92 protein-coding genes, 1 pseudogene and 2 CRISPR repeat arrays are annotated in these 94575 nt (G+C 33.5%); of the genes and pseudogenes, 52 read left to right on the forward strand and 41 right to left on the reverse strand.

Features of this window, described 5'->3' with window-relative positions:
* The 7 genes from CBR30_05880 to CBR30_05910 all read left to right on the forward strand — a co-directional run.
* A partial coding sequence (locus CBR30_05880) for a hypothetical protein (GenBank protein PMQ01355.1) occupies window positions 1-200 on the forward strand: 200 nt, incomplete at its 5' end.
* Between the two features lie 78 nt (window positions 201-278).
* Window positions 279-1016: a phosphonate metabolism transcriptional regulator PhnF gene (locus CBR30_05885; GenBank protein ID PMQ01356.1), complete on the forward strand. Its 738-nt coding sequence runs from the start codon at window positions 279-281 to the stop codon at window positions 1014-1016.
* A gap of 12 nt (window positions 1017-1028) precedes the next feature.
* Window positions 1029-2225: an anhydro-N-acetylmuramic acid kinase gene (locus CBR30_05890; protein ID PMQ01357.1), complete on the forward strand. Its 1197-nt coding sequence runs from the start codon at window positions 1029-1031 to the stop codon at window positions 2223-2225.
* The gene (locus tag CBR30_05895) at window positions 2222-2872 is read left to right on the forward strand and encodes a hypothetical protein (protein PMQ01358.1); all 651 of its coding nucleotides are present in this window, start codon (window positions 2222-2224) and stop codon (window positions 2870-2872) included. The genes CBR30_05890 and CBR30_05895 overlap by 4 nt, the downstream gene beginning before the upstream one ends.
* 60 nt (window positions 2873-2932) lie before the next feature.
* Window positions 2933-4444: an ABC transporter substrate-binding protein gene (locus CBR30_05900; GenBank protein ID PMQ01359.1), complete on the forward strand. Its 1512-nt coding sequence runs from the start codon at window positions 2933-2935 to the stop codon at window positions 4442-4444.
* A 50-nt stretch (window positions 4445-4494) separates the two neighbouring features.
* On the forward strand, window positions 4495-5445 hold the full coding sequence (locus CBR30_05905) for a glutathione ABC transporter permease GsiC (GenBank protein PMQ01360.1): 951 nt from the start codon (window positions 4495-4497) through the stop codon (window positions 5443-5445).
* 3 nt (window positions 5446-5448) lie between these two features.
* Complete coding sequence (locus CBR30_05910) at window positions 5449-6282, forward strand: glutathione ABC transporter permease GsiD (protein ID PMQ01361.1); 834 nt, start codon at window positions 5449-5451, stop codon at window positions 6280-6282.
* A 290-nt stretch (window positions 6283-6572) separates the two neighbouring features.
* Here CBR30_05910 and CBR30_05915 read toward each other — a convergent pair whose 3' ends face one another.
* On the reverse strand, window positions 6573-6890 hold the full coding sequence (locus CBR30_05915) for a hypothetical protein (protein ID PMQ01362.1): 318 nt from the start codon (window positions 6888-6890) through the stop codon (window positions 6573-6575).
* 593 nt (window positions 6891-7483) lie between these two features.
* Here CBR30_05915 and CBR30_05920 point away from each other — a divergent pair.
* From CBR30_05920 to cas2, 17 genes are all read left to right on the forward strand, one after another.
* The gene (locus CBR30_05920) at window positions 7484-8245 is read left to right on the forward strand and encodes an SIS domain-containing protein (GenBank protein PMQ01363.1); all 762 of its coding nucleotides are present in this window, start codon (window positions 7484-7486) and stop codon (window positions 8243-8245) included.
* Entirely contained in the window at window positions 8232-8669 is a 438-nt protein-coding gene (locus CBR30_05925; protein PMQ01364.1) for a hypothetical protein, read from the forward strand. Before CBR30_05920 ends, CBR30_05925 begins: the two co-directional genes overlap by 14 nt.
* Before the next feature lie 36 nt (window positions 8670-8705).
* Window positions 8706-10433, forward strand: coding sequence for a hypothetical protein (locus CBR30_05930; GenBank protein PMQ01365.1), 1728 nt, complete (start codon window positions 8706-8708; stop codon window positions 10431-10433).
* 22 nt (window positions 10434-10455) lie between these two features.
* A complete protein-coding gene (locus CBR30_05935) occupies window positions 10456-11745 on the forward strand; it encodes a hypothetical protein (GenBank protein PMQ01366.1) in 1290 nt (429 codons plus the stop codon).
* Between the two features lie 11 nt (window positions 11746-11756).
* Entirely contained in the window at window positions 11757-12410 is a 654-nt protein-coding gene (locus CBR30_05940; GenBank protein PMQ01367.1) for a sugar ABC transporter permease, read from the forward strand.
* Between the two features lie 29 nt (window positions 12411-12439).
* A complete protein-coding gene (locus tag CBR30_05945; GenBank protein PMQ01368.1) occupies window positions 12440-12646 on the forward strand; it encodes a hypothetical protein in 207 nt (68 codons plus the stop codon).
* Window positions 12639-13484 (forward strand): sugar ABC transporter permease, encoded by an 846-nt coding sequence (locus CBR30_05950; protein PMQ01369.1) that lies wholly within the window; start codon window positions 12639-12641, stop codon window positions 13482-13484. The genes CBR30_05945 and CBR30_05950 overlap by 8 nt, the downstream gene beginning before the upstream one ends.
* 1 nt (window position 13485) lies before the next feature.
* On the forward strand, window positions 13486-14361 hold the full coding sequence (locus tag CBR30_05955) for a hypothetical protein (protein PMQ01370.1): 876 nt from the start codon (window positions 13486-13488) through the stop codon (window positions 14359-14361).
* An 80-nt stretch (window positions 14362-14441) separates the two neighbouring features.
* Window positions 14442-15401, forward strand: a complete 960-nt coding sequence (locus CBR30_05960) for a hypothetical protein (GenBank protein ID PMQ01371.1) — start codon at window positions 14442-14444, stop codon at window positions 15399-15401.
* Between the two features lie 50 nt (window positions 15402-15451).
* A complete protein-coding gene (cas6, locus tag CBR30_05965; protein PMQ01372.1) occupies window positions 15452-16180 on the forward strand; it encodes a CRISPR-associated endoribonuclease Cas6 in 729 nt (242 codons plus the stop codon).
* A gap of 2 nt (window positions 16181-16182) precedes the next feature.
* Entirely contained in the window at window positions 16183-17826 is a 1644-nt protein-coding gene (gene cas8a1, locus CBR30_05970) for a type I-B CRISPR-associated protein Cas8b1/Cst1 (protein PMQ01373.1), read from the forward strand.
* 20 nt (window positions 17827-17846) lie between these two features.
* Window positions 17847-18740 carry a type I-B CRISPR-associated protein Cas7/Cst2/DevR gene (gene cas7i / locus CBR30_05975; protein PMQ01374.1) on the forward strand — a complete coding sequence of 298 codons (894 nt, stop codon included), beginning with the start codon at window positions 17847-17849 and terminating at the stop codon, window positions 18738-18740.
* On the forward strand, window positions 18727-19419 hold the full coding sequence (cas5b, locus tag CBR30_05980) for a type I-B CRISPR-associated protein Cas5 (GenBank protein PMQ01375.1): 693 nt from the start codon (window positions 18727-18729) through the stop codon (window positions 19417-19419). The genes cas7i and cas5b overlap by 14 nt, the downstream gene beginning before the upstream one ends.
* Window positions 19412-21679, forward strand: a complete 2268-nt coding sequence (locus CBR30_05985; protein ID PMQ01376.1) for a CRISPR-associated helicase/endonuclease Cas3 — start codon at window positions 19412-19414, stop codon at window positions 21677-21679. Before cas5b ends, CBR30_05985 begins: the two co-directional genes overlap by 8 nt.
* A 24-nt stretch (window positions 21680-21703) precedes the next feature.
* Window positions 21704-22213 carry a CRISPR-associated protein Cas4 gene (gene cas4 / locus CBR30_05990; protein ID PMQ01377.1) on the forward strand — a complete coding sequence of 170 codons (510 nt, stop codon included), beginning with the start codon at window positions 21704-21706 and terminating at the stop codon, window positions 22211-22213.
* 6 nt (window positions 22214-22219) lie between these two features.
* On the forward strand, window positions 22220-23200 hold the full coding sequence (locus CBR30_05995; protein PMQ01378.1) for a subtype I-B CRISPR-associated endonuclease Cas1: 981 nt from the start codon (window positions 22220-22222) through the stop codon (window positions 23198-23200).
* A gap of 2 nt (window positions 23201-23202) precedes the next feature.
* Window positions 23203-23466, forward strand: a complete 264-nt coding sequence (gene cas2, locus CBR30_06000) for a CRISPR-associated endonuclease Cas2 (GenBank protein ID PMQ01379.1) — start codon at window positions 23203-23205, stop codon at window positions 23464-23466.
* Between the two features lie 213 nt (window positions 23467-23679).
* Window positions 23680-26928: a CRISPR direct-repeat array (repeat unit 29 nt; unit sequence GTTTGATCTGAACAATGTGGGATTTAAAC).
* A gap of 155 nt (window positions 26929-27083) precedes the next feature.
* Window positions 27084-28432: a CRISPR direct-repeat array (repeat unit 29 nt; unit sequence GTTTGATCTGAACAATGTGGGATTTAAAC).
* Window positions 28433-28602: 170 nt separating this feature from the next.
* Here cas2 and CBR30_06005 read toward each other — a convergent pair.
* Genes CBR30_06005 through CBR30_06015 form a run of 3 tightly spaced genes read right to left on the reverse strand, consistent with a single transcriptional unit; the run spans window position 28603 to window position 30465 of the window.
* Window positions 28603-29391, reverse strand: a complete 789-nt coding sequence (locus tag CBR30_06005; protein ID PMQ01380.1) for a hypothetical protein — start codon at window positions 29389-29391, stop codon at window positions 28603-28605.
* A 23-nt stretch (window positions 29392-29414) separates the two neighbouring features.
* Window positions 29415-30104, reverse strand: coding sequence for a multidrug ABC transporter ATP-binding protein (locus CBR30_06010; protein ID PMQ01381.1), 690 nt, complete (start codon window positions 30102-30104; stop codon window positions 29415-29417).
* Entirely contained in the window at window positions 30091-30465 is a 375-nt protein-coding gene (locus CBR30_06015; protein PMQ01382.1) for a GntR family transcriptional regulator, read from the reverse strand. The genes CBR30_06010 and CBR30_06015 overlap by 14 nt, the downstream gene beginning before the upstream one ends.
* 177 nt (window positions 30466-30642) lie before the next feature.
* Between CBR30_06015 and CBR30_06020 the strand changes: the two genes are divergently transcribed.
* From CBR30_06020 to CBR30_06030, 3 genes are read left to right on the forward strand one after another with little or no spacing between them, the layout of a single operon-like run.
* Entirely contained in the window at window positions 30643-31320 is a 678-nt protein-coding gene (locus CBR30_06020) for an ABC transporter ATP-binding protein (protein ID PMQ01442.1), read from the forward strand.
* Entirely contained in the window at window positions 31307-31726 is a 420-nt protein-coding gene (locus tag CBR30_06025) for a hypothetical protein (protein PMQ01383.1), read from the forward strand. Before CBR30_06020 ends, CBR30_06025 begins: the two co-directional genes overlap by 14 nt.
* Window positions 31659-32582, forward strand: coding sequence for a hypothetical protein (locus CBR30_06030; protein PMQ01384.1), 924 nt, complete (start codon window positions 31659-31661; stop codon window positions 32580-32582). Before CBR30_06025 ends, CBR30_06030 begins: the two co-directional genes overlap by 68 nt.
* Window positions 32583-32607: 25 nt before the next feature.
* Here CBR30_06030 and CBR30_06035 read toward each other — a convergent pair whose 3' ends face one another.
* The 4 genes from CBR30_06035 to CBR30_06050 all read right to left on the reverse strand — a co-directional run bounded on the left by CBR30_06035 (window position 32608) and on the right by CBR30_06050 (window position 37374).
* Entirely contained in the window at window positions 32608-34011 is a 1404-nt protein-coding gene (locus CBR30_06035; GenBank protein PMQ01385.1) for an FAD-binding oxidoreductase, read from the reverse strand.
* On the reverse strand, window positions 34004-34993 hold the full coding sequence (locus CBR30_06040) for an electron transfer flavoprotein subunit alpha (GenBank protein PMQ01386.1): 990 nt from the start codon (window positions 34991-34993) through the stop codon (window positions 34004-34006). Before CBR30_06040 ends, CBR30_06035 begins: the two co-directional genes overlap by 8 nt.
* Window positions 34990-35784, reverse strand: a complete 795-nt coding sequence (locus tag CBR30_06045; protein ID PMQ01387.1) for an electron transfer flavoprotein subunit beta — start codon at window positions 35782-35784, stop codon at window positions 34990-34992. Before CBR30_06045 ends, CBR30_06040 begins: the two co-directional genes overlap by 4 nt.
* A gap of 222 nt (window positions 35785-36006) precedes the next feature.
* Complete coding sequence (locus CBR30_06050) at window positions 36007-37374, reverse strand: hypothetical protein (protein PMQ01388.1); 1368 nt, start codon at window positions 37372-37374, stop codon at window positions 36007-36009.
* A gap of 76 nt (window positions 37375-37450) precedes the next feature.
* Between CBR30_06050 and CBR30_06055 the strand changes: the two genes are divergently transcribed.
* The 4 genes and pseudogenes from CBR30_06055 to CBR30_06070 all read left to right on the forward strand — a co-directional run bounded on the left by CBR30_06055 (window position 37451) and on the right by CBR30_06070 (window position 41013).
* Window positions 37451-38209 carry a hypothetical protein gene (locus CBR30_06055; GenBank protein ID PMQ01389.1) on the forward strand — a complete coding sequence of 253 codons (759 nt, stop codon included), beginning with the start codon at window positions 37451-37453 and terminating at the stop codon, window positions 38207-38209.
* Window positions 38146-38792, forward strand: a pseudogene (locus CBR30_06060) (hypothetical protein). Before CBR30_06055 ends, CBR30_06060 begins: the two are co-directional and overlap by 64 nt.
* Window positions 38770-39912 carry a hypothetical protein gene (locus tag CBR30_06065; protein PMQ01390.1) on the forward strand — a complete coding sequence of 381 codons (1143 nt, stop codon included), beginning with the start codon at window positions 38770-38772 and terminating at the stop codon, window positions 39910-39912. The pseudogene CBR30_06060 and the gene CBR30_06065 overlap by 23 nt, the downstream one beginning before the upstream one ends.
* 9 nt (window positions 39913-39921) lie before the next feature.
* Entirely contained in the window at window positions 39922-41013 is a 1092-nt protein-coding gene (locus CBR30_06070) for a serine hydrolase (protein ID PMQ01391.1), read from the forward strand.
* Window positions 41014-41031: 18 nt separating this feature from the next.
* Here CBR30_06070 and CBR30_06075 read toward each other — a convergent pair whose 3' ends face one another.
* The 4 genes from CBR30_06075 to glpK form a co-directional block, all read right to left on the reverse strand.
* Window positions 41032-41394, reverse strand: coding sequence for a molybdopterin oxidoreductase (locus CBR30_06075; GenBank protein PMQ01392.1), 363 nt, complete (start codon window positions 41392-41394; stop codon window positions 41032-41034).
* Between the two features lie 5 nt (window positions 41395-41399).
* Window positions 41400-42614: a pyridine nucleotide-disulfide oxidoreductase gene (locus tag CBR30_06080; GenBank protein ID PMQ01393.1), complete on the reverse strand. Its 1215-nt coding sequence runs from the start codon at window positions 42612-42614 to the stop codon at window positions 41400-41402.
* Entirely contained in the window at window positions 42611-44047 is a 1437-nt protein-coding gene (locus CBR30_06085) for an FAD/NAD(P)-binding oxidoreductase (protein PMQ01394.1), read from the reverse strand. The genes CBR30_06080 and CBR30_06085 overlap by 4 nt, the downstream gene beginning before the upstream one ends.
* 92 nt (window positions 44048-44139) lie before the next feature.
* Entirely contained in the window at window positions 44140-45627 is a 1488-nt protein-coding gene (gene glpK / locus CBR30_06090; GenBank protein ID PMQ01395.1) for a glycerol kinase, read from the reverse strand.
* A gap of 517 nt (window positions 45628-46144) precedes the next feature.
* Between glpK and CBR30_06095 the strand changes: the two genes are divergently transcribed.
* Genes CBR30_06095 through CBR30_06105 form a run of 3 tightly spaced genes read left to right on the forward strand, consistent with a single transcriptional unit; the run spans window position 46145 to window position 50913 of the window.
* Complete coding sequence (locus CBR30_06095) at window positions 46145-47377, forward strand: MFS transporter (protein ID PMQ01396.1); 1233 nt, start codon at window positions 46145-46147, stop codon at window positions 47375-47377.
* Between the two features lie 6 nt (window positions 47378-47383).
* Window positions 47384-49117 (forward strand): ABC transporter, encoded by a 1734-nt coding sequence (locus tag CBR30_06100; protein PMQ01397.1) that lies wholly within the window; start codon window positions 47384-47386, stop codon window positions 49115-49117.
* Window positions 49117-50913 (forward strand): multidrug ABC transporter ATP-binding protein, encoded by a 1797-nt coding sequence (locus CBR30_06105; protein PMQ01398.1) that lies wholly within the window; start codon window positions 49117-49119, stop codon window positions 50911-50913. The genes CBR30_06100 and CBR30_06105 overlap by 1 nt, the downstream gene beginning before the upstream one ends.
* Here the strand turns inward: CBR30_06105 and CBR30_06110 are convergent.
* The 5 genes from CBR30_06110 to CBR30_06130 are packed head-to-tail and all read right to left on the reverse strand — an operon-like array spanning window position 50910 to window position 53893.
* Window positions 50910-51641, reverse strand: coding sequence for an ABC transporter ATP-binding protein (locus tag CBR30_06110; GenBank protein ID PMQ01399.1), 732 nt, complete (start codon window positions 51639-51641; stop codon window positions 50910-50912). The two genes, CBR30_06105 and CBR30_06110, sit on opposite strands and share 4 nt — an antisense overlap.
* A complete protein-coding gene (gene cbiQ / locus CBR30_06115) occupies window positions 51642-52439 on the reverse strand; it encodes a cobalt ECF transporter T component CbiQ (protein PMQ01400.1) in 798 nt (265 codons plus the stop codon).
* The gene (locus CBR30_06120) at window positions 52436-52756 is read right to left on the reverse strand and encodes a cobalamin biosynthesis protein (protein ID PMQ01401.1); all 321 of its coding nucleotides are present in this window, start codon (window positions 52754-52756) and stop codon (window positions 52436-52438) included. The genes cbiQ and CBR30_06120 overlap by 4 nt, the downstream gene beginning before the upstream one ends.
* A complete protein-coding gene (locus CBR30_06125) occupies window positions 52749-53426 on the reverse strand; it encodes a cobalamin biosynthesis protein CbiM (GenBank protein ID PMQ01402.1) in 678 nt (225 codons plus the stop codon). The genes CBR30_06120 and CBR30_06125 overlap by 8 nt, the downstream gene beginning before the upstream one ends.
* Before the next feature lie 59 nt (window positions 53427-53485).
* Window positions 53486-53893 carry a nickel-responsive transcriptional regulator NikR gene (locus tag CBR30_06130; GenBank protein PMQ01403.1) on the reverse strand — a complete coding sequence of 136 codons (408 nt, stop codon included), beginning with the start codon at window positions 53891-53893 and terminating at the stop codon, window positions 53486-53488.
* A gap of 131 nt (window positions 53894-54024) precedes the next feature.
* On the opposite strand from CBR30_06130, the gene CBR30_06135 reads away from it, so the two are divergent.
* Both CBR30_06135 and CBR30_06140 read left to right on the forward strand, forming a co-directional pair.
* Window positions 54025-55218, forward strand: a complete 1194-nt coding sequence (locus tag CBR30_06135) for a transcriptional regulator (GenBank protein ID PMQ01404.1) — start codon at window positions 54025-54027, stop codon at window positions 55216-55218.
* Between the two features lie 31 nt (window positions 55219-55249).
* Window positions 55250-56752 carry an alpha-amylase gene (locus tag CBR30_06140; GenBank protein ID PMQ01405.1) on the forward strand — a complete coding sequence of 501 codons (1503 nt, stop codon included), beginning with the start codon at window positions 55250-55252 and terminating at the stop codon, window positions 56750-56752.
* A gap of 1 nt (window position 56753) precedes the next feature.
* Here the strand turns inward: CBR30_06140 and CBR30_06145 are convergent, their stop codons facing one another.
* On the reverse strand, window positions 56754-57851 hold the full coding sequence (locus CBR30_06145; protein ID PMQ01406.1) for a sugar kinase: 1098 nt from the start codon (window positions 57849-57851) through the stop codon (window positions 56754-56756).
* A gap of 220 nt (window positions 57852-58071) precedes the next feature.
* Between CBR30_06145 and CBR30_06150 the strand changes: the two genes are divergently transcribed.
* From CBR30_06150 to CBR30_06175, 6 genes are all read left to right on the forward strand, one after another.
* Complete coding sequence (locus CBR30_06150) at window positions 58072-58995, forward strand: peptide ABC transporter permease (GenBank protein PMQ01443.1); 924 nt, start codon at window positions 58072-58074, stop codon at window positions 58993-58995.
* On the forward strand, window positions 58995-59882 hold the full coding sequence (locus CBR30_06155; protein PMQ01407.1) for a peptide ABC transporter permease: 888 nt from the start codon (window positions 58995-58997) through the stop codon (window positions 59880-59882). Before CBR30_06150 ends, CBR30_06155 begins: the two co-directional genes overlap by 1 nt.
* Before the next feature lie 2 nt (window positions 59883-59884).
* On the forward strand, window positions 59885-60880 hold the full coding sequence (locus tag CBR30_06160) for a peptide ABC transporter ATP-binding protein (protein ID PMQ01408.1): 996 nt from the start codon (window positions 59885-59887) through the stop codon (window positions 60878-60880).
* Entirely contained in the window at window positions 60864-61862 is a 999-nt protein-coding gene (locus tag CBR30_06165; protein PMQ01409.1) for a peptide ABC transporter ATP-binding protein, read from the forward strand. The genes CBR30_06160 and CBR30_06165 overlap by 17 nt, the downstream gene beginning before the upstream one ends.
* Window positions 61859-62038: a hypothetical protein gene (locus tag CBR30_06170; protein ID PMQ01410.1), complete on the forward strand. Its 180-nt coding sequence runs from the start codon at window positions 61859-61861 to the stop codon at window positions 62036-62038. Before CBR30_06165 ends, CBR30_06170 begins: the two co-directional genes overlap by 4 nt.
* 246 nt (window positions 62039-62284) lie before the next feature.
* A complete protein-coding gene (locus CBR30_06175) occupies window positions 62285-63847 on the forward strand; it encodes a peptide ABC transporter substrate-binding protein (protein PMQ01444.1) in 1563 nt (520 codons plus the stop codon).
* A 5-nt stretch (window positions 63848-63852) separates the two neighbouring features.
* On the opposite strand, the gene CBR30_06180 is transcribed toward CBR30_06175, so the two are convergent.
* The 3 genes from CBR30_06180 to CBR30_06190 form a co-directional block, all read right to left on the reverse strand.
* On the reverse strand, window positions 63853-64884 hold the full coding sequence (locus CBR30_06180; GenBank protein ID PMQ01411.1) for a hypothetical protein: 1032 nt from the start codon (window positions 64882-64884) through the stop codon (window positions 63853-63855).
* Window positions 64862-65398, reverse strand: coding sequence for a hypothetical protein (locus CBR30_06185; protein ID PMQ01412.1), 537 nt, complete (start codon window positions 65396-65398; stop codon window positions 64862-64864). The genes CBR30_06180 and CBR30_06185 overlap by 23 nt, the downstream gene beginning before the upstream one ends.
* A gap of 93 nt (window positions 65399-65491) precedes the next feature.
* Complete coding sequence (locus tag CBR30_06190; protein PMQ01413.1) at window positions 65492-66463, reverse strand: oxidase; 972 nt, start codon at window positions 66461-66463, stop codon at window positions 65492-65494.
* Window positions 66464-66845: 382 nt separating this feature from the next.
* Between CBR30_06190 and CBR30_06195 the strand changes: the two genes are divergently transcribed.
* The 3 genes from CBR30_06195 to phoU are packed head-to-tail and all read left to right on the forward strand — an operon-like array spanning window position 66846 to window position 70537.
* Complete coding sequence (locus CBR30_06195; GenBank protein PMQ01445.1) at window positions 66846-69452, forward strand: alanine--tRNA ligase; 2607 nt, start codon at window positions 66846-66848, stop codon at window positions 69450-69452.
* A complete protein-coding gene (locus tag CBR30_06200; protein ID PMQ01414.1) occupies window positions 69445-69882 on the forward strand; it encodes a Holliday junction resolvase RuvX in 438 nt (145 codons plus the stop codon). The genes CBR30_06195 and CBR30_06200 overlap by 8 nt, the downstream gene beginning before the upstream one ends.
* 55 nt (window positions 69883-69937) lie before the next feature.
* On the forward strand, window positions 69938-70537 hold the full coding sequence (gene phoU / locus CBR30_06205; protein PMQ01446.1) for a phosphate transport system regulatory protein PhoU: 600 nt from the start codon (window positions 69938-69940) through the stop codon (window positions 70535-70537).
* A 1-nt stretch (window position 70538) separates the two neighbouring features.
* Here phoU and pstB read toward each other — a convergent pair whose 3' ends face one another.
* The 4 genes from pstB to pstS are packed head-to-tail and all read right to left on the reverse strand — an operon-like array spanning window position 70539 to window position 74086.
* On the reverse strand, window positions 70539-71297 hold the full coding sequence (gene pstB / locus CBR30_06210) for a phosphate ABC transporter ATP-binding protein (GenBank protein ID PMQ01415.1): 759 nt from the start codon (window positions 71295-71297) through the stop codon (window positions 70539-70541).
* A gap of 13 nt (window positions 71298-71310) precedes the next feature.
* Window positions 71311-72147: a phosphate ABC transporter, permease protein PstA gene (gene pstA, locus CBR30_06215; GenBank protein ID PMQ01416.1), complete on the reverse strand. Its 837-nt coding sequence runs from the start codon at window positions 72145-72147 to the stop codon at window positions 71311-71313.
* On the reverse strand, window positions 72144-73049 hold the full coding sequence (pstC, locus tag CBR30_06220; protein ID PMQ01417.1) for a phosphate ABC transporter permease subunit PstC: 906 nt from the start codon (window positions 73047-73049) through the stop codon (window positions 72144-72146). Before pstC ends, pstA begins: the two co-directional genes overlap by 4 nt.
* Before the next feature lie 5 nt (window positions 73050-73054).
* Entirely contained in the window at window positions 73055-74086 is a 1032-nt protein-coding gene (gene pstS / locus CBR30_06225) for a phosphate ABC transporter substrate-binding protein PstS (protein PMQ01418.1), read from the reverse strand.
* Window positions 74087-74227: 141 nt separating this feature from the next.
* On the opposite strand from pstS, the gene CBR30_06230 reads away from it, so the two are divergent.
* Genes CBR30_06230 through rfaE2 form a run of 3 tightly spaced genes read left to right on the forward strand, consistent with a single transcriptional unit; the run spans window position 74228 to window position 76776 of the window.
* A complete protein-coding gene (locus CBR30_06230) occupies window positions 74228-75310 on the forward strand; it encodes a phosphoheptose isomerase (protein PMQ01419.1) in 1083 nt (360 codons plus the stop codon).
* Window positions 75303-76304: a D-glycero-beta-D-manno-heptose-7-phosphate kinase gene (rfaE1, locus tag CBR30_06235; GenBank protein PMQ01420.1), complete on the forward strand. Its 1002-nt coding sequence runs from the start codon at window positions 75303-75305 to the stop codon at window positions 76302-76304. Before CBR30_06230 ends, rfaE1 begins: the two co-directional genes overlap by 8 nt.
* Window positions 76282-76776 (forward strand): D-glycero-beta-D-manno-heptose 1-phosphate adenylyltransferase, encoded by a 495-nt coding sequence (gene rfaE2, locus CBR30_06240; protein PMQ01421.1) that lies wholly within the window; start codon window positions 76282-76284, stop codon window positions 76774-76776. Before rfaE1 ends, rfaE2 begins: the two co-directional genes overlap by 23 nt.
* Here the strand turns inward: rfaE2 and CBR30_06245 are convergent.
* Genes CBR30_06245 through CBR30_06260 form a run of 4 tightly spaced genes read right to left on the reverse strand, consistent with a single transcriptional unit; the run spans window position 76756 to window position 82446 of the window.
* Window positions 76756-79104: a heptosyltransferase gene (locus CBR30_06245; GenBank protein ID PMQ01422.1), complete on the reverse strand. Its 2349-nt coding sequence runs from the start codon at window positions 79102-79104 to the stop codon at window positions 76756-76758. The two genes, rfaE2 and CBR30_06245, sit on opposite strands and share 21 nt — an antisense overlap.
* Before the next feature lie 2 nt (window positions 79105-79106).
* Window positions 79107-79586, reverse strand: coding sequence for a hypothetical protein (locus CBR30_06250; GenBank protein ID PMQ01423.1), 480 nt, complete (start codon window positions 79584-79586; stop codon window positions 79107-79109).
* 15 nt (window positions 79587-79601) lie between these two features.
* Window positions 79602-80909 carry a hypothetical protein gene (locus tag CBR30_06255; GenBank protein ID PMQ01424.1) on the reverse strand — a complete coding sequence of 436 codons (1308 nt, stop codon included), beginning with the start codon at window positions 80907-80909 and terminating at the stop codon, window positions 79602-79604.
* The gene (locus CBR30_06260) at window positions 80902-82446 is read right to left on the reverse strand and encodes an MBL fold hydrolase (protein PMQ01425.1); all 1545 of its coding nucleotides are present in this window, start codon (window positions 82444-82446) and stop codon (window positions 80902-80904) included. Before CBR30_06260 ends, CBR30_06255 begins: the two co-directional genes overlap by 8 nt.
* A gap of 111 nt (window positions 82447-82557) precedes the next feature.
* Between CBR30_06260 and CBR30_06265 the strand changes: the two genes are divergently transcribed.
* Window positions 82558-83040, forward strand: a complete 483-nt coding sequence (locus CBR30_06265) for a hypothetical protein (protein PMQ01426.1) — start codon at window positions 82558-82560, stop codon at window positions 83038-83040.
* A gap of 18 nt (window positions 83041-83058) precedes the next feature.
* Here CBR30_06265 and CBR30_06270 read toward each other — a convergent pair whose 3' ends face one another.
* From CBR30_06270 to CBR30_06280, 3 genes are read right to left on the reverse strand one after another with little or no spacing between them, the layout of a single operon-like run.
* Window positions 83059-83853: a manganese ABC transporter permease gene (locus CBR30_06270; GenBank protein PMQ01427.1), complete on the reverse strand. Its 795-nt coding sequence runs from the start codon at window positions 83851-83853 to the stop codon at window positions 83059-83061.
* A gap of 3 nt (window positions 83854-83856) precedes the next feature.
* Complete coding sequence (locus CBR30_06275; GenBank protein ID PMQ01428.1) at window positions 83857-84603, reverse strand: zinc ABC transporter ATP-binding protein; 747 nt, start codon at window positions 84601-84603, stop codon at window positions 83857-83859.
* Window positions 84587-85414, reverse strand: coding sequence for an ABC transporter substrate-binding protein (locus CBR30_06280; GenBank protein PMQ01429.1), 828 nt, complete (start codon window positions 85412-85414; stop codon window positions 84587-84589). Before CBR30_06280 ends, CBR30_06275 begins: the two co-directional genes overlap by 17 nt.
* A gap of 275 nt (window positions 85415-85689) precedes the next feature.
* Here CBR30_06280 and CBR30_06285 point away from each other — a divergent pair, with 275 nt between their 5' ends.
* Window positions 85690-87951, forward strand: coding sequence for a diguanylate cyclase (locus CBR30_06285; protein ID PMQ01430.1), 2262 nt, complete (start codon window positions 85690-85692; stop codon window positions 87949-87951).
* A 32-nt stretch (window positions 87952-87983) separates the two neighbouring features.
* Here the strand turns inward: CBR30_06285 and CBR30_06290 are convergent, their stop codons facing one another.
* The 5 genes from CBR30_06290 to CBR30_06310 are packed head-to-tail and all read right to left on the reverse strand — an operon-like array spanning window position 87984 to window position 89218.
* The gene (locus tag CBR30_06290) at window positions 87984-88133 is read right to left on the reverse strand and encodes a YvrJ family protein (GenBank protein ID PMQ01431.1); all 150 of its coding nucleotides are present in this window, start codon (window positions 88131-88133) and stop codon (window positions 87984-87986) included.
* A gap of 4 nt (window positions 88134-88137) precedes the next feature.
* Window positions 88138-88473 carry a hypothetical protein gene (locus tag CBR30_06295; protein ID PMQ01432.1) on the reverse strand — a complete coding sequence of 112 codons (336 nt, stop codon included), beginning with the start codon at window positions 88471-88473 and terminating at the stop codon, window positions 88138-88140.
* Window positions 88466-88696, reverse strand: coding sequence for a hypothetical protein (locus CBR30_06300; GenBank protein ID PMQ01433.1), 231 nt, complete (start codon window positions 88694-88696; stop codon window positions 88466-88468). The genes CBR30_06295 and CBR30_06300 overlap by 8 nt, the downstream gene beginning before the upstream one ends.
* A gap of 47 nt (window positions 88697-88743) precedes the next feature.
* Window positions 88744-88974 carry a hypothetical protein gene (locus CBR30_06305; GenBank protein ID PMQ01434.1) on the reverse strand — a complete coding sequence of 77 codons (231 nt, stop codon included), beginning with the start codon at window positions 88972-88974 and terminating at the stop codon, window positions 88744-88746.
* Between the two features lie 22 nt (window positions 88975-88996).
* Window positions 88997-89218 (reverse strand): hypothetical protein, encoded by a 222-nt coding sequence (locus tag CBR30_06310; GenBank protein ID PMQ01435.1) that lies wholly within the window; start codon window positions 89216-89218, stop codon window positions 88997-88999.
* 127 nt (window positions 89219-89345) lie between these two features.
* On the opposite strand from CBR30_06310, the gene CBR30_06315 reads away from it, so the two are divergent.
* Together CBR30_06315 and CBR30_06320 are read left to right on the forward strand one after the other, a co-directional pair.
* Window positions 89346-89555, forward strand: coding sequence for a thiamine biosynthesis protein ThiS (locus CBR30_06315; protein PMQ01436.1), 210 nt, complete (start codon window positions 89346-89348; stop codon window positions 89553-89555).
* 3 nt (window positions 89556-89558) lie between these two features.
* Window positions 89559-90542, forward strand: a complete 984-nt coding sequence (locus CBR30_06320; GenBank protein ID PMQ01437.1) for a TIGR00269 family protein — start codon at window positions 89559-89561, stop codon at window positions 90540-90542.
* On the opposite strand, the gene CBR30_06325 is transcribed toward CBR30_06320, so the two are convergent.
* The 4 genes from CBR30_06325 to CBR30_06340 all read right to left on the reverse strand — a co-directional run bounded on the left by CBR30_06325 (window position 90508) and on the right by CBR30_06340 (window position 94282).
* The gene (locus tag CBR30_06325; GenBank protein ID PMQ01438.1) at window positions 90508-91389 is read right to left on the reverse strand and encodes a hypothetical protein; all 882 of its coding nucleotides are present in this window, start codon (window positions 91387-91389) and stop codon (window positions 90508-90510) included. The two genes, CBR30_06320 and CBR30_06325, sit on opposite strands and share 35 nt — an antisense overlap.
* Window positions 91352-91546 carry a hypothetical protein gene (locus CBR30_06330; protein PMQ01439.1) on the reverse strand — a complete coding sequence of 65 codons (195 nt, stop codon included), beginning with the start codon at window positions 91544-91546 and terminating at the stop codon, window positions 91352-91354. Before CBR30_06330 ends, CBR30_06325 begins: the two co-directional genes overlap by 38 nt.
* Window positions 91547-91670: 124 nt before the next feature.
* Entirely contained in the window at window positions 91671-93527 is a 1857-nt protein-coding gene (locus CBR30_06335; protein ID PMQ01440.1) for an arabinosidase, read from the reverse strand.
* A gap of 68 nt (window positions 93528-93595) precedes the next feature.
* Window positions 93596-94282 (reverse strand): hypothetical protein, encoded by a 687-nt coding sequence (locus CBR30_06340; GenBank protein PMQ01441.1) that lies wholly within the window; start codon window positions 94280-94282, stop codon window positions 93596-93598.
* Between the last annotated feature and the right edge of the window lie 293 nt (window positions 94283-94575).

Genomic DNA, 94575 nt, shown 5'->3' on the forward strand with positions numbered 1-94575 from the left:
TATTTATGGGAGCATTGTTAGTTATTTACTTAACATCAAAAATAGAGAAGGGAGAGCATAGAATAAAGTTATTAAAAGAGGAATTAAAGAGAGGAATAATAAGCTTCATAAATTTTGCCTTAAGAATAATTGAGATATTAAGATTGAGGTTAAAGATAAGCAAGAAAGGAAGAATTGTGCTTATGATTGGGGGTGATTAAAAATGATTACAGATCAGTTTTTATCACCATTGACTTATTTTTATTTTTCCCATATAATTGTTATATCAATATGATAATATGAAGAGGAGAGAGATGGAGAAGGATTTACCTCTTCCTTTGTACTATAAACTTAGAGAAAGTATAAGAGAAAAAATATTAAAGGGAGAGTATCCCCCTGGAAGTAAAATTCCATCAGAACAAGAATTGGCACAAAAATACAAAGTTTCAAGAATGACTGTTATTAGAGCTATTAATGATTTAGTTCAAGAAGGATTACTTTATAGAAAACAAGGTAAGGGAACTTTTGTAAGTATCCCACAAGTTCAGCAGAGATTAGGAAAACTTACCAATTTCACCCAAGACATGCTATCAAGGAATCTAAAGCCTGATAGTATTATTTTAAATTTGGAATTAATTTCTCCATCCTTTTTAATTCAAGAGAAACTAAAGATAAATGAAGGTACAAAGGTTTGGAAACTTGAAAGATTAAGATTAGCTGATGAAAGCCCTATGGGTCTCCAAACAGCATATCTTCCATCAGATATTTTCCTTTATATTGATAAAGAAGAATTAGGAAATGGCTCCCTTTATGAATACTTAAAGAAAAAATATGGAATAGTATTTAAAAGGGCAGAAGAAACTTACTGGGTAAGAATGCCAAATAGTTATGAGGCAGAGAAGTTAAAAATAGGAAAAAATAATCCCATTTTTTATGTACAGAGAATAACTTTTTTGACAGATGAAAAACCCGGAGAATTTGTAGAATCAATCCTAAGAGGAGATAGATATCAATTATATGTGGAATTAACTACTTAGGGGTGTAATTTTATGTTTATAAAAAATATCTCTCCAAATGAGAAAAGATTAGTTTTGGGAATGATGTCAGGAACATCTTGTGATGGAATTTCTTGTGCATTAATAGAGGTTCAGGGATTAAGAGAAGAGAAAAAAATCAAATTTATAGGTTATCTTCAATATCCCTATCCTAAGGAGATTAAAGAGAAGATTTTCAAAGTTTACCCTCCTAATTTCTTTCAGGCAAAGGATTTGGTAAGACTCCATCATACTATTGGAGAAATTTTCTCTGAAGCTGCATTGGAACTACTGAATAAACTAAATATTAAAAAAGAACAACTTTTTGCTATTTCAGCCCAGGGACCAATTCTGTATCATGATCCTCCCTCTGAAGAAAATAACTATAAAGGAGCTCATATGGAGATAGGAGAATCTGCAGTGATTGCAGATAGGCTTGAAACTATTACTGTTATGGATTTAAGGGCAGCGGATATTGCAGGAGGAGGACATGGAGCTCCCTTGAGTGTATATGTGGACTATCTTCTTTTTAAGGATGAGAATATAAATAGAGCAGTACAAAATATCGGTGGAATCGCCAATGTTACCTTTCTCCCTAAGGACATTTCCTGGGACTCTCTAAAGTCCTTCGATTGTGGACCTGGAAATATGCTAATCGATTATGCGGTAAGATATTTTACCAATGGAGAACTTGAATATGATCCCGATGGAAGTATAGCTAAAAAAGGGAAGATCAATGAAGAAATTCTTTCCATTCTCATGGACCATCCATATATAAAAAAGGAGCCACCAAAAACTACAGGAAGAGAGCTTTTTGGAGAAAATTTCTTCAAGGAAGTATTAAAAATGGCAGAAGAAAAAAATCTCTCCTTTGAAGATATTGTTGCTACCCTTACAGCTTTTACTGTGGAAGCCATCGCATATAGTTATGAAAAATTTTATCCAAAGGGATACGAGCTCCAAGAAGTAATATTAGGTGGTGGAGGGACCCATAATAAAACCTTAGTAGAGTGGCTAAAGAAAAGGCTCCATCCCATAAAAGTGAAGACCCATGAGGATTTTGGGATTCCAAATGATGCAAGAGAGGCAGTAACCTGGGGAGTATTAGCGGATGAAATGCTCTTTGGAGTACCAAATAACGTTCCTTCCGCATCGGGGGCAAAATACCCAGTATTTGGAGGGAAAATTTCTCTTCCCCCAAAAAAGAGATGAAAATTATAGTTTTTGGTGCTCATATTATGGATGCTGAACTTATGGCAGGAGGGCTTGCTGTCAAGTACTCTCCTTTTGGGCATGATATAAGGTTTATTGCCCTTACAGGAACCAAAGAGGACCCTCTTTATGAAGATATGAAAAGGGCGGAGAAAATCCTGGGGGTGACTTCAGATTGCTTAGGAATTAGAAAGGATGAACTTCTAAAAGATTCCGTTATAAATGAGATTACCATCATGTTACTTAAAGAAAAACCAGATTTTTTGGTTACACACTGGAGTGGAAGCTGGCACCCAACCCATAGAAAAACTCACTTTTTAATTTTAGAGTCTATCCAAAGAATATTAAAAATTTCAAGCTTTTCTTTATCCTTAGAAAATGTACTCTTTGGTGAAAACTTTGAAGACCTAAAAGATTTCTCTCCAGACATATACATTCCTTTGGAGGAGGAAGAAGTTAATAAATGGTTCTTGGCATTGGAGGAGTTTAGAATATTTAGAGAAGAAAAGAGTTTAGACTTTAAAGGTAATCTTTCCTATTTCCCTTATAAAGGATTTTATAGATCTATGGTAAGAGTGCATGGTCTTGAGATAGATTTAGAATATGCTACAGTCTTTAAAAAACTGCACTCTTTAAAATTAATGTAACAAGGGGGTGAGAAAATTAGTGTGTTTATTAAAAAAAATAATTAAAAGGGGGTTATCTAAATGAGAAAATTACTTGTTTTTTCCATTATGATTCTGTTTGTTATCTTTTCTTTCTCCTCTGGAAAGGTAAAAGGCGGAACTCTAACCATTGGAGTGGATCAGGAGGTTGTAGGCTTAGACCCCAACATAGTAACTGCATTTTCTTCTTTTAGAAGAATAGATCTTCTTTATAATAGGCTTGTTAAATATGATCATAACTTAAATATTGTACCAGATCTTGCATCATCATGGGAGATTCCTGATAATTTAACATACATTTTCCATCTTAGAAAGGGTGTAAAATTCCATAACGGAAGAGAACTTACTGCAGAAGATGTAAAATACACGTTAGAAAGAATTCTTGATCCTAAGACAGGTTCACCAGGTCGTTCCTACATTGAACCTATTACAAGTATTGAAATAATTGATAAATATACTATTAAGATCAAACTATCCACACCTTTAGCCTCTCTACTAAGTGGACTTGCTTCTAATAATTGTGCCATCGTTCCTAAGGAAGAAGTTGAAAAATATGGGAATCTACAAAGAAATGTTGTAGGAACAGGACCTTTTAAATTGGCAGAATGGGTCCCTGATAACTATATGAGATTAGTAAGAAATCCTGATTATTTTGAGAAAGGACTTCCCTATCTTGATGAAGTAATCTTTAGAGTAATCCCAGAACAAACTTCTCTTCTTGCAGGTTTAAAAGCAGGCGCTCTTGACATGGCTACAATTAATGATGGTAGTGTTATTTTACAGGCAAAAAAAGATCCAAATTTAGTAGTAATGCAAAAGCCGGGTATAAATGTAAGGACGTTTGGATTTAATACAACAAGGAAGCCTTTTGATGATATAAGAGTAAGACAAGCAATTGCCCTTGCCATAGATAGAGATGAAATAGTTGCTACTGCTGAATTTGGTATGGCAATGCCATCAGGTCCTATTCCAGCTTCTGTAAAAAGATGGGCAAAATCTGTCAAGTTCTTACCATTCTCAAGACCAAATATTAAAAAGGCAAAAGAATTATTGACTCAAGCAGGTTATCCTAATGGCTTCTCCTTTAAAATAGTGTGTTCCCCAACATATGAGGGAGGAATAGCAGTAGCACAAGTAATACAGAATCAGCTAAAAAAAATAGGACTTAAGCCAGAGTTAGAAGTTCTTGAGTGGGGAATGTACATTGATAGATGGAGAAAGAGAGACTTTGATTCAATGGTAGAACTAAGAGGTGGAGACCCTGACCCTGATAGATTTTTATATCGCATATTACATAGCAAAGGAGCAGTTAACAATTTCTTATTTAAAGACGAAGAAATAGATAGGCTATTAGAAGAGGGAAGAAGGCTAACAAAATATGAAGAAAGAAAACCTATATATGATAAATTACAAGCTCTTATATCAGAAAAGGCTCCCGTAATATTTCTCTATGTTCCTTATGAAACTCAAGTACTAAAATCTTACGTAAAAGACTTCAAACAAGTTGGGAATGGAGCTCTATATTATCTTGCAAATACATGGATAGAAAAGTAGTATAAATTTTAGGGGGGAATTGTTCCATAATTCCCCCCTAAGGAGGATAAATGGGAAAATATATAATAAAAAGATTATTATCAATCATTCCTGTTTTATTTGGAGTATCTATCTTAGTTTTTTTCTTAGTAAGATTAATTCCAGGAAGCGCTTTAGAGCTATTTTTAGGGACACAAGTAGAAGCAACTCCTGAGCAAATGGAAGAACTTAAAAGAATTTTTGGAGAAGACAAACCTATTCCTATTCTTTACTTTGAGTGGTTAGCAAGAATCCTAAGAGGAGATTTTGGTTACTCTTTAAGAACAAGTAGACCAGTTTTGCCTGATATTTTAAGTAGACTTCCTCTTAGTTTAGAATTAACAATATTTTCTCTGTTAATTTCTATAATTATTGGAATTCCCTTAGGAATATTATCTTCTTTAAAACAAAATCCTGTTATTGATATTTTAATTAGAATTACTGGACTTTTAGGACTTTCTTTGCCTCAATTTTGGCTTGCAACCCTCTTTGTTATCTTATTTTCTTCTCTTGAAGGTTGGATTCCTATGGGAAATTTCATACCATTTTCCCAAAATCCATTTCTTAATATAAAAATGCTATTTTTCCCATCCTTGGCTATTGGACTTGGTTTAGGAGCGGTAGTAATGCGATTTACTCGAAATAGCATTTTAGAAGTTCTTCAAATGGACTATATTAAGACAGCTAAAGCAAAAGGACTTCCCCAAAAAGTTGTATTATTTAAACATGCTTTAAGAAATGCATTACTTCCAATAGTCACAATTTTAGGTTTTAATGCAGGATATCTATTAGGGGGAGCGATTGTTATAGAAGAAGTATTTGCTCTTCCCGGAATGGGAAGATTAGCTTTGTATGCTATTTTTCAAAGGGATTATCCTCTTCTACAAGGTATAGTTCTAATTATTTCTTTACTATTTGTCATTATAAATTTATTCACTGATATTATTTATGCTCTTATAGATCCAAGAATTAGATATGATTAAAAAATGAAAACATTAATAAGATTTAGAAAAAATTATATAGCTCTTACGGGATTGTCAATCATTATTTTTTATTTACTTATAGCAATAGTAGGAATTTTTTGGACTCCATATGATCCCATTGAAATGAATTATGATGAAATTTTACAGCCTCCATCTCTTAAACATCCTTTAGGGACCGATGAGTTTGGAAGAGACATACTTTCCAGGATTATATGGGGTAGTAGAATTTCTATTTTAATAAGTTTTTCCGCAACTCTCATAGCTTCACTTCTTGGAATATCTATAGGAGTAATCTCTGGTTTTTGGGGCGGGAAATTAGATAATTTTTTAATGAGAGTAGTTGATGTACTTTTTTCTTTTCCCCCCTTGCTTCTTGCCATCTTTATCATGGGAATATTAGGAGAAAAAACTTATAATGTAATAATTGCCATCGGAATAGTCTACACCCCACAATTTGCGAGATTAGTTCGTGCCTCAATTTTAAGTATTAAAAATTTAGATTTTGTTCAATCCGCTTTTGCTATAGGGGGAGGAAAATTTCATATCTTATTTAAACATATTTTCCCTAATATTATTGTTCCTATAATTGTTCAAATGTCTTTGTGTTTATCCTTAGGCATTTTATTAGAATCTGCTTTAAGTTTTTTAGGGTTAGGAGTCCAACCCCCTTATCCCTCTTGGGGCAATATGTTAAGTAGTGCAAGAAGATTTATGATTATTGCTCCTTGGACTGCAATATTTCCTGGCTTAGCTATAGTCCTATTAGTCTTGGGCTTTAATCTTTTAGGAGATGGTTTAAGAGATCTTCTTGATCCAAGATTAAGAAATATTAAATAAAGATAAGATAAAATCAAAGAGAACCTTAATTCTTTCTATCATTTTATCTTTTTCTATTTCTTTCCTTTCTAACTCATTACTACTATTATTACTATGCTGGTACCTATGTCCATACCTATTTGCCAATTTCATTTTGATACTGATCTGTAATCATTTTTAATCACCCCCAATCATAAGCACAATTCTTCCTTTCTTGCTTATCTTTAACCTCAATCTTAATATCTCAATTATTATTAAGGCAAAATTTATGAAGCTTATTATTCCTCTCTTTAATTCCTCCTTTAATAACTTTATTCTATGCTCTCCTTTGGCAAACTTGTTACATATGCGTAAAAATCTTCTTTCCCATTTATCACTTCATATCCTCTTATGTATACATTTGCTACTATCCCATGAATTAGAACTCCTTCATAAATCCCTTTTGGCAACATGGTTATTAGCTTCTCGTTTACATAAACATTCTTCTTTAACCTGATAACAAAATTCATCCCTTTATCTTTTAGAAATTCCATCAGTCTTCTATATGTAAATTCTCTATCAAAGATAAAAACTGTGCCTTTTGGAATTAAGGGAAGAAGTAAAGAGATACTTTCAATCAATAAAATCAACCTCGCTCTTCCATTTTAACTTAGAAAAATCATCTTTCCTTACTGGAATAACTAAAAGTGGAATAGCTCTCCCTCCAATAGGAACAGCAAAAGCTAAAAGTCTCCATTTATCCTTTAGATATGTAAAATCGGTAAGCACATACAATGAAAGATATGGTCTTTTAAGTCTTCTTAATATGAATTTAGCAATTTCTAACTGAATTTCTATAAAGTTCCATTTGTGAGATGTGAAAAATCTCCTAAATCTATTTACCAAAGCTTGAGTAGAGGAGTAGTTAATGGGATTAACAAGGTTTAAAGATAAAGCTTTTTTAGAAAGAGCTCTAATTGCTGTTTTTTCTCTTTTATTAAACTTATTATTAACACAATTAAAATTTCTTTTATCTTTTTTCTTAAAGGAAAATCTGGTAAAATATTAATGACCATAGTTTTCACCTCCCGGGGTTGAAATGTTATCTCTTTCTAATCTAATTCTAACCCTGGGAGGTTTTTCTTTTCAAAAAATGATTACAGGACAGCATTTTGATATTATTGACTTTTTAATTTTAATATCATATAATCATCATATCAACATATCAATTGGGAGGTAATATATGAGTGCAGATCTTTATTTAGAAAGAATCATACAGATATTAATAAAGGTAAAGGAAACCCAAAAGAATAATATTAGAAAAGCAAGCGAACTTATGGCAGATGCTATTTCTCAGGGAAGAGCAGTATATACTTTTGGTTCAGGACATTCTGTTCTTCCAGCCCAAGATGTATTCCCAAGATATGGTACATTTGTGGGAATTCAACCGATCCTTGATTCAAGACTCATGTGGTTTAATATTTTAGGTCCTGGTGGAGTAAAAGAGCTTTTATGGCTTGAGAGGACAGAGGGTTATATAAAAAATGTTTTAGATCAGTATCCCATAACTGAAAAAGATGTAGTAATTGTATATTCTCATGGAGGATTAAACGCAGCCCCTGTTGAAGTAGCTTTAGAGTTTAAGAAGAAAGATGCAAAAGTTATCGCTATCACTTCTATGGAAAATCAAAAGAAGGCAAAAGCGATTCATTCTTCAGGAAAGAAACTTTCAGATATTGCAGATATTACAATAGATAATGGAGTTCCCCCAGAAGATGCATTGATAGAAATTGAGGGGAGAAAAGAGAAAATATCTGCAGGATCAACAGTATCAGCAGTAGCAATAACCATGGCTCTTGTCGCTGAAACTGGGAAAATTTTAAGTGAAATGGGAAAACTTCCTCCCGTATTTATGTCTCCTAATATCTGTAATGATCCAGAACATAATAACAATGTCTTTAAAGCCTACAGAGAATTTTATTTAAAGCTTTTTGATAAAATTTAATATTTTTTATTTTATGTCTAATAAAGGAGGGATTATTTTGAATAAATTTTTCCCAGTATCAGTATGGTATGGAGCAAAAAGAGCAAGAGCGCCAATGATTCTTCCAATTGAAGATAAAGATATACCTCAAATAAGAAAAGATTTAGAAAATATTAAGTCCTTAGGATTCAACGCTGTAAGATTCTGGTATGATTGTGCATCTGCAGAACCTGAACCCAATAAATGGAATTTTAGAGAGATAGATATTCTTTTATCTATTGCAGATGAACTAAATATAAAGGCATTAGTTCAAGTATATACTGATTCTGCTCCAAATTGGGTAGAGATAGAATATCCTGATTCTCTTTTTGAAGATAGGGCAGGATTGAAGATTCATTCTCAAGCATCTCCGGGATATTGTTCAGATCATCCAAAAGTTAGGTAACATATTTCTGAATATTTAAGAAGACTTTCTCAAGTTGTGTCCTCCCACTCCTCTTTTTTAGCCTGGGATATATGGTCAGAACCACATATTGTTCAATGGTCTTGGATAGATTTCATGTATAATCCATGGTTTTGTTATTGTGAAAATTCAAAGAGGAGATTTATTGAATGGCTCAAAAGAAAGTATAAAGATATAGAAGAGTTAAATAGAGCATGGTATAGAAAGCACAGAAGTTGGGAAGAAATAGTAATCCCAAGATATACTTCTTTATCAAGCTTCTCTGATCTTTTGGATTGGATCCAGTTTAATATAGAAAAGATTGCAGAAGATTTAGAATGGAAAGTAAACTTAATAAAACTTTCAGACAAAGTTCATCCAGTATCAAGCCATTGTGCTATTTCCTCAATTTATAGTATTCCTGGTATCTCCTATGGTTCTTCTGATGACTGGATATTGGCAGAAAAAGTGGATATTTGGGGAACATCTTTTTATCCTAAACATACAGGTCCTTGGATGCCTCTAAAACCTCATCAGATGGGGGTTGCCTTAGATGCGACAAGAAGTTCTTGTGAGAGTAGAGGAAAACCTTTTTGGATAGGAGAGCTTCAGACAGGTACTGGAGTTACTGGGATGTTGTTTAGTGTTCCTGTAAAGGAAAAAGATGTGGATCGATGGGCATGGCTTGCTGTTTCCAGAGGAGCAAAAGGAATTAATTATTATGCATGGTTTCCTATGAACTGTGGTTATGAGGTATCAGAATTTGGATTAACAAATCCGGATGGGGGCTTTAATGAAAGAACTTATTCAGCAGGAAGAGTATCAAAAATCATAACAGAGAATATGGATATGTTTTTGAATATAAAGCCATTGGAAGCTCAGGTTGCTATTCTTTACGATATAGAAGCATATAAACTTCTTGCCTGTTTAAGATCACAAGGAGCAGAGATAATAAGAAAGGATATTTTTGGAATATACAAAGCTATAATGAGAGAAAATGTAGAAGTAGATTTTATACATATTTCTGATCTTAACAAGGAAAAGTTGAACAATTACAAGATAATTTTTGCTCCCTTTCCTATAAGTCTTACAGAATCATGCGCTAACTCTCTAAAAGAATATGTAAAATCTGGTGGAGTTTTGATAGCAGATGGAAGGATTGCCTGGACCAATGAAAAAGGGTGGCTTACAGGTAAGATTCCAGGATTTTGTTTAGATGAAGTCTTTGGATGTGTCGAAAATTATATGACAGAGTTAAGGGAGCCCGTAGATATTGAAATAAAAGATTTTGGAAAGATTAAAGGAGTGAATTATATATCTTCCTATACACCAACCTCTGGAAAAGTGATAGGAAGCTATAAAGATGAGAAAGTAATAATTGAAAATGAATACTTTAAGGGTAAAGCTATAATGGTAGGGACACTAATTGGACTTTCTATTGAATTAGGATTTAATGAGAATATAGATTTTATTCTCAAATTGTTAAAAGATTCTGGAGTTTATCCTTATTTTGAAGTAAAAAGTGATTCTTTAGTAGAAGTAAGATGTAGCAAAAGTGAAAAGGAAGGAGTATTTTTTGTATTTAATCATTCTAATGATGAACAGAAAATTGAGATAAATTTTAAGAAAGAGTTATTTTCTTTTATTCCTAAAAAGTTAGTAGATTTAAAAACTAACGAAGAATTTATTCTAAATATTTCAGAAGATAAATTTAGTTTTTCCCTTAAGATTCCTCCAGAAGATACAAGAGTGTTAAAAATAGAATAAAAATTAAAAGGAGGGATATCTCATGAAAAAGCTTCTTGTTCCCATTTTAATTCTTCTCTTAATTTTCACATCTTTAAGTTTTGGGAAAACAAAGCTTATATTTACTGTTCACTGGTCTGATTATCAATTAGAAGGAGTGAAAGATGAAAAAGGAAATTTAGTAACTAAAGGATTAAAACAATATGTGGAAGAATATATGAAAACCCATCCTGATGTAGAAATTGAAATTAGATCTGTAGCCTTTGATGAACTACTTAAGAAAATAATTGTGGACCATACTGCAGGTCTTCCTAGTGATATTTATGTTCTTTACTCTCTCTGGGGAGTTGAATTAGTAAATTCTGGAATTTTAGATCAGCCCCCAATAGATGTCCAAAATGCAGTTCGCCTTCTTTTTGTAAAGCCTGCAGTAGATGGAGCAACTATAAATGGAAAGATCTGGGGAGTACCCATAGAGGTGGATAATTATGCATTAGTTTACAATAAAAAACTCCTTTCAGCAGCTGGATTTAAGAAACCGCCAAAGACTTGGTCTGAATTAGTAAGTATGGCAGCAAAACTTACAAAGAAAAATCCCGATGGATCTATTGCCCAATATGGATTTGCCTTCTTAGCTGGATGGGATTCCGCAGTAGTTCATCCCTATCTTTCTTTACTTTATAGCAATGGTGGAGAATTCTTATCCAAGGATTTCAAAGAATGTCTGTTAGATAGAAAAGAAGCTGTAGAAGCATTAGAGGCAGAATTAGAATTGTTTAAAACAGGAGGAACAGATACTGCAGCAAGTGTTTGGAATTTTCCTGCCGGAAAGGTAGCAATGATGATCATGGCTCCTTGGTATGAAACAAGTTTAAAGATTGCATTTAAAGATAAATATCTAGAGACAGTAGGAGTAGCCCCTATTCCTTATCTTAAGAAACCTGCAACCTGTGGATATACTTGGTTTATTGGTGTAGATAGCGCCTCAAAAAATAAAAAACAAGCATGGGATTTTATTAAATGGATGACCATACAAACCATGTCAAATGGTGCTACAAGAATGGGAGAACTTATGGCTAAAAATATCGGAGCTATTCCTCCAAGAAGAACTGATCTTGATAAATTTCCGGATGAATTAAATGATTTGTACACTGGAGTTTTTGTAAAAGAGTTAATACATACAATTCAAGAACCCAATGTAGCTCAAGGACAGGAGATAAAGACAATCCTTATGAGAGAGATTGTGGAAGCATGGAATAGAAGAAAAACTGCAGAACAAGCTTTAAAGGATGCAAAGAAAAAGATAGATGAAATTCTGAAGGAGAACTATTGAGGTGGTAAATTATGAAGAAAAGCCTTGAAAATAGAATTGGGGCGGGGTATGCGTTCCTCGCCCCCGCCATAATATTTTATATTATCTTTTTCCTATTTCCAGTAATCTTTTCCCTATTAGTCTCATTTAAAAAATGGAATATGCTAACTCCTTTTACAAGAGCACCTTTTATTGGTTGGAAAAACTTCATAGATCTTTTAAAAGATGATCTATTTCTTATGTCCTTACGAAATACCCTTATCTATGCACTCTTAACAGTAAGTATTACTCTAACTATTTCTCTTTTCTATGCTGTTATGATAAATAAGGCAAAATTTTCTGTTCTTTGGAGATTTATATATTTCGCTCCTGTAGTAACTCCTCAAGTAGCGATAGCAACAATTTGGGGATATTTGTATAATCCCAATACTGGTTTGCTAAATGCTATTTTAAGATTTTTCGGTCTTAAGGGGTTAAATTGGCTAACAGATCCTAACATTGCTTTGTTTTCTATTATTCTCACGGCTATATGGGCAGGAATAGGTGGTTCTATGTTAATCTTCACAGCAAGCTTAAAAAATATTCCTCAGGAGTATTATGATGCAGCAAAGATTGATGGAGCAACTGGATTTAAAGAATTTTGGTATATCACTTTACCCCTATTAAGACCTACGCTTCTTTTTTAAGTGCCACTGGATTAATAGGCGCTTGGCAAGTGCTTGATCTTCCTTATATGCTTGGGAGAAATGCTCCTGCAAAAAGCGTAATGACTGTATCCTGGTATACTTATGAGACTGCTTTTCAATATCTGAAAATGGGCAAAGCATCTGCAGGTGCTTTCTTGTTATTTATCGTTATTTTTATAATAACCCTTATTGTCCTTTGGATATTCCGAAGGGGAGGAATTAAAGGTTATGAGTAAAAACACAAAAAACTTACTTTGGGAAGCCTTTAGGTATTCTGTAATAATATTTGGTGCCTTTTGGATGATTTTGCCATTTTTCTGGCTTTTCTCTGCCTCTTTAATGACCCCTCAAGAACTTTTAGCCTTTCCTCCTAAATTTCTTCCCTCTGAACCACAGTGGAAAAATTACGTAGAAGTAATAAAGAAAATACCAATATTATTTTATTATAAAAATAGTCTTATTGTTGCTCTATCAGTAACTATAAGTGTTCTTTTGACAAGCTCTCTTTCCGGGTATGCCTTTGCTAAATTGAAATTTACAGGAAGGGAAGCTCTTTTTAGGTTTGTTCTTTCCACAATGATGTTTCCTGTATTCATTTTTATCATCCCTGTCTACTATCTTATGAAAATATTTGGGTGGTTGAATAATCATCTCTCGTTGATTACCCCATTTATAGTAAGTGGCTATGGTATTTTCCTTATGAGGCAATTCATTTTAACAATTCCCAATGAATTATTAGATTCTGCAAGAATTGATGGGGCAAATGAGCTTAAAATATATTTAAAAATCGTTCTTCCATTATTAAAACCTGCTTTGGCAACTTTGGCAATTTTAACTTTTATAGGACAATGGAATTCCTTTATGTGGCCCCTTATTGTAACATCCTCTTCCCAGCATTTAATGACTCTTCCTGTAGGAATATCAAGACTTTCCTTAGCCTTCTCAACAACAGAAACTCAACATTTAATATTAACAGCTTTAGTTCTACAAATTATTCCAACCGTAGCTCTTTTCCTCTTCTTGCAAAGATACTATATTAAAGGTTTTGTTCTTTCGGGATTTGGAGAAGTCTAAAATGAGCTTCTTTGTAGTAGATATTGGGGGAACAAATTTAAGAATTGCTGTTGTAGACTCTTCTGGGAATATTCTCAAAAAAGAAAGATTTAATACTCCCAAAGATTTTATTGAGATAGGAAAAATCATTGAAGAAAGTTATAAAAATTTGAGTAAAGATTATTCTTTAAATGAAGTTATTGGGATTTCAGTAGCAGGAGCAGTATTTAAAGATGAGATCTGGCTTCCCAATATTTCAGAAGAAAAATTTCCTTTGATGTCTTTTCTTTATGAAAAATTAAGAATTCCTGTAAAAATATTAGACGATAGAGTATCAGGAGCTCTTGGAGAATTTTGGAGAGGAAAGGGGAGAAATAAAGATATACTTTTATATTTTATTATCGGAAAAGGAGTAGGATTAGGAATTATTATTAATGGAAAAACTTTACATGGGAAAAATGGAGTTCCAGGTTCTCTTGGGTGGATCCCAATTGGAAGAAGAAATTATTTTTCCTCAAAGGTTGGAACATTGGAATCTCAAATTTCAGGTCCTTCTATATTGAGGGAATATAACAGAATCTCAGGGAGAAATTTAGAAAAAACTGAGAAAGTATTTGAATTATTCGCAAGAGAAGATAAATATGCAATAGAGGTTATCTCTAAAGTAGGGAAAATATTGGGGAAAACCCTTTCCTCTCTTTTAAATATTTTTGACCCTGATATTATTATTTTATCAGGAAGTATTGGATTAAAATGGGAAACTTTTAAACCTTTTGCTTCCCCTTTCCTAAATCTTTATCTTTCCCCCATTATTAAGAACAACTTTGAAATTACCACATCGGACTTAAGAGAAGACGCACAAATTTTGGGAGTAGCTTATAATCTTTTAGAAAAATAACAAAAATTTAAAGGGACAGTTTCTGACACTCTACCCCGTTAAAATAACCTTAGATAAACTTTTAAGGAGGGTTTATTTTTATGAAAATAACAGATTATGTGAGTAAAATTAAGCTTGGAGAGGTCCAAGTTTGTGAAAATGTTGCCATTTTCCCTCTCTTCTTAGAGATAGAAAATGTTCCCAATTTTATAACCTTGGAGTCCGCCTTAAAAAGCAAAAATTTTTTTGTGAAAGAAGTGAGTAATTCTGGCACAGTTCCTCATTTAAAGGTAATAAATAAACTGGACACACCAGTGTTTATCATGGACGGAGAAGAACTAAGAGGAGGCAAACAAAACAGAGTTCTTAACACTTCTATTTTGGTAAAGAAAAATTCAGAGGTAATAATTCCCGTAAGCTGTACAGAGAGAGGAAGATGGAGCTTTTCTTCAGATGTTTTTGAAGATCCAGAATATATTATTCCAGTAGATATTAGAAGGGGTAAAAACGAATCAGTTTTTAACTCTTTAATACATTATGGGGATTTCGAAAGTGATCAACTATTTATCTGGAATGAGATTGATAAATATCACCAAAATTACAAGGTAGATTCTAAAACGGATGCTCTTAGAGATGTTCTAAAAAGGGAGGAGAAATTGCTTAAGGAAGGATTGAAGAATTTTCCCTATATAAAGGGGCAAAATGGTATTATGGTATTCACAAATGGTGAAATAGATGGGCTTGATATAGTATCTTTATCCTCTGCCTACGAATTACTTCATGAGAAAATTGTAAAAAGCTATCTTTTTAAAAACCATCCTTTAAAAAATAAATTTAAAGAAAACTATATGGAGAAAGCACTATCCTTCTTTAATGAGATCAAAGAGGCAGAAGTTTTGAAATTCAAATCTGTAAGTTTGGGATGGGATATTCGATTTTCTGGAGAAAAATTTTTAGGCTCCATGTTAGTTTATAGAAATAAGCCTATTCATATGAACTTTTTTAAGAGGTATAATCAAAATAAAAAACCCTTTTCAGGGGAGGTGGTAATATTAGACTAAAAGTATTATACGAAGGAGATATTCTCCCTTTGGATTACAGAAACTACTTTATGAAACTCATAAAAGATGCTCTTAGCAACACCGAGCTTGGGAAAGAATATTTGAAAGATTCATATCATTATGAAGACAAATCTAACAAAGCTCCAAAACCTTTTTGCTTTGCAGTAAGGTTTCAACATGATAAAGAAGAATTTAAAAAGGATAAAGAAATTTTTTACCTTAAAAGCCCTATCGAATTTTACGTATCCAGCATTGATACAGGCTTCTTAGTAGCTCTTTACAATGGATTAATAAGCAAAAGGCTATATCCCTTTAAAATTGGAGAGGGGACCATCTCAAAAATGAAAAGCATAATTCTTTTAAGAGAGAAGGAGATAAAAGAAAATAAAGCCATATTTAAGACGTTATCTCCAATTTTAATAGAAGATAAAAACGAAAATCCCCTGCTCCCTCTGGATAAAGATGGACATTTGCTGGAACTCACCAATGAAAATTTTGTTTATTTCCTAAGGGAATTTAACTATATAACGGATTCAATTCTCAAAGTGATAAGAGGTAGTGGCATTAAGGAAAGAATCGAGTTTAAACCTATAAAAATAAGAAAGGAAGTTGTTAAACATAGGGTAAGAGAAAAAAATACAGAGCCTAAAATTTATACCTACACATGCTTTTCTGGGATCTTTGAGCTCTCTGGAGATCCTGAGGATTTAAATTATGTTTACAAGCTTGGGATTGGTTTAAGAAGAGCACAGGGCTTTGGCATGGTGGAGGTGGTGTGAAAATGGAAAGAGTTTACCTTTCGGATTGGCTCTTTAATGCAGGTATCATTGGATTCTTATCAATTCTTTTAGAGGGAAAAGAAGATATAAAAGAAGGAGAAAACATTCTTTCTAATGGAAAAACTATTTATATTGGGGAAAACTATATCCAGTTTGAGAGAGATATATTAGAAGGTTTCTCTGATAAATATTTTAATTCAGCTTATGAAAGATATAGAAGAACCGATAGGTTTATAGAATATTGCATGGAAATATTGGAAAAAATAAACAATAAAGAAATATCAGAAAAGGATATTGAAAAAATCTATAAGGACTTTAAAAAAAGATTAGATAGTTTTTCAAGGTTAAAGAACTTATTGGAGAAGGATTTACCAAGTTTTAGCCTCGAGGAAATTAAAAGAAACCCTGAACTATTCAGTGACTATATATTAAAAATTTTAGATATTATTGAGAAAAACAAACAAACACTTATAGAAAATGACGTTAAAATATATTTAGGAAATATCTATGGGCAAAAAAACTTTTTAAATAGAAGCGTTACTTCAGATTACAAAATTAAATTCAAAGAAGAGTTTGAAGATAATATAATTAAAGGGATTAATAAACTCGAAAAAAATACGTTATGCGTAAATTGTGGGGAAAGATATGCCAAAAAGAATATAAATTTTGACACAGGACTCTCCCCTTTCACTGGCGTTAATACTGATGCATTAAATTTCTTTTGGAATTTTAAAGCAAAACTTCCTCTCTGTGAAATATGCGAATTAATATATTTCTGCACTTTTAAAGGCTTTACTGAATCTGTAAGAGAAGACAAATATTTCTTCGTAAATAGTGATACATCTGTTGTAGATCTTTATAAGAATAATTTATTATTGCAAGACCAACTTAAAAAGAATCTTGATGAGAACATTTTTATAGACTTTTTTAGTGAACTATTAATAAATGAGGAGCGTCAAAAAAGTAAACATGCCCTTCAAAGTATTGCTTTTATAGAAATCGATCTGACTAATAAGGAATTACTTCCAAAGGTTTTCTCCTTCAATATAAGCAGGTCAAAAGCAGAATTTTTAAAACATCATTCTGAAAATACTTTTAAAATTATATCCAAAATAAGTTATTCTATAAAAGATAAAAATAAAAGCATAGTCTTAGAATTATTAGAGAAGATCTTGGCAAACACTTTAAATTACGACTATCTAAACTTTTTAGAATATTTATATCTGGAAAACTTAAAAGGTAATATGGAAATTAAGACATTTTATTATCCATACCATTTAAACATCTTAAACCTAATAATTAGTGAGTATTTAAGAAAATTTAGAAAAAGAGAAAGGAGTGATAGAATGAGTTTAATAAATGAAGATCAAATTTGGTTTATGTTTAAAAAAGGAGAAGAAATTGCAAACAAACTTATAGAGGAAAAGGCTGAGAACAAAATTCCTTCCCTATCCTATAAACTTCTCTCCTATCTAAGAACAGAAGATATACATGGTTTTATGGATCACATTCTTAGAATTTATATTAGCTATGCCCTTGAGGTTCCAACCTTATTCGTAAAAGCTATTAGCGATAAAGAGCTATTTCTCTCGTATGGTTATAGTTTTGTAAATGGTATTTTATCTAAATATACATCTAAAGAATAATTAAGAAGGAGGTAAGTGAAATGAAAAAGGGAGGTTTAACTTTAAGCATAGTTTTTGAAGCTATGAGTTTAAATTATGGAGAGGGTGTGGGAAACATATCAGAGCTTAAAAAACTAACCAGGGAAGGATATACATTAACTTATATGTCTCGCCAAGCCTTGAGATACGAGTTATTCAAAACTCTAAAAAATATGTTTGGGGTAGAAGATGCTCCCTTAACTAAGGAGAAGGAAGTAATTCAATTCAAAGAAGAAGCAAATATTAAAGACTATGAAGAGCTTGATCTTTTTGGGTATATGAAGACAATAAGGGGACAAAAGGCTATAACCCGCTCAGCAGTAGTAAGATTTTCTCCTGCTATTTCTTTGGAGCCTTATTTAAATGATTTAGAGTTTGGAACTAATAAAAACTTTGCGGATAGGTTAAAATCTGATCCTAATCCGTTCCAATTTGAACAGCATTATTCCTTATATACATATACTGTAACTATAGATTTAGATAGATTAGGAAAAGATGAGAATGAAAATATTGAGTTAGACAAAGAGACAAGAATTAAAAGAGTACAAAATGTGTTGGAAGCATTAAAGGTTATGAATAGAGAAATAAAAGGACGTATTGAAAATCTAAATCCTATTTTTGTAATCGGTGGTATATATCCAATAAAAAACCCATTTTTCTTAAATAGGATTAAAGTATCTTTAGATAGTTCTACAAGAAAATTTAAAATAAATACTGAATTAATAAAAAGTACTCTAAATATCAAGATTAATGATTCCTTGGTTGAAGATTATACTCATATTGGATTACTAAAGGGGTATTGGGGAAATGAGAATGAGTTTGAAAATGCAAAAGACATAAATGATTTATTTGAAGAATTAAAAAAAGGGGTAAAAGCTTTCTATGAAAGTGCTTAAATTAAAAGTATATCAACAGTTTGCTAATTATAGAAAGCCATTTTCTTACAATTTTATTGACACCTACCCTTTGCCTACTTATTCACATATAAGAGGCTGGATACATAGAGTTTTACAGGCTAAAGAATATATACCTATCAGTATATCTATACAAGGTACATACGAAAACATAGTATACGATTTACAAACCTTTTATAAATTTGATAGAAAAAGAAATACAGAAGAGGAAATTTTTCTACCAGAGTACAATAAGAGTTTAGTTAGATCTCCATTCTATGTGGCAAATTTACAGGATGTTTATCTTACTATACATATAAACATGCCTTTTGAATTTCTCAGTAAAATTGAGACAAATATTTATGATGTTTTTCCTTCTATAGGAAGACATGAGGATATAGTAAGAATAGATGAAATAAAATTCATAGAAGTAGAAAAGAAAAATATAGGATTCGATTTTTATAAAATTAAATATCCTATTTATCTTAAGAAAGAGACTGCAGAAAAATATAAATTAATTGGTATAAATTATAGATTACCTTTTAAATATAAGATTGAGCAAGATTTAAGGTATTTTGAGAAAATAGATGTAGTTTATGTAGAGGAAGGAACATTATTTGAAGAAGCCATTTTGGATTCTGAGGGTGACTTAGTAGAACTAGTGGGTGATTTCAATGGATGAGCATCATATTATTTACGCAAAAACATATAGGGAAAATGGACAGATTTCTTTTGAGACCCTTGAGGAACATACTCTTGCTCTTTTGAAAAATCTTGAATTACTAAAGAAAAGTTATTATGAAGAAATAAATGAAATCCTTAGAAGAGAGAATTATGATCCTGATAAATTCTGGGAAATATTGAGAATTGCAGTAGTATATCATGATTTAGGTAAGGTGAACTCACTATTTCAGAATAAGATCAGAGATCTTTTAGGAAAAGAAAGGTTGAAAACTAAGTTTTCCCAGGAAATACCCCATAATTTCCTATCACCTGCTTTAATCCCCAAGAATGTTTTTTCGGGGATAAATAATTTTGATATAAACGATATTTTTATGCTTATATATGCCGTAATGTATCACCATTACAGAGATTTTGATTTTGACGAAGAATATTTTAGGAATTACTTAAACGAAGAAGTACTAAACAAAACAGAATATCTTTCTTGGGTAAAAAATTATGATAAAAACTTTGGTAATGGGGATAGTTTAGGATGTAATTATTTTGGTTTAATTAAGGATTATGGTAAAATTACAAACTTAGAAAACAAACTAACATTTATCATGCTTAAAGGATTTTTATACAGATTAGACCATTCCTCCTCTGCCCATGTAGAAATAGAAAGGGAAAGAATTAAAAATTGCGAGAACGAATTAATATCATATCTAAAAAGCAAATTTGGCTTTACTGGATTTAAACCTTTCCAAAAACAGGCAATTTATTTAAGAGATAAAAATGTACTTTTAGTAGCTCCCACTGGAAGTGGTAAAACAGAATTTGCAATTAATTGGATAGGAGATAGAAAGGCAATTTATACACTTCCTTTAAGAGTTTCTGTCAATGCAATGTATGAACGCCTTAAGAATATATTTGGAAAAGACAAAATTGGTCTTTTACATGCTGATTGTGCATACTACGGGCTCGAAGAAATTAGAAAATCTGAAAATGAATTAAAAGAACACTTATATAATATAGCTTCCTCAAGACAACTATCATATCCTATAACGGTTAGTACTGCAGATCAGATTTTTATTTCATTCTTTTACTTTCCAGGTTATGAGAAAATATTTTCCATTCTTCCATATACTAAAGTAGTAGTAGATGAACCGCAAGCATACACTTCCGAATCTTTAGCTGTTATTGTTGAAGGATTAAAGAAGATAAATAATATAGGGGGAAGATTTTGTTTAATGAGTGCTACCTTTTATCCAATCTTAAAGAAAGAATTAGAAGATATAGCTACAATAATAGAATATACTGAAAATCAAAATACTAGACATATTTTAAGATATTATCCTGATAAAGATTTAGAAGATGTTGCTGATGAAATAATTGAAAATTATAAAAAAGGAAAGAAGATACTAATTATAACAAATACTGTAAAAAAGGCACAAAATATATATAAATTTTTAATATCTAAAACAAAAGAGCATGAAGGGATAAAACTTTTACATTCAAGATTTACTTGGAAAGATAGAACTGAAAAAGAAGAACAAATTTTCTTAGATGAAAAAAAGCAAAGTCCATGTATTTGGGTATCTACACAAATAATAGAAGCATCTTTAGATATAGACTTTGATATATTGTTCTCAGAATTAGCTCCCATAGATACCTTAATACAAAGAATGGGTAGGGTGTATAGGAAGAGACAATATTTAGAAGACACTCCAAATATAATAATTGTAGGAAATTCAGGTAATCCATCAGGGAAAATTCATGTTTATGATTCCTTATTGATTGACTCTACTTATAATCTTCTTTATGATTTCAATAACAAATTATTAGATGAAAAGACTAAGAAATCTTTAGTGGAGAAAATATATTCTCTTGATCTATTAAAAAACACAAAGTATTATAAAAAATTTCAGGAATATCAAAGAATTCTTAAATTAGGATATAAGGCTGATAATAAAATAGAGGCTGAAAAAATTTTTAGAAAAATTTCAAGTATAGATGCTATACCCATTGAAATTTATGAAAAGAACAAGGAAAAAATAATAGAAATAGGAGACAAAATCTACTCTAAGGATGCATTTAAAAAATTAGAAGGTATTAAGGAATTAAAAAACTTTACTATAAATATTCCTTTAGAAATAAAAACTTACTCCCAAAATTTAATTTCATTAGAAAGAGAATTAGATTTAAGAGTTTTTTTAATTAATTTAGAATATAATAAAGAATTAGGGCTTATTCCTGATAAATCCACAGAGAATATAATTTAGCAAAAAGAAAGGGGAGTAAAAAACATAGAATTAAGTCAAGAGTTAAGAATTACAGGAGTAAAAATAAATTACCTATATGTATGTGAGAGGAAACTTTGGCTCTTCGACAGAGGTGTGTGCATGGAGCATACCTCCGATAAAGTATTGCTGGGTAAATTAATTGATGAATTTAGCTATCCCAAAGAAGAAAAAAGGAGAATATTAATAGACGATCTTATATGTATAGACATATTAGATGAAGAAGAAATAAGGGAGATAAAGTACAGTGATAGCTTAGAGGAGCCAAATAGAATGCAGATTCTTTACTATTTATATTACTTGAAAAAGCTTGGAATATATAAAAAGGGAATATTAAATTATCCGAAACAAAGAAAACGTGAGATAGTAGAGCTTACCCCTGAAAAGGAAAGGGAGGTGGAGGATGCTATTAAAAGAGTAGAGGAAGTAATAAAGAGAGAAACTCCACCTCCTGTGGAAAAGAAAAAATATTGTAGAAAATGCGCATATTTTGAATTTTGCTTTGTAAGTGAATAATCAATTATGCAAAAAGATTTGTACATTTTCTCGAGTGGGACCATAAAGCGTAAAGAAAATACCATATACTTTGAGCCTAAAGAGGGGGAAAAGAAATATTTCCCCATTGAGAATATTAGCGCTATCCATCTATTCGGAGAAGTCGACATAAATACAAAAGCTTTAAACTTTTTTGCTCAAAACAATATCATTATCCATGTTTACAACTACTACGGATATTACTCAGGATCCTATATTCCTCGAGAGAAAAATGTTTCTGGAGAGCTATTAGTTAAACAAGTTGAACATTATTTAAATAAAGAAGAGAGAATGTATCTTGCATACTCCTTTGTTGAGGGAGCCCTTTTCCATATGCAAAGAAATCTTAGAGAGTATGAGAATACTGAAGAATTTATTTTCAAAATTAAACAGGAGCTTGAAAAAGCTGGAACTTGTAACGACATAAATGAGCTTATGGGATGTGAAGGAAGAGCAAGAGATGCCTACTATGATGCCTTTAACGTAATTCTAAAAGGGAAATTTCTTTTTGAAAAAAGAGAAAAAAGACCACCTAAAAATCCAATAAATGCTCTCATTTCTTTTGGGAATTCTCTGACTTATTCCGCAGTACTTTCAGAAATATACAAGACCCAACTTAATCCAACTATTAGTTATCTCCATGAGCCAAGAGAGAGGAGATTCTCTCTTAGCTTGGATATATCAGAAATATTTAAACCATTAATTACAGATACTATAATTTTTAAATTAATAAACAATAACATGCTTAAAGATGAAGACTTTGATCAGGATGTTAATTATTGCTACCTCAGTGAATCTGGAAGAAAGAAATTTATAAAGGAATTCGAAACAAAAATGGATACAACAATAAAACATAGAAAATTAGGGAGGAACGTCTCATACAGATTCCTAATAAGGCTTGAATGTTACAAACTTATAAAACATCTTCTTAAAGATGAAATCTATAAACCGCTAAAGGCTTGGTGGTAAGAATGTTCGTTATCATCACTTATGATATAAATGAAGAAAGAGTAAATAAAGTTAGAAAAATTCTAAAAAGATATTTTGTATGGGTACAAAATTCGGTTTTCGAGGGAGAGATATCCATTGGGAAATTAGAAAAATGCAAAAAAGAATTACAACTTGTAATTGTTCCAGAGGAAGACTCAATCTATTTCTATATCATTGAGAATAAAAATAATTATGCAAAGTCTATCTTAGGTCTCGAGAAAAATATGGATTCCTATATTTATTGAAGTTTCCGCAAAGCTCAATTTATTAATGGTTTTTTAAAATATTAGTGAAAATCTATATTTTATATATGAAATTTGAGCAGGTCTGAAATTCAACCTAAGGTTTGATGCAAAATACCTACAAACTGAAATCTAAAATATTGTACTTACAATCTTATTAAAATATTGTAATTAACAATGTTATAATTAATATAGATATTTAATCTGAAGAATTGGGTTTGATCTGAACAATGTGGGATTTAAACAATAATACTCCAGAGCACGAGAAATAAAAGCCTGAAAGTTTGATCTGAACAATGTGGGATTTAAACGCTATTTTATAAGTCGCAACTCTAAAATTTGTAGTAGAGGTTTGATCTGAACAATGTGGGATTTAAACAGTCAAAACTAAATATTTTCTCTAAAATTTCATCATGTTTGATCTGAACAATGTGGGATTTAAACCTATCCAGATAGGTTTTAGAGCGACTAAAGAAGCATGTTTGATCTGAACAATGTGGGATTTAAACGATATTGGTGCAAATTCTTATCCAATTGTCTTTGGCGTTTGATCTGAACAATGTGGGATTTAAACGTCAATTATAATTTTTACTTTGTTTTTTACATCTTTCAAGTTTGATCTGAACAATGTGGGATTTAAACTATGTAGCTGTGATTAAGTCTGTAGTTGTTAAGCAAGGTTTGATCTGAACAATGTGGGATTTAAACACCCTTCAATTACATTTTTAAAACTAAATATTAAATCGTTTGATCTGAACAATGTGGGATTTAAACGAAGCAGTAAGATTTGAAGTAGAGATAGTACCGAGAGGTTTGATCTGAACAATGTGGGATTTAAACCTTTGAAGCCATATTTTTTTTTAGCCCCCTTTCGTAAGTTTGATCTGAACAATGTGGGATTTAAACATCAAGAGAGCTATCATGAAGAAGTGAAAGAACCTACGTTTGATCTGAACAATGTGGGATTTAAACAAATTCCGATTGAATGGGACGCACAAAACAACAAAGTTTGATCTGAACAATGTGGGATTTAAACTTTTAGTGGCGGGCTTGCGAAATTCTTAATTTTCTAGTTTGATCTGAACAATGTGGGATTTAAACGCAATAACTTATTGACTATGTTGTCAACCTCTACAAGTTTGATCTGAACAATGTGGGATTTAAACTTCTCCGTATGATGTATATAGGGCATATCTTCTTCATGTTTGATCTGAACAATGTGGGATTTAAACTTTGGTGTAGTTTGTTTATTTCTGGTATAACTGCAAGGTTTGATCTGAACAATGTGGGATTTAAACTCTTCCGAAACCGAGGTAATACAAGCGGGGACAAAAGGTTTGATCTGAACAATGTGGGATTTAAACAAGAAAATAGTTGACAAAGTTTTTTAAACGTGATAAGTTTGATCTGAACAATGTGGGATTTAAACTCTAAATGGGATAACGGGATTTCTTTTGTAGACAGTGGTTTGATCTGAACAATGTGGGATTTAAACCAGCAAATAAGTGGGGCTACTAACTCTTCTGCTCTTGTTTGATCTGAACAATGTGGGATTTAAACGTAGAGAGAGAGATATGGGACAGGTGGTATCAGAAGTGTTTGATCTGAACAATGTGGGATTTAAACGATCTCTCTTGCTACTGAGAAAGAGATATCTCCTCGCGTTTGATCTGAACAATGTGGGATTTAAACGCAGAAGAAGGTACCAAACCCTCGAGTAAAAATCCAAAGTTTGATCTGAACAATGTGGGATTTAAACAGAAATATAGAGAGGGTAAGAGTAATAGCAACTGCAGTTTGATCTGAACAATGTGGGATTTAAACTAAAAATTAAACGGGAGGTGTTAGTATGGATATTAGAAAGTTTGATCTGAACAATGTGGGATTTAAACAATTGAGAAGTTTAAGGAAAAGCACAGAATTGAGAAAGTTTGATCTGAACAATGTGGGATTTAAACCTTGGCATCTCCTGCTCTTGCTATTCCTGCTTGCCAAGTTTGATCTGAACAATGTGGGATTTAAACTTCTCTGGAGTTATTTCTCCTTGAGGAGCTATAGTTGTTTGATCTGAACAATGTGGGATTTAAACGGCATAGTATATGTAACTGTATCTTGATATACTCTTGTTTGATCTGAACAATGTGGGATTTAAACGATCTTGCTAAGGAGGTGTTTAAAGGTGAAGGTCAAAGGTTTGATCTGAACAATGTGGGATTTAAACAGAGAGAGACGCTGCTGGAATTTGCGCAGGATATACGAGTTTGATCTGAACAATGTGGGATTTAAACAAAGAAAACGTTTTTCTGTGTCCCATGTGCACGCAATGTTTGATCTGAACAATGTGGGATTTAAACAATTTCTCTATTGCCTGCAGGCAAATCTGATAAAGTTTGATCTGAACAATGTGGGATTTAAACAAAGATGGAGTTATGGATTTAAGTTCTAATGCCTTTGTTTGATCTGAACAATGTGGGATTTAAACCTTTTTGCTTGGGTAGTTGCTAAAAGAACAGAAGGAGAGTTTGATCTGAACAATGTGGGATTTAAACTGGAATTACAGACTCCAGAGGAGACGCAGCAATGCTGTTTGATCTGAACAATGTGGGATTTAAACAAGCATAATGCAGAGGTGGGAGGAGTACCAAACTCATGTTTGATCTGAACAATGTGGGATTTAAACTTTTATCAGATTTGCCCGCAGGCAATAGAGAAATTTGTTTGATCTGAACAATGTGGGATTTAAACAAGAAAATAGTTGACAAAGTTTTTTAAACGTGATAAGTTTGATCTGAACAATGTGGGATTTAAACTTTCCCTTCTCTGAATACAAGCCAAGAATTCCAAGCGTTTGATCTGAACAATGTGGGATTTAAACTTTTTTACGTTTAGAATGTAATTGTCAGTGTCAAATGTTTGATCTGAACAATGTGGGATTTAAACAAAGGGTGTTTCTGGGACTACGTAGAGGGTGAGGAAAGTTTGATCTGAACAATGTGGGATTTAAACCGCAGGAGATTTTTCATGTTGGATACCCAAGACCGAGGTTTGATCTGAACAATGTGGGATTTAAACAAAACAAAACAAGGATATAATACACAGTCACAGACGGTTTGATCTGAACAATGTGGGATTTAAACTCGATTAGTATTGAAAACTATCTGAAAGGAGAAAAGGGTTTGATCTGAACAATGTGGGATTTAAACGTTGTAAAGGAGAATGAGGATATGTATATAAATGTATAGTTTGATCTGAACAATGTGGGATTTAAACAGGTAGAAAGGGAGACATTAATAGAGTTTGCGGAAGGTTTGATCTGAACAATGTGGGATTTAAACACGGATGTTCTTGTCTGCATACTGGACAAATAAATGTTTGATCTGAACAATGTGGGATTTAAACATCTTTGTAGCTATCTACGTATTAGTTAGAATGGAGAGTTTGATCTGAACAATGTGGGATTTAAACAGTTATCACATCAAAATAAAATGACTAAATCGTGAAATTTTCTACCCTTATAGGCGAGCTACAAGGCACGTGCCTAATCTAATTTTAAAACGTTCTAATCTTAAAAGTGAAACTTTTAAATTCTTCGAAATTTTGAGGAAAAATGAGAAAACTTTGTTTGATCTGAACAATGTGGGATTTAAACTCATAAAAAACCACTTATCTACTTCTGTTACCCTATGTTTGATCTGAACAATGTGGGATTTAAACCCGGTAGATCTCTGCACTTTTGCATTGTGTAATGCAGTGTTTGATCTGAACAATGTGGGATTTAAACTGGTTCACAGAATAATACTTTTCCTTTATACATCTTGTTTGATCTGAACAATGTGGGATTTAAACTGCTATAGGTAGTATGTAGTTTATTAATGCTTGAGTAGTTTGATCTGAACAATGTGGGATTTAAACGTAGAAACTTGCGCTAAAATAGCACCACGAAGGTCGCTCGTTTGATCTGAACAATGTGGGATTTAAACGTTGAAGGAGCAAGCATTATACAAAAAGAAGAGAAAGTTTGATCTGAACAATGTGGGATTTAAACTTCGCACTTCCCTTTATTCCCGTCCATAACCAGTTCGCGTTTGATCTGAACAATGTGGGATTTAAACTCGTTTAGTATTGAAAACTATCTGAAAGGAGAAAAGGTTTGATCTGAACAATGTGGGATTTAAACTTAGATCTTTTATTTCTTCACCTTCGACATAGCTCGTTTGATCTGAACAATGTGGGATTTAAACCCTTACAACGGGGTCTGTTATTTCAAATATTTCGTCAGTTTGATCTGAACAATGTGGGATTTAAACTATAGCCTAAGTGGTTCCCATAGGTAGAATCTATTCTCGTTTGATCTGAACAATGTGGGATTTAAACAACAGTTATACCTTCTACAGCTAATATCTTCGCTACGTGTTTGATCTGAACAATGTGGGATTTAAACTTCTAACACAATAATCCACTCTATCTTGTCTAAAGAGTTTGATCTGAACAATGTGGGATTTAAACCTTCAGCTGTCTTAGCTGTCCCACTTGTTTTTGAAGTGTTTGATCTGAACAATGTGGGATTTAAACTTTGAGAGTAGGGGGCGGGCTATCTTGCCAGCCACTGGTTTGATCTGAACAATGTGGGATTTAAACCCTTCAATAGGGGCTTCATTTACTATCTTTCTCCAGTTTGATCTGAACAATGTGGGATTTAAACAATTTTTAAAATTTTCAGTCCTTAATAAAAACTATAGTATTGTTTGATCTGAACAATGTGGGATTTAAACCACTATGAAGAAAAACTTCTGGAAGAAAGAAGTGGCAGTTTGATCTGAACAATGTGGGATTTAAACGAAGATTTAATAAAAAAGATAGATGAAAGAGGTTATGAGTTTGATCTGAACAATGTGGGATTTAAACAATCTTGAATGTAGGTTTAAATTCAAAGAATTCCTGTTTGATCTGAACAATGTGGGATTTAAATTTAGAAAGGAGGTTTAAAGTGGTATGGCAGGAGTTGAGTATATGCTTCATCTTATTTGGGAAGAGCTTAAGGAGATTAATAAGAATTTGAAAATTATAGCAAAGGTTATGGCGATTGAAGCTGTGAAGAAGTATCCAGAGCTGAAGGATGAAATACTTAAGGATAATTAGCTATTTTATCTCCATTTTTTTATTAAGGAGATAAGATATCAAAGCTATGAAAAAGATAAATGTAAAGATGTTGTATAAAATTACTGCTATATTAAACTCAATTCTTGATGCAGATACATAGCTTTCTATACTGATATTTCCATTCACTTGATATATTTTTTCAAAATCATAACCAGGTATGGAAAAGGGCAATTTGTAGGGGAAAATTTGAGCCAACCTATTTTCCACCGAATCTGAGAATATCATATAGAGACTACTTAGTAGGTAACAAGAAAATTTTAAAAATCTGTCTTCATAGGGAAGTTTTGAGGAAACAACATAAAGAGAGATAATAAGAAAAATGATTAAAAAAGAAAGAGGGAATAAAAATATACTTATGATTCCTCCTTGTTTGAAAAGATAAAAAATGAAATCTTGGGGAACTTTCGTGTTAATTGACATACTCAAGATAGTCATTAAAAACAGGTTAAATAAAGTAAGAAATAAAAGCTCAATAAGGAGGATAATAAGGTTTTTGTATAAAAGTAAAGATGGCTTTATAGGGAGAGAAAAACTTAAGTAGTTTAGGTCCTCAGAAGCCATAAATCTAATATTAATGATGAGAGAAACAACTATTGATATAGAAAAAGCTAAGAATGAGAAATTAAAAATTCCTTCTAAAATTGTCATATCTTTTTTAGAAACTGAGGTTAAAAAGATAAGGGAAAGGTAAACTCCTAATAATATAAGTATAAAAATTAGATAATACTTTTTTCTTCCTAATAAGCTATATTTTAAAAGATTCCACATAGTCTTTCCTCCTCAAATTTTTATTAGAATATGTCTTTAAATAGGTCATTTATTGACTTACTATTTTTCTCTCTTAGATTTTCAGTATTTTCATCCAAAATAATCTCTCCATTGGAGATAAAGATGGTTCTATCCGCAATATTTTCTATTTCTCCAATAAGATGGGTAGAAATTATCATAAGGCTATCTTCTCTATAACTTCTTAGAAGAGTTGTAATAATTTTATCTCTTGTAGAAGGGTCCATGCCTCCTAATGGTTCATCTAATAGATATATTTTGGCTTTTCTTGATAAGCCTAAGCCAAGTAGGGTTTTTTCAAGCTCTCCCCTTGAAAGTTCCCTTAACTTTTTATCTTCTTTCAAGTTAAAGAAATTCATCATGTCCAAAAACTTATTTTCCTGAAAATCCAGGAAAAAGTCTTTGTAAAAATGGAATGCATCTTTTATACTCATCCAGAGTGGAAGAATGTTTCTATCTGGCAAGAAAGAGACTATTGATTTTGTATATACTCCCACATCCCTCCCATCTATTTTTATAATCCCCTCCGATGGCTTTAGAAGTCCTGCAATTAGCTTTAGGAAGGTTGTTTTACCACTCCCATTTGGACCATAAAGACCAATGATCTCACCTAAATCTGCTGATAAGGATATTCCCTTCAAAACCAACCTTTTGCCAAAATCCTTTTTCAGGTTTTTAACCTCAAGAATTGCCATTTTTCTCCTCCTCTAAAAAGGAAGTTAACAACTTAAACATCTCCTCCTTTGAAAAATTAAGGTCCTTCATCTCTTTTACAAATCTTTCTAAAATCTCTTTTGCCATTGCCTCTCTAAGTCCCAAAATCTTATTTTCATCTTCAACAACAAAAGAGCCTGTACCTCTCAAGGTATAGATAATGCCTTCCCTTTCCAACTCCTGATAGGCTTTTTGCACAGTATTAGGATTTACCTTTAACTCTTCCGCCAAATCTCTAACAGAAGGCAATTTATCTCCCCTTTTTATTTTTCCTTTAACTATCTCCTTCTTTATAAGGTCAATAATTTGTATATAAATGGGAATTTTTTCATCAAATTCTATAACTTTTCACCTTCCTTTTGTCTTACTGTATTAGTTACATAATACACTTCAACAAGAAACTTGTCAAGAAAGTCTTTCCATATTTCATAATTTCTCATACTTGACATTAATGGTATATTACTGTATTATATGACTAATACAGTAAGACAATAGGAGGTGTAGATTGTGAGTGAGGAAATGATTAGGGTGGAGAATGTATACAAGTACTACTTAATGGGCAAAGAAAAGTTCTATGCCCTAAGGAATATTAATTTAAAGATTAAAAGAGGAGAATTTGTTGCCATAATTGGTCCATCGGGTTCAGGAAAATCAACCCTTTTAAACATTATTGGAGGATTGGATTGTCCATCAGAAGGGAAGGTTTTTGTGGAAAATCAAGATATTTTTAAGTTTAATGATAAGAAGATTTCAGAGTATAGGCTAAATAAAATAGGTTTTGTTTTTCAGTTTTTCTATTTAGAACCAAATTACACTGTTTATGAGAATGTGGTGATCCCTTTGATTTTTTCCAGGAAGAATAGTAGGGAGAAAAGGGTTAAGGAGATTTTAGAAAAGGTAGGATTATCTCAAAAAATAAAAAATAGAGCCGTAGAGCTTTCAGGAGGAGAAAGGCAAAGAGTTGCAATTGCAAGAGCAATTATAAATGATCCTAATATTCTTCTTTGTGATGAACCAACTGGAAACTTAGACTCAAAAACAGGTCTTTCTATTATTCAGCTTTTAAAAGAGTTGAATAAAGAGGGGAAAACTGTTGTTATGGTGACCCACAATTTAGAATATATTCCTTTTGCAAATAGAGTAATAACTTTAAGAGATGGAGAGATAAAGGAGGAGATAAGAAATGAAAATAATTGATTTTATCAAGATGGCATTTCTAAATCTTAAAAAGAGAAGATTAAGAACTATTTTAAATGTACTCGCTATCTCAATTGGTACCATGCTAATATTGGTTATGATAGGGCTTGGAATGGGAACCCAAAACCTTTTATATAGTGAGCTAAAAAAGTATGACCTACTTAACCAGATCTATGTTTCTCCATTAGAAGAGGTACAAAATGTGCAAATTTCTGTAGGTTCTTCAAGGGGAGAAAATAAAAAGGATTTCAAAAAGATCATCACTGATAAAGATCTTGAAAGGATGAAGGATATAAATGGAGTAGAAGAAGTAACAGGAGATGTTAAATTGATGATAGATGAGGCAAAAGTTGAGAATAAAGGTACATTTTTTACTGCTTTTTTTTGTCATGGGAGCAAGTTTTAATACTAAATATCTTACCTCTCTTAAAAAATATGAAGATTACATAAATAGTGATGATAATGTGGCAATATTAGGGGCTAAAGTTTTTGAATCCCTCGTTAAAGAGCCAAAAACCTTAGTAGGAAAATATGTGGAGATTACCATATCAAATGTGAAAAATCCAGAGGCAAAAACCAAAGAGAAGTTTAAGATAGTAGGTATAATAGAAGGAAATTCTATTTATGAAAATTACATTATTTTACCTTTCAAACAAACCTTAAAGCTAAAAGATTTTAATGAAGGTGTTAAAGATTACTTTTATAAATTTGGATATGATGAGGCTATAGTTAAGACTAAAAGTTTTGAATATACGCAGGATGTAGCTGGCAAAATTAAGGACATGGGATATACTGTTCAGACCCTTGAGGATGCCTTAAAAGAGCTTAATAAATATTTCTCCATATTTAAACTTATATTAGGAAGTGTTGGAGGGATTGTTCTTTTTGTTGCGTCCATAGGGGTTTTGAATACAATGCTTATGGCAATGTATGAAAGAATTAAGTTTATTGGTATTTTGAGGGCTCTTGGGGCATCAAGAAAAGATATTAGGAATATATTTCTTGTGGAATCAGGAACTATAGGCTTCTTGGGAGGAGTAGTTGGAGTTCTTGTGGGCTCAATTTTAAATAGCGGTATTAATCTTCTTATCAATCACCTTGTAATTAAAGAAGCAAGTAAACCCATTACTATATTCTATACTTCTTTCCATTTGGCTTTCCTAATAATAGTTTTTTCAGTGTTATTGGCATCCTTTGCAGGGCTATACCCAGCCCTAAGAGCAAGCAGGCTTGATCCCGTTGAGGCATTAAGATACGAATAAGAGGGGGAGAAATCCCTCTCTTAATTTAAAAAATTTTTCCAGGATTCATTATTCCGTTTGGATCAAATACTTTCTTTAATTCTTTCATTAGTAAAATTTCTTTTTTCTTTGAAAGATGTAAGGCTTTCTTCTTTACAAAACCAATTCCATGTTCTCCGCTAACTGCTCCTCCTAATTCTTGAGCTACAATAGATATTTCATCTAAAATTTTTTCCTGAAGAGGTTGCCATTCTTCAGGGGATATATCCTTTGGTTTTATGGGAGCGGAGTGAATGTTTCCATCTCCTGCATGAGCCACATTATATATTTCCACCTTATATTTCTTTCCTATTTCTCTTATTCTTTTTAGCATTTCAGGAATAAGAGATGTAGGAACTACAGCGTCTCCCAAGACCACATATGGATCTACTGCTTTTATTGCCTCTAAATAATTTCTTCTAATTCTCCAAAGTTTCTCACTAGCAAAAGGATTTTCTGCCACAAAAACCTCCAATGCTCCTTCTTTTAAACATGCTTCTCCCGCTCTTATGTATGCTTCTTCTAACTGATTTTTGTTATTTCCATCAAATTGGATAATAAGATAAGCTTCTGCTCTATCTTGATATTCCCATTTCTCCTTTGTATATATACTTGCAAGATAGTAAGATCCTTGGTCTAAAAATTCTATAGCGCATGGTAGGACTTTACTTTCTGATATAATTTTGGGAACTGTATAAATAGCGGATTCTACAGTAGGGAATGGAACAAGAAGGTCCACAGTATATGGAGGAAGAGGAATAAGGTTAACAATAATTTTAGTGAAAATTCCAAGAGTTCCTTCAGAACCTACAAATAAATTCAAAAGATTATACCCACTGGAATCTTTTCTTCTTTTTCCTCCAACATTTATTATTTCTCCTGATGGAAGAACCACCTCGAGCCCAAGTATATGATGCCCTGTATTCCCATATTTTATTACTTTACTTCCTCCAGCATTCGTAGCAACATTTCCTCCTAAAAAGCTTGTTTCTACACTCATAGGATATCCAGGATAAAATAATCCTTCTTCTGCTACTTTTCTGCAGAGGTCATTGGTCACCACTCCTGGCTCAGAAGTAGCGGTGAGATTTATTTTATCTATCTCTAATATTTGATTCATCTTTTCAAGAGATATTAAAATTCCACCATATAGAGGTATTGCACCACCAGCCAAACCGCTTCCTGCTCCCCTTGGAGTTACAGGAATAATATTTTCGTTGGCAAGCTTTAATATTCTTGAAATTTCTTCGGTAGATTCGGGTCTCACTACTACCTCAGGAAGATGAGCATAAAACTTTCCTGACTCATCCTGAGCATATCTTTCCAAGTCTTCATAATTTATTAAAACATCATTATCTCCACAGATATTTATAAGTTCATCAATAATTCTCTCATCTACCTTTTTAAACATTCCCTTTCCTCTCCTCTAATTTTTTCTTTAAAATGGGGAGAATTTCCAAGGCATCCCCTACAATTCCTAAATCTGATACTTGAAATATGGGAGCATCAGGATCTTTATTTATGGCAATGATATTCTCAGAATTTATCATTCCTGCAAGATGCTGGACAGCTCCTGATATTCCTACTGCGATATAAACTTTAGGATTTACTGTTTTTCCACTTAATCCTACCTGATGAGAATATTCTATCCATCCCATATCTACTACTGAGCGGGAAGCACCTACCGTCCCCCCCAAAAGATGAGCAATGTCAAATAGAAGAGAAAAATTTTGAGGATTTTTTAACCCCTTTCCTCCAGAAATAATAATTTCAGCCTCACTTAGAGAAATCTCCTCTTCCCTTTTTTTGAAATCTATTCTCTTAGCTCTTGGCGAAAATTCATCATTGATATTATGGATAGTTATCTCTCCTTTTCTTTTTTCATCCCTTGGAAGAGGCTTTTTTCCTTTAGGTCTAACAGTTGCCATTTGAGGTTTATGTTCTGGAGTTTTTATAGTGGCAAGAACATTTCCCCCAATAGCAGGTCTTGTCTGGAGAAGAAGTCCTGTACCTTCCTCTATATCTAAATGGGTGCAGTCCGCAGTAAGTCCTGTTTTTAATTTTCCTGCAAGATAAGGCATTAGGGTTCTTCCCTGAGTGGTAGCACTTGCTAAAATAGTTTCAGGATTTCTCTTTTTTATAAAAGGAATTAGAACTTTGGCATAATTCTCTACATTGAAAATTTCCAATTCTTTGTTTTTAAAAAATTCCACTTTATCTGCACCATGGAAGATTATTTCGTTTAATTGATCCTCCAAATTGTTTCCTAAAACTAAAGCGGAAAGAGTACCCTTTAATTTGTCTGCAAGATCTCTTCCCCAAGCCAACAACTCGTAGGTTACAGGATGAATTTTATCTTCTCTCACTTCTGAGATTATAAATATATCTCTCATAAAATCCCTCTCTCTTCCAAGAATTTTATAATAATATCTACAGCCTTTTCAGGGTCCTTTTCTTTAATCTTTATCCCTTGCCTTGAAAGCTTTGGATAGAATATTTTCACTACCCTTGTAGGAGATCCTAAAAGTCCCACTTCTTTTTCTGAAAGTTCTAAATCTTTAAGGCTTATTATTGGAATATCTGTTTCTCTTGCTTTTATTTTACCAGCCAATGTGGGAAGTCTTGGCTCTGAGATTGCTTTTATCACTGAGATTACGCAGGGCAATGAAGATAAGACCAATTCCTTTCCTTCTTCTATTTCTCTCTCTACAATAATATAATCCTTTCCTATTTCAATAATTTTGCTTACATAGGTTAATACTGGAAGATCTAATTGAGCGGCAAGGCTTGGTCCTACCTGTCCTGTTTCTCCATCAGTTGCCCTTTCACCTGTAAAGATGATAGAAAAATTTCCCAATTTTTTTATAAAACTTGAAAGAGTATAAGATGTTGCCCAAGTATCTGCGCCTGCAAAAGCTTTATCTGAGAGAAGGTATCCTTTATCACATCCCATAGAAATTGCCTCTTTTATTGCTTCTTTTGCCTTTGGAGGTCCCATGGAAACAACTACAATTTCTGTCTCTTCTTTTACTTTTTCTTTAACCTGCAAGCTTGCTTCTATGGCATATAAATCTAAAGGGTTTATAACTGCCTCTACCTCTTCCCTTTTCATAGTTCCTGTTTCTTCATCCATTTTTACTTTATCTGTTGCCGGAACCTGTTTAACAAGAACTGCAATCCTCACAATTTCACTCCTCTCTTATTCCTCTCTTATTTTCAATATTTTATCACATATTTCCAAAGTTATATCTACTAAAAGGGGATCAAAGTGAGTTCCTTTGCATCTTAAAAGTTCTTCTCTTACTTTATCTTCTGGTAATGGATCCTTATATGGTCTTTTTGATAGCATAGCATCAATAGCATCCGCTATGCATACAATTCTTCCCTCCAAAGGATGATGAGGTTTTTATATTAGGATATGAGAATTTTTTCCATCCCCATCACCTACCTTTAAAAGTTTATCTACAAGCTCTGAGATCCTCTTTGTAGAAATATCCATCTCATTAATGATTTCCTTTAATCTACTGGGAAATTCTTCATAATATCCAGCTTTCAAAAGTTGAATATATCCTGAGATAACACATAAAGGATTCCTAAACTCATGGGATGTCTTCTTAATAAATGATTCTCTTTTTCTTCCCATTTCTTTAAGAATTTGTGTGTATCTTAAATTGGAGTATATAGAAAATAGTGAAAGAATAAAAATTTTATAAAGTTGAAAAGTAGATTCATCTTCCCTTTTAATTATTACCGTCACACCTTCTTTTTCTATCTTATCAAATACTTCTAAATTATAATCTTCAATCTTTTCAGGGAGGGAAGATGGATTTTTATAGACAAGATTTTTATCATAAAATACTGCTACTGGAATTTTCTCCTTTTCGAAAAATTCCACTAGTAACCTATTTATCTCTTCTGTATCCTTACAGTCTAAGGCAAGATGAAGAGTATTTAGAATTTTTTCCTGAGTATTTATAATATTTGAAATACTCTCGGAAAGTTTTGATCCTTCCCTTTTATATTCTTCACTCAGAATTCTATATTCCTTTAGAGGATTATAAACAAAATTTACTAAGGTGAAAAAGGCGATATTGAAGACCCCTATTATTTTAAGAGTATGCCCCATCCACAAAGTCCATTCAAAAGGAGATAAATACTTAATAAAGGACAGTTCACTGAAAGAAAAAGATAAGCCTCCAAGAAATAGATATGGATTTTTTCTATTCATAATGGCAAAGACGAAAAATAATAAGGAATAAAAAATTTCTAATTGGCTTTTTAAAGGAGTTGTTCCTATGTTTTCTGAATAAAAAAGATTTGTAGGAAGATACCTTGGTATAAATATTAAAAGCATAGAAAAAGGAGGGAGAAGATAAGATATACGTTTAACTCTATCTGAAATTTTTGGAGATTTCATATAGAAAATAGCTATAAACATTCCTATGCTTTGTATAAATCTTGCAAGCATCCAATAAGTTACCGCTAAGGAAGTATTGCTTATTTCAGGGAAACCTGGATAATATAAAGTATGAGGCACGTCTAATATGGCAGAGGAGAGAAATGTTATTCCAAGAATTTGTAAAAATGGTGTTCTTTCAGTGTTTGGAATGGAGATGAGTACAATGAATATGAGGATTGAAATAAATATGGAGAGAAGTTCTAACAAAAAGTGAGTGGCATAGGAATATCCCAAAATAAATATAAGTAGGAATATTAAGCTAGTAGCTATTAAATTATGTATTAATAGAGATTTTGATATATAATTTTTCCCCATATTTTTATTTTATAATAAAAATTTTGGATTTACTATGGTAAAATAAATAGGGTAAAAATAATTTGAAGGTGGGGAAATGAAGGAGAAGATATTAAAAAAAGCTCCTATACGTATTACTCTTTTTTATATTTTATTTAGTATACTTTGGATTTTATTCTCTGATAGACTCTTAGATATTCTCTTTCCCAATCCTGACATTGCTTTAAAGGTCCAAACATATAAAGGATGCTTTTTTGTAATAATTACTGGATTAATTCTTTATAAATTACTTTCAAGGGAGTATAAGGCTCATCTTCTGTTAGAAGAGATTTTAGAGAGGGATGTTGTAAAGGAACAAGCGGATCTTCTTGATTGGGCAACAGACGCAATTATAGTCAAAGATCTTGAGGATAGAATTCTTTTTTGGAATAAAGGAGCAGAAAGACTATATGGATGGAAGAAAGAAGAAGTCTTAGGAAAGAAAGTTACTGAATTTCATTTTAAAGATATTTCTTTACATGAAAAGATAAAAGAGAAGGTATTAAGAGAGGGGGAATGGATGGGAGAGGTAGAACAAAAAAATAAAGATGGGAAAGATATTATTGTGGGAAATAGATGGGTATTAGTGAGGGATAAAGAAGGAAAGCCTACTAAGATAATGGTCATAAACACAGATATTACAAAAAGAAAATTGTTAGAAAACCAACTTATTAGAGCACAAAAGTTAGAAAGTATTGGTATTTTGGCAGGAAGTATAGCTCATGATTTAAAAATATCCTATCACCTATATCTATGGGGCTTCAAATTCTTAAAACAAAGATTAGTGATGAAAGTATTTTGGATACTATTAATATGATGGAAGAGACTTTAAAAAGGGGAATAAATCTTAGCAATCAAATATTATCTATTGTAAGAAGTGAAGGTGGAAAAATAGAGCTTATTCAAGTAAAAGACATAATTAGAGAGATAGAAAGGCTATTGAGAGAGACATTCCCAAAAAATATTGACATTAAAGTAGAAGTTTCAGAGGACTTATATCCCATAATGGGAGATGCTACAAAGATCCATCAGGTCCTCATGAATCTTTGTGTAAATGCAAGAGATGCTATGCCAAATGGTGGAGTTTTAGAAATCTCCGCAAAAAATATCCATCTTGATGAAGATTTTACAAGATGGATTCCTAATGCAAAACCTGGTTTCTACGTTTTGATAACTGTTTCTGATACTGGTGTAGGTATACCCAAGGATATTATGAATAAAATCTTTGATCCTTTCTTTACTACAAAAAAGAGGGAACAGGACTTGGTCTTTTCATATTATATTCTGTGGTAAAGGAGCATGGGGGATTTGTTGATGTAGAAAGTGAGATAGGTAAAGGAACAACCTTTAAAATTTATCTTCCTGGAGAGGAGAAATATGAAAACTATTTTAGGAGTTGATGTTTTAAGAAGGAACAATTTTGAAATTTTAAAGGGGAAAAGGATAGGACTAATTACAAACTATTCAGGAGTATCTTCTGATCTGAAAAGTAACGTTGATCTAATGATAAAAGAGGGAATAAAAATTCAAAAGATATTTACTCCTGAACATGGACTTTTTGGAATAGCGGATGGACTTTCCATAGAAAATTCTCATCATCCAAAATATGGAATAAAAATAGTAAGTCTTTATGGGAAAAAATTAAAGCCAAAAGAAGAGGACTTGGAAGATATAGACATCTTGGTTTATGATATTCAGGATGTAGGGTTAAGATTTTACACCTTTATATATACATTAGCTTATACCTTAGAAACAGCCTCTGAATTTAATATTCCATATATTGTTCTTGATAGACCTAATCCTCTTTCAGGAGAAATAATAATAGGTCCAAGAATAAGGGAAAATTTAAACTCCTTCGTAGGAGGCTACTTTCTTCCCATAAGATATGGACTTACTATTGGAGAGCTTGCCCTTTATTTTAAAAAATTGAAAAATTTAGATGTAGATTTGAAAGTTATAAAAATGGAGAATTGGAAAAGAAATATGTTTTATCCTGAGACAGAACTTTTATGGAATGTTCCTTCGCCTAACCTCCCAACCTTTAGCTCAACTATATGTTACGCAGGGATGTGCTTTTTTGAAGCAGTAAATGTTTCTGAGGGAAGAGGAACAACAAAGCCTTTTGAGTATATTGGGGCTCCTTGGCTTGATGAAGATATTTTATATGAAGAACTTTCCAAAGAGAACTTTTCTGATATTGCCTTTAGGAAGAGATATTTTATTCCGGAATTTTCTAAATATAAAGGGGAGATTTGTAGAGGATTAGAATTCTTCCCATTAAACTTTAAAGCAGACTTTATAAGAGTAGCTTTATCTCTTTTGAAAATTATTTTTAAGTATTTTCCAGATAAAATCCAGTTTGTGAAGTATAATGAGGTGGAAAGAATAGATTATTTAATTGGGGATGAGGAAACAAAAAGAGACCTAATAGAGGGTAGAGGCTGGCAGGAAATATATGAACGATGGAAAAAAGAAGAAGAGGCTTTTAAAGATTTTATATTAGATATTTTGTTATATTAGGAGGAATCTATGGAAAAAGTTGATCGCCTCATAGAAAAATATATAGAGAATAAAACTTTTCCTGGAGGAGTTTTATTAGTAGGAAATGACAAAGAGATTTTATATAAAAAAGCTTATGGGTATAAAGCAATATTTCCTGAAAAAGAGAGGAATTCTGAGGATACTATTTATGATCTTGCAAGCCTTACAAAGGTTGTAGGGACAACCCCTGCAGTAATGAAGCTCTTAGAAGAAGGAGAGATAAGGCTTTGGGATTCTGTAGGGAAATTTTTAAAAGAATTTTCAAAAGGAGAAAAGGAAAAAGTAAAAATATTTCATCTTCTTACCCATACATCGGGGCTTCCTCCTTATTCTAACGCTTGGAAATATGCAAAAAATTCTGAAGAGTTAAAAGAAGAACTTTTAAAGACAGAACTTTCTTATAATCCAGGAGAAAACTTAGTATATTCATGTTTGAATTTTATCTTTCTAAGATATATTGTGGAAAAGATAACGGGAATCTCTTTTGATAAATTTTTAAAAGAAAATATCTTTGAGCCATTAGATATGAAAGATACAGGATTTCTTCCAAGGGATAAGGAAAGAGTTGCACCAACCTGCGAAAGAGATGGGAAGTTACTAAGAGGAGAGCCTGATGATGAACTTGCTTATTATCAGGGAGGAATAAGTGGAAACGCAGGTCTTTTTTCTACTGCAGAAGATTTATATAAATATGCAAGATCCTTGATAAACAAAGATTATATGATATTTTCTCCTTATACCATTGAACTTTTTACAAAAGAGCATGTATCCTTTAAAGACGAAAAGAGAGGGTTAGGCTGGATGATTAAAAGCATATCCTCTTCTTGCGGAGATCTTTTCAGTGAGAGGAGCTTTGGACATACAGGATATACTGGAACAAGTCTTTGGATCGATCCTCTTAAAAATTTGATTATTATTTTTCTTTCCAATAGGACCCATATATCAAGGAAAGTTATAGCTCTTGCCGATAGAAGTATAACTCCTCCTGAAGAAAACAATTTAGAGAATATGATAGAATTTAGACCAAGACTACATAATTTGATTGTGATAGAGATTTATAAAATGCAAAAAGAGAGCTGAGCAGAATCTTCCAGTTTTTTACAATTTTTCCACACTCCTTGTGGCAATTATGTTGGCTCCTGTATTCATAATATTTTGAATTATTACATCTCCCCTTTTTACAGGTGCTTTAACTTCTTTTTCTTTTATAATCTCCATAATCTCCTTTATATATCTTTTAGGTATTGGTTTATCAGTTCTTACTGATACCAAAGGAAGATTTCCTCCAATAACTTTTATGCTTGTGGTAAGAACCCTTTTTGGATCTTTTATCTCATCTTCTGCATACTCAATTCCTCTTTTACATCTATTCCCTTCTATTTTTACTATTTCATTTCCATTTAGCTCCACAGTTAGCTTACATCCTAAGGGACATTGCACACAAACAAATTTTTTAATCATAGCTTTCACGCCTCCTCTATAGAAACCTCTATTTCTTTTAGATTTTCCATATATCTTTCAGGAATTTTTACCCTTAATATTTCACTGGGAATAAGATCTTTATAATCTTTTTCATATGTTCCTACCTTTAAAAGACCTCTTTCCATTGGTCTTCTTACTCTAATGTATAAGGTCAAATCTTCTATGGGTGTATAGTAATTGGGGAACAAAATCCCTATATTTTTCCCTTTTTTAATAGGAATTTTTGGGGGGAACTTTTCTCCTTTTACATAGAGGCTTGCATATTTTCCTGCCTTTTCTCCTTCTATGGTAACGTAGTCCACAAGATCGTAAATTATAGTGCAGTTTCCAGCTGCAAAAATAAAGTCTAAGGATGTTTGTCCTAAGTTTGATACTGAAAATCCCTTGCTTGTCTTATCTATCTCTACAAAATCCTCAATAAGCTCAATATTAGGAATTAGTCCAACTGATAAGATTAATGTGTCTACATGGAAGGATTTTTCAGTGCCTGGTATGGGCTTAAAGTTTTCATCCACTTTTGCCACTACTACTTCTTCCAATCTTCCATTTCCTCTTACCTCTACCACTGTTGATGATAAATATAGAGGTATATTGTAGTCTTCAAGACACTGTACCACATTTCTTAGAAGTCCTCCTGGATAGGGCAGTCTTTCTACAACTCCTACTACTTCTACCCCTTCTAAGGTAAGTCTTCTTGCCATAATAAGTCCTATATCTCCTGAGCCTAAAATTAGTGCTCTTTTTCCTGGAAGTATGTTTTGGATATTTATATATCTTTGGGCAACTCCTGCAGTAAATATGCCGGAAAGTCTTTTTCCAGGTATAAAAAGGCTTCCAAAGGGTCTTTCCCTTGCTCCTGTTGCCATAACTATGGTTTTTGTCTCAATAGTTTTTACTCCTTCAGGGGTAATAAGATATATTTTTTTGTTTTTCTCATCTATGGAGTGAAGGAATGAGTTTGATAGTACCTTTATACTTGTATTTTTTAACATGTCAATAAAGATTTCTGCATATTCAGGACCTGTTAATTCCTGTTTGAAGTAATGCAGTCCAAAACCATTATGGATACATTGGTTTAAAATTCCACCTATCCTCTCATCCCTTTCTATAAGGACTGCATCTACCCCCTCTTTATAAGCAGAAAGGATTGCACCAAGACCTGCAGCTCCTCCACCTATTACTACAATGTCTGTTTTCATGATCTTACCCTCCCATTCAAAATCCAAGATTCCTCAGAATTTGTAACTATCTCAGAGATATCCTTATTAAGCTCTCTCGCTAAAATTTCTAAGATTCTTGGTCCACAGAAATTTCCCTGGCATCTTCCAAAGGAAGCACGCGTTCTAAACTTGACTCCATCCAATGTGGTTGCTCCTCTTTTTATAGCCTCAACTATCTCCCTTTCAGTTACCATATTGCAGTAACATACAATTTTTCCACACAAAGGATCCTTTTTAATCTCCTCATTCCATTCTTCCAAGGAAAGCTCTGAATATTTTTTAATCCTTTCCCTCTTTGCAATAAAATCTTTTTTCCTTACCAAATTGATCTTTAGTTTTTCCTGAATGATCTCTACCACGTATTCTGCAATGGCTGGAGCTGCTGTAAGTCCTGGAGATCTTATTCCAATCACATTGATAAAGTTTGGAACAGATTCACTTTCTTTTATAAAGAAATCTTTATTAGGGGTTTCTGCACGAAGCCCTGCAAAAGTTTTTATTGCATAGGATATATCAAGAGATGGAACTAATCTTCTGGTGTCCTCTATTACCTTTTTTAATCCTTCTTGGGATGTAGAAGTGTTTTCCTTTTGATCTTCAGGAAGGTCCTCTGCAGTAGGTCCTAAAAGGACTCCTCCATCAATGGTAGGAAGTACTAATATTCCTTTAGATTTTGGAGTTGGTGTGGGGAATATAATGGATTTTACAATACCACCTATCTTTTTATCCAAAAGTATATACTCTCCCCTTCTTGGATGAATAGGTACAAATTCTGTTCCTGCTATCTTTGCTATCTCATCTCCGTATAAGCCTGCGGAATTAATGACTAAGTCCGCCTCGTAATAGTTTTTATTAGTAATTACTTTTGAGATCTTTCCATTCTTTTTCTCAAAATCAATTACTTTTTCTCCAAGTACAAGCTTTAACCCATTTGTTACTGCATTTTCAATAGCTGAGATCACAGCCCCCCAAGGCTCTATAATCCCTGCTGTAGGTGCCCACAAAGCATACTTTACCTCCCTATTTAAATTTGACTCTTTCTCAAAGATCTCCTCCCCTTTTAATATTTCAAGTCCTGGCACATTATTTTTCTTTCCCCTTTCTAAAAGCTCTTCCAAAACCTTTAATTCATCTTCATTAAAGGCAACAACAAGAGAGCCAATTCTTTTTACATCGTATTCCAGCTCTTGGGAGAGTTTAAAATGGAGCTCATTTCCCTTGGCACAAAGTTTTGCTCTTAATGTGCCTGGATGATCGTCATATCCTGCATGCAAAATAGCAGAGTTCGCCTTGGTAGTTCCCCAGGCAACATCTAAATTCTTTTCTATCAAAGTAATATCTAAATCATATTTTGATAGCTCTCTTGCAATAAATGCACCTGTTATTCCTCCTCCTATTACTATCACCTTCATCTTTCCAATCCTCCCTTTTTATAAAATAAAAAGCCACACGAACCACCGTGTGGCTTTCTTCTCCAAATTCTCCTTACCACACAAGAAGCTAATTATTCTTCCCAGTTAAGAGCTCTTTGTACTGCCTTTTTCCAACCTTTATAGAGTTTTTCTCTCTCCTCAGGAGACATTTGAGGAGTAAATCTTTTGTCCATCTGCCACAAATCCTCAATTTCTTTTTGATCCTTCCAATAACCTACTGCAAGTCCTGCCAAATAAGCAGCTCCTAAAGCTGTAGTCTCATTCACAACAGGTCTTTCCACTGGTACCCCAAGAATATCCGCCTGAAACTGCATGAGGAAATTATTTACTACCGCACCTCCATCTACACGAAGAGATCTTAGCTCAATATTACTGTCTTCTTTCATTGCCTCCAAAACATCCCTGGTTTGGTATGCGATAGACTCTAAGGTTGCCCTTACAATATGCTCTCTTGTAGTTCCCCTTGTTATCCCAATAATTAATCCTCTTGCATACATGTCCCAGTAAGGTGCACCAAGCCCTACAAAGGCAGGTACCACATATACACCACCGGAGTTTGGTACTTTAAGGGCAAGAGTTTCTGTTTCACTGGCGCTTTGAATAATTTTAAGACCATCTCTCAGCCACTGAACAGCTGCACCAGTGATAAATATGCTTCCCTCAAGGGCATATTCCACTTTACCATTAATTCCCCATGCAATAGTGGTTAAAAGTCCAGATTTTGATGGAAAAGCTTTTTCTCCTGTATTTAATAGCATAAAACAGCCAGTACCATAAGTGTTTTTTACCATTCCAGGTTTGTAACACGCCTGACCAAATAAGGCGGACTGCTGATCTCCTGCATCCCCTGCTATAGGTATTTCTACACCAAATATCTCCTTATCAGTATATCCATAGATGAAGCTTGATGGTTTTGGCTCTGGTAACATAACCTTAGGTATATTAAGTATCCTTAGGATATCGTCATCCCAATCTAATTTATGAATATTAAAGAGCATAGTTCTTGATGCATTAGAATAATCCGTTACATGAACTTTTCCCTTTGTAAGATTCCAAATGAGCCATGTATCAATAGTGCCAAAGATTACCTCTCCTTTTTCTGCCTTCTCTCTTACCCCCTCCACATTATCCAAAATCCATTTTAATTTTGTGCCTGAAAAATAGGCATCTATAACAAGTCCTGTCTTTTCCCTTATGGTTTCTGAAAGCCCCTGATTCTTCAATTCATCACAGATAGGTGCAGTTCTTCTACACTGCCAAACAATAGCATTATATACTGGTTTTCCTGTAGCCTTTTCCCATACTACAGTAGTTTCTCTCTGGTTTGTAATGCCTATGGCAACAATGTCCTTTGGCTCTATCTTTGCCTTTTCTATAGCTTGTCTTGCAACATTTATTTGGGAGCTCAAAATTTCCATGGGATCATGCTCTACCCAGCCAGGTTTTGGGTAAATCTGAGTAAACTCCTGCTGGGCTACGGATACTACCCTACCCTCATGATCAAAAACTATTGCTCTGGAACTTGTTGTTCCTTGATCAAGGGCAAGCACATATTTCATTTAAAAAACACCTCCCATAAAATTAAAAAGCCTTACTTACTCCCTTTTTACAGGAATAAGTAAGGCCTTTCTCCAATCTTCTCCTGGCCCCAAATATTCAATTTTCTTATCTTAGTATAGTAAAAACCACTATTTTTGTAAAGGGGAGAAGATAAAACAATCGTAAAAAGGTTGAAAAAATGGTATATTACTATTAGTGCTTAAGTAAAATACTGAGAAAAACAGGAGGGAAAAAATGAGTGAACCTTCTAAAGATTGGCTTTGTAATCTAAACGAAACAGAAAGAGAAAAAATTGAATTGGCGCAGTATTTTATTAAATGTTATATTGCAGCAAGGGAGGGGTTGATGTTGTTAAGGAATTAGGAAATCAAACTGAAACTACCTTTAGGTTCCGCTGGAATAAAAAAATAGCAGAGGATCCAAGAATAGAATGGTTTTTGAAAAACTAAATATTTAATTTTTTCTTTCATCCCCTTTGCTTGACTTAAAGGTTTTATCTGATAATATATTCTCTGTATGCCTTTAAGAGAAAGAGATTATCGCTGGAACTTTATTGTTGATAGTATAGATTTTGCTTTTTTTAGCTTAGGGATGACCTTTGGGTCTATCCTTACGCTCTTTCCTCTTTTTGCCAAAAATTTGGGAGCTGGTAATCTTGAGATAGGGCTTATTCCTGCTATTGCAAACTTAGGATGGGGAATTCCTGCAATTCTTGGAGCAAAATATGCCGAGAAAACTCCTAAAAAATTAGATGTAGTTTTGAAATTTACGTTAGGAGAAAGGCTTCCTTACTTTTTTATGGCTCTTATTTCCTTCTTTGTTGTACCATACAGTCCTAAGCTTGCTCTTTATCTTGCCCTTTTAATGCTTGGCATTGCAACTTTTTCCATGGGATTTTTGGGTCCACCATGGATGAGCATGATTGAGAAGGTGATTCATCCAAGTAAGAGGGGAACTTTTTTTGCGGTAGGAAATGGAATAGGTGCTCTTATGGGAGTAGGAGGAGCTTATCTTGCTCGTTATTTTTTATCCTCTTATCCCTTCCCTAAGAACTTTGGGTATTCATTTCTTTGTGCAAGCATCGCCCTCTTAATATCCTTTATTTTCTTAGCCCTAACTCGAGAGGAGCCCGATAAAGAAGCAAAAGACGATGTAAGATTCTCTGAATATATTAAGGGGATAAAATTTGTCATAAGGGATGAGAATTTTAGAAGTTATATTGTTTATAGAATTCTTTCTGCCCTTGCATGGGGTTATTCTTCCTTTATTGTGGTATATGCTATAGATAGGTTTTCTATTCCAGATAAGATTGCTGCTGACTTCACAGGTCTTTTCCTTATATCCCAAGGTATATCTTCCTTCTTCTTAGGTCCTTTAGGAGATAGATGGGGACATAAAATAATCCTCTCCTTAGGAAAGATCTTAAATATTCTTGCTCTATCCTTTCTCCTTTTATCTAAAAACCCCTCTAATATCTATATTGTTTATATATTAATTGGAATAATTAATAGTGTAGGAATGGTCGGAGACTCCGCTATAACATTGGATCTTTCACCAAGGGAGAGAAAAGAGCTATATATAGGGGTACTTAATGTGGCTATTTCACCTTTCTCTTTCCTTTCCCCTCTTCTTGCGGGAAAGATTGCAGATTCCATGGGATATGAAAATCTATTCTTAATATCCCTTGTAATTACATTAATTAGTTTATATATTCTTGTTAGGAAAGTTAAAGATCCAAGAAGAATTTAGAGGATTATGGATTACTTTAAAAGAGCTATTAGGAAAAATCTAATATTTTTTATCCTTTCTATTCTCTCTTCTATCATTGCCCTTTCCTTAGATATGTTTAATCCTAAGATTATTCAGGAGATTATAGATAAGGTTATTATGGCAAATAGGATGGAAGAGCTGAATAGACTTTTACTCTTTCTCTTACTAATAACTATTTCAAGGGTCATTCTTGGATATGCTAAGGAGTATTTTATGGACCTTGGAGGGTCCGCATTAGCCACTGAGATAAGAATAGAGCTTTTCCGTCATATTCAAACCTTTCCTTTTAGGTTTTTTGATGGGATAAATACAGGAGAACTTATGTCCAGAATTAAAGAAGATATTGATAATATATGGTTTACTTTTGGTTTTGGACTTATGTTTTTTGTGGAACAGGTTTTTTATTTTGTTATTGCCAGTGCAATTCTTTTTAGAATTAACTGGCAGTTGACTCTTTTTGTCATCTTTCTTATGCCTGTCATTGGCTACCTCGCTTATAAATTAGAAAGATCAATAGATGAGATCTATGGGGAGATCTCTGATCAAGGAGTGAGAATGAATACTACCGCTCAGGAGAATATTGCAGGAATTAGAGTAGTAAAGTCCTTTGGTAGGGAAAAATTTGAAGTAGAGAAGTTCTTTAAGGAGAATTTTAGGAATTATTCATTGAACGTTAAACAAGCAAAGACTTTTGCCAGATATAATCCGTGGATGGACTTTCTTACAAATATTTCTGTGGCTTTAGCTATAACTATTGGAGGACTTTATGTAATAAGGGGAAATATGTCCATTGGTACCTTGGTTGCCTTTAGTAGTTATGTCTCTATGCTGGTTTGGCCCATGAGATTGGGTGGTTGGCTTGTAAATATGCTTTCTCAATGCGTAGCATCCATAAAAAAGATAAATAGGTTCTTTAAGGAGCCTCCTGAAAAGAGATTTTTAGGAACTCCTGTTACCTTAAAAGAAATAAGAGGGAATATTACCTTTAGGAATGTGTCCTTCAAGTATAATGATGAGTATGTTCTTAAAAACATTAGTTTTGAGCTAAAGGAAGGAAAAACCTTAGGTATCATGGGAACCACAGGTGCTGGCAAAACCACCTTAGTAAACTTAATTGGAAGATACTATGATAATTGGGAAGGAGATATTTTAATAGATGGTGTGGATATAAAGAATATTGATGTGGAGTTTTTAAGAAGACATATAGCTTATGTTCCTCAGGATGTTTTTCTATTCTCTGATACGGTCCTTGAAAATCTAAAATTAGGAGAAGATGCAAAGGAAGAAGAGATAATCAATGTGCTTAAGTCAGCAAGGGCATACAATTTTGTAATAAGGCTTCCTGAAAAATTGGAAACTATCATTGGGGAGAGGGGTATTGGACTTTCAGGAGGACAAAAACAAAGGCTTTCCATTGCAAGAGCCCTATTAAGAAAAGCAAAGATATTAATATTAGATGATATTACTTCCTCTTTAGATATGGAGACAGAGTATTATGTACAAAAAGCCTTAGAGAATTACAAGAATATTACGAAGATTATTATTACTCATAGGGTTTCTGCAGTGAAAAATGCGGATGAGATTATTGTATTGGAAAAAGGGGAGATAGTGGAGAGAGGTACCCATGAGGAGCTATTATCTCTTAGAGGAAAATATTATGAGACTTATCAGGAGCAGTATGGAAAATATATTTTAGATTTTGAAGAGGAGATGGTTTAATGCCTTATAGCGTAAGGGAAGATGAGAAGTTAGAGGAAAAGGTTAATATAGAGATAATAAGAAGACTTTTTAAGTATCTTAAGCCCTTTAAAAAGGATATTTTCATAGTCCTTTTCTTTATAGCTATAGTAATGGTTGTAGACCTTATAAACCCATACTTTTTAAAAATAACCATAGATAGGTATATAAAGAATAAGGATCTGAAGGGGCTTTTTACTATTGGTCTTTTAATACTTATACTAAACTTTATCTCCGCTCTTTCCGCTAAGAAGAGAATAATAAAGATGGCGGATATAACAAATAAGGTACTATTGAATATAAGACAGGATTTATATAGTCATATACAGAAGCTTTCCCTATCCTTTTTCGATGAAAGACCTGTTGGTAAAATATTGGCAAGAATTATAGGGGATGTTAACTCTCTAAGCAATCTGTTTAATATGAGCATAACTAATCTTATCCCTGATACAGTATTAGTTATTTCCGCAATGGCAATAATGCTTTCTTTAAACTTTAAGCTTGCTTTATTTACCTTATCCCCTCTTCCCTTTACTGCCCTTGTTCTCTTTTCCATTCAAACTATATCAAGAAGAAGATGGCAGGAAGTTAGAAAAAAACTTTCCAATTTAAATGCCTTTACCCACGAAAACTTTCAAGGGATAAGGGTTGTAAAATACTTTACTGCAGAAAATTATAGAGGAAATATTTTTAAGGATTTGGCTTGGGAGGTAAGAAATGCTTTTATTAGAGCGGTAAGGATAAATGATTTGTTCTGGCCTATGGTGGAGTTTTCTTGGGGATTAGGCACCCTTATCACCTATTATTTTGGAGTGAAGATGATAGCAAGAGGAGAGATAACCTTAGGTCTTCTTGTTGCTATATCCAGCTACATCTATATCTTTTGGAGACCTATAATGAACCTTAGCAATCTCTATAATACTCTTCTTACAAGCATGGCAAGTGCGGAAAGAATTTTTGAGATTTTAGATATAAAGCCTGCTATTGAAGAGAGAGAAGATGCTATAGATCTTGATATTAAGGGAGATGTGGAATTTAGAAATGTCTCCTTTTCCTATGATGGAAAAAGAAAGGTGCTTGATAACGTTAGTTTTAAGGTAAAGGCAGGAGAAAAAATTGCCTTAGTGGGACATACCGGTGCTGGAAAAACTACCATTATAAACCTAATCTGTAGGTTTTATGATGTGGATGAAGGAGAGGTACTAATAGATGGAGTTAATATAAAAAATATTAAGCTTGAGAGTTTGAGAAAGCAAATAGGAGTTATGCTTCAAGACACCTTCCTTTTCTCAGGAACCATTATGGATAATATTAAATATGGAAAGCTTGATGCCACAGACGAGGAAATAATAGAGATATGCCAATGGGTTTATGCTCACTCCTTTATATCCTCTTTAGAAAAGGGATACTACACAGATATTAAAGAGAGAGGAATTAGACTTTCTACTGGACAAAGACAATTGGTTTCTTTGGCAAGAACTTTAATAGCGGATCCCAAAATCCTCATATTAGATGAGGCGACAGCAAGCGTTGATACCCAAACAGAAAGGATACTACAAAGGGGTATTAATAAACTGCTTGAGGGAAGAACTGCCTTTATTATAGCCCATAGGCTTTCAACAGTACAAAATGTAGATAGAATAATGGTGGTAGAGGATGGCAAAATAGTAGAAATGGGAACTCATGAAGAACTCATGAACAAGAAAGGTATATACTACTCCATGTTTATGTCACAATTTAAGTATTGGAATAAGGAAGAAAAAGATTTGGCAAGCTAAATTAAGTTGGCATTAGCTAAAAACTCTTTATCTTTTAAAATCTCTTTTCCTCCCTCTCTAATAAGCCTCTTATCTTCCCCCAATACATATATTTTTTCAGCCAGTTCTTCTACTAATTTTAGATCATGGGTAGAAATTACAAAGGTTTTTCCTTCCTCTTGCAACCTCTTTATAAGATTTATAAGATCTCTGGCACTTCTTGGATCCAATCCATTTGTAGGCTCATCTAACAAAATTACCTCAGGCTCTATAACTAATAGAGAGGCAAGGGCTACTTTTTTCTTTTCCCCTTCACTTAACTGAAAGGGGGATCTATCCAAAAGATGAGAAATATTGAAAAACTCACTTATCTTCCTTACTTTTTCCTCTATCTCCTCTAAGGAGAAGTCAAGCTGAATAAGCCCAAAGGCAATCTCATCCCTTACTGTGGGAGAAAAAAGCTGAGCGTCTACATTTTGAAAAAGCATAACCACATTCTTTCTAAAAAACTTATTGAATTCCTTATCATTGAAGGTTTCTTCCCTTATCTCCTTGGAAAATGCAAAAACCTTTCCCTCTTTTGGATATAATAGTCCATCTAAGATCTTTAAAAGGGTAGTTTTTCCTGCCCCATTAGGTCCCAAAAGACATACCCTCTCCCCTTTATTTATTCTAAGATTTATAGAGGAGAGGGCTGGTCTATGATCCAAATAGTAGTACCATACATTTTCTACTCTAAAGATCTCCATCTAAAGCTTCATCCTCCAGTCTATGATAATAATAGCTAAAAGGAAAAGGAACATAAAAGCAAGATAGACTATGTCACGCCTTCTCAATTTTTTATTATAAAAGAAATTTATATCCTTATTAATTCCTCTGGATATCATTCCTTGATATACCTCTTTTGTAAGCTCTTGGGTTTTTATTCCCAATATTCCTATGCTACTTCCTATCCAGCCTTGCTCCCTTCTTAAAGAGTCTATTTTTATGGTTCTGCTTTTTTTGGCTAAGAAAATATTCTCCGCAATCTCCAATAATAAAAATATGTATCTATATGTCATGGCAAGAATAGAGATTATAGGGGCAGGAACTTTTAAGGCTCTAAGCCCTGCAAAAATATCTGTCCAATATGTAGTAAGTAGCAAAATATTTATATAAGATATAGAGGTAACTACTCTTAAGACAAGCCTAAGAGCGGATTCCAACCCTTCAAGAGAAAAACCAAAGGAAAGTTTACCAGGCTGAATAAAGATGTAAGGTAGTACAATTATTAATGTAAAGATAGAAACAAAGGACCAGGTTCTTCTCATTAAATTTTTCAAATTAATATGGAATATTAAGGCAAGAAATATACTAAATATATAGAGAAATAAGAGAGATTCTATCCTTTTTAAAAGGCTTATAGTTATTAAGAAAAATAAAAGGAGTAAAATCTTTACCCTTTCATCCACATGGGATAAAGGGTTATCCTTTGTACTTTCAAAGGTAAGACTTTCCTTTAGGAAATGATTTATTTCCATTAATGTTTTATCAATAAAATTTCTCATTTCTTAGCAAGCATTATCCCCAAAAGATAAACTATTCCTACCACAATTCCAACTCCTATCAATCCTGAAATAATATAACCTAAGGATTGCTGAAGCAAATTTCCATTCTCCCAAACTTTTAAATTATAATCAGGGAAAAGAGGATTTAAAATAGAGGACAATTTTTCTAAGCCCTCAGGTACATAGCCAATCATCTCTTTAATTTCTTCAGGTCCCCATTCTCCCCAAGCAGAACCTGCCTTTAAAAGATAAGGAAGTATTATACCTAAAGGAGAAAGAAGAATAAGTATAAATAAGCCTTTCCAAAGTTTACGCATACTCCCACTCCTTTATAATATTAGATTTTATAAGATAGGAAAGCACACCTACTGTTACAATAGCCTCTACCCATCCAAACACAAGAAGATGCTCAATCAGCATGGCTGGTATAGTAACAGAGAGAGGATAAGGGCAGTAAAGAGGAGCACCTGTAGGACTCTTTGCAATTATGGGCTGCAACCCAAGCTCAAGAGCTGTAAAAAATGCTGAAACATTTAGAGCTATATATGCAGAAATGCCGGCGGAAATAAGAGCTCTTTTTGAAGGGAAGGGACTTTTCCCCTTTATTAATTTATAAAGATAATATCCTACAAAAGGCATAACAAAAGCCATATTGAAACAATTTGCACCAATAGCTGTTATTCCACCATCTCCAAAGATCAGGGCTTGTATGATAAGAACAATTGAGATAACAAGAGTGGCAGACCATGGACCTAATAGTATAGCTATAAGTACCGCTCCTACCGCATGACCTGTAGTTCCTCCTGGAATAGGAATATTAAACATCATGATTACAAAAGAAAAGGCTGCAGAGAGAGCAAGAAGAGGCACATGGGCAGACTTTAACTTGTTTTTCAAGAAGTTATAGGCTCTAACCCATATAGGAGTCATAACTACAAAAAGACTTCCATAAGTCTGTGGACCTAAATATCCATCAGGTATATGCATACGGCTTTACCTCCTTCACAAAAATTTTAAAAAAAGTGCTACCAGAAAAAGAAAAAAAATTAAATAAGATCAGTTAAAGATATATTAGTATGTCTTACCCACTTGATAGAAGATATATCATCGTATAGATTTTTTACCTTCTCAACCCTTCCCCTAAATATTATTACCTCCAAACAATTTTTCTCATCAAAATGTACATGCATGGTAGAAATTATTATATCGTGATAATGATGCTGAATATCAGTAAGCTTTTCCACTAAACCATGCACATGATGATCATAGATTATGCTGATTGTGCCTGCAATAGTTTCACTTTTTCTTTCCCACTTCTCTTTAATTATATAGTCCCTTAAAAGGTCCCTAATAGCTTCGGATCTACTATTGTACCCCTTTTTCTTTATGACCTCATCAAACTTTTCTAATAAATCCTCTTCTAAGGAAATGCCAAACCTTATTAAATTTCCCATAGGATTATGCTACTTTTTTTGATGATTATAGCACGAAAAATTTTTTTGTGAAAATAAAAAATTAATTGACGGAAAGTTTATGGATGGTATAATCAGATAAAAAAGACCCAAAAAAAGGGAGAATTGAAAAAATGAGGTCTATAAATATTAAGCGAATGAGAGAAGCAAATATATCCTTAGTTTTAAATGTTATAAGGACAAAAGGTCCTATATCAAGGTACGATGTGTCTAAGATAACTGGACTTTCTCCCTCTGCAGTCTCAAGTATTGTAGAAGTTTTATTAGAGAGTGGAATTATAAAGGAGACTCCAGCAAAAGAAACAAAAGTAGGAAGAAGACCTATAGAACTATCTATGAATGATACAAACTTTTATCCAATAGGAATAGAAATAGAGAATGATAGAGTAACAGGAATAGTTTTGAACTTAAGAGGAGAGATTATAAAAAAGAAAGTTTTTCTATTGGACTCTAATACGGAGCCAGATTTTGTGCTTTCAAAGGTAGTGGAGATATACGAATCCCTTAGAAATGAGATTTATCCTAAGCAGGTTATGGGGCTTGGCGTTGCAATCCCTGGCTCCTTGGATAGAGAGAGGGGAATATGTCTTTTTGCTCCAAACTTGGGATGGCAAAATGTATCTGTTATGGAATTCTTAAAAGAGAGGATAAAGGATACTGAAATATTTTTAGAGCATATCACAAAGGCTGCAACCTTAGGAGAGCTTTGGTTTGGCGGTGGAATAGGTAAAGAAAATATTATATGTGTTAGAGTGGGAAGCGGAGTAAGTGCAGGCTTTGTAATTAATGGAAATCTTTATAGAGGCTATACGGATAGGGCAGGAGAATTTGGGCACACAGTGGTAGAAAAAGATGGGAAAAAATGCAAGTGTGGAAACTACGGTTGCTTAGAAACCTATGTATCTACCCAGGTTCTAATAGATAAAGTTAAAGAAGGATTAGAAAAGGGCGCATATATTAAGGTAAATTTAGAGATGGATAGAAGAGAGAAATTATTGGACCAAATAATACAGGCAGGAAGAGAAGGAGATAGATTCATTTTGAATATCTTTGAGGAGATGGGAGAGTACTTAGGTATTGGAATAGCAAACCTTGTTAATCTTCTAAATCCAGAACTTGTAATTATTACAGGAGGACTTTCAAAAGCTCAAGACCTTCTCCTAAACCCCGTAAAAAGAAATTTAAAGCTTAGAGCATTTCCTCCTATACCTGATGTGATCACATCCCGTCTCCGAGAGGATGCCTGTGTGGTTGGAGCTGCCACCTGTGTCTTAGAAAGCAAATTTTCCAAAATTTTTAGCTATTAGTAGAAAAAACTACAATATATAGGAGGTAAAAATGTATAAAAAGGGTATTTTATTAGTTATTTTCTTTTTATTCTTACTTATTCCCTTTGCCCATTCTGAGTCTACTTACTGGTATAAGGATGCTGTATTCTACGAAGTATTTGTTAGATCTTTTGCGGATAGTGATGGAGATGGTATTGGAGATTTGAGGGGACTTATGGAAAAATTAGATTACCTAAATGACGGAAATCCTAATACTACAAAGGATCTTGGTGTTAATGCCCTTTGGCTTATGCCCATATTTCTTTCTCCCAGCTACCATGGGTATGACGTAGTAGATTATTATGATATAGATCCCAATTATGGAGATATGAAGGATTTTGAGGAGTTTTTGGCAGAAGCCCACAAGAGGGGAATAAAGGTAATATTGGACCTTGTTCTAAATCATACATCCTCTTTGCATCCTTGGTTTAAGTCTGCAAGCTCCTCTTTTCTCTCTCCTTATAGAAATTTTTATCTTTGGAGTACAGAGCCCCCTAAAAATAATCCCCAGTTTTGGCACAAGACAAATACAGGATATTATTATGGCTTTTTCTGGTCTGGCATGCCTGATTTAAATTATGATGAGCCAAGAGTAAGAGAAGAGGTTAAAAAAATTGCAAAATTTTGGTTAGAGAAGGGGGTAGATGGATTTAGATTAGATGCAGCAAAGCATATATATGATGATCATGATAAGAATGTGGCTTGGTGGAAAGAGTTTTATGACTATGTTAAGTCTATAAAGAAAGATGTATATCTTGTTGGAGAGGTTTGGGATAGCCAAGAGGTCATAGCAAAATATTACTATGGTTTGCCCTCAAACTTTAATTTTCCATTAGCTCAAAGGATTATTTCTTCCGTCTCTTCCCAATACAATCTTAATCTTGTAGACTTTCTTTTAGATGAAAGGAGTCTCTTTTCACAATATAATCCTGATTTTGCAGATGCCATATTTTTAACAAATCATGATCAGAATAGGGTAATGAGCGTATTTGGTGGAAGCATAGATAAGGCAATTCTTTCTGCATCAATTTATTTAACTTTTCCAGGTACACCCTTTATATACTATGGGGAAGAGATTGGAATGAGTGGGGCAAAGCCCGATGAACATATAAGGGAACCTTTTGAGTGGACCAGCAACCTAAAAGGCGACTATCAAACTATGTGGATAAAGCCCATTTACGCAAAACCAAACGATGGCATATCAGTAGAAGAGGAAGATTTGGATGAAAATAGTATATTAAATCATTATAGAAGACTAGTTAATTTAAGGCTAAAGTATAAGGCATTATCCTATGGAGACATAGAGAAGGTAGATACAAAGGACTCTACTTTATTAGCTTATATAAGAAAAGTTGGGGAAGAAAAAATTCTTATCATTCATAACTTAAATAGGGTTAAAAATAATTTCTCTTATCCCCTACCAAAAAATTACCAGGTTCTCTATTCCAGAAATTCCAAGGTAGATAAAGATATAATCTTAGGTCCTTTTTCCTCAATAATAATTAAGATTTAAGCTATCTATTAAAATACTTAATGAAGCCTAAAACTCCAGCTCCTAATATGAGACTGTTTTCTCCAAGATTTGAATAGTAAAAATTAATTTTGGACCTTAATTGGGGGAATATATTGGGAATAATATATTCCTTGATTCTTTCTGTTATATAATTTAAAACTTCCTTGGGAATATTTCCTGAGATACAGATCGCCTGAGGGGGAAAGATTTGAATAACATTTGAAAGGGAAAGACCTAAATATTTAATGGCTTTTTCCATCTTTCCCCCTTTTATTGCAAGATGCAAGGCGTCATTTATATCATTTTTTTCATAACCTTCCAGAACAACAGGAATAGAAGCTACCGTTTCTAAACAACCTTTCTTTCCACACCAGCAATCTTTTCCATCTATTTCTACAATTGTATGACCTATCTCTCCAATAATTCCATCATACCCATCTAATACCCTATCATTTAAATAAATTCCCAATCCAATCCCTTTAGTTAATAAAAGATAGAAGAAATTTCTATAGTTTTTCCCTTCTCCATACCATGTCTCTGCCAGTATACCTGCATTTGTATCCTTCTGCATATAAAAAGGAACTGGGAATTTCTTCTCTATAATCTCCTTTATATTTACATCCCTCCAGTTTAAACTTGTTGAAAGTATTACCTTCCCAGAGCTCAACTCAAGAAGACCAGGAACTGATGCAGAAATAGCAACAATTTTCTCTTTATAAGGCTCATATAATCTTTCTATTAATCTCAAAAGATCATCAATTTCCCTCATTTTTACAGAATCCATCATTAATATATCTCCTTTTGGATTTACAATAGCACCTTTTATTAAGATCCCAGAAAGATCCAATGTTAAAACCAAAAGGTTAGGATTTATGGAAAGTTTTGTAGGTCTTCTTCCACGAGTAGTATTAACTTGTCCAAGCTCCACTATGAAATTTTTCGATAAAAGCTCTTCTACAATTTCTGTGATGGCAGTCTTTGTGAGTTTTGTAATGCGTGAAAGTTCTGCTCGAGACTTTGGCCCCTGCTTCATAAGAACTTCAAGAACCAAATTCTTATTATATGTTCCAACATGTTTTGGCGTTCTTCTTTCTCTCATTTAGTAAACATACTTGACAAATTTCTTTTGAATATTATATATTATCTTAAAGAAAATTTAAAGTTACTTTAAGCTATTTTAAAAAAATTGGAGGTAAAAGGTGGAAGGACTCAAAAGAACCATTAAAAGAATAAGTGGAAATGTAATCCTAAGAAGATTCTTAAAGTCCCTTTTCACAATCTTTGTTGTTGTTACATTAACATTCTTCATAATAAGACTCATGCCTTCAAACCCTATACAGATATATATAAATCAGATGATTTCACAATATGGAATGACTTACAAAGAGGCAGAAGCATTAGCTGCTTCACTATTCTCTATAGATCTTAAAAAGCCTCTTTTACTACAGTACTTTGAATTTTTAAAAAATCTTCTTAGGGGAGATCTTGGAATTTCCTTTCTTTCCCGTGGCACAAAAGTTACTACAATTATTAAGGAGTTTTTACCCTGGACCCTTTTTAGTGTAGGTGTTTCTCTTTTAATTAGTTTTACCCTTGGAGTTATCTTAGGAATGTTTATTGCATATAGAAGAGGTAGCCTTATTGATGTTATTGTAACAAGTATAGCATCAATTTTAAGCTCCATTCCTAACTATTTAATTGGAATTATGATTTTGGTATTTGTAGGAGTGCAATGGAGACTAATTCCTATTGAGACCATGAGAGGTTCTCTATCTCCTGGGGTTAAGCCTGGATTTACATGGACCTTTATAAAGGATGTATTTTTCCATGCATCCATGCCTATTCTAACCTATGTTATGAGCACTATTGGAAGTTGGATCCTTACTATGAAAAGTAGCACTTTATCAACCCTTGGAGAAGATTATGTGATGGTAGCAAAGGCAAGGGGATTAAAGGAGAGTAGGATAACCTTTTCTTATGTAGGAAGAAATGCTATTTTGCCATTATTTACCAGTTTGACTATCTCCTTAGGATTCATTGTTGGAGGTTCTGTACTAATCGAAAGTATATTTGTTTATAAAGGGATTGGATGGATTCTCTGGAGCAGTATAAACTCAAGGGATTATCCTGTGATGCAGGGAGTATTCTTAATAATAACCATATCAGTGATTATGGCCAACTTCTTAGCAGATCTTCTCTACAGTAGACTTGATCCAAGAATCAGGATTTCTGGAGGTGAATGATGGACAAAAAAGTAAGAAAATACAAACTTTATTTGGGCTCTTTAAGGGATACTTTTAAATTACTCAAGAAAAATAAGGTTGGATTTGCAGGATTTATTGTCCTTATCTTCATTATATTAATTTCTTTTATTGGTCCTTATATAGTTCCTTTTGATACAACATCAAGATTAGATAAAATATATGTAAAGCCTTCTTGGGAGCATCCCTTAGGCACAGACAGTCAGGGAAGAGATGTTCTATCCCAAATAGTCCATGGAGGAAGGGATGTTCTTATCGTTGCCTTTCTTACAGGACTTCTTTCCACTTTTATAGCGGTAAGCTTAGGTTCTCTAAGTGCTTTTATTGGAGGTAGATTTGATTCCTTAGTTACAAGTTTAGCGGATATTGTTTTAACAATACCCCATTTCCCACTGCTTTCTGTTTTAGCTGCATTCATAAAATTAAAAAGCTCTTTTATGATAGCCTTTATTCTTGCTCTTCTTTCCTGGCCAGGACTTCTTAGAGCGGTAAGAGCACAGGTTCTTTCTTTAAAGGAAAGAGACTTCATAGAAGCAGCAAGAGCTTTAGACTTAGGAATCTTTCATATAGTGTTTTCAGAAATCCTTCCAAACATGATGAACTATATAGTAATAAGTTTTATTCTTTCCATGACTTCCGCCGTTTATGCCCAGGTTGGACTAATTCTTTTAGGACTTGTTCCTTTAGCAAGTCATAATTGGGGAGTTATGATTAACTTTGCCTGGACTCGAGGAGCCATCTTCTATAAGAACAGTGTTTTCTATATTCTATCCCCTATTATTGCCATTTCTCTTTTCCAGTGGTCCTTAGTATCCTTTACCCGTTCCTTAGAGGAAATATTTAATCCAAGATTAGGTCAAGGAGTATAAAAATGGAGATTTTAAAAATAGAAAATCTTTATGTGGATTATAAAGCAAGAAGAGGTTTGGTTAAAGCTGTAAGGGGCGTAAGTTTGGGGCTTTATAAAGGAGAGACCCTTGCAATAATTGGAGAAAGTGGTTCTGGTAAGACTACTTTAGGGCTTTCCATAATTAAGCTATTACCTTCCTCTGCAAGGATATCACAGGGAAAAATCTGGTATCAAGGAAATGGTAAAAAAATAGAAGTAGTGAGCTTAGACAATGGAAGATTAAGAAAGTTTAGATGGAAAGAAATTGCAATGGTCTTTCAATCCGCCCTTAATGCCTTCAACCCAGTAATTAGAATATGGGACCATATAGTAGATACTGTGGAATCTCATGATATCCGGATAACAAAAGAGGAATTAAGAGTGAAAGTTTTGGAACTTTTAAGATTAGTACAGTTGGATCCAGAAAGGGTGTTAAAATCATATCCTCATGAGCTTTCAGGAGGAATGAGACAAAGAGTACTAATTGCTCTGGCTTTAATCTTGGATCCACAGATTGTTATTCTCGATGAGCCTACTACCGCATTAGATATTCTGAGCCAGAGAAGTATACTGGAGCTTTTAAAGAAAATTAAGAAGGAACTAAACCTTTCTATCATACTTATATCACATGACCTGTCACTTGCTGCAGAACTTGCGGATAGAGTTGCAGTTATGTACGCTGGAAATTTAGTAGAGGTAGGCTCCGTCTACGACATATTCTATAATCCTCTTCATCCATATACTATGGGACTTATAAAGGCAGTTCCTACTGTAACTACTTCCTTTAGGGAATTAATCTCTATACCTGGCTCACCTCCAGACCTCATTGATCTTCCTCCTGGGTGCAAGTTCCATCCAAGATGTATTTATAAAGATGAAGAGTGCCTCAAAGAGGAGCCCAATTTAGTTGAGGCTTCTAATAATCATTATGTAGCATGCTATAGATGGGAGAAGATTAAAAATGGAAAAAATAATTGAACTGAGAAATGTAAATAAGTTTTTTACTGTTGGTGGAGGCTTCTTTAGTCCTAAAAAAACTCTAAGGGTTTTGGAGGATCTAAATCTTTCCATTAAAAAGGGAGAGATTTTTTGTCTTGTAGGTGAGTCTGGATGTGGTAAAACAACTACAGGAAAGCTTATAGCAGGTCTTCTAAAACCTACATCAGGAGAGGTTCTCTTTTACGGAAAAGATATATGGAAAATGAATAAGGAAGAGTTTAAGAACTATAGAAGGTCGGTCCAGATTGTTCATCAAGATCCATACTCCTCTCTGAACCCTGTAAAGACTATTTATGATATCTTAAGTGCTCCTTTATTAAAACATCACATAGTAAAAAGTAATGGACAGTGTGAAGAGAAAATTGCAGAGCTTTTAAAAATTGTGGACTTAACACCTGTAGAAGATTTTATTTATAAATATCCTCATCAGCTTTCTGGTGGTCAGAGACAAAGAGTTGTTATAGCAAGAGCTCTAACATTAAATCCTGAGTTTATAGTAGCAGATGAGGCAGTATCAATGCTTGATGTTTCTATCCGATTAAGTATTATTAAACTACTTCTTTCCTTAAAGGAAAATTTTGATATGACTTTTCTATTTATTACCCACGATCTTGCTATGGCAAAATATTTTGGTTGGAATGGTAAAATTGCAGTAATGTATTTGGGAAGAATTGTAGAGATGGGTCCAACACCTAAGGTTTTAGAAAACCCACTGCATCCTTATACAAAAGCTCTTCTCCTTGCAGTACCAGAAGCAGATCCTGAAGTCACAAGAAACAAAAAGTTTATGGAATTAAGGAGTCTTGACCTTCCAAGCCTTTTGAATCTTCCTCCAGGATGTAGATTTAGCAATCGCTGTCCCTATATGGAACCTGGAAAATGCGACAAAATAGAGCCAAATCTTTATGAATTGGAGCCAGAGCATTACGTAGCCTGTGAGTTATACGGGAGTAAAGCATGAATTCTGAAATTCCAAGATCTATTTTTAAAATTGGATTTTTTATCTCATTCCTTTCAGGGGTAATGGCTCCATTCTTAGAGCTTGGAACTTCAACCTTTGTAGTAGATATTTTAGCTTTGATCTCTGGGATCTTAATCATGCTTCTTGCTCTTTTTATAAGAAAATATTTCAAATAGGGAGGTGAGAAGCTTTTTTAAAAAATTTTCCTTTCCCTCATTAGATTCCCAAAAACTTAATTAAGGGGGTCAAAAAATATGAAGCGTTTAGTAATTTTGGTTATCCTTTTAGGTATCTTAACCTTGGGGCTTGCAGCTCCAGCAGAAAGAGTTTTCGTAGGAGCATGGCCCTATGATATGCCACCAGTTGGACACTTCAATACCTTTGTATCAAGAGCAATAACCCTCGGAATTTACTATGAATTAATGCATCAACCACTAGCATTTTACTATTGGGCAACAGGGAAATATGAGCCAGTTCTTGCTACAAGTTGGCGTCTCGAACCTGCTAATAATCCTGAGTGGTTCATAGTTAATTTAAGAAAGGGTGTAAAATGGAGTAATGGACAAGAATTTACCTCCAAAGATGTAGTAGCCACTTACTATATTGGATACTTAATGAATTGGCCAATATGGAGATATATTGATAAAGTAGAGGCCTCAGGTAAATACACTATAAAATTCCATATGAACAATCCATCCTCTGTAGTTCCAAGATATATATTAAGAACATATCCTATTAGAGATTATTCCACATATGGAACATATGCAGATAAAGTTATGGCTCTTCTTGCACAAGGGAAGACAAGAGATTCTGATGAAATGAAGAAATTGAGAGCAGAATTTGAGCAGTTTAGACCAAATGGTATAGTATCATCTGGTCCCTTTGTACTAAATGTAAATAATTTGACAGAAGCAGAAATAGTACTTGAGAGAAATCCATACTATTGGAATCAAGAGGCGATTAGCTTCGATAAAGTAAGATTAGTTAATGGTGAAACCCCAACAGTAACTCCTATGGTCTTAGCAAAGAATGTAGACTACGCTACTCATGGATTTCCACCAGCTACAGAAAAACAATTTATAGAGAGCGGAATTAGAATTATAAGACCACCTATATACTCTGGACCAGCTATCTTTGTAAACCACAACATCTATCCATTAAATAGAGTAGAAGTACGTCAAGCAATGGCTTATGCAATAAATAGGGATGAGAATGGATTTGTATCTCTTGGAAAGTCAGGAGTTGGAGTAAAGCTTATGGCAGGCTTTAGTGACAACTTAGTACCATTATGGATTTCTGCAGGAGACCAGAAGAAACTCAATAAATATGAATACAATCCTAAGAAGGCAGAAGAAATATTACTTAGTATCGGATTCAAGAGAGATAAAGATGGAGTATGGATTGATGATAAAGGAAAGAGAATGGAATATGAATTGATAGTTCCTGCAGAGTATGCGGACTGGTCTGCAGCAGCAGAAAATGCAGCTTCTCAATTAACAAAGTTTGGAATAAAGGTAACAGTTCGTGGAGTAACCTATGCACAAGTTCCTCAAGAGGCAGAACAAGGAAGATTCCAGTTATTAATACAGGCATGGGGTGCTGCCCATCCACATCCTCACTTCTCCTTCTACCAAGATCTCGTAAGATTTAACTATCCTCTTGGTGTAGGACCTGGAATGAACTTCCAAATGAAACAAAAGACAAAGGTGGTAGGAGAAGTAGATTTAGATAAGTTAATCACTGATTCTGCAGTAGGATTTGATACAAAGCTTCAAAAGAACTATGTAACCAAGCTTGCATTAGCCTTTAACGAACTATTACCAATAATTCCTCTCTGGGAACGTTACGGAAATAACCCTGCCTTAGAAGGAGTAAGAGTAACTGGATGGCCACCTGAAGGTGATCCTATTTATAAGAACAGCCCATATTCCGACAACTTTGTAATAATCATGCTCACAAAAGGAATACTAAAACCAGCAAAATAATGAACTTAGGGGTGGGTTAGCCCCACCCCTATAAATTTTAATGCGGAGTTTTTGAGATTTTCTTTTAATGAGGATGTTAAGGGAATACCAGCTAATTGATAAGCCCTTATTAAGGCTCCTATTACACCGGGAAATTCCGGTTCTTTTATTTCATATAAAGAAGGATCCAAATTTTTCTCAAAACTTTTCTTTACTAAAGAAATATTAAAAACTCCACCTAAACCTGCGGTAGGAATTTTTCCTTTAAAATTTAATTTTCTATAGACACAGTCTACAAGTTTTGCTAATTCTCTACCTGCATCAAGGAGGATTTCTTGGGCAAACCTATCTCCCTCTTCTGCTGCCTCCTTCACACTTTTTGTAAAAAGAGCTATTTGGTCCCTTCCAATTTTCCCTGCATAGTAACTTCTTACCATCTCTTCTATAGAAGAGAAGGATGAATTTTTAATAATCTTTTCCCAAAGAAGAGTGGGAGGATGGCAGGCATCTTCATATTTTAAAGCTATTTTTATCGCCTGAAGAGCTATCTGAAATCCTCCTCCTTCATCTCCAAATAAGTATCCAAATCCACCACAACGGGAATATCTTGTTCCATCAAATCCTAAAGCAACCGAGCCTGTGCCACCAATTACAATGATCCCTTCCTTCCCAAAAAATGCTCCTGCTAAAGCAATACTTGGATCACTATCAACAAAAATTCGCTTTGCTTTTATAATCTTTTTCGCAACCTCTGTAAAACTTTTTGCCTCTTCCGAATCGGGACGAGAAACCCCAGTAAGCCCTAAAAAGGCGCATTCAAATTCAAAAGAAGAAGGATCATAAGGAAAAAGACAAGAAGATAGTGCTTCTTGGAAAGCAAGTTTAGCTACTTCAGGTCCCCTTGGAGATAAAATATGCTCCAAGCCTCTTCCTTTACCAATAGAAAGAATTTTCCCTTCTTCATTCCCTAATATACATAGGGTTTTTGTTTGTCCGCCATCTATTCCTAAGAATAGATGAGGATTTCTAATATCTTTAATATATTGGCTCAAAGTCATAAGAGTAATAGATGGTTATACCTTTACTCTTTGCAAATTCTTCTATTTCTGGTTCGGTCATATAGGTTACAATAATGGGAAAGATTTCCCCAGCTATTACTTCTCTAATATCTTTTAACCTATCCACAAAATCAATTACATGTCTTAAAGAAAGATTTGCCTTTACTTCAATCCCAAAATCTCTTTTCAAAAGGAAAGGAAGAGATCTATAGGCTCTATCTTCAAGCTGAAATCCAATACTATGAGATAATTCTCCTAACTCCTTTGTAATTCCGTTTATCTCCTCCTGTATATTTTTTAAAGCCAAAGTAAGTTCTCTAATTTCTTCCTCGGTTCTTTTTTGGGCTTGAACAAGCTCTTCAATTCTCTCCTCGGTTTTTTCCTGAGCCAAGATGAGTCTTTCAACAGAAGATTTTAAATCCACAATTTCACTATGAATAGGTATTCGTATCTCCAGTTCCTGGAGAACTATCTCTCTTACAATAGGATATAATTCTTCCTTTGGTATGGACATTTCCCCAAAAATCCTCCCTCTCCCTTATATCTTATCATATTTCTGAAAAATGAGGTATAATATTTTTCCTCTATACTAAGTTTTTATTCTTGCCTACTCGCTACTTTCTTCTTTAAGCTGATTTCTCCTTTTTCTGTATTCAATTATTGGTAAATCGCCCTGCACTAAGTTTTCTCCCATTCTTAATGAAGTTATCTTAGGTTCTTGTGTTTCGACTACTCTTCTATCCTGATGGAGCACAATTTTGTTAAAAGGAGATGCGATTTTGGCAATAAACTTATCTAAAAACTTAATTTTGGTCAACCTTACATATGTTCTTATATAGACAAGGGAGTTTTCATCATCTACAGGGACAAAAGCGGCAACAATAAAAAAGTTGTCACTAATATGGTTTTGCCAAATGTTTGGGAAAATAAATTCAAGATAGACCTTGCTTTTTCTTCCTTTCATTTCCTCTGGAGATTTTGGGGGAGTTCCATCGTCTACCCTATTAAAAACATAAAATCTCATTTTATCTGAATCAAACCATTCAACAACAGGACCATCTGCAACAGTTCTATTGCCCCTTCCTATAGTGTTATGATGTACAAAAGGTAAATGAATAGGATCTAACTGATTCTCAATGCATCTTGAATAGTGCGTTTTCCAATGATCAACAAATTCATCATAAACAAAACTATCGTCTATAAAATCAAAAAAGGGTGGTTCTTTAATTGCTTTTTCAGGATCCCCATAAAAAACATATATAAAACCATTTCTTTCAACAGCTTTAAAACTCTTTACCTTGAAATTATTTGGTACAGGAGTATTTCTTCCATTTGCAGGAATTACTTTTACTCTTCCTGTTCCATCATATTCAAAACCATGAAATGGACACTGAAGATGACCATCTACAATTTTTCCATAGGATAGCTTTGCTCCCCTATGAACACACTTGTCAACCAAACAATTGATTTTATCCTTATCTCTCCACAAAACAATCTTTTCTCCAAAACGGGTTAGCCCTATTGGCTTATCTCTAAGCTCTCTTGAAGACAACACTACATACCACTGATTCTTGATCATATGATTTTTACCTCCCTACCTTTCCAATATACGAATTATATCCCTTAATTATGAATAACTCAATAGAGATTGTCAAAGTTTTGTGATATTTTCATCTTATAAGAAGTAAAAAAGATATACGACTTGAAAATTACTTTAAAAAGTGTTATAAATAAGGTTAGAAGTGCCCTGCTGTGTGCGTGGTGCGAACGTGTCCTTGGCTCAACACCTTTTCTAATTTGAGCCAGATCCCATCTTGGGATTGCAGCTCAAAAGGAGCTACATAACCAAGGTGGGGAGGCTCAAAAAGTATTAGGAAGAGGGCGCAAAGGACTGTAGTGCCACGGCACAGCGGGGATTTTTTAATAATAAAATCTTTAGCAAATGGGTGAGAGTAAAGGATATGCAAAGCAAAGAAATAAGAGAAAAATTCATTAATTATTTTGTAAGAAATGGGCATTTACATCTACCAAGTGCTTCCTTAGTTCCTGCAGACGACCCTACACTCCTTTTCACTACTGCAGGAATGGTCCCTTTTAAACCTTATTTTCTTGGTCAAGGGACTCCACCTGCAAGAAGAATTACTACTGTTCAGAAATGCTTTAGAACTACAGACATAGAGAGGGTAGGTTTAACTCCAAGGCACTTAACTTTCCTTGAGATGCTTGGGAATTTCTCTCTTGGAGATTATTTCAAAAAGGAAGCTATTGCTTTTGCTTTTGAGTTTTTGACAAAGGAGCTTGGACTTCCTAAGGATCTTCTTTGGATCTCTGTTTATGAAGAGGATGATGAGGCTTTTGAAATATGGAACAAAACTATGGGTATTCCTAAGGAAAGAATTGTTAGGTTAGGGAAAGAAGATAACTTCTGGGGACCTCCAGGTCCAACAGGACCTTGCGGTCCATGTTCTGAGATCTATTATGATTTTGGTCCTAAAAATAAAGAGGAGGAGAATTGTAAGCCAGGAGATCCATGTGACCGATTTATGGAAATTTGGAATCTTGTTTTTATGACATATTACATGGATGAAGAAGGAAAAATGTCTCCTCTTCCTCAAAAAAACATCGATACAGGAATGGGCTTAGAAAGAATTACAACAGTAGTTGAAAAGGTAGGTAATGTTTTTGAAACTGATTTATTTGTCCCTATTATTGAAAAAACAAGAGAAATATTAAATGAGTTAGATCCAGCTACTGAAAGGATAATTGCGGATCATATTAGAGGGATTACCTTTTTAATGTGTGATGGAGTAGTACCTACTAATGAGGGAAGAGGATATGTTTTAAGAAGATTGATAAGAAGGGCAGAAAGAAGAGGCTTTGAAAAAGGAGTTGAGGAGCCCTTCTTGTATAAGCTGGTCCCTGTTGTAGTGGACGTTATGGGAGATTTTTATAAGGAACTTCACACAAAGAAAGATTATGTGATGCAGGTTCTGAAAAGAGAGGAAGAACAATTTTTAAAAACTTTGGAGCAGGGACTATATCTATTAGATTCTTTAGCTAAAAAGGGGATAAAAAAGCTTGATGGGGATTTTGTGTTTAAATTATATGATACTTACGGTTTTCCTCTTGAATTGACCATAGAGATAGCAAACGAGAGAGGCTGGGAAGTAGATGTTGATGGCTTCAACAAGGCTATGGAAGAGCAAAGAAAGAGAGCAAGAATATCAATGGAGGAAAAATTAGAGAGTGAATGGATTAAATTAAGCGATGAAGAGTTACGTACTCTAAAAGAAATGCCCTCCACCATATTTGTGGGATATGATACCTTAGAGACGGAAGCTAACATCTTATTCTTTTTAGATGGGAAACATGGAAAGGAAATAGTTGAAGGAGAAGACATCTCTTTTATTTTGGATAAAACACCCTTCTATGCAGAGAGTGGTGGACAAGTATCTGATAAAGGGAAGGTATATAACGATGAGTTTGAGATAATTGTAGAGGATGTTCAAAAACTTGGTGAAAAATTTGTTCATAAAGGGAAGGTTGTCAGGGGTAGAGTAAAAGAGCAGGTTAAAGTAAAGGCGGAGGTTGATAAAGAACTTAGATTTGCAACTCAGAGGCATCATACCGCTACACATTTATTACATTCCGCCTTGAGAAGAGTTTTAGGAGAGCATGTATCCCAAGCTGGTTCCTTAGTATCTCCAGATTTTCTTAGATTTGATTTTACCCATTACAAACCACTTACCGATGAAGAATTAAGGGAAGTGGAAAGATTAGTAAATGAAAGTATTTTGGAGAATCACTTGGTAGAGAAGTTTGTTACAACAATTGATAAGGCAAGGGATATGGGTGCCATTGCCCTATTTACTGAGAAATACCAAAGGGATGTGAGGGTTATAAAGATAGATTCAGTTAGTATGGAGCTTTGTGGCGGTACCCATGTAAATAGAACGGGAGATATAGGATTGTTTTTGATTACAAAGGAAGAAGGAATAGGAAGTGGAATAAGGAGAATTTTTGCAGTATGTGGTATGAAAGCATGGGAGTATGTAAATAATTTAAGTAGGGATATAGCTGAAATTATGAAGATTACTAATGCAAATGATATAAAAGATTTATCACAAAAATGGTTGAAACTACAGAGCCAAATAAAAGAGAAGGAGAATATTATAAATGAATTGGAGAGCAAATTATTAGAGAAAGAGCTGGAGAATATACTGAAGAATGCTATCAATGAAAATGGCATAAACATATTTATAAGTAAGGTGGAAACAAAATCCCAAGAGGGATTAAGAAAGCTTGGAGACCTTATAAAAAGCAGAAAGCCGGACAGTTTAATTCTATTAGGTTTGGAACAGGAAGATAAAATATTGATGACCATTATGGTATCTCCATCCCTAACCAAAAAGGGTATCTTAGCTAAGGACATTGCCTCTTATATCAATGCAAAATTAGAAGGAAAAGGTGGAGGGAAAGATACTCTGGCACAGGTAACATTGAAGATAAATAGCTGGGAAATTATTGAAAATACAGTAAGGGAATGGGTAAGGAAAATTAATGGGTAGATGGCTTGCTATTGATTGGGGAGAAAAATATATTGGTCTTGCAATATCTGATCCTTTAGGGGTGATTCCTCAAGGCTTAGGGGTACTCGAGATTAATGGTGAAAAGGATTTTTTGAATAAAATAGAGAATATTATTAATGAATATGAGATTAAAGGAATCGTACTTGGACTTCCCATCTCATTAAAAGGGGAAGAAAACGAGAAAACTATAAAGATTAAAAAACTCGGTGAAAAACTGAATAAATTATTCTCTATACCTGTGTATTATGTGGATGAGAGATTTACTACAATGGAAGCGGAAAAGCTTTTAATTGAGGGGAATGTAAGAAGAGAAAAGAGGAAAATTGTAAGGAATAAACAATCCGCTATTCTCATACTTGATAAGTTTTTGTCGGTTTATAAACAAAAAATAGAGGAGGTCCTGGGTTAAAGTGAGACAAGGTTTTACAGAGGAACTAAGAAGTTTAGAACATGACCTACAAGAAATGGGTAAGATTGTAGAGAGCATGTTATGTGACAGTTTAGAAGCTTTAACGAAAAAGGATAGAAAATTAGCAGAAGAAGTTATTGAAAGGGATGATTTAGTGGATAAACTTAATTGGGATATTGAAGATAGATGCCTAAAATTACTTGCTTTACAGCAACCCATGGCACAAGACTTAAGAGTAATTGCAGCTACCATGAAGATAATAAGTGATATAGAAAGAATGGGAGATTATTGTGTAGATATTGCCAAATTTACATTAGATCTCATAGGATATCCCACTTTAATTATCAATCCAAATCTTATAAAAATGTTTGAGCTTGTGAAGAAAATAATAAATGATTCTTTATTAGCATTCGTTAATAGAGATGTTGACTTTATAATAGAGGTTGTAGATGAAGATAAAGAGATTGATAGTACCTATTGGAAGATCTTTGATGAAATTGTTGAAGAAATAGAAAGTGCCCCTGAAACTGCACCCCAAGCTATTAAGCTATTAATGATTGCAAGATATTTGGAAAGAATTGCAGACCATGTTACAAATGTAGCAGAGAGAATATATTACATGGAAACAGGAGAATTGAAAGAGTTACATAATTAATCTATCCAAATCTACCTGTTATATAATCTTCTGTTAGTTTCTTTTTAGGTCTTGTGAATATATCAGGAGTTTTGCCCATCTCTATAACTTCTCCCATATACATGAATATGGTTTCATCAGATACTCTTCCTGCCTGCTGCATGTTATGGGTAACAATTACTATAGTTACATGTTTTTTAAGTTCTCTTATTGTGTCCTCAATTTTGTAAGTGGAAATAGGATCTAAAGCGGAGGTTGGTTCATCCATGAGCAAAACTTCTGGCTCTACCGCAAGAGCTCTTGCAATACAAACCCTTTGTTGTTGCCCCCCTGAAAGTTCTGACGGATAAGACCTTAGTCTATCCTTTATTTCATCCCATATTCCAGCTAATCTAAGACTTCTCTCTACTATTTCATCTAATTTCCCTTTAGGTACCTTTTTATTATTAAGAATATATCCTGATATAACATTCTCATAGATATTCATGTTAGTAAAAAGGTTTGGTCTTTGAAATACCATTCCAATTCTTCTTCTAATAATCACTGGGTCAATGTCAGGATCGTAAATATTTAGATTATCAATATAAATTTTACCTTCTATCCTTGTACCTGGAGTTAGCTCATGTAATCTATTAAAGCATCTAAGTAAGGTGGTTTTTCCACATCCAGAAGGACCAATAATAGCAGTTACAAGATTAGCTTTTATTGATATATTGATATTTTTTAATACTTGTAAGGAACCAAACCAGGCATTTAAATTTTCAGTTCTTAATTTTTCCAAGTTTATATCCTCCCTACTGGTGATATCTTCTTTTACCATAGTATCTCGATAATATGTTTAGTAGGAGAATAATCATGGCTAAAAGGAAAGACGATGCCCATGCAATATCTTTCCACTCCTTATAAGGAGAAGTTGCATAATTAAATATTGTTACCGTCAAACTTGCTATAGGTTGGTCTAATCTTAGGCTGAGAAAATTATTATTTAGGGATGTAAATAGTAATGGGGCAGTCTCCCCCATTATTCTTGCTAAGGAACTCATAATTCCTGTTATTATTCCAGAGCTTGCACTGGGAAGTACAACTTTAATTATTACTCTCCATTTAGGGGCACCTAAGGCATAACCAGCCTCCCTTACAGTATTTGGAATCATTTTTAAAGATTCTTCTGTCGCTTTTACAATTGTTGGTATCATAATTATACCTAAGGCTACTCCACCTGCAATAGCAGAAAATCTTTTCATAGGAACAACTATAACTATATAGATAAAAATGCCTATAATAATTGTAGGAATGCTACTTAAAACTTCTGATATATATCTCGTCCACCATGCAAATCTATTATTCCCATACTCTGCAATATATATACCACTCAAAATTCCAATAGGTATTCCAATTATACTTGCTATTAAACTTAGTAGCATTGTTCCTATTATAGCATTTGCTACTCCACCACCAGGAACTCCTGGAGGTTTTGGAAGATCAATAATTAACCTTAAATTTAATTTTGATATACCCTTAATAAAAATATCTCCTAAAATCCAAAAAAGGAATAGGGCACCAACAAAAAAGGATAAAGTCGATAAGAATAACATTAAATTGTTAATAATTTTTCTTTTTCTATAGCTCATAGACCTTCAAACCTTTTTATAATTACATATCTTGATATTGCAATAGTAAAAAAGGTTATTAAGAATAGTATTAATGCCAGCTCAATGAGTGATGAGAGATGGAGTTTGCCAAAGGCTTCTGCAAATTCATTTGCTATGGTGCTGGCAATGGTTGCTCCAGGACTGAAAAGGGATATTGATAATTGGTAAGAATTTCCAATAACCATAGTTACAGCCATTGTTTCACCAAGAGCTCTACTTAATCCTAATATAGCACTTGCAATTATTCCTGATTTTGCATTGCCAATTTCTACTTTCCTAATCATTTCCCACTTTGTCATCCCTAAGGCTAAAGCACCTTCTTTTTGCTCCTTAGGTACTAAAGAGAGAATTTCTCTGGATATAGAAGAAATTATCGGTATAATCATTATTGAAAGCACAATGCCAGCAGTTAGATATCCTACTCCTATACTATAACCACTAAATAGAGGAATAAAACCTAAATATTTATTTAAGAATGGACCTACCTTAAATTGCATAATGGGTGATAATGTAAAAAGTCCCCACATTCCATAAATTACACTGGGAATTGCCCCTAATAGTTCAATAATAAATGATAAGGTGCTTCTTATTCTAAATGGACAGATTTCCGTAAGAAAAATTGCAATCCCTAAACTTATGGGAAGTCCTATAATAAGAGCTAAAAGGGATGTGATAATGGTACCATAAATAGCTGGCAGAGCAGAAAACTGCTCTGTCACAGGATCCCATATAGTGTTCCACAAGAATTTTAATCCAAATTTTTTAATGCTTGGAAGGGCACCTATTATTAGGTAAATGAAAATTGCTATTGTTATTATTGTTATAACAAGGCTTGAAAGTATTGTTAAATTTTTAAATATTTTCTCCCCTGTATTTCTCATAAAATTTATTCAACTGGCTTACCCATATATGTTATTTCTTTTAATCTTCTCAATGCGAGATTTTTAACCTTTTCAGGCAATGGAACATATAGTAACTCTTCTGCATACTTATCTCCCTTAGCATATGCCCACTTTATAAAACTGATTAATGCTTTTGCCTTCTCTAAGTCTTTTTGTTCCTTTCTTATCAATAAGAAGGTATATCCTACTATAGGATAACTATTTCTTCCTGGAGCGTCAACTGTAAATACATAGAAATCGTTTGGAACTTGGTATAAACTCAGAGCGGACTGTACTGTTTCTTTATTAGGAAATACAAAATTTCCTAATTTATTCCTTATCTGTGCGTAAGGAATATTGTTTTGTTCTGCATAGGCAAGTTCTACATACCCAATGGCACCAGGTGTATTTTGTACAGTCCCTGCAACACCAGCATTACCCTTACCACCTATTCCAATAGGCCAATTTACAGAAGTTCCTGCACCAACCTTTTCTTTCCATTCGCTACTCACTGCTGAAAGGAAGGCTGTAAAAATATGAGTAGTACCGCTTCCATCGGATCTTCTTACAACTGTTATTGGAAGATCAGGTATTTTTATGTCTTTATTTAGTATAGTGATCTTGGGATCAGTCCATCTTTTAATTTTTCCTAAATATATGTCCGCAATAATCTCTCTTGATAATTTTAGCCCTTTTCCAACACCTGGTAAATTGTATATCATCACAATACTGCCTGCTACTGTTGGAATCATAATTAATCCTGATTGTTTCTGTTCTTCACCTGTTAGGGGAGAATCTGATGCTCCAAAATCTACTGTTCCTGCTTTGATTTGTTGGATCCCTGCACCACTTCCTATGGCTTGATAGTTTATCTTAATCTTTGTTTCTTGCTCATATTCATAGAACCACCTGGAGTATAGTGGGTATGGGAATGTTGCTCCTGCACCTGTAAGAGAAACTTGGGCAAGGGTTGAAAAAATTAGGAGAGAACTTAATAGGAAGAGGATAATAGAAACTTTTTTAATTTTTGGTCTCATATAAACCCTCCTTTTAAATTTTTATTTTCATTTTAGATTCTAACAGATTATTTTTAAATAGCTTTTAAAAAATAATTAAATTTTTGTTAGACTTTTAATTTTGATATAATTTGTTTTAGATTACTAATGTTGAGGTGGTTTATGGGAATTATTGATAAAAGATTGAGATTACATAAAAGAACTTTAGAGCTGGTTGAAATTGAGCTTAAGGAGGATATCAGACGCTCTGCAAAAGCCATTGTAGAAGCTTATAAAAAGGGGAAAAAAGTTGTTTTGTTTGGCAATGGTGGAAGTGCAGCAGATGCCCAACATATTGCAGGAGAATTGGTAGGTAGGTTTTTAAAGGAAAGAAGGTCTCTTCCCGCCATTGCTCTAACTACAAACTCCTCAATAGTTACTGCCATTTCTAATGATTATGGTTTTGATTTTGTTTTTGAAAGGCAATTAGAGGCTTGGGTTGAGGAAGGAGATGTAGTAATTGGTATAAGTACATCAGGAAGTTCTAAAAATGTAGTAAGGGGATTGGAAAAGGCGAAAAGTTTAGGGGCTTTCACAATTGCCTTTTCTGGTAAGGATGGGGGAGAGATCTCCAAATTAGCAGATATTAGCATAACAATACCTTTTCATATTACACCTCATATTCAGGAGTTACATATAACAATAGGGCATCTCTTATGTGATATTGTAGAGGAGGAGTTATTCCCAAATAAGAAAAAAGCCATTTTTCTTGATAGAGATGGAACATTAAACGAGGATAAGGGATATACGTATAAGGTTGAGGATTTAAAAATTTTACCTAATGTTGTGGAAGGTTTAAAAATACTTCAGAAAAAATTTCTTCTCATAGTAGTTAGTAACCAATCAGGAGTTGAGAGGGGATACTATACTAATTGGGATGTAGAAAATTTCAATAATCACTTATATTTAGCTTTAGCTAAAGAAGGAGTCTATATAGATGATTTTTATTACTGTCCAAATTTAGAAGGTGATTGTAGAAAGCCAAATATTGGTATGTTTATGCAAGCCCAAGAGGATTGGAATATAGATTTATCAAGGTCGTATATGATTGGCGATAAGGAGACGGATGTATTAGCTGGGAAAAAGGCTGGTTGTAAAACTATTTTCTTAGGTAAAGATTCAAGTATTTTACCTGACTATTTTGCTAATGATTTATTGGATGCAGCCAATTGGATTATGAAGGAAGAGGAGGAAAATAATGAATAAGAGTAGATTTTTGGATATTATTGGGCATTGGCATGGAAAGAGAATAGGGGTTATTGGGGATATAATGCTTGACGAGTATATAATGGGAAAAGTAACAAGAATTTCTCCAGAAGCTCCCGTTCCTATTGTAGAGATGGAGCAGGAATTTTCAGTTTTAGGCGGGGCTGGAAATGTAGCAAACAACATAAAGTCCTTAGGAGGAGAGGTAATTTTATTTGGAGTTATAGGAAATGATGAAGGAGGCAAAAAGATCTTAAACCTTTTAAGAGAAAGAAAGATTATGGAGGAATTGATCATTGATGAAAATAGACCTACGACTACTAAAACAAGAATTATAGCTTTAAATCAGCAGGTAGTTAGGGTGGACAGAGAAAAAAAAGAGAGTATATCTCAGGAAATAGAAGAAAAGATAATAAATTCCCTTGAAAATAAAATAAAGAATTTAGATGGTATAGTTATATCAGATTATCTTAAAGGAGTTTTAACTTTTAACTTAACCCAAAAGATTATCCGTTTAGCTAAAAAAGAAGGCAAGTTTATAATTGTAGACCCTAAGGGTAGGGATTACTCAAAATATTTAGGAGCAACCCTAATTACTCCTAATGAGAAAGAGGCTCAAATTGCAACAAATTCTGATGAAAACTTTAATATAAAAGAGATAGCGGAGAAGTTATTTGATATTGTTAAAGGGGATGGTGTACTTATAACTCGTGGTGAAAAGGGAATGTTTCTCTATCAAGCTGAAAGTCAGGTTTTCATACCTGCCTTAGCCTCTCAGGTTAGGGATGTAACTGGCGCAGGTGATACTGTAGTTGCTACTTTAGCTCTTGCCTTATCTGGAGGTGCAAATCTATTGGAGGCTTCTATTCTCTCAAATCTTTCCGCCAGTATAACAGTAAGAAAATTAGGAACAGCTGTTGTAACCCCAGAAGAGTTAAAACAGATACTACCTGAGAAATTGGAGCTAAAAGATGGATGGATATTCTTTAAGTAAAATAAAGTCAAGAAAAGAGATCACTTCTCTTGTAGAAGAGTTAAAGAGAAAAAAGAAAAAAATAGTATTTACAAATGGATGTTTTGAGCTACTACATCCAGGGCATATTGAGTTATTAGAGAAGGCAAAATCTTTAGGAGATGTACTTATTGTAGGGGTAAATAGTGATAGTTCTGTTGAGAAGATTAAGGGAAAGAAAAAATTAATCCTTGATGAAAATTCCAGAGCAAGAGTAATAGCATCAGTTGGGGTTGTGGATTATGTTGTTATCTTTGATGAGAGCACCCCTGAAGAATTAATTAGAGATATAAAGCCCCATATACATGTAAAAGGTGGAGATTATAGAGTAGAGGACTTACCAGAAGCTAAAATTGTAAAAAGTTATGGAGGGGAAGTAGTTATCATTCCCCTCCATGAAGATTTTTCGACTACAAAAATAATTGAAAGGATACTATTTTTGTATAAAGAATAGGATTCTTTTCCATACTTCCTCAACAGTTATCCCTTTCATACAATCAAGAGTTTCGCAGACTCTTTTGCGCCTGTCCCAGAGACACGGTTGACAGGGCAGGTTAGTCATTACTACTTGAAAATTGATATTACCTTCTGGAACAATCTCCTTAGGATTTGTTGGTCCAAAAAGGGCAATTAGTGGTTTATTTAAAGCTATGCCAAGATGCAAAGGTGCAGAATCCAAACATACCAGTATTTTTGAATAATAAATCAAAGCTAAGAATTCCTCTAAATTTTTAGGTTTAATAATCCTTCCTTCCTTTACAAAATTCCTAAACTCTTTTTCCGTTTCTCCCTCATCAGGACCGAGAGTAACGATAAACTCTATATTGTTTTCTTCTAACTTTTCAATTAATTTTCGCCATTTATCTGTCTCCCATCTTCTATCAATACCTCGAACAATACTCATATTGCTAATTCCTGGATGTATAATGATAAACTCATTTGGCTTTAAATTAATGCTATCTAATATTTCTTTTCCTTTTTCGAGAATTTCACTATTTAACTTTATTTGTGGAGGTTCAAATTCTTCTTTTATACCTAAGGCTTTTACAAGCCTGTAATGTACTCTCCCCATATATTCATTTCGTATTGAAGAAGCCTTGTTTGTATATAGAAAGCTTAATGGGTTTTCCTTGTATCCTACTCTAATATTTGCTGAGATTAGATACATAAAAATGGGAATAAATGGAGATTTTCCAGAAGAAACTGTTATATCAAACTTCTCTTTGCGCACATTGGTTAAAAGCCTTAAGGTCTCCTTCAAGCTTAATTTATTTTTAGGATTAAATTCATATACTTCGTAACCACAAATTTCGAGAATTTCTTTCCCTCTCTTTTCAGTTATTACTTTTACCTCTTTAAAATGCTTTTTTAATTTTTCTAAAGTAGGTAAGAATAATATTTGGTCACCTAATCCTCCCAAGTTAAAGGCTAATACCTTTTGATTTTCTTCCTCTTTAAAAAGATTAATCAGTATTGCACAAGAAAGCCAGAATATTATTTGAGGATATGGTCTGTACCATATAGTATCCACAAGACCATGAAAGAGAGGAGCAGTTATAGAGGATATAGCGGTTATCCCTAAAAGCTTTCTATCAAAACTCCAACCTGAGAAATGAACAAAAAATTTTTTATAAAGATAATAAAGCATTATTAGGAATAGAATCAAGGAGAATATGCTTCCCTCTATTGCTAACTCCAAAAATAAATTGTAGGAGGCAAGAGCAGTATATTTTGGTTCCATGTAAAAGGCATAAACCTGTCTAAAAACATCGTTACCAAGTCCAATCCCTGTTAGGAAAAAGTCCTTCAATATTTTAAAAGAACTTTTCCATATCATTATTCTGGTAACGTTAGATGTGTGCCCCCATATAGTAAACATTGAGAGTATTCTCATTCTTAAATAGGTATTAGTAAATATTCCAATGATGAAAAGAAGCAAAAGTATTGAATAAATAATTATTAATCTCTTCCTTAAGGATTTATCTTTCTGCCATAAATATAGGAAAGTGCCAAGGAATATTACTAAAATTTCAGCAACAAATCCTAAGTAGGCGCCTCTCGAATAGGTCCAAATAATGGAGAGGGCGGTTATGACTATAGTAGTTAATATGAATGATTTGAAATATGGAAAGAAAAAAAGAGAAGAAAGTACATAGGGGAAAACAGCTATTAAGTATCCTCCAAGCAGGTTTGGGTTTAAAAGAGTACCATAAACTCTTGTTACATTCTCTCCTATATATTCTTGATCTTCCCATCCTGCAAGAGGAGGAACTTTTATGATCCATTGGTAAACACAATAAAGGGCTAATAGGAAAGTAGACAATAAAATAGCTATAATGGCATTTTTCTGTTTATTAGGATGTTTGAAAACATCTCTAAATATAAAGAAGAGAGCAAAATACACTAAAAATTTGGCTAATCCTTTTATGGCGGATAATAAATACGGTGAGGAAAAAGTAGCATAAATATTTATTCCTAAAAAGACAAACAAGAGAATAGAGAAGGTATCTAAATTTTTGAAAAATTTTTCCTTAGGATTGAGAAAGGTTATAAGAGCCCATAGAACAAAAGCCCCAAAGGAAAGAATAGCAATTTTCCCACTGGTTAAAAAAGGTAATAAAAATAGGAATATGTAAAGGTAATGCTCTAATAAAAAGTCTAACCAGGGAAAAATTCTTGACTCTTCTATTATATTTTGAAATATCCTTTTTACATTAGTTTCTATTTTATCAAGAAATTTGCAAATTAAACTTTCTCTCCATAAAGTTTCAAGCTTTTCCATACTTATTTCACCCTGATTGCAGAAATAACTCCTGTAACATCCGCTTTATAGCTTTCTATGGTAATTGGCATTCCTATCTTTACCTTGGTACCTAAAACAATAGCATCTTCTGTTTGATATCCTTTTGCTGTAAAGGTTACTAAGCAGTCAACATTAAATGGATTATTTATATCATCTATGGTAAAATATCCACCTTTGCCATCCGGAATAACATTTTTCTTTTCAAATATCTTAACATCCTTAATAACTACCCAGGCAAAGGGTTGGTTTTTTATCCTTATAAAGGCTTTTTCACCAGGAACAAGGAAGTTATGATCTACTAATGGGAGATTTCTAATAATAAAATCTACTTCAATATTTTTTTCTTCTCCTCTTACCTTTGTGATAGGCGATCTTCCAGAGCTAACAAGAAAAAAGCCCAATATTGCTAATATGACAACACTAACAAAAAATACATCAAAAATATTTATTTTTTTTAGCATCTCTCTACTCCTCCTTTAATTATTTGTAATAAACTTTATTAATAAGTCTATCACTTCTTCTATATCATGGTAAGATATTTTTTCAAAAGTATCTGTTTTCTGATGGAGATCAGGCATAAAAAGATCCCCACTCGCTCGAGTAATAAATATTACTGGTAGTTTAAGGGAATAAAAACTGTACTGATCTGATTGTGTTATTAATGGATGTTCTCCTAAAAGATTTAAGTTTTCATCTATCTTCTTCATTTTTTCTACATAACTTTCAGCAAAATTATTATAAATTAAGTAGAGATATTCGCCTCTTCCAATGCAATCTATGTTTATATTGAGCAGTAATTTATTCAAAGGGAATATGGGGTTTTTAACATAATAACTCGAGCCTTTAAGACCATACTCTTCTCCATTAAAAAAGGCAAAAACAAGATTATACTTAGGAGTAATATTTTTTTCCTTAATAATTTTTATTATTTCTAAAAGTACGCCTACAGATAATGCATTGTCATTAGCACCAGGGAAAAAGGACCCATCAAAGTCCTTTCCTACGTGATCCATATGTGCACTTAGGATTATATATTTATCTTCTTTACCGTTAATTAAAGCAAATATGTTTGAAGAGTTATTTTTAAGGGTCTTATATTTGATCGTATAGCTTATCTCTAAATTTGAGTCTTCTTTATAAAGTTTTTCAAGCTTTTCTTGAAAGTTAGAAGTTATATAGATTACAGGTATAGGATAATTATTGAGGAATAAGGCTTTTTGAGAAACGATAAATTCTTTGTTTTTATCCAAAACTAAGATAATACCTTTACCACCGTTGTAATATGATAAATATGTTCTATAATCTACTCTATCCAGATTCTTATCCTTTGAGTTTTCATAACCTAATTTAGCTATGGCTATTTTATCCTTCACATTTTTGTAATTTTCAAATTTTAACCCATAGCCTACAAACTCTATCTTTCCTGAGATATTCCATGTACCAGTTAGAATATCTCTAAAATCCTTTCTATAAATTCCCCTAAGAATTACTTTATTATGAGAGATTACTTCAAGTTTTGGCTCCTCTTCTAATAGATAAACATCAAGAGGAAATTTTTGAAAATATATCAAGTTCTCAGGTATATTATTTTTTATTAGCTCACTTTTTATGAAGTTTAATAGTTTTTCCTCTTCTAAGGTTCCTGCTTGTCTTCCTAAATATTTATCGCTACTTAGTTCCTTAGTTATATCTAAAGCATAGATACCATAGGTTTGGGCTTTTACATTAAAAAGTCCAAGAACAATCAGTAGGCTTAAGATTATTAATAATTTTCTTTTAGACATTTCTTTCTCCCTTTATATTTTTTAATATTAATAAGCAGGCTTTAAGCAAACTAATGTTTTCCTCATTTTGAGAGATAGGCTGACTTTTCATAGAGATTAAGGTATTTTCTAACTCATTTAATATCTCATCTATTTCAGGTTTTTTAATTTCTTTAGGAGGAGTAATTTCTCTTTTAGCAAGATCAATGGTTTGGGTAGGTTGAGGAATGAGGGTTTCAAAACCTTTAGCTTTTAAAAGATTAGAAAGTGCTGTAGATGCTTGTGGCTCACCATGGGTTATTATAAATAATGGGTTTGATTGAAAGGTGCTTGCCCATTTTAAAAGATCTTTCTGATCCGCATGGGCGGAAAAACCATTTATTGTATGGATTTTGGCATTCACAGCAAGTTCTTCCCCCATAATATGTACTCTTTTTGCCCCATCTACTATACTCCTTCCTAAGGTACCTTGAGCTTGATAGCCAACAAATATTATATGAGTATTCTCTTTCCATATATTATGCTTTAAATGATGAAGAATTCTTCCCCCAGTGCACATTCCACTTCCTGCAATGATAATACCGTTTTCTAAATCATTGATGCTTTTTGATTCATCAGGAGTGGACAAATATTTTAAATTGCGTAGAGAGAAAGGGTCCATACCTTCTAAAAGATATTTTTGAATTTCTCCAGAAAGAAGATTGGTATGTTTTTTATAAATATCAGTTACCTTTTTACCCATAGGACTATCAAAGAAAATAGGAAAGTTCTTAGGTATAATATTTTCTAAGGACAAGAGCATAAGCTCATAGATAACTCTTTGGGCTCTATCTACCACGAAAGATGGTATAAGAATTTTTCCATTCTCTTTTATTGCTTGCTCTATTACGCTTTTAAATTCCTTTCTTGTTTCTTCTAAGCTTTTATGTAATCTATCTCCATAAGTTGACTCAATGACCACATAATCCGCCTGTTCTATCAAAGCAGGAGTTCCTTCCATTACTCCTTCCCACTGCCCTATATCTCCAGAAAATACTATTTTAGTACTATCGCCCCATACTTCTAAAGAGCCTGCCCCTAAAATATGGGCAGAATCCCTAAACCTAAACTTTATATCCTTTAAATCAATAATTTCATCATAAGGGATAGGTTCAAAAAGGGTCATTGCCATTTCTACTTCCTTTTCTGTGTATAAGGGTTCTATTAAGGGTTTTCCTGCCCTTAAATTTTTTCTATTTATCCTTTCAACCTCTTCCTTCATTAATTTTACTGTGTCTAACCATAGAACTTCACAAAGTTCAATAGTAGGTAAAGTTGCATATATTTTACCTCTGAATCCTTCCTTTACTAATTTGGGAATCCTGCCAGAATGATCCAGATGTGCATGAGTTAATATAACTGCGGATATCTGGGATGGATCAAAAGGAAAGGGGACTTCATTTTCTTTCTCTGATTTTCCCTGGAAGATTCCACAATCAACAAGATATTTTTTTTCATTGGTCAAAAGATATGTAGAGCCGGTAACCTCTCCCGTTGCTCCCAGAAAGGTCAATTTCATTTTACCACCTCTTATCTTGTAGACTTTTTAGGTAGTATATCACAATTTTGGAAAATTATCTGACCTTAAAATGAACCTTTTTACCACATTCTTTTATGCTATAATGTATATATGATAAGAGAAAAATTTAATGAGCTTATTGAGTTAATTTATAAAAAGACAAAAGAGTATTATAAAGAAAATCTAACCTCTTTTGTTGTTTTTGGCTCCTGTAGTAGAAATTTACCTACCCCAGAATCGGATATTGATCTTCTAATTATCCTTAAAAAAGCACCTACTGGTAGAATAAAGAGGGTTGAAGAATTTTACTTAAATATAGAAAAACCATTAGAAAATTACATAAACGATCTTAGAAAATATGGAATAAATACATATATATCCCCAATTATTAGAACAGAAGAAGAAGTTAAAATAGGAAGTCCCTTATATATAGATATGCTCACCGGAGTAAAAATCCTTTGGGATGAAGGAAACTTCTTTAGTAAATATCTATCAGAATTAAAAGAGAAGCTCGAAAAACTTGGCGCAGAAAAAAGAGAAGGATATTGGATTTACAAGAAAAATGTGGATAAAAATGAAGGGGTAGAGGTTTAGTATAGCTTACTACTTCCTCTACTTCTTCCTCCTATAGACTGAGATAAAAAATATTAAGGTTAGGATTAATATTATAGTTGAGCCGGATGGAAGATTTAGATAGAAAGAGGAAATTAAGCCTCCCCAGATGCCTATAAGGCTTATTATTGAGCTAAGAAAAACTGCTTCCTTAAAGCTTTTTGATCTTGGAATGGCAATAGAAGGAGGAATTACTAAAAGAGCAGAAATAAGGATTATACCTATCAGCTTACTGGCAAGCACTATAGCAATAGCGGAAAGGCTTAAAACGATCTCCTCCAAAACAAAAGTATTAATTCCTGAAACTTCCGCAGAGATTGGATCAAAAATTATATATACAATCCTCCAATAATTCTTAAAAAAGAATAATAGCACTAAGAAAAGAAAGAAAAGAGTAATAATTATATCGTCATATCCTACTCCTAATATATTTCCAAAAAGGTAAGAGAATAGATCCACCGTATACCCTTTATGAAGAGCTAAGAAGATGCTTCCTAAAGCCATAGAGGATGTATAAAATATGCCAATGGGTACATCTCCCTTTAAAGGCACCTTCCTATTTATAAAAGGTATGAGCCAAACCACAAAAAGGGAGAAAATAATTGCGGATATAAGAGGATTAATGCCCAAAAGTATTCCTAAGGCAATACCTCCAAAGGCAGAATGGCTTATGCCGGAGCCCATAAAGGTTAGCCCTCTAAAGACTAAATAAGCACCTAATATTGAAGTTACAACACTTAATAATAATCCAGATATGATAGCCCTTTGCATAAAACCATAGGCTAAGAAATTCATATTCTAACCTTCCTTCTCGTGGGTTAGGAAGAATACATCCTCCCCATATATTTCTTTTAGGGATTGACGTATCTTAAGATCTGAAGGACATCCATGGAGAAAGATTTTTCTATTTAGGCAGGCAAGCTTTTTTACTCTCTTTGATATAACTCCTATATCATGGGATATTAATATTATCGTTAACCCCTTTTTATTCAAATCCTCCAAGATATTGTAGAATTTTTCCTGGGAAGAAATATCCACACCAACAGTAGGCTCATCCAGTACCAATAATCTTGGTTCTCCTGCTATCGCCTTAGCCACCAATACCCTTTGCTGTTGACCTCCAGAAAGCTCCCCAAAAAGCTTATCCCTATAATCCCACATATCTACTTTTTTAATTGCTTCCTCTATCTTTTCTTTATCCTCTAAGGAAAGATTCTTCCAATCTTTTACTGCTCTTCTCCCCAAGGAGACCACATCCCATACTTTAATAGGGAAAAACTTATCTACTTCCAATCTTTGAGGAATATATCCTATATACTTCTTCTCCTCTCCTAATTTCCAGGGAGGCTTCCCAAAAACTTCTACTTTTCCCTTTTGAGGTCTAAGAATACCTACGATTATCTTTATAAGGGTGGTCTTTCCTGCTCCGTTGGGTCCAATTATCCCCCAGAAATCCCCCTCCTCAATAGAAAAATTAATATTTTCAAGCACTAAATAATCTCCATAACTAAAGTATAGATTTTCTATATTAACTATTTTGTTCATCAAATATTTTTTCCAATTTCTTTACGTTTTCTCTCAGCAAATCAAAATAGTCCTTCCCAAAACCTAAAGGATCCAAAGTTATAATCTTTACATTTGTTTCCTTAGCAATAGTATTCAATACAGGCGATCTATTAAAGGGCTCACTTATTATATATTTTATGTTATTCTTTTTTATGATATTTATGATCTCCACAATTTTTTTAGGAGATGGCTCCTTACCTTCCCCTTCCTCAATAACCCCTACGGTCTTTATATTATACCTCTTAAAGAAATAATACCATGCTGGATGATAAACAATAACTTCCTTCTTCTTAAATCTACTAAGCCTTTCTCTTATTTCCTTATCTAATTTATCCAGCTTATTTAATAGTACCTTTAAATTTTTCTCATAAATGGCTTTATTACTACCATCCACTTCAATAAGCTTTTTATAAATATTTTCCGCTATTTTTTTAGCAAGAATAGGATCAAGCCATATATGCGGATTATTATCTTCAAAGGGAATATTAGAGGATACATTTACAATTTTGCTACTGCCCTTTATCAGTTTGCTTATCCATGCATCCACATCTCCACCATTTATAACTATTAGCCTTGCCTTTTCTACAAGACGAAAGGTCTCTGGCGTTGGTTCAAAGGTATGTGGACTTGCATTATAGGGAAGTATGGAGGAAACCTTCCAAAGAGAGCCAGTAATATAGGAAGAAAGACTTTGAAGAGGTGGTATACTTGCCAAGGCGGTCCTCTCCTCCCCCCACCCCAAGGAGATCAACCCTACTACCAATAACAAAATTAATAATTTCCTCTTCATAGCAAAAAACCTCCTTTCCATAGGAAGATATTATATCAAAATCTTGATATAATTTCCAGAAATTTTTCTCTTTCCCCTTCCCTATTATAGTAGTTATTATTATATCCCTTCTTCTCATTCTAAGCACTATTGCCTTAGCAGATCCATCAAATAGCGATAATCAAATATCAAGTTTACAGCCACCAGTAGTTGTAGAAAAAACAATTGAATAATACCTGGAGGGGATGTGGGGGAGGGGACTATTTGAAATTACCCCCATTATGGGGTAGAATATTATTATGAAAATTATTAAAATTCTTATATTATTATTTTTTCTTTTATCAATAAGTTTTGGGGAAGAGCCCATTATAATCACAGGTGATCGTGCTCTTCCACCTATAGAATATTTAGACTCCCAAGGAAATCCCCAAGGCTTTATAGTAGATGTGATGAGAGAGCTTAGCAAGGAGATAGGAAAACCTATTGAGATTCGTCTTATGCCATGGAAAGAGGCTGTAAAATCCTTAGATGAAGGTAAGGTATCTGGCATTGAGTTTATGAGAATAACAAAGGAAAGGGAAAAGAAATATGATTTTGTACCTATTATGGAAAGCTTTAGCGTAATAGTAGTACCTATAGATTCCGATATAGTAAATTCTTTAGATATAAAAAATAAAAGGGTGGCAGTTTTAAACTTGGATGTTGCCCATAATTTCCTTGCTAATTTCTCCTATGTAGTTCCCAAAGATACGCAGGAAGAAGTTCTTCTTTCTGTTTTAAAAAGAGAAGTTTCTGCAGGAGTTGTAAACTACTACTTTGCTAAATGGTTTATATATAAAAAGGAATTGCAAGACCAATTGAAGATCCTTCCCGATAAACTTATTACAAACTATTCTGGTATTGCCCTACCAAAAAATAGTCCACTACTTCCCCTTTTTCAAAAGGGAATATCTAATCTAAGAAACAGAGGAGTTTTAAATAAGTTAAGTTTGAAATGGTTTGGAATGGAACTTATCACTGGTGAGACCTTGAAAAAGGGAGAAAAAATATTAGGAACTCTTTTAACCATTCTTTTAATTGCTCTCCTTGTAATTGCCATTTTTATTGGGAATAGAATATTACTAAAAAGGATAATATTTCAAAGGACAAGGGAGCTTAAGGAAAGATACGAGGATATAGCAAGAATATATAATTTCCTCCATGAAAGCACATCTATCTCAAATCCTTCTGAATTAGAGGACTTATACACGAAAAACCTTAGGGAATTACTTCCAAACCATAAAATAAAAATATTAAGAAAGGTAAATGGAGAAATAAATTTAGAAGGTTTTAAGGGAGAAAAAATACCTTTAAGGATAGGAGAAGAGCTTTTAGGATATACCATAATAGAGCCAGAAATTACTGATAAAAAGTATGTTATAGATATATTATCTCAGGAGTTTTGCCATCTATTATATACTCTTAAAATGAAAGAGGAGACAAAAAGAGCGGAAGAGCTTTCTAACCTTATCAATGAATTTTCCCTCTTTTACTCTACCCGTGATACAAGATTAATTTTAACTAACATATTAAGAAAGCTTCTTAATATATTGTCCGCTAACGTTGGCTCCATAATGACTTTATCTCCTGAGGATAATAAGCTATATATAACTGCAAGCATTGGGCTTTCAGAGGAAGTAGTGAAAAATGTAGTCCTTAATGTGGGAGAGGGCATTGCAGGATGGTGTGCTCTCCACAAAGAACCCCTAATCTTAGAAGATACTTCCTCAGATCCAAGGTTTAAGGCTTTTGAGCCTAAACTTCATATAAAATCTTCCATTGTTTATCCTTTAATCCATGAGGGTAAAGTTTTAGGAGTTTTAAACATAAATAGTCTGGAAGAAAAAAGAAAATTTAGCGAGAAGGACCTTGAACTTGTAGAAAAAATTGCTCCTCTTATAGCAAGCTTCTTGGAGCAGGAAAACTTGGAAAAAAGAATCTCCAGACTAAACAAGGAAGCCCTTCTTATCCTTGTTGAGGCTATTGAGGCAAGAGACCCTTATACAGGCGGACATGTAAAGGCTGTAACTGATTATTCCCTAAAAATGGGAGAGTTTTTAAAATTAGATAGGGAAGAGTTAAAAACATTAGAGATGGCAAGCTATTTGCATGATGTGGGTAAAATAAAAGTGCCAGATGATATTTTAAAAGCTCCAAGAAAGCTTACACCTGAAGAGTGGGAGATAATGAAGATGCATCCTATATGGGGAGAGGAGTTTCTGAAAAAATTTACCACCTTTAAAGATATTGCCAAAATTGTAAGGCATCACCATGAAAGATGGGATGGGAAAGGTTACCCTGATGGACTTTCCGGAGAAAATATACCTTTTCTATCAAGAATTATCGTGCTATCAGATAGTTTTCAGGCTATGACCTCCATAAGACCTTATAAAAAGGCACTTTCCTTAGAGGAAGCTGTAGAAGAGATTAGAAAGGAAAAGGGAAAGCAGTTTGATCCTGAGCTTGCAGAAATCTTCATTGAGGTGGTAGTTGAAGATCTAATTAAAGAAGGAGTATAGGGCAGGATTTAACTCTTTCCTGCCCTAACCCTCTAAGATTTTAGGCTTATTATAGCTTGGGATAGATCCTGAATAGCCTTTGTTAAATCCTCTAACTTATGCTCTATCCTTAAAAGTAAGATCAAAGATACTACAATTGGAAATCCCAAGTTACTTATTATCTGTATCAAATTAGTATCCATATTATCAAACCTCCATATGAATATATCTCTTCCCCTCATCTATCTTACAATATCTAAAACCTAAACTTTTTACTATCTCATAAACCTCCTTTAGATTTTTTGCAGTAATATCGCAGGCTCTTCCCATTGTATGCCTTGAATTTTTCACTCCTCCAACCTCCATGTTATGCTTCTCGCATCTATACCCACTGGTTATAACAAAACCTCCCTTTGTCTTCTCCCACAAAATCTCCATTTTTTCCAAAAGATCTGGATGTATCTTTACTTGTTCACAACATCTACATTGGAAATCCATCAAAAGAAAATGAGGAGATATTTTTAATTCATTTACTCTACGCATCTTTTATCTCCTTATCCCCTAAAGCTAAAATTACCTTTGAAATTAATAAGGGAAGAAATTCCTTTTCAAAAAATGTGGGCAAACATTCAGGACATACTGGAGTATCATCTATAAAAAACATAAAGTTCTTTTTCTTATTACAAATTTTGCAGGTATAATTGGGAAAAGTTTGATAGAGAAAACTAAATTTAAAAGTTAATTTTTTTACCAAGCTCTCAAACATAGAAACCTCCCCCTTTATAATAGGCAGGGGAATTCCCCTGCCCAAAATTAATCGTAATAATCACTAATATTTGTCTCAATAACCCTTGCATCTACCTTTGCTACTAAATCTCCTGTCCTCCCCTGGAATATATTCTGGGCTATGATTAGGTCCATAGCTTGTAAAAGCTCCTCCTCTGTAACATCATCCTTTGGATCTGGAATTCTTATAGTAAAATTGCTTCCTCCACTATCCCTAAAAACAAGCCTTATATATTTTCTTGAAGAGAAATTTGCCATTCTCTCACCTCCCTTTCACTCATTACATTTCAACTAACTCCTCATCATTGGTTCTTACCACCTTTACTAAGGGGTATTTTTGCAAACTTGCCAACTTTTCTGCTACTGCGTAAACAGAGCTGTCACTGGCATCCGCCTTAACATTATTAAAGCTTCTACTTCTTATTACTGGATTTCCTTGTTGAAATCCCACCTGAACCCTTAAAATCAAACGAGAATTGTAAGGAATAGAATTTACTGCCATCTATCTCACCTCCTTTCTATTAAAAAAATAGAGGAGTGGGTGACAGAATAATCCAAAAGAGTAAAGAAAAATACTAAATTTTATGGTAAAATATTCATAGAAAATATACTAAAAAGGGAGGAATTGTATGGGCATTTACAATTATAAGGTAAAGTATAGAGGAAAGATCTACGAGATAAAGGTAGAAAAAGATAAGCTCATGATAGAGGAAATTCTAAAAAATCTTGGGCTATCAAGGGAGTATGCCTTTGTGGTAAAAAATGGAGAGATTGAGATGGATGGGTATATTTATCCGTCTGATGAAATTGAGGTTATAAATGCGGTCTCAGGAGGATAAATAATGAAATGTACTATCTGTAAAAGTAAGGGGATGGATAATAAAGCTATTATCGACCTACCAGCCCATAATATTAGGCTTTGCAAAGAGCATTATATAGAGTGGTTTGAAAGAAGAGTAGAAAGAACCATAAAAGAGTTTAGGATGTTTACAAAAAGGGATAGAATTCTTGTCGCAGTATCTGGAGGAAAGGATAGTTTAGGGCTTTGGTATGCCTTAAATAAGCTTGGCTATGATGCAGATGGCTTGCATATCGACTTGGGCATATATGATTACTCTGAAAAAAGTAGAAAGATTACCGAGGATTTTGCCCAAAAGATTGGAAGAAGATTATACATTATCGATCTAAAAAGGGAGATGGGAGGAATACCAGAGATTAAAGAGAAGATAAAGAATAAGCCTGCATGCTCCATATGTGGCACTATAAAAAGATATTACATGAACAAGGTAGCAAGAGAAGAAGGCTATAATGTACTTGCTACAGGGCACAATTTAGATGACGAATCCGCAGTACTTCTTAATAACATATTGAATTGGCATTTAGAGTACTTGGGAAGACAATATCCAGTTCTTGAGGAGGAAGAGGGCTTCGCAAAGAAAGTAAAACCATATTTTAGAATATCAGAAAAGGAGAGTGCCATATATACCTTTTTAAATGGGATAAAATACATAGAGGAAGAGTGCCCATTAAGTATTGGAGCCAATTCCTTAAAGTATAAAGAAATATTGGGAAATATAGAGGAAAAATTCCCTGGAACAAAGCTTAGATTCCTAAATGGATACATGGAAAAGATCCATCCCTTATTTGAAAAAAGGGAGGAAAAAGAAGTAAAATCTATGGGGAGATGTAAGATCTGTGGAGAGCCATCCTCTTTAGATATATGTGCGGTTTGTAATATAAAATTAAAGATGGGGAAGGGAGGGGATTATTCCCCTCCCCAAATACTAATCTTTAGTCAGAAAAGATATCCTTATCGTAAACCTTAAGCTCATCGTAGGTACCTCTTAGGGATCGAGCTTCATAGGGCCAATAATTTTGAAAGGGATTGTGACCAATGAAAAATTGATAAGTATTATTTAGATCCGCATTATAATCTGCCTCTGCCTTCAATACTCCATCTATATAGATTCTTAGTTTACCTTGGGTTTTGTTCCAAGTAATAGCTATATCGTAAAATTTATCACTCTCAAAAACAAAGTTATTAGTGTCTGAATAATCAGGGTTAGAATTAGCAGTAGACCAATCAGAGCTATTCCAAGTGCCATAAGCCATATTAGTAATATTTCCTCCTCTAAAAAGTAGAGAGAACCCAAAAGCTCCAGTATATGCGTAAAGCCATCCTACTGTATCTATTAAAAATCCTTGATGGGGATAACCTAAATTCGGATCATTGTAAACAGTATACATATCAGCATCTGGCTTGAAATAAAATCTTATGGTTCCCTCAGTAGGATTTATACATTGAGAGCTATACCCTACATAGCTATTTAACTCATCAAGATGCACAGCTTTTCCCTCTATTCCATCCACAAAAGAAATATTTCTTGTTCCATTTACAGTTTCACTATAGAAAGAACTAAAGAGGGTAGAGGTTGTATTAACAGAATCTTCAAACTTATCTATGAATACAGGTGCAAAGGGAACCTTAACTACTGTTACCACCTTGCTTGTTCCAACATTTCCTGCATTATCGTATGCCTTTGCATATATGGTATGCTCTGAATTATCATCATAACCTGATACATCCCAATCGTACTTATAGGGAGAAGAAGTAAACTCTTTTACCTTTACATCATCAATAAAAAGCTCCACCTTTTTTGATACCAATATTATCCATTACCTGAATCTCAATAGTGACTACACCTGAAACCTCCGATGAATCTTGTGGCGATAAAATACTCACCTGCGGTTTTACTGTATCCTTTTGGGTACATCCAGAGATTGCAAAAACAAAAAGGAAAAATAAGAGGAAAAGGGAAACCTTCTTCACAATAAACATCTCCTTTCGTGGAACAATATTTAGCGGAAGATGTTTTTTCTCTCAAAAAACCCCTTCTGCTATACCTACATTATAACAGATGAAAATAAAAATAAATGTGATTTACGTCACAGATCTATCTCCTCTTAATCCAAACCTGCATGGGACCTTGTTCTCTATTTGCCCAAGCATAATAAGGGATAGCTTTAAATTCCACATCAGACATCTTTGAACTTACTTCCTTAACTGGTAAATATAAATTTTTCTTCCATATATTTCTATCCACCAATTTCCCTTTTCCTCTTACTACAACAACGCCACCTAATATGGGCTCAAAATTCGAGGTTAAAATAGTATCTGTAGGAATTTCTAAATCACAAATATTAAATGAGTTATCCACCTGTTCCAAACAATAGACTATTGGTCCTCTTTTTATAGCAATTCTTCCTGTATTATCTAAAACTTTTGGATGGGACTCTATTAGTTGTATCTCCATGGAAAGATCAAGCTTTAAAACATCTTTCTTTTTCCATTCCCTCTCTATCTTCACATATCCATTCAATTTTGTGGGGAAGATCTGTGTGTCATTTACATATATGGAATACTTTTTACACCAATTAGGTATTCTTAAGTAAAGACTATATTCTCCGTCAGTATTTATGTTAAATTCCACTAAACCGTCCCAGGGATACTGGGTATTAACCTCAAACTCTATTATTTTTCCATTCCATGATATTTTTGCCAAATTTGATGTATAAAGATGCACCCAGATACCATCAAAGGATTTTGAATATATGTACCCTGGCAAACTTGCAATTAGTCTTGCTATATTTGGTGGGCAACAGGCACAAGCAAACCATTTCTGTCTTCTATGCTTACCATTATTACTTAGAGGATTAACATAAAAATAATATTCTCCATCTAAGGAGATGCCAGAAAGTAATCCATTGTACAAAACAAGCTCCATCATATCTGCAAATCTTCCTTCAGGAGATACATGAAGCATTCTATAGTTCCACATCATATTAGCAATACTGGCACAAGTTTCTGCATAGGCAGTCTCATTAGGAAGTTCATACTCCTCTCCAAAGGCTTCTCCTTCATGTCTTGCTCTTGCACCTCCTGTAATATACATCTTTCTTTCTGTAAAGTTATGCCATAGCCTTTCCAAGGCATTAAGAATCTCCTGGTCTCCAATTTCCAAATACAAATCTGTAGCTCCACAATTTAAATAAAGAGATCTTACTGCATGCCCAACTATTTCATCCAGCTCTCTAAAGGGCTTATGGTCTATATGATATAAATCTCCGCCTACTAAACCTTTGCCTCTCTCATCAATAAAAAATTTGGCTAAATTAAGATATTTATAATTCTTTGTTTCCCTAAATAGCTCCACTAAAGCCATTTCAATCTCAGGATGTCCACTGGTTCCTTCCCTTTTACCAGGACCAAAAACAGAATCAATATGATCTGCAAATCTAATAGCAATATCCAAAAGACTTCTTTCCCCTGTAGCCCTATAGTAGGCTATTCCTGCTTGTATAAGGTGCCCTGCACAATAAAGCTCATGCATATCTTTTAGATTTGTCCATCTATCCTTCTTCTTTTCAAAGGTAAAGAATGTATCAAGATATCCATCCTCATCTTGAGCAAGACGAATCTCCTCAATTACCTCGTCCACTAACCTTTCCAAATTTTCATCTCTCTCCGTCATCAAGGAGAAAGAAACTGCCTCAATCCATTTATACACATCCGTATCATTAAAGAAAAATCCAAAATAATCTCCCTGTATCTTTCCACTTGCTCTTCTAAAATTATTTATTCTTTGAGTTTGTTCTAAAAGCTCATATTGGGTAGGAATAGTAACTTCTTTAACTACCCTTAGTCTATCTGCTAAAAGCCCATTTGTAAGTTTTACCGAGGATACAGAAACAGGGTGAAGTTTTGAATAGGCACTATTAGAGGTATCAATAATATATTTTCTTTCTTCCATAATTCACCAACCTCCAAAATTGATAAAATGATTAAATGGTCTTACCATATTATAATATAAACAAAAATTTATTTAAATAGCTTCTCTATTTCATCCTCCCACATTTTATAAAACCTATCAATCAGCATATGGATCTTTTGAATATTTCTTGTTTTTATTCCCTCAAATATTTCTCTATGATATGAGTAAGTTTTTTCTGCAAAAACTGGATTTTCCCGTGGGTCTTGCCAGGATAAAAAGATGTCCTTTAAACCTTCCAAAAAATCATAGAGAAATTTATTTTTTGAAGCTCTATATATGGCACTATAGAAGTTCCAAAGCTCTTCCAAGCTCTCCTCGCTTCTCCTTTGAGTTTCCTCAAGAATATTTAATAACTTCTCAATACTTTTAATCTCCTCATCATCTATATTTTTTATAACTTCCTCAAAAGCAAGCTTTTCCAATGCTTTTCTTACTTTTATTACGTCAAGAAGTCTTTCCTTCTCCTTTGTATCTACATGAAGGACTATATAAAACATTTCAGGAGTAAAGGGATTTTTAATGTATATACCACTTCCTGGCTTTACCTCTACAAGATTTAAACTTTCCATAATTCTTATGGCTTCTCTTAAAAGAGGTCTGCTAACCCTTAAAGCACGTGCAAGATCCCTTTCTGAAGGTAGCCTATCCCCCACCTTCATATTCTGAGATACAGCATACTCCATAATAGCTTTTACAATACTATCCGTCAATTTTGTTCTAACAATTGGCTTCACTCTAAAACACCTCTCATAAACTGGACTAACCAATTTTATCCTCTAATATACAGATTGTCAATGAGGAGAAATTCCTGACCTGTAATCAGTTTTTGAAAAGAAAAACCTCCCAGGGTTAGAATTAGATTAGAAAGAGATAACATCCAAACCCCGGGAGGTGAAAACTATGGTCATTAATATTCTACCAGATTTTTCTTTAAGAAAAAAGATAAAAGAAATTTTAATTGTGTTAATAATGAGTTTAATAAAAGAGAAAAAACCATCAATTAGAGCTCTTTCTAAAAAAGCTTTAT

The organism is Dictyoglomus sp. NZ13-RE01 (genome assembly GCA_002878375.1).
GTDB lineage: Bacteria > Dictyoglomota > Dictyoglomia > Dictyoglomales > Dictyoglomaceae > NZ13-RE01.

Coding starts and splice junctions, on each gene's coding strand:
- CBR30_05885 (PMQ01356.1), top strand. CDS start 279: ATGAAGAGGAGAGAGATGGAGAAGGATTTACCTCTTCCTTTGTACTAT.
- CBR30_05890 (PMQ01357.1), top strand. CDS start 1,029: ATGTTTATAAAAAATATCTCTCCAAATGAGAAAAGATTAGTTTTGGGA.
- CBR30_05895 (PMQ01358.1), top strand. CDS start 2,222: ATGAAAATTATAGTTTTTGGTGCTCATATTATGGATGCTGAACTTATG.
- CBR30_05900 (PMQ01359.1), top strand. CDS start 2,933: ATGAGAAAATTACTTGTTTTTTCCATTATGATTCTGTTTGTTATCTTT.
- CBR30_05905 (PMQ01360.1), top strand. CDS start 4,495: ATGGGAAAATATATAATAAAAAGATTATTATCAATCATTCCTGTTTTA.
- CBR30_05910 (PMQ01361.1), top strand. CDS start 5,449: ATGAAAACATTAATAAGATTTAGAAAAAATTATATAGCTCTTACGGGA.
- CBR30_05920 (PMQ01363.1), top strand. CDS start 7,484: ATGAGTGCAGATCTTTATTTAGAAAGAATCATACAGATATTAATAAAG.
- CBR30_05935 (PMQ01366.1), top strand. CDS start 10,456: ATGAAAAAGCTTCTTGTTCCCATTTTAATTCTTCTCTTAATTTTCACA.
- CBR30_05940 (PMQ01367.1), top strand. CDS start 11,757: ATGAAGAAAAGCCTTGAAAATAGAATTGGGGCGGGGTATGCGTTCCTC.
- CBR30_05950 (PMQ01369.1), top strand. CDS start 12,639: ATGAGTAAAAACACAAAAAACTTACTTTGGGAAGCCTTTAGGTATTCT.
- CBR30_05955 (PMQ01370.1), top strand. CDS start 13,486: ATGAGCTTCTTTGTAGTAGATATTGGGGGAACAAATTTAAGAATTGCT.
- CBR30_05960 (PMQ01371.1), top strand. CDS start 14,442: ATGAAAATAACAGATTATGTGAGTAAAATTAAGCTTGGAGAGGTCCAA.
- cas6 (PMQ01372.1), top strand. CDS start 15,452: ATGAAACTCATAAAAGATGCTCTTAGCAACACCGAGCTTGGGAAAGAA.
- cas8a1 (PMQ01373.1), top strand. CDS start 16,183: ATGGAAAGAGTTTACCTTTCGGATTGGCTCTTTAATGCAGGTATCATT.
- cas7i (PMQ01374.1), top strand. CDS start 17,847: ATGAAAAAGGGAGGTTTAACTTTAAGCATAGTTTTTGAAGCTATGAGT.
- cas5b (PMQ01375.1), top strand. CDS start 18,727: ATGAAAGTGCTTAAATTAAAAGTATATCAACAGTTTGCTAATTATAGA.
- CBR30_05985 (PMQ01376.1), top strand. CDS start 19,412: ATGGATGAGCATCATATTATTTACGCAAAAACATATAGGGAAAATGGA.
- CBR30_05995 (PMQ01378.1), top strand. CDS start 22,220: ATGCAAAAAGATTTGTACATTTTCTCGAGTGGGACCATAAAGCGTAAA.
- cas2 (PMQ01379.1), top strand. CDS start 23,203: ATGTTCGTTATCATCACTTATGATATAAATGAAGAAAGAGTAAATAAA.
- CBR30_06005 (PMQ01380.1), bottom strand. CDS start 29,391: ATGTGGAATCTTTTAAAATATAGCTTATTAGGAAGAAAAAAGTATTAT.
- CBR30_06010 (PMQ01381.1), bottom strand. CDS start 30,104: ATGGCAATTCTTGAGGTTAAAAACCTGAAAAAGGATTTTGGCAAAAGG.
- CBR30_06020 (PMQ01442.1), top strand. CDS start 30,643: ATGATTAGGGTGGAGAATGTATACAAGTACTACTTAATGGGCAAAGAA.
- CBR30_06025 (PMQ01383.1), top strand. CDS start 31,307: ATGAAAATAATTGATTTTATCAAGATGGCATTTCTAAATCTTAAAAAG.
- CBR30_06030 (PMQ01384.1), top strand. CDS start 31,659: ATGAGGCAAAAGTTGAGAATAAAGGTACATTTTTTACTGCTTTTTTTT.
- CBR30_06035 (PMQ01385.1), bottom strand. CDS start 34,011: ATGTTTAAAAAGGTAGATGAGAGAATTATTGATGAACTTATAAATATC.
- CBR30_06040 (PMQ01386.1), bottom strand. CDS start 34,993: ATGAGAGATATATTTATAATCTCAGAAGTGAGAGAAGATAAAATTCAT.
- CBR30_06050 (PMQ01388.1), bottom strand. CDS start 37,374: ATGGGGAAAAATTATATATCAAAATCTCTATTAATACATAATTTAATA.
- CBR30_06055 (PMQ01389.1), top strand. CDS start 37,451: ATGAAGGAGAAGATATTAAAAAAAGCTCCTATACGTATTACTCTTTTT.
- CBR30_06065 (PMQ01390.1), top strand. CDS start 38,770: ATGAAAACTATTTTAGGAGTTGATGTTTTAAGAAGGAACAATTTTGAA.
- CBR30_06070 (PMQ01391.1), top strand. CDS start 39,922: ATGGAAAAAGTTGATCGCCTCATAGAAAAATATATAGAGAATAAAACT.
- CBR30_06075 (PMQ01392.1), bottom strand. CDS start 41,394: ATGATTAAAAAATTTGTTTGTGTGCAATGTCCCTTAGGATGTAAGCTA.
- CBR30_06080 (PMQ01393.1), bottom strand. CDS start 42,614: ATGAAAACAGACATTGTAGTAATAGGTGGAGGAGCTGCAGGTCTTGGT.
- CBR30_06085 (PMQ01394.1), bottom strand. CDS start 44,047: ATGAAGGTGATAGTAATAGGAGGAGGAATAACAGGTGCATTTATTGCA.
- glpK (PMQ01395.1), bottom strand. CDS start 45,627: ATGAAATATGTGCTTGCCCTTGATCAAGGAACAACAAGTTCCAGAGCA.
- CBR30_06095 (PMQ01396.1), top strand. CDS start 46,145: ATGCCTTTAAGAGAAAGAGATTATCGCTGGAACTTTATTGTTGATAGT.
- CBR30_06100 (PMQ01397.1), top strand. CDS start 47,384: ATGGATTACTTTAAAAGAGCTATTAGGAAAAATCTAATATTTTTTATC.
- CBR30_06105 (PMQ01398.1), top strand. CDS start 49,117: ATGCCTTATAGCGTAAGGGAAGATGAGAAGTTAGAGGAAAAGGTTAAT.
- CBR30_06110 (PMQ01399.1), bottom strand. CDS start 51,641: ATGGAGATCTTTAGAGTAGAAAATGTATGGTACTACTATTTGGATCAT.
- cbiQ (PMQ01400.1), bottom strand. CDS start 52,439: ATGAGAAATTTTATTGATAAAACATTAATGGAAATAAATCATTTCCTA.
- CBR30_06120 (PMQ01401.1), bottom strand. CDS start 52,756: ATGCGTAAACTTTGGAAAGGCTTATTTATACTTATTCTTCTTTCTCCT.
- CBR30_06125 (PMQ01402.1), bottom strand. CDS start 53,426: ATGCATATACCTGATGGATATTTAGGTCCACAGACTTATGGAAGTCTT.
- CBR30_06130 (PMQ01403.1), bottom strand. CDS start 53,893: ATGGGAAATTTAATAAGGTTTGGCATTTCCTTAGAAGAGGATTTATTA.
- CBR30_06135 (PMQ01404.1), top strand. CDS start 54,025: ATGAGGTCTATAAATATTAAGCGAATGAGAGAAGCAAATATATCCTTA.
- CBR30_06140 (PMQ01405.1), top strand. CDS start 55,250: ATGTATAAAAAGGGTATTTTATTAGTTATTTTCTTTTTATTCTTACTT.
- CBR30_06145 (PMQ01406.1), bottom strand. CDS start 57,851: ATGAGAGAAAGAAGAACGCCAAAACATGTTGGAACATATAATAAGAAT.
- CBR30_06150 (PMQ01443.1), top strand. CDS start 58,072: ATGCCTTCAAACCCTATACAGATATATATAAATCAGATGATTTCACAA.
- CBR30_06155 (PMQ01407.1), top strand. CDS start 58,995: ATGGACAAAAAAGTAAGAAAATACAAACTTTATTTGGGCTCTTTAAGG.
- CBR30_06160 (PMQ01408.1), top strand. CDS start 59,885: ATGGAGATTTTAAAAATAGAAAATCTTTATGTGGATTATAAAGCAAGA.
- CBR30_06165 (PMQ01409.1), top strand. CDS start 60,864: ATGGAAAAAATAATTGAACTGAGAAATGTAAATAAGTTTTTTACTGTT.
- CBR30_06170 (PMQ01410.1), top strand. CDS start 61,859: ATGAATTCTGAAATTCCAAGATCTATTTTTAAAATTGGATTTTTTATC.
- CBR30_06175 (PMQ01444.1), top strand. CDS start 62,285: ATGCATCAACCACTAGCATTTTACTATTGGGCAACAGGGAAATATGAG.
- CBR30_06180 (PMQ01411.1), bottom strand. CDS start 64,884: ATGACTTTGAGCCAATATATTAAAGATATTAGAAATCCTCATCTATTC.
- CBR30_06185 (PMQ01412.1), bottom strand. CDS start 65,398: ATGTCCATACCAAAGGAAGAATTATATCCTATTGTAAGAGAGATAGTT.
- CBR30_06190 (PMQ01413.1), bottom strand. CDS start 66,463: ATGATCAAGAATCAGTGGTATGTAGTGTTGTCTTCAAGAGAGCTTAGA.
- CBR30_06195 (PMQ01445.1), top strand. CDS start 66,846: ATGCAAAGCAAAGAAATAAGAGAAAAATTCATTAATTATTTTGTAAGA.
- CBR30_06200 (PMQ01414.1), top strand. CDS start 69,445: ATGGGTAGATGGCTTGCTATTGATTGGGGAGAAAAATATATTGGTCTT.
- phoU (PMQ01446.1), top strand. CDS start 69,938: ATGGGTAAGATTGTAGAGAGCATGTTATGTGACAGTTTAGAAGCTTTA.
- pstA (PMQ01416.1), bottom strand. CDS start 72,147: ATGAGCTATAGAAAAAGAAAAATTATTAACAATTTAATGTTATTCTTA.
- pstC (PMQ01417.1), bottom strand. CDS start 73,049: ATGAGAAATACAGGGGAGAAAATATTTAAAAATTTAACAATACTTTCA.
- pstS (PMQ01418.1), bottom strand. CDS start 74,086: ATGAGACCAAAAATTAAAAAAGTTTCTATTATCCTCTTCCTATTAAGT.
- CBR30_06230 (PMQ01419.1), top strand. CDS start 74,228: ATGGGAATTATTGATAAAAGATTGAGATTACATAAAAGAACTTTAGAG.
- rfaE1 (PMQ01420.1), top strand. CDS start 75,303: ATGAATAAGAGTAGATTTTTGGATATTATTGGGCATTGGCATGGAAAG.
- rfaE2 (PMQ01421.1), top strand. CDS start 76,282: ATGGATGGATATTCTTTAAGTAAAATAAAGTCAAGAAAAGAGATCACT.
- CBR30_06245 (PMQ01422.1), bottom strand. CDS start 79,104: ATGGAAAAGCTTGAAACTTTATGGAGAGAAAGTTTAATTTGCAAATTT.
- CBR30_06250 (PMQ01423.1), bottom strand. CDS start 79,586: ATGCTAAAAAAAATAAATATTTTTGATGTATTTTTTGTTAGTGTTGTC.
- CBR30_06255 (PMQ01424.1), bottom strand. CDS start 80,909: ATGTCTAAAAGAAAATTATTAATAATCTTAAGCCTACTGATTGTTCTT.
- CBR30_06260 (PMQ01425.1), bottom strand. CDS start 82,446: ATGAAATTGACCTTTCTGGGAGCAACGGGAGAGGTTACCGGCTCTACA.
- CBR30_06265 (PMQ01426.1), top strand. CDS start 82,558: ATGATAAGAGAAAAATTTAATGAGCTTATTGAGTTAATTTATAAAAAG.
- CBR30_06270 (PMQ01427.1), bottom strand. CDS start 83,853: ATGAATTTCTTAGCCTATGGTTTTATGCAAAGGGCTATCATATCTGGA.
- CBR30_06275 (PMQ01428.1), bottom strand. CDS start 84,603: ATGAACAAAATAGTTAATATAGAAAATCTATACTTTAGTTATGGAGAT.
- CBR30_06280 (PMQ01429.1), bottom strand. CDS start 85,414: ATGAAGAGGAAATTATTAATTTTGTTATTGGTAGTAGGGTTGATCTCC.
- CBR30_06290 (PMQ01431.1), bottom strand. CDS start 88,133: ATGGATACTAATTTGATACAGATAATAAGTAACTTGGGATTTCCAATT.
- CBR30_06295 (PMQ01432.1), bottom strand. CDS start 88,473: ATGCGTAGAGTAAATGAATTAAAAATATCTCCTCATTTTCTTTTGATG.
- CBR30_06300 (PMQ01433.1), bottom strand. CDS start 88,696: ATGTTTGAGAGCTTGGTAAAAAAATTAACTTTTAAATTTAGTTTTCTC.
- CBR30_06305 (PMQ01434.1), bottom strand. CDS start 88,974: ATGGCAAATTTCTCTTCAAGAAAATATATAAGGCTTGTTTTTAGGGAT.
- CBR30_06310 (PMQ01435.1), bottom strand. CDS start 89,218: ATGGCAGTAAATTCTATTCCTTACAATTCTCGTTTGATTTTAAGGGTT.
- CBR30_06315 (PMQ01436.1), top strand. CDS start 89,346: ATGGGCATTTACAATTATAAGGTAAAGTATAGAGGAAAGATCTACGAG.
- CBR30_06320 (PMQ01437.1), top strand. CDS start 89,559: ATGAAATGTACTATCTGTAAAAGTAAGGGGATGGATAATAAAGCTATT.
- CBR30_06335 (PMQ01440.1), bottom strand. CDS start 93,527: ATGGAAGAAAGAAAATATATTATTGATACCTCTAATAGTGCCTATTCA.